We start from the raw sequence: 115343 nt of genomic DNA, 5'->3' as shown, positions 1-115343 counted from the left end.
GACGGCGGGCTGGCGCTCGGTCAGGCCGTCGTCGCCTGTGCACGTCTGCAGTTCTCTTCTTCTGTTTCAGCTTCTTTATCAAAACAATAAGGATCCCCATGATTAGCCGTGACATTTTCCACACCCACCGCCGCGCTTCCTGGTTGTTAACCGCGCTGCTGGCCATTAATTTACTGGCCTGGGGCTGGGCATTTCTGGTGTTTCGTCATCATGCGGCACTGATGGCAGCAGCGTTGCTGGCTTACGGATATGGCCTGCGGCACGCGGTCGATGCAGATCATATTGCGGCTATCGATAACGTGACCCGCAAGCTGATGCAGCAGGGTCAGCGGCCAGTGGCGGTCGGGGCGTTTTTCTCTCTCGGGCATTCCAGCATTGTGGTACTGGCCTGCGTGGCGATTGCCGCCACGTCACTGGTGTTCGGCAACAAAATCGGCTGGCTGCATGAGTACGGCAGCACCATTGGCACGCTGATTTCTGCCCTGTTTTTACTGATGATGGCGCTGCTCAATGCGCTGATCTTGCGCGATGTATACCGCCGTTTTCAGAAAGTGAAAAAGGGGCAGACGTTCACCGACAACGAAGAGTCACATCAGGTTCAGGGCGGCATCATGAGCCGGATTTTCAGCTTCGCGTTTAATCTGGTGAATAAAAGCTGGCAGATGTATCTGGTGGGATTTTTGTTCGGGTTGGGGTTTGATACCGCCACGGAAATCGGCCTGCTGGGCATTTCCGCTGCGGGCGCGTCCTCCGGGATGTCCGTCTGGAGCATTTTGATTTTCCCGGCGCTGTTCGCCAGCGGCATGGCGCTGATCGACTCACTCGACAATTTTGTTATGGTCGGCGCTTACGGCTGGGCGTTTGATAAACCGGTGCGCAAGCTGTATTACAACATGACCATTACGGCCACCAGCGTGTTTATCGCGCTGTTTATCGGCGGGCTGGAAGCACTGGGGCTGATGGCAGACAAGCTGGATTTGCACGGCGCATTCTGGGCGGTGATCGAACAACTGAACGACAATATGGGCAGCGTCGGGTATGCCGCCGTGGCGATTTTCGTGGTGTTCTGGGGGATTTCAGCCCTTCATTATCGTCGCAAAGGCTATGACAGTCTGGCGGTCTGATGCCGGTAACCGCCGTCTGCGTCAGGCGTCATTGGGCAGCGTCAGTAGTTTTTCCAGCCGCAGCTTATCGCCGTCAGTAACCGTAATCATGATTTGCGTTTTGCCACCCGGTTTTACGGCAAAACGCATTTGCCCGAGCGGCTGAGGCCGATTGGCGGAAAGGTTTATATTCTGGCTCTGGCGGCTGGTGCTGGTGCCCGAGGTACTTTCCTGTGAAACAGACACCGCCACCTGACAGGCGCAGGCTTTGGTGAGATTCACCATCGGCGTAACGGTGTACGTTTGGGCATCATTATGAGTGTCGAACCAGAGCTGGTTGGACATCACTGCGGCAATCAGAAGTAAGTGCATGACATTTATCCTCTGTATTCAGTCGAAAAAAAACAGGGCTCGTGCCCTGTTTTTATAGCACCTCCCCCGCGAAAGAGGGAGGAGACGATCAGTTCTGGTTGGCGTAAGCCAGGTTGCCCGTACCGGACTGAGTAATGCTGGTCAAAGCGCCGTTAGCACCTTGTGAAGCCTGAGCGTAGTTGCCAGTACCACTCTGGGAAACCAGAATTTTACTGCCGTTAGCGCTCTGAGATGCATTCGTGGTGTTGAAATCACCTTTCTGCACGACGCTGAGCAGGCTGCCATCACCCGTCTGAGTTGTGTTCGCGGCGTTTCTGTAACCACTCTGGTCAATACTGGTCAGAGATTTTTGCGCGCCAGCTTGAGTGGCGTTTGCCAGGTTAGACGTCCCCTGTTGGTAAATCTGGATTTCAGAATTCCACTGAGTGGCAGTGAATGTCGGCACTGTTGATGGTGGATTTGAAGGAGGAGGATTGCCATGGTCATTACCATGACCACCTGCAAACGCACTGCCACTGACGACTAAAGCGGAGACTGCCACAATTTTCCAAAGTTTCATGATGCTACCCCATTGGTTTAATATCGGATGTCATGTCATAAGAACGTATGTTTGTTAATGCTGTGTCACTCTAATCGCCATTCCTGACGAGTTTTGCACGACACCGCTGCTCTGGTTCGTACCATTCTGGCGAATTTCCGTCACACTCCGGCCTTTTTGCAGAATGTAAGCCGTATTGCCAAAATTCTGTTGCGTAATGGATGCATCCCCGCCGCCGCTTTGCGATATGTAGGCAAAATTATCGCTGCCGCTTTGGGAAATATCAGCGTTATTCCCATTACCTCTCTGATTCACCACCGCAGTATTTTCCGTACCTATTTGACGAATAACGCTGGAATTTCCGGAACCCGTCTGATTGTTATAGGCTGCGTTGTTGTTACCGTTCTGGTAAATCGTTGATGAATTCCCTGATGAATTTCTCGCGCCAGCAAAATACTGATCCGGACTGTCAGAATTAAAATCTGAATAACCCATGTCAGATTGTTGTGCTTGAACGACCCAGGATATGGAAAGTAACGCCAGGGTCAGTAATATCTTCTTCATTTCGTCACCTTTTTAAACCCGACGATCAGATAATATCTTCTCGCCAGTTTTATTGCTGTTGACGAATTGATTATGGTGTTTCATCAAAATAAGAAACTCACCCGCACGTCGTATTTTAATTATCAGGTTCATCAAAAAGTATGAGATTGCTCTTCTCATGCGGATTGACCACAACATTTCAGTTAAAGGTCAGCGTGGCTAATCTACCCCATGGCATTAATCCTAAAGTGCTCAAAAACAGCCACTCAAATAATCACACAAATGCAACTATTCTTAATCCGGCGCAGAGGTCAATTTGCCCATAAAAGAGATCTTTCGCACATTTCCAACGCTTAACATTGACACCCTGTCCCCTTTTCACCCTGTTTATTCCTGCTTTCCCCACGCCTGAAAGGCCTTTACGGGCGGCTCACCTAAGCTAAATCAAATGTATGAGCGGCTGATATTGGCTTTATTTACGATGAATCATGCAAACATCTGCAGTTTCAGGAGGATTATTTGTGTTAAGTAATCCTTAAATATGCAGTCTTAACAAGGTCGAACGTTAAGATTGTGTAAAAGCGTTACTTAAATTCCCTTTATGCCGCGGGCTGCAAAATTAACGCAATACATTAAGAAAACTTTATACATTTTGAGTTACATTTTGAAACATAAATAAGCCTTGCGTAAGGGAAACCAAAAGCTAAATTGAGTCTGTACCGCACATGAAACGACATGAATTATTATGTGCATCAGGCCGTGAATATTTTCAGTTTTCAGATATACACAGCAAATATACAGCTATAGATTTAGCAAAATAAAATCACAGTCTTTTTTCTGTCTGTTTAAATATCAGGCACCGACCGGCTGTGGCGATAAAAAATCAGGGCAGGGTTTCATTATGAGTAATGAAGCAGCAATCAATAATAATATTCTTTTATTAGTGACCAAACCATCATTACAAGCCAGTGCTTTATTGCAGCAATTAAAACAACAGCTTTACGTCAATACACGGTTGCACAATATTCATAAGTCTCTGGACGACCAGTATCTACAGGAGACATTAATTCTTTTCGATATGATGGAAGCTGACCGCCGCACCATTGATTCATGGCAGTCCGCCATTAACCGCTATCACAGCAGCGTAAAGTTATTACTGCTGAATACGCCCGATAATTACCATTTCCGTGAAATTGAAACCTGGCCACGGATCAGTGCCGTTTTTTATCTTTCGGCGGATGAAGAACATCTGGTAGAAGGCATCAGAAGCGTGATCCGCGGGGAATGCTACTTCTCTCAGGGGTTCGCCAGCTATCTGATCAACCAGTCCGGCGCTTTCCGCCATCTTCACAGTGAAGACACCGGCCTGACTCACCGTGAAAAAGAGATCCTGAATAAGTTACGTGTTGGCGCGTCGAACACGGAAATCGCACGTCTGCTGTTTATCAGTGAGAACACCGTCAAAACGCATCTTTATAATTTATTTAGGAAAATTTCCGTCAAGAACCGTACTCAGGCGGCTTCCTGGGCTAACGACAATCTCAAGCGCTGACATCATGACTCCTTGTATGAAATCGTTCTGGCTCTGGCTGGCGCTGCTTTGTGCTACCTGCGTGCATGTCCAGGCCGCTGATGTACGGGATCCGGGGTTGATCACCGACCGCACGGTGACGTCGGTAGGCCACGATTTTTACCGTGGTTTTACTGACCGGTGGGAACAGAACTACCCGGAAACGATCACTATTTCAGAAAGACCCAGCGCCCGCTGGGGCAGTTGGATCAGCATAAAAATAGGTCAGGACACCTTGTATCAGACCCTGCTTTTTCCGAACCGTCGCAATTTTGATAAGGACGTCGAAACCGCCATCGCCGGGGTCAAAGAAGCCTTATCACGGCGGCAATTAGACAAAGCGTTACTTGGCACCGGGGATCTCGCCCATGACGAATTTTAATGCACAGCCTCTTTTAAGGAGAGCATCGTGAATATTCCAGTCTCTGTCCCGCGTTCGGTGATGCTGCTGGCATTGCTGACGGCGTCCCCGTTGTCCTGGGGGGGGAATATGGTTTTCCAGTTCATCAACCCGAATTTCGGCGGCAACCCGAATAATGGCGCGTTTCTGCTCAATGAGGCACAGGCGCAAAACTCGTATAAAGATCCCGATGCGTATGATTTCGGAACGTCCAGTACCTCGGCGCTGGATAACTTTACCGCGTCTATCCAGTCGCAATTGCTGGGCAGCCTGATGGGCAACGTGAATCAGGGGAAACCGGGGCGGCTGGTGACACAGGACTTTATCGTGGATATCCAGAATACCGACGGGCAACTGGTGATGAACGTTACTGATCGCAAAACCGGCAAAGTGTCCACTATTCAGGTTCAGGGTTTGTCCTCAACGACTAACTGATTCCGATGACCAATAAAAACAGGAACAACATCATGCGCAGCTATTTATTACTCATCGCAGTTTTTGTGTTGAGCGGGTGCCTCACAGCAGCACCTAAAGAAGCCGCCAGACCGACATTATTACCCCGAGCGCCCAGCTACACCGACCTGACGCACCTGCCGCCAGCGGCCGGGCGAATTTTCGTCTCGGTATATAACATTCAGGATGAGACGGGTCAGTTCAAACCGTATCCGGCGAGTAACTTCTCTACGGCGGTGCCGCAGAGCGCCACGGCGATGCTGGTTTCCGCGCTGAAAGATTCGAAATGGTTTATTCCTCTGGAACGTCAGGGCCTGCAAAACCTGCTTAACGAACGCAAAATTATTCGCGCCGCGCAGGAAAATGGCAGCGTCGCCATCAATAACCAGCGTCCGCTTTCCTCGCTGGTGGCGGCGAATATTTTGATTGAAGGCTCGATCATTGGCTACGAAAGTAATGTGAAGTCAGGCGGGATTGGTGCACGTTACTTCGGAATCGGTGCCAGCACCCAGTACCAGTTGGATCAGATTGCCGTGAACCTGCGTGCTGTCGACGTCAATACTGGGGAAGTTCTGTCGTCAGTGAATACCAGTAAGACGATATTGTCGTATGAAGTGCAGGCCGGGGTGTTCCGCTTTATCGACTATCAGCGTCTGCTGGAAGGCGAACTGGGCTATACCACCAACGAGCCGGTGATGTTGTGTCTGATGTCCGCCATTGAATCCGGGGTTATTTATCTGGTCAATGACGGTATCGATCGCAATCTGTGGCAGTTGCAGAATCCTTCGGATATCAATTCTCCGATTCTGCAACGCTACAAAAACAGCGTTGTCCCCGCCGAGTCCTGATAATGGAGGGGAGTTGCGAAGGGAAGTGGTGGGTTGAAGCCACTTCCCTTCTTTTTTAAGACGCTTCAGCTTTCACTGTCTGGCGGTAGTTGTTGACCCGTTTTTTGTCCTCAAGATTAAAGTCCGGATCGAGATAAATACTGACCCGTTTAATCAGCAAACCGTCGAACACAAATACCGTGCAAAAGTGATGGCTGCCCGTTTCCGACGTCGGCCAGCGGTCACCATTTTGCATGACGCCACGCATCTGCCCTTCCAGCACGACGGTGTCGCCGTCACTCAAAAAGGCGAAGGCATCCTGAATATGCTGAATTTTGTCTATCTCCAGCGCAAAGCGTTTGCCCAGTTCTCCCAATGATGACTTACCCTGAGCGGTACCAAATTTCGGGAAGAACAGCACGACGTCTTCGGTAAAGAGATCCAACAACGAAGCATCAGCCTGATCCAATTTGGCGTAGAAATTCTTAACGATTTCAATGCGTTTTTCTTTCAGTTCATGTTCTGCCATTTTCACCTCGAAATCCTCCATCCAATGTTTAAGCCTAGTGACTGCCGCTGATTTTGCCAGTTATGCGGTGAGGCTCACAAAATTGCGAACTCTGCCCGATGAAGAGTTTTCTGCACTCAGCGGCGGAACCCTCTACACTGACAGGAATTTTTCTGATTACGTCCCCCTTTACACTTTGGAGAGTCACGGATGCCTCAGTTCAACCGGGCAGGAAGCGCAATGCCCCCTGTTCCTTCGCCCGCACGTGGTTTTATCATGGCGATTTGCCTGTTGCAGGGCCTGTTGCTGTATTTCTTTTTTTCCGCCCCGGAGATACCTGCGCTAATTCGCTTCACACATAATATTTACGGGCAAACTATGGCACTGGTATTACCGGTGCTGATTTCGATGTCTGTTACCCGGCTGAAAGACGGACGGTTTTGGGCGGGCATTATCGTCCTCACCCTGCTGCTGACCGGGCTGGCGGCGTGGGTCAAAAGCAATGTTTCCGGCGCAATGACCGACAGCATTCTTGTTCCGTTCCAGCTTTCGCTGGCGCTGCTGGTGTTCTTTATTTTACCGTGGCTTCAGGTCCAGGCTTTCCCGCCTCACGCGCGCTATCGCTACATCAATCTGGCCGCCTGTTACAGCCAGAATATTCTGTGCATGATGTTAACCCTGCTGCTGATGCTGCTGGCCGTCGGGGTGGTCGCGCTGTGGTCAGCGCTGTTCCGGCTGATCGGCATCGAGTACTTCCACCAGCTGTTTTTCGATACCCCGCTGGTGGGCTGGCTGGTCTACGGCCTGCTGCTGGGCATCAGTGTCATTACCTGCCGCACTCAGCCTTCACTGATGAACACAACGCGAAACATCATCCGTTTCATCCTGAAAGGCCTGCTGCCACTGGTGGCCTTCATCGCCCTGATCTTCCTGTTCGCCCTGCCGTTTACCGGCCTGAGTGCACTGTCTCAGGCGTGGTCAGCCGCCAGTTTGCTCACAACGATGGCGCTGGGTTTGCTGGTACTGGTGAATGTGGTGCGGGAAACGGACAGCCCGGTGAAGCCTTATCCGCGCGCCATCCGGCTAATGGTCAATGCCGCGATTTTGCTGCTGCCGGTGTATGGCGTGCTGGCGCTGTACGCCACCGGTCTGCGCGTGTCGCAATATGGCTGGACGCCGTCGCGGATCTGGGCGATGCAGATTATTGTCGTCACGCTGATTGCGTCGGTTTGCTACTGTTTTTCCGTCATCGATAAACGGCCGGACTGGTTGCCACGCATTACGCAGTTCAACAAACCGCTGTCGCTGCTGGTGGTTTTGCTGGTGATCGCCTGTAACAGCCCGCTGCTGGATCCTTACCGAATCAGCGTAAATAACCAGATTGCGCGGCTGGACAGCGGGAAAACACAGGCTAAAGATCTCTCGCTGAATTTACTGCGTTTCGACACCGGCCGCCGGGGTAATGAAGCGCTGGAGAAACTTCTGCAACACCCGGCGTTTACCAGCGACCCGCGTTTGCAGGTCACGTTGAAAAACTCGCTGGCGCAGACGTCTCGCTGGGGCGCGTACAACGTTAAGGATGCGGAAAAAGCCGCCAAAAACTACCGGATTGAAGACGCGAAGAGACTGATCCTGCTGGCCAAAGGCGCTTCACAACCGGATGATTCCTGGTGGAAAAGTTTGCCTGAGCTGGAAAATTACCGCAGTACGCTGCGCGATTGTCTGAGCTTACAAGATGCCTGCATCGTCAATACGCTGGATCTGAACAACGATAAGCAGAAAGAGATTTTCTTCTGTAATACGTTTGATACGCCGTCCATCAACTGCCGGATCTTCGCCCGTCAGGCCGGAAAATGGACACAAGCCGGCGAGCTATATCTGTATGAAGAGAAGGATAGAGACGCGCTGATTCAGGCGCTGCGTAACGGTGAGGTCAAACCCGTGCAGCGCAGATGGGCAGACATACAGATCGACGGGAAGCGTCGGGTGATCCACTACAACCGCGATAATGACTGATTTTCCCCTGCGCCCGTCATATTGACTTTTTCGGTCAATATGACGGGGAAAGTGATTAATATGAGCGGTTATGTCATCTTCAAAACAACGCATCGCGATAGAATCACAGCCTACCCCAGTACAATCACATGCAGAGGATTTCCCATGAAATTGATCAGTCAGAATTTTGAGAACGGCGCACCGATGCCGGGCGAACTGGCATTTGCGGTTCAGGATGCCGTCAACCATCTGGCGCTTTCCGCCAACCGTAACCCGCATTTAGCCTGGAGCGACGTGCCGGAAAACACCCGTTCGTTTGCCTTAATCTGCGTGGATCCGCATGTACCGAGCCGTCCGGACGACGTGAATCAGGAAGGCAAAGTGGTTTCCGCGTCGCTGCCACGTATCGATCTGTTCCACTGGTTGCTGATCAACATTCCTGCGGACACCCGTGAAATAGCCGAAGGCAGCCACAGCGACAGCGTAACGCCGCATGGCAAACCGGCTCTGCCCGCTGAAGCCGGAATGCGTCACGGCATCAACGGTTACACTGCCTGGTTTGGCGATGACGAAAATATGGGTGGCGATTATTACGGTTATGACGGTGCCTGCCCGCCGTGGAATGACGAAATTGTGCACGACTATGTCTTTACGCTGTACGCGCTGGATATTCCTGAGCTGGAATTGCAGGGTAAATTCTATGGCCCGGACGTGCTGGCCGCCATCGACGGACACGTTCTGGCGCAGGCCAGCCTGACCGGGACTTACACCTTAAACCCGAACGTGAAGTAAAGCCCGATGGCAGGAGAAACCATGCATCCGGAAGCGCGTAGCAATGCAGGAAATCTTCTGCCAGACCAGCTGCCGGTCATCCACGACCGGCTTTATTCACTGGCACAGCCTTATCTGCAACAGCCTCATCAGGCGGCTAATTTTCATTTTTTTGAGCCTTCGCTGCTGCGGGTGAATTCCGGGCAACTGACGCTGAGTCAGGAGCATGAAACTCGGGTGACGCTGGGGAATTCGCTCCATCTGATGGTGATTTCGCAACACACGCAGGTGCACGTCAGCAAAATGCCCGACGCAGAAAACGGGGTCTTCTCGTCGCTGTTTCTGGGCTTTTCACCGGCGCTGAACGCCGGATTCTACCGCGATACCGCGCCGCTGCTGACGCCGCTGTCGCCACTAAACGGCATTCAGATTCTGCCGCTGGATGATGAATTACAGGAAACGCTGGATTATTGTCTGCACGGTCTGATTCATCCGGCCAGCACGGCGGTGCAACAAAACCGTTTAACCGGCATGCTGATCGCGCTGGCGGAACGCGGCATTTTATTCATGCCCCGCGCCAGCGAACCGCTGGGCACCCGGCTGACCGCGCTGTTAGCTTCCGCACCAGAATTTGCCTGGACCGCCGCCCGGGCCAGCCAGCAACTGGCAATGAGTGAAGCCACGCTGCGGCGACGGCTGGTAGAAGAGCAGATCAGCTTCCGGACCTTGTTGCAGGATATTCGTATGCATCACGCCATGACGCTGCTGCAAACCACACGCTGGAGCCTTTCACAAATTGCCGATGCCTGCGGCTATCGCGCCAGTTCGCGGTTTTCCCTGCGTTTCCGCGAGCGGTTTGGCTGTTCACCTGCTGACATCCGTTAAACAAAGAGCCGTTAATAAAAAAGCCAGTCACCTCAGATGACTGGCTTTTATGCTTTTGGTTTTCAGGACTTTGGAAAATTATTCGGATTCGGCGGCCGGTTCGTTGCTGGCTTTTTTCGGTGCCAGCAGGCCGTCGGCGCGGAACATCGCTTTAATACCGCGTATGGCCTGACGGATACGATCCTGATTTTCGATTAACGCGAAACGCACATGGGTGTCGCCGTAATCCCCGAAACCAATCCCCGGAGAAACGCAGACTTTGGCATCAGCCAGCAGGCGTTTGGCGAATTCCAGCGAGCCTAAATGTGCGTAAGCAGGTGGGATTTTGGCCCAGACGTACATCGACGCTTTCGGGTTTTCCACCATCCAGCCCGCTTCGTGCAAACCGCGCACCAGCACATTCCGGCGCTGACGATACTGTTCAGCAATATCTTTGACGCATTGCTGATCGCCTTCCAGCGCCGCAATCGCCGCGACCTGTAACGGTGTGAATGTACCGTAATCGTGATAACTCTTGATACGCGCCAGCGCATTAACCAGTTCAGGATTACCGACCATGAAGCCGATACGCCAGCCCGCCATGTTATAGCTTTTGGACAGGGTGAAAAACTCCACCGCGATGTCTTTCGCGCCCGGCACCTGCATGATCGACGGCGCTTTCCAGCCGTCATACACGATGTCGGCATACGCCAGATCGTGTATCACCAGCACGTTGTATTGTTTTGCCAGCGCGACCACGCGTTCGAAGAAATCCAGTTCCACACATTGCGCGGTCGGGTTAGACGGAAAACCAAGGATCATCATTTTCGGGCGCGGAATGGTTTCGCGAATGGCTTTTTCCAGCTCGGCAAAGAAATCCACACCTTCCGCCAGCGGCACGGAACGCACCTGCGCACCGGCAATCACGGCACCGTAAATGTGGATCGGGTAACTTGGGTTGGGCACCAGAACAGTATCACCGTGATCGAGCGTTGCCAGCATCAGATGCGCCAGCCCTTCTTTCGACCCGATGGTAACGATGGCTTCGCTTTCCGGATCGATCTCAACCTGATAGCGGTCGGCGTACCAGCGGGAAATCGCCCGGCGAAGACGCGGAATGCCGCGAGAGGTTGAATAACCGTGTGTGTCTTCACGCTGCGCCACCTGCACCAGTTTTTCCACGATGTGTGGCGGTGTCGGGCCGTCAGGATTCCCCATACTGAAATCGATAATGTCCTCGCCACGGTGGCGTGCGGCCATTTTCAGTTCAGCAGTAATGTTGAAAACATAAGGGGGAAGACGATCAATGCGTGAAAAACGACGGGGAGAACTGGAATCAGCCATAATTTCCTCTGGGATACGTAAGCGCCCGGACCGTCCGAGCGACGCTGGCCGCGTTGCGGCCTTCAACGAACATATCGCAGAGGAAAAAATCTGTCGAGAGATTGAGCAACATTTTTTTAACTAAGGTTTTTAACTAAGGCCTTTAACTACGGGCGCGTATCGCTGGCAAGCAGCCCCAGCAGCCAGTCGTTTTTCCACTCGTCGCCAATGCGGTAGCTGTCACGCAGCCGCCCTTCATACTGAAAGCCACATTTCTCCAGCACGCGACGCGACGCCTCGTTGCCTTCCAGCACATTGGCCTGCAAACGGTGAAATCCGCACTGGTTGAACGCAAAATTTAACACTTCGCGTAAAGACTCTACCGCATAGCCTTTGCGCTGATGCTCGGGTGCCAGAATAAAACCCACCTCCCCCTGCTGATACGGACGCCAGTCGGGGAAAAAACCGGTCAGGCCAACCGCCGCACCGCTCTCTTTTTCACGGATCAGCAGGCAGAGCCAGAAATCGCAGTAGCGATCCCAGTTGCCAAGGCGTTGCTCAAAGCGGCTGTGGATTTGCGCGGGCGTTTCGATATCGCCGATAAAGCGCATGACCTCCGGCGTCTGGTATAACCGCAAAAAGAACGCCCAGTCGTCAGTCTGGATTGGCTGCATCGTAAGCCGCGACGTTGTTAACGAAATCATTTCTGGCTGTTCTCCATTTTATAAAATGAGTTTCTAACCTGAACCCAACCGCTCCCCGTCCTTTGGTGGTGAAACCCTGACCTTTTATTTATAATAACGGCTGAATCCATTTGGCACAGCCATGTATTACTGTGCAGAGAAATCGCCATGCCTCACATGTTTGATATGCTGCTGGCGGTCTTTGACCGTGCGGCGCTGATGCTCATCTGTCTGTTCTTCCTCACGCGTACCCCGCTGTTCCGTAAACTGCTGCATAAAGAAAATGATAACCATACCGCGCTGGAACTGGCGGCGGTGACCGCCATTTTCTCGCTGTTCGCGATTTTCGGCACACTTTCGGGGATCAACGTTGAAGGCTCGCTGATTAACGTGCGGACTATCGCCATTATGTCCGGCGGCATCCTTTTCGGGCCGTGGGTTGGTATTATCACCGGCGTGGTGTCGGGCACCCACCGGTTCCTGATCGACATTCACGGGCCGACGTCCATTCCGTGTCTGATCACCAGTATTACCGCCGGTTTCCTGTCGGGCTATATCAATAAGAAAGTCAAAAAAGCACTGCACTGGAAAGTCGGTATTATCGGCGGCATGCTGTGCGAAACGCTGACCATGATTCTGATTTTACTGATGGCTCGCCCGTTTTCGCTCGGGCTGGATATCGTCATGAATATCGCCGCGCCGCTGATCCTCGGTGCCAGTTCGATTGGCCTTATCGTGATTCTGGTACAAAGCGTCGAGGATGAAAAAGAAGTTATTGCCGCCCGGCAGGCGCGGCTGGCGCTGGATATCGCCAATAAAACGCTGCCCTATTTTCGTCACATAGAAGGTCTGAGTATCAACGCAGAATCATTAGCCAATATTTGCCGGATTATTCGCGATGATATCGACGCCGATGCCGTCGCTATTACTGATACCAAAAACATCCTGGCCTATGTGGGCGTGGGCGCGGAAGTTTATAATATCGGCCATGAAGCGCTCAGCGAGATGACCAAGGCCACGCTGGAAAGCGGCGAGATTACCGTCAAAAATAACGATGAGATGCACCGCACGCCGCAAATTCACTCGCTGATTATTATCCCACTGTGGGAAAAAGGTGAAGTGACCGGTTCCCTGAAAATCTATTATTGCGACCCGCACCGCATTACCTATTCGCTGAAAGTCATGGCGATCGGGCTGTCGCAAATTATGTCGACGCAGATGGAAGTATCGCGCACCGAGCAACTGCGTGAAATGGCAAACAAAGCCGAAATGCGCGCGCTGCAAAGCAAGATTAACCCGCACTTTCTGTTTAACGCGCTGAACGCGATTTCATCGTCAATCCGCGCCCGCCCTGACGTTGCGCGGCAGTTGATCATCAATCTTTCCCGTTACTTACGTTATAACCTGGAACTGAACGATGAGCTGATTGATCTGCGTAAAGAGTTGCACCAGGTGCAGGATTATATCGCCATCGAGCAGGCACGGTTTGGCAGTAAGCTGACGGTGATTTATGACATTGATGACGATATTTCGGTGAAAATCCCCAGCCTGCTGATCCAGCCGCTGGTGGAGAATGCTATCGTCCACGGGATCCAGAAGTGCAGCGGTAAAGGCGTGGTGGTGATTTCGGTCAAACATCAGCCCGGCGGCGTTAAGGTTTCCGTGAAAGACACCGGCCACGGCATCAATCAGGAAACGATTGACCGCGTTGAACGCAATGAAATGCCGGGGAATAAAATCGGCCTGCTGAATGTACATCACCGCGTTTCGCTGTTGTACGGTCAGGGGTTGAATATCCGGCGTCTTGAGCCGGGGACAGATATTTCTTTTTTGATCACCAAGACCCCTTCCGCTGTGGCAAATGCCCCTGAGAGCAAAATAGCCTGAAGCCGAAGACCCATGCCGTAAATATTCGCTAATTATAATTTTTGAAGCACTTAACCTGCCGCCCGCGTTTCGGGCGAACGCATCGGGGATCATTCCATGAAAGCCATTATCGTCGAAGATGAAGTACCGGCTCAGGAAGAACTGAGTTATCTGATCAACACACACAGCAACATCAAAATTGAAGCGATATTTGATGACGGGCTGGACGTGCTTAAATATCTGCAAACCAATGAAGTGGATGCGATTTTTCTCGATATCAGCATTCCTTCGCTCGACGGTGTTTTACTGGCGCAAAATATCAGTAAGTTCGCGCATAAACCTTACATTGTATTTATCACCGCTTACAAAGAACACGCCGCCGAAGCCTTTGAAATCGAAGCGTTTGACTACATTCTCAAGCCTTATCACGAATCCCGCATCGTCACGATGCTGCAAAAACTCGAATCGCATTTTCAGCGTGACAGCCAGGATAAGCAGGAAGCCTCCGCCCCCGCGCCGAGTAATGCGCCGCGCGTCAGCCACAGCATTAATCTCATCAAAGATGAGCGCATTATCGTGACGGACATTAACGATATTTATTACGCCGCCGCGCAGGAAAAAGTGACGCAGGTTTATACCCGCAAAGAAGAATTCACCATGCCGATGAACATTACCGAGCTGTGCACCCGCCTGCCGGAGGAACATTTTTTCCGCTGCCACCGTTCGTATTGTGTGAATTTGTCGAAGATCCGCGAGATTGTGCCGTGGTTTAACAACACCTACATTTTGCGGTTAAGTGATTTGGATTTCGAAGTGCCGGTCAGCCGGAGCAAGGTGAAGGAATTCAGGCAGTTAATGCGGTTCTGATGTTACGGCCTCCCCTTTACAAGGGAGGCCGTTAACATTAAATCGTCAAACCAATCGACTGACGCAGATAGGCTCCCGCGCCTAACAATCCCGGCTGATCGTGGGTGATCAGGAACACCGGAATATCCATCAGATAATCTTTAAAGCGCCCTTTGTCTTCAAACGCCGCACGGAAACCGGAGGCTTTGAAGAATTCCAGGAAGCGCGGAACAATCCCGCCCGCGATGTACACACCGCCAAACGTGCCCATGTTCAGCGCCAGATTACCGCCAAAACGCCCCATGATGACGCAGAATAATGACAGCGCGCGGCGGCAATCGACGTTTTCGTCTGACAGCGCCAGCTCGGTGACATCTTTTGGTTTGAAGTTTTCCGGCACGCGGTTATCGGATTTAACAATCGCGCGGTAAAGGTTCACCAGCCCCGGCCCGGAAAGAATACGCTCCGCAGAAACATGGCCCATTTCGGTGCGCAGCTGTTCCAGAATACTGTCTTCTTCTTCGCTGTTTGGCGCGAAATCAACGTGACCGCCCTCGCCCGGCAGGCTCATCCACTGTTTGTTGGCGTGGATCAGATGCGCCACGCCCAGACCGGTGCCCGCGCCGTAAATCACCGCCGGTTTACCGTCCTGCGCTTTTTTGCCACCAAACTGAAGCAGGTCGGCTTCTTTAAGCATCGGGATCGCCATGGAAACGGCGGTGAAATCGTTGATCACTTCCAGATGTTTCAACCCGAGGCTTTTCTTCATTTCTGCAATGGAGAAGGCCCAGGTGTGGTTGGTCATCGCCACCCAGTCGCCGGTAATCGGGCAGGCAATCGCGATACATGCATCCTCAACTTCCTGTTGCTGCTGCGAAAGATACTCACGAACCGTGGCTTCGAGGCTGTCATATTCCAGCCCGGAAAAAGTCTTCGACTGAGAAATCTCGCCGCTGTCTAAAGCGCAAAGCGCCAGGCGGCAGTTGGTGCCCCCGACATCGCCCACCAGGGAGTATTTGGTCATGTTATTCTCCACAAAAGTAAATTCGTTATGCTGCGCACCCGCGCTAAAGTTGCTGTGCGAAAGAGTACGCGGCCAGACGCGCTGCTATAAGCTGCACATCCCTTCACGCGACCGGCGAAAGCCTGCCAGCGGTGGCAAAGCTTACAGATTCGTGTGGGCAAAATAGCGGTAATTGCTATACGCTGCAACGCAGTTTTGAACCAACGCACATTTATGCGGCATGTCACACAGAATAATGTCTGCTGCCGGTAAACAGACCTTGCTGAGATTCATCTAAGCTATTAGGGCATACAAAATTATAATATAAGGAAATACTTGCATGTTTCATCCCCGCGCCAGACTCATGCTGGCTTTTGCGTTGCCCGCGATCATCATCGGCGTGCTGTCGAGCCTGATTCTGGTCGCCATCATGATGCTTGCCGGTGCATTGCAAACTTTGCTTTGGCAAAACATTCCCGCTGTTTTACATGTGAATACTCAGTCTGCCAGCTGGACGTTGTTTATGCTGACGCTGACAGGCATCGGCGTGGGTGCGTTAATCCGGTATATGCCGGGTCATGCGGGGCCGGATCCGGCGACCGAATCGCTGATTGGCGCGCCGGTGGCAATCAGTTCACTGACCGGGCTGGCGTTAGCCTTAATGCTCGGTCTGGCCGGTGGCGTCAGCCTCGGCCCTGAATATCCGATTACCGTGATTAATATTGCGCTGGCCGCCGCGTTTGGCGCGCGGTTTATGCCGAAAGTGCCGACCACTGACTGGGTGATTCTGGCCGCCGCCGGAACCATCGGTGCGTTGTTTGGTACGCCAATTGCCGCCGCGCTGATTTTCTCGCAAACGCTGGGCACCAATAAAGATGTGCCGCTGTGGGATCGGCTTTTCGCGCCGCTGCTGGCGGCGGGTGCGGGGGCGATTACCACCGATCAGTTTTTCCAGCCCGACTTTTCGCTGACCATTCCGGCTTATGACAGTTCACGCCTGATTGATGTTTTCAGCGGCTCCGTGGTGGTGTTAATCGCCATTGCGCTGGGGATGCTCGCGATCTGGTTATTCCCGCATATGCATCGCCTGTTTAACAGCATTCAGAACCCGGTGCTGCGGCTGGGTCTGGGCGGGTTTGTGCTCGGCCTGCTGGCGCTGATTGGCGGGGAAATCACGCTGTTCAAAGGGCTGGATGAGATGAAACAGCTGGCTCATTCGAATCAGCTGTTTGAGATGGGTCCGCTGCTGGCGATTACGCTCACCAAGCTGGCGGCCTTAGTGGTGGCGGCGGCCTGCGGTTTTCGCGGCGGACGTATTTTTCCGGCGGTGTTCGTCGGCGTCTCGCTGGGTCTGATGTTGCATCAGTACGCCCCGGATGTGCCTGCAGCGGTCACCGTTTCCTGCGCAGTAATGGGCATGGTCCTGGTGGTCACGCGCGATGGCTGGCTCAGTCTGTTTATGGCGGCCGCTGTAGTGCCGGGGCTTAAATTGCTGCCGCTGTTGTGTATCGTGATGCTGCCAGCCTGGTTGATGCTGGCCGGTAAACCGCTGATGCTGGTGGCGAAACAGTCAGTGCGGCGTGAGGATCCTGACGCCGATTAAGAGTCTTTCAGGGCGAACTCAGCCGCCGCCAGCGCGTGAATGGCGGTGGTATCAAAAACGGGAACGCCCGCATCTTCAGCGCCCACCAACAGGGTGATTTCAGTACAGCCGAAAATAATGCCTTCCACGCCCTGCTGTTCCAGATTGGCAATAATCCTTCGGTATTCTTCGCGTGACGCGTTGCGGATAATCCCCAGACATAATTCTTCGTAGATGACGCGATGGATGATTTCGCGGTCACCGGCATCCGGCGTCACGACATCAATCTGATGCTGTTCCTGTAAGCGCCCGCGATAAAAATCCTGTTCCATGGTGAAACGCGTGCCAAGCAGGCCAATTCTCTTCAGCCCCTGCGCTTTGATTTTTCCGGCGGTGGCATCGGCAATGTGCAGCAACGGCAGGCTGCCAATCCGCTCAATATCACCGGCCACTTTGTGCATCGTATTCGTGCAGACCACGATGACATCAGCCCCGGCGCGCGCCAGCGAGTTGGCCGCGTTGCCAAGAAGTTCGCCTGCCTGCTGCCAGTCACCGGCCATTTGCAGCTTTTCAATCTCGTAGAAATCGACGCTGTAGAGGAACAGTTTGGCAGAGTGTAATCCGCCCAACTGTTGTTTCACATGTTCGTTAATCATCCGGTAATACGGCACGGTGGATTCCCAGCTCATGCCGCCAATCAGCCCTAACGTTTTCATCTCTGCTTCCCTTTTGTCTGCGTATTTTTGGCGAAAACAGTCTGCGTGACAAAACCATAACCGACAAAAAGCCCGCAAACAAAGAAAATGTCTGCGGGCTTTTTGTCGGGCGATAGCCTGCGGGAATTAATGTTTGGCCGGGCAATCCTGAACCGTTGCGCGGCGCTGCATCCAGCGCTGGCGCAGCGTGTCATACACCCAGTTATAGGCCACGGTGTAGGGCAGGAAGAACAGGAAGAACCCGATTTCCAGCATGAACGCGTCGGCTAAGCCGATGCCCAGCCACAGCGCAGCAATCGGCAGGCCAATCAGAATGAATCCGCCCTCGAAACCCAGCGCATGGGCAATACGGATTTTCAGCGTCCGCACCACGCGGGTGACCGGCCAGAATTTGTCGAAGAAGGTGTTGTAAATAATGTTCCACACCATTGCTGTCGTCGACAACATGATAGCCAGCGCGCCCATTTCCCAGACCGGTTTATTCAGCGCCCATGCAGCTGCCGGGGCGGAGATCAGGACGGCCAGCGTCTCGAAGCCGACGGCATGGAAGATGCGTTCGCCCAATGTTTTCTGAGATGAATTACGTGTTTGCTTAGACATAAAAACCTGCCTGTTCCCTGATAATGAGTGCGTGACGGTTGTCACAGGCAGGTATTATCATCACTAAATAAGATGGATTAAAGATAGTAAGTATCGTTAAAATCGATGGATTGAACTTACAGGAGAGTTGCCCATGCGCTATTCACCGGAAGCCCTGATTGCTTTTGTGGAAGCGGCTGACGCCGGATCGTTCTCCGCCGCCGCGCGGAAATTGCGTAAAAGCCAATCGACGGTCAGCACGGCGATTGCCAATCTGGAAGTGGATTTAGGCGTGATGCTGTTTGACCGTCAGAGCCGCCATCCGGTGCTGACACCCGCCGGGCAGCGTGTGCTGAGCCACGTTCAGGCCATTCTGGCCGCCAGCGAGCGCCTCGATGAACTGGCCGTGCGGTTATCCACGCAGCCGGAAACCCGCCTGACGTTTGTGCTTTCCGATACCTATCAGCCCACGCACCACGAGGCGCTGCTGCGCCGGTTTGAGCGGCGTTATCCGGATATCGAATTTGAATGCCAGATTGCCGAAGATCAGGACGTCATCGAGCTGTTGCAGTCGGGTCGCGCGCATATCGGCATGGTGGAGGCGCAGGCAAGTTATCCGCCGGATATCGGCGCGGCGCGGCTGCCCGAGCAGACGGATATGTCGATTTTTTGCAGCCGGGAGCACCCGCTGGCGAAAATGGAGAAACTGCAACCCGAGCAGTTACATACGTTCCGAGAGCTGTGTTTGCAGCCTTACAGCCGCCGCGAAATGCCGCGCGCGCAGGGCCAGGTGTGGTCTGCACCCAGTTATCTGATGCTGCTGGAAATGGCGGAGCAGGGGTTTGGCTGGGCGACGTTACCGCACTGGCTGGTGAAGCAGTTCGGGCATGACAAACTGGTGACGCTGCCCTTGCGTGGCTGGCCAAAAAAGATATCTGTGGATGCGGTATGGAGTAAAAATAATCAGCCCGGCCCGGCGGGAAGCTGGTTCATCGACCAGTTGATTGACCCGCCGGAGAAGGACGACGATTTAGTGCCCTGAATTGCGTTTCGCCAGTGATTTTGTCACCGAGCTTAACAGTTCGGGGATATCCATTTTTGGCAGAACCACTTCAATCCAGGCCATCTGGCGATGCGCACTGGCTTTTTCTATCGCTTCTTTCAGCGCCTGCGGAGAATCAGCCCGCGCGGTGAACACATCTTTGCCGCCAAAAGCCGACGGAAACTGCGTCCAGTTCCACTGCGCAATGTCGTTATAACGCTGCGTTTCGCCGTGGATCGCCCGTTCAACGGTATAGCCGTCATTGTTAATGACGAAAATGATCGGCGGCAGCGCGTAACGGATCGCCGCACCCAGCCCCTGCAGGGTCAGTTGCGCCGAGCCGTCGCCGATAAGCAGTACCACACGGCGCGCGGGAGCCGCAATTTGTACGCCAAACGCGGCGGGCAACGTAAAACCAATCGAGCCCCACAGCGGCTGGACAACAAACTGGCAATCTTCCGGCAGATTCAGCGCCGCCGCGCCAAAGCAGGCAGTGCCCTGCTCCGCGACCAGAATATCGCCCGGTTGCAGGAAATCCTGAATCTGCTGCCAGAATTCGTATTGCCCGAAATGCCCTTCATGGGAGTCGGGCAGCGCCGTGCGTTTTACCGCATAAGGCTGCCAGCCGGAGGCCAGTTCTGCGGTCAGACGATGCAGGACACTGACGGTTTTAGCCATCGGCAACTGGTGGAAAATCTGATCGCCCACGCGGGCGGAAAAGGGCTGGAGATCAATGCACTTACCGTCGGGCAACTGCTGGGTAAATCCGGCGGTGATCGTATCGGTGAATTTCACCCCGACGTTAATCACCACATCCGCGCCTTCAATGGCCTCGCGGGTCGATGCCGCGCTGCCCGCCCCGGAATAGGTTCCGGCAAAATTCGTTTGCTGCTCGTTAAACAGCCCCTTGCCCATCAGCAAGGTGGCGTGCGGCAGCGGCACTTCTTCCATCCATGCTTCCAGCGCGGTTTTGACGTCAAAGCGATCGGCAAGGAAATCCGCCAGCAGCGAAACGCGTTTTGCGCTGCGCAGCTGGTTTTCAGCGGCGGCAGCAAAGGCTTCCAGAGAAGAAGGCGAGAATGGCGGCTGACGCGGCGGGAGCGCATGTGCTCTGGTACTGACCGGCAATGCGGCCACATCACTTGGCAGCAAAATATAGCCCGGCCGCGAGTGATAGAGGGCTTCTTCAATGACGCGGTCGATTTCAGCGAGCGCATTTTCCGGCGTCAGCGCGGTTTGCGCGACACTCACCGGCTGTGACATCCGCATGAAGTGGCCGAAGTTGCCGTCGCCCAGTGTGTGGTGCAGTAATTCGCCTTTGCGCTGAGAGGCCAGCGCCGGAGCCCCGACAATGTGGATCACCGGTACGTATTCGGCATAACTGCCCGCAACGCCGTTGAGTGCGCTCAGTTCGCCAACGCCAAAAGTGGTCAGCAACGCACCGATACCTTTGGTACGCGCGTATCCGTCTGCGCCGTACGCGGCGTTAAGTTCGTTAGTGCAGCCCACCCAGGTGATTTGCTGATGGTTAATCACACTGTCGAGAAAAGTGAGGTTGTAATCCCCCGGCACGCCAAACAACTCGGAGACCCCGCTAAACGATAAGCGGTCTAAGAGATAGTCACCTACGGTATATAGATTATCCATGACGATCCTCTGTTAAAAATAAAGTAAACAGTTAATCCCACTAGCTTAAGTATTACGCCAAACCGGGGAATAGGATATTTATTCTCCAAAATAAGATGTGGAAACGCAGAGTTACAGCATTGCACTGAGATCACGCAGGCGTTATTGCTCAGCAGTTTCGGTAATAGAGAGGAAATCAGAAAGGATGCTACCCCCGTGTTTATTCACGAAAAGGGGCTACAGGGATTGTTCCGGATGTGATCTGAATATCTGGAAATGCCTGTGAAAGCGCATACACTAAAAGGGCTTTTTACCTCATCCTTACATGATTCATACCCTTTAAAAGAAAGGTCTCTATGCCGTATTTAGCGAGTCCCAACCGTTACGAAAAGATGGAATACCGCCGCTGTGGTCAGAGCGGGCTAAAACTGCCTGCCGTTTCCCTTGGCCTCTGGCATAACTTTGGGGATAACGCCCATTTTGAAAATGGCCGGAAGCTTATCCGCCACGCGTTCGACCACGGGATCACCCATTTTGACCTCGCCAATAACTATGGCCCGCCTCCGGGTTCTGCCGAACAGCATTTTGGCCGCATTTTGCAGGAAGATTTACTCCCTTATCGCGATGAGCTGATTATCTCTTCGAAAGCCGGTTACACCATGTGGGACGGCCCTTACGGTGACTGGGGTTCGAAAAAATATCTGGTGGCCAGCCTGAATCAGAGCCTGAAACGCATGGGACTGGATTACGTGGATGTCTTCTATCATCACCGCCCGGATCCGGACACACCGCTGGAGGAAACCATGGCGGCGCTGGATTTGATCGTGCGTCAGGGCAAAGCGCTGTACGTCGGGTTATCCAATTATCCGGCAGACCGCGCTAAAGAAGCGTTTCAGATCCTCAAACAGCTCGGCACGCCGTGCCTGATCCATCAGCCAAAATATTCCATGTTCGAACGCTGGGTGGAAGCGGATTTGCTCGATACGCTGGCGGATAACGGCGTGGGTTCCATCGCCTTCTCGCCACTGGCGGGCGGTGTGCTGACCGACCGTTATCTGGCGGGCATTCCTGAAGATTCACGCGCGGCCAGCGACAGTAAATTCCTGACTACCGATCAACTGACGGATGAGAAACTGGCGAAAGTGCGTAAGCTGAATGACATTGCGCAGGCGCGCGGGCAGAAACTCTCTCAGATGGCACTGGCCTGGGTGCTGCGCGGCGATCGCGTGACATCTGTGCTTATCGGTGCCAGCAAAACCGGGCAAATTGATGATGCGGTCGGCATGATTGCTAACCGTCATTTCACCCCGGAAGAGCTGGCGGCGATCGAAGCGATCTTAGTGTAAACGGTTACCCATCTGCTTAATAAACGCACCTTTATGGAGGCACCGTAAGGATTTCGTTAAGGCAGGTAAATCAATCAAAACAGGATTGTAAGCAATAGAACCCGGCCCCTCTTCCCCTTATAACTGTCAGCATAAATTATAAGGAATCTGGGGCCGTCTATGATTAAGCCAATACTTTTCGGGACATTGCTGTTCGCCTTGCTTCCTGCTGCCGCGCCTGCTGTTCAGGCCAGCAGCTTTAGCCTCAATACGCCGGGTCTTTCCATCAGTATTGGCGAGCGTGACCGCCGGGGTTATTACTGGGACGGATACGACTGGCGCAATCCGAGCTGGTGGAACAGTTACCGCGGCCATAATTATGGTCACCGTGGCCCGCGCGGCGATTACTGGGACGGTTACCGCTGGCGCGATCAGGGCTGGTGGCAGCAACGCCATCCGCCACGCCGCCCGATGCCACCGCCGCCGCGTTATTATCATGGCGATCACGGTCGGCCGCATTATGACCACGGACGCGGCCCGGACAGAGGTCACGGACCGGACCGCGGACATGGCCGGGGTGACGACCAGGGCGACGACCGTCGTCGTCACTGATTCACTGAATGCCAGAAACAAAAACGGGACAGCGCAAACTGTCCCGTTTTTTATGGCCTGAATCTGTCAGCTGTAAATTATTTCAGCATACCGATGAGCAGATAGAAATTGAGGCTGACAACAATCAGCACAATGAGTCGCCCCGCCCACTGTACGGTTTTGGTATTGACCATTTCGCCCATCAGGCTGCGGTTGCCGGTAAAGGCCAGCAGCGGCAACAGCGCCAGCGCAATCCCGAAACTCAGCAATACCTGGCTCATGACCAGAATTCGCGTCGCATCGAGCCCCATCAGGATCACGATAAAAGACGGCATCATGGTGACCGTACGGCGCACCCACAGCGGAATGTAGAATTTCACAAAGCCCTGCATCACCACCTGACCGGCCAACGTGCCGACCACGGTGGAGGATAAACCGGCAGCGACCAGGCTCAGGCCAAATGTCGTCGCGGCGGCGTGGCCGAGCAGCGGTTGCAGCGTCAGATAGGCTTCGTCGAGTTCACTGATCCCGCTGTGGCCGCTGAAATGGAACGCAGCGGCGGCGGTCGCCATCATCGCCAGATTCACGAAACCGGCGATGGTCATCGCGATACCGACATCCAGCTTTGTCGCGGAATAACGCTGTTCTTTCGAGGCCTTCCCTGCCCGCTGAGTCAGCGAGGAGTGAAGATAAATGACGTGCGGCATGATGGTCGCGCCCAGCACACCGGCGGCCAGATAGACGGAATCACTGGTGGGCAGCGCAGGGATCAGCATGCCTTTACCCAGCGCCACGATGCTTGGCTGCGAGAAGAACAACTCTGCGATATAAGCGGCGGCGACGAAAAGCAGCAAACCGGCAATGACCAGTTCCAGCGGTTTTTGCCCGCGCTTTTGTAACCCGAGGATAATAAAGGTGGCAATCCCGGTAAGCACCGCGCCCTGAAGCAGCGAAACCCCGAGAAGCAATTTGAAGCCGATCGCCGCACCGATAAATTCGGCGAGATCGGTCGCCATCGCGATGATCTCCGCCTGGACCCAGTAAGCCCAGACGGCAGGACGCGGGAAACGGTCACGGATGTGTTCGGCAAGGTTTTTGCCGGTGGCAATACCCAGTTTGGCAGACAATAACTGGATCAACATCGCCATGACGTTGGCCCAGACCACCACCCACAGCAACTGGTAGCCATAAGACGCACCGGCCTGAATGTTAGTCGCAAAGTTGCCCGGATCGATGTAACCGATGGCGGCAATAAACGCCGGTCCCATCAGTGAAAGCTTCATCTTTCTGGCTGCGCGGCCTGTAGATTCGGCCCGGCTGTTCAGCATAGTCAGTTAACCCTTACAATTATTACGCTTACATCAATCATATCTAATTGATAATGATTATCAAGTGCATTTAGAATGATCGGAGTAATTTCTCTGATAGGCAGCAGCGTAAGCGGCAAAGTCATCACTGAGTGGTTAATCATTCTGTCGGCTTTCAGAAAGCCTGACAGCATGCATTTTCCTAAAACAGACATTTACTGGCCAGATTTGGAACGCATTACGGCACATGATAAAACTAGCACAAGAATGCTAATTGTGCTTAGTTTTATTAACATCTTGATATTTTGTGTGATAGACCTCGATTTGTTGCAATTCGTGTCTGTAATTTCTATATTTGCTATCGACTTCACGTTTTAAATGTACGCGTTACATAAAATGTCCGTCGAAATATAGCCTGCCTCTAATTTGGAGCACCCATGTCCCGAATATTGCACTTTGTATTAGCGTTGGCCGTTGTCGCAGCACTGGCTTTACTGGTGAGCCGTGACCGGAAGAATATCCGTTTGCGTTTCATTGTTCAGCTGTTGGTCATCGAAGTCTTATTAGCCTATTTCTTCCTGAACTCTTCTGTCGGTTTAGGTTTTGTGAAAGGCTTCTCAGACTTGTTTGAGAAATTATTAGGATTCGCTGCGGAAGGGACCGGCTTCGTATTTGGAGGCATGAGCGATAAAGGATTAGCGTTCTTCTTCTTGAAAGTCTTGTGTCCGATCGTGTTTATTTCCGCACTGATCGGTATTTTACAACACATTCGTGTCCTGCCTTTCGTCATCCGTATCATCGGTACGGTCTTGTCGAAAATTAATGGCATGGGGAAACTGGAATCTTTCAACGCCATCAGCTCCCTGATTTTGGGTCAGTCAGAAAACTTTATCGCGTATAAAGATATTCTGAGCAAAATGTCTGAAAAACGTATGTACACCATGGCAGCCACAGCGATGTCGACGGTTTCTATGTCGATTGTGGGTGCGTACATGACCATGCTGGAACCGCGCTTCGTTGTTGCTGCGCTGGTGCTCAACATGTTCAGTACCTTCATCGTACTGTCGTTAATCAACCCTTATAAAGTTGATTCAGAAGAAGACCTGCAAATCGGGAACACGCACCAGGGTCAGAGCTTCTTTGAAATGCTGGGTGAATACATCCTGGCCGGTTTCAAAGTCGCTATCATCGTTGCCGCCATGTTGATTGGTTTCATCGCACTGATTTCCTGCCTGAATGCGCTGTTTGACGTGGTATTCGGTATCACCTTCCAGGGCGTGCTGGGTTATGTCTTCTATCCATTCGCATGGATGATGGGCGTGCCAAGCCACGAAGCCTTGCAGGTCGGCAGCATCATGGCAACCAAACTGGTTTCCAATGAATTTGTTGCGATGCTGGATCTGCAGAAAGTGGCGACCGAACTTTCACCACGTGGCGTGGGCATCCTGTCCGTGTTCCTGGTGTCTTTCGCGAACTTCTCGTCTATCGGTATCGTTGCCGGTGCTATCAAAGGCCTGAACGAACACCAGGGCAACGTGGTTTCACGCTTCGGCCTGAAACTGCTGTACGGCTCAACGCTGGTCAGCGTGTTGTCAGCTTCTATCGCGGGTCTGGTACTGGCGTAAGTAAGCAAACAACAGAACGACGAAGAAAGGCGCTCCGGCGCCTTTTTTTTATGCCTGCAATTCAGGAAGTCAGGAGGGAGAGAACAGAAAGCAAAAAACCCGCCGAAGCGGGTTTCTTTAATATTTGGTGGAGATAAGCGGGATCGAACCGCTGACCTCTTGCATGCCATGCAAGCGCTCTCCCAGCTGAGCTATACCCCCACACGAGGTCGTCCACATTGTACTTCTTGTGTTCCCTTTTGAGGAACTAACCAACTCACTCTGGTAAGGAAGTTGGTGGAGATAAGCGGGATCGAACCGCTGACCTCTTGCATGCCATGCAAGCGCTCTCCCAGCTGAGCTATACCCCCAATTCATGCCCGTAAAAACGGGTGAACGGGGCGCATAATATGAAACGCAGTCTGGCCTGTCAACGGCTAAATCCGTTTCTGGAATCAAGCGCTGAAAAAGCCGCCAAATCTCGCATTTCACAGGGAAAAAAGCCCTGCCCTCACGGAAATTCTCCGCAGGATGCATTGTTTTACAATTTGCCCGTCAGCCCGCATTCCGACTAGCTTTTTGATCTGCATAAGCATTTTCTTAACATCTATGTCCGGATGATTAATGACATGTTAGCAGACTATTAAAATCGTCTTGTTTTGAGAGAAATCTCAGAATAGACTGCCCGCGCAATAATCATAACTTACACCATTCGAGCTATCTCATGTCCTTGTATTCACCTAAAGAAATCGCATCCATCGCTGTCACAACGGGCGTAAACAAAAGTCACGCCTCCGTGTTGAATTTGTTAATTTTGGGCTTCCTGGCTGGCGCGTTCATCGCCACCGGTTTTCTGCTGGATCTGCATGTAATAGGGACGTTACCTGCATCCTGGGGATCATTTAGTAACTTGCTGGGAGCCGCCGTATTCCCGGTGGGGATCATTCTGACCGTTTTAGCAGGGGGAGAACTGCTGACCGGTAACATGATGACCTTACCGATCGCCTGGTTTGCGCGTCAGATCAGCCTGTACGCCGTTTTGCGTAACTGGTTCTGGGTCACTCTCGCTAACCTTCTAGGCAGCCTGGCCGTGGCCTATTTCTTCGGCCACGTTCTCGGCCTGACCGAAGGCGTGTACCTGAGCAAAACCGTCGCCACCGCCACCGCAAAAGTGAATGCAGACTTTATGCACGCCTTCATTTCCGGTATCGGCTGCAACTGGCTGGTGTGTCTGGCGATCTGGCTGGCCTTCGCCAGTAAAGAAGTCGGCGGTAAAGTGATCGGGATGTGGTTCCCGGTGATGGCGTTCGTGGCTATCGGCTTCCAGCACGTCGTGGCGAATATGTTCATCGTGCCAGCGGCAATCTTTGCCGGTGCACTGAGCTGGTCACAGTACTTCCCGAACTTCGCGGCCGTATTCCTTGGCAACGCCGTCGGCGGCGCGGGCTTCGTCGGGCTGATGTATTTTCTGGCCTACCGTCCGACCGTGGCAGCACCTGCAACTGAACAACGTTAATTCGCTCTGACGTTTTTTACGCATTAAAAAAGCCAGCCGGTTTCCCGCGCTGGTTTTTTTTTACTTCATCACCCTTTAGAGTGAATCAATAGAGAACTTACTGCTGCTGGGTTTCACGCTCAGCGATAAAGGCTAACGCCATATCGATACGCGCCAGTACACGGCTCTGACCGATAGCGTGGACCGTGACGTCAACGCCCGGAGACTGACCGGCGCCGGTGACGGCAACGCGCAGAGGCATCCCGACTTTACCCATCCCGACTTCCAGCTCATCCGCCGTGCCCTGAATCGCATGGTGAATGTTTACCGCCGTCCAGTCAGTAATCGCAGCCAGTTTCGCGCGAACCACTTCCAGCGGCTGACGTGCCACAGGGCGCAGGTGTTTCTTCGCCGCATCCGCATCGAACTCTGCGAAATCCTCGTAGAAGTAACGGCAGGACTCGGCCATTTCTTTCAGAGTTTTACAACGTTCGCCCAGCAAGGTAACGATTTCGAACAGCTGCGGGCCGTTACGGGTTTCGATACCGGCCTGTTCAACGTGCCACAGCAGGTGCGTCGCAACGTATTGCGGATCCATCGTATTGATGTAGTGGTGATTCAGCCATTGCAGTTTTTCGGTATTGAACGCACTGGCAGACTTGCTGACGTTTTCCAGAGAGAATAGCGCTTTCATTTCGTCACGGCTGAAGATTTCCTGATCGCCATGGGACCAGCCCAGACGCACCAGATAGTTCAGCAGCGCTTCCGGCAGATAACCGTCATCGCGATATTGCATAACGCCGACCGCGCCATGACGTTTGGACAGTTTTTTACCGTCGTCACCCAGAATCATGGAAACGTGCGCGTAAACCGGTACCGGTGCGCCCAGCGCTTTCAGGATGTTGATCTGGCGCGGGGTGTTGTTGATATGGTCTTCGCCACGGATTACGTGGGTGATTTCCATATCCCAGTCATCCACCACAACGCAGAAGTTGTAAGTCGGAGAACAGTCGGTACGGCGGATGATCAGATCATCGAGCTCGTCGTTGCTAAATTCGATCGGGCCGCGGATCTGGTCGTCAAAAATAACCGAACCTTCCTGCGGGTTACGGAAACGCACCACGCAAGGTTCATCAGCGGCGTGATGTTCGTGGCTGTCGCGGCAACGACCGTCATAACGCGGCTTCTCGTTATTGGCCATCTGGTGTTCACGCAACGTTTCCAGACGCTCTTTAGAGCAATAACATTTATACGCCGTGCCGTTTTCCAGCATTTCATCAATGACCGCGTTATAACGGTCAAAGCGTTTGGTCTGGAAATACGGGCCTTCATCCCAGTCCAGATTCAGCCAGTTCATGCCATCCATAATCGCGTCGATCGCTTCCTGCGTGGAACGTTCGAGATCGGTGTCTTCGATACGCAGCACAAACTCACCGCCAAGGTTGCGGGCATAGAGCCAGGAATAAAGCGCGGTACGGGCGCCGCCGACGTGCAGATAGCCGGTCGGGCTTGGGGCAAAACGGGTTTTGATTTTCATCCGGGTGCAACCTTAATAACGCAACGCTGAAAAACGTCGCTATCAGTTAACAAAAAGTGGCTGACATTCTACCACTCTGCCCTGATTCCTCAACGCTGATACAGGGGCAGTGACCGTGTTTAAGGCCATGAATGCGTAAACAATCGACTACGCGGGCGAGAAACGCGTCAGGTTGACTAAAAATAAGCCGAACGATCATTTTTGTTTTTAAAAAGCGTTGACGTTATTTCAAGTATCCCTATAATGCGACTCCATCACGACGGGGGCGATTAGCTCAGTTGGTAGAGCATCTCCTTTACACGGAGGGGGTCGGCGGTTCGAACCCGTCATCGCCCACCACTCTTTTTTAAGGGTGCCGCGTTGTGATAAGTAAGAAGAATTGAGAAATGGGCGATTAGCTCAGTTGGTAGAGCATCTCCTTTACACGGAGGGGGTCGGCGGTTCGAACCCGTCATCGCCCACCACTTCTCAGCAAGTTTCTTCTTACGTGGGGAAGTACCCAGAAGTGGGCGATTAGCTCAGTTGGTAGAGCATCTCCTTTACACGGAGGGGGTCGGCGGTTCGAACCCGTCATCGCCCACCACTTCTGCGGGCCGTTAGCTCAGTTGGTAGAGCAGTTGACTTTTAATCAATTGGTCGCTGGTTCGAATCCAGCACGGCCCACCAATTCAGAGAAAAGCGCCTTTAGGCGCTTTTTTCGTTTCTGATATCCGGAAATTATTTTCTCCCCTTCCAATTATTCCAGTGTAAACATCGGCACGACTTTATTGTGCAGCGCGGGATTATCGCTTTCATCTTTCAGATTCACCCCGGACAACTGATGATGGAACGATTGTTCGAGCAGCCACGCGAGTTTAAACGCCGCCTGCGGGTAGTTCAGCCCTTCAGGGCGCACGTTAGAGATGCAATTGCGTTCAGATTCCAGCCTTTTGGTGTGCGGCCCCCAGGTCATGTAAATCCCCAGACTGTCCGGTGAAGATAAACCGGGGCGTTCTCCAATCAGAATCGCTACCGCCTTTGCTTTCATCGCCTGCGCAATATCATCCCCCAGCGCCACGCGCGACTGATGCGCCAGCACCACCGGCCCCGGTTTTAGCTCAAGCGTGCGCAAATACGGCAATAATGCAGCAATAAGCGGCACAGCCTGACGATGCACGGCTTTGGACGACAAACCGTCGGCGACCACCAGCACAATATCTGCCGGTTCACCGGCCCTTTCCTGCAACGCCAGCCGGCTGCTTTCCGACAGTTTGCGCCCCAGATCCGGTCTGCACAGGTAAGTTGCCCTGTCCGGCGCGGCACTGGCGACGGTCAGCGTTTCCAGCCCCAGCGCTTCAAGTTCGGGTTCCAGTTGCTGGCTGTCAAAAGGCTGATGTACGGCATCACGCGCCTGCGCATGTGCCAGACCAAAGCGCAGCAGTTCATCAGTGGGCAAACTTGACCCTGTGCGCCCCAGCGCGATACGTGCCGCAGTAAACTGCCGCAGCGTTTCCCACGGGTTGTGATGCACCACCGGCGAGAGTTCCTGCCCTTTTTCTTTGTTCATCACAGCGGGCCTCAGTTAAGTTGCGGCAACTGGCGCAGTAAAGGATGCGATGCGCGGGTGTCCTGCAACACGCCCTGCGGATCAATAATTTTCATTTTCTCCAGCCAGACGGCAAATTCCGGCGCGTGTTTCAGCCCCAGCAATTCGCGGATGTACAGCGCGTCGTGGAAAGACGTGCTCTGGTAATTAAGCATGATGTCATCTGCGCCCGGTACACCAATCAGGAACGTCAGCCCGGCGGTGCCCAGCAGCGTCAGCAACGTATCCATATCGTCCTGATCGGCTTCCGCATGGTTGGTGTAACACACGTCGCAACCGAGCGGTACGCCAAGCAGTTTGCCGCAAAAATGGTCTTCAAGACCGGCGCGGATAATTTGCTTGCCGTCATACAGATATTCCGGCCCGATAAAACCCACCACGGTATTAATCAGTAGCGGCGAAAAATGCCGCGCGATGGCATACGCGCGCGCTTCGCAGGTTTGCTGATCCACACCGAAATGCGCATTCGCCGACAAACAACTGCCCTGCCCGGTTTCGAAATACATGACATTATCGCCCAGCGTTCCGCGTTTCAGGCTGAGCGCCGCCTGTTGTGCTTCCGCCAGCAGCGCCAGATTGATACCAAAACCGCTGTTCGCCGCTTCGGTTCCCGCGATCGACTGAAAGACCAGATCGACCGGCGCACCGCGTTCGACCAGCTTGATGGTATTGGTAACATGCGTCAGCACGCAGGATTGCGTCGGGATCTCGAACCGCGAAATGATGTCATCGAGCATGTAATTGAGATTTTCCAGCAGCGGCAAACTGTCACTGGCAGGGTTAATGCCAATCACCGCGTCGCCGGAACCGTAAAGCAAACCGTCGAGCATGCTGGCCGCAATGCCCTGCAAATTATCGGTAGGATGATTGGGTTGCAGGCGCACGCTCATGTGCCCCGGCAGCCCGATTGTATTGCGGAACCGGGTAATCACCCGGCATTTTTTGGCGACCAGAATCAGATCCTGATTGCGCATCAGTTTGCTGACCGCCGCCGCCATTTCCGGCGTGATCCCTTTTGCCACCGCGGCAAGCGTGAAACTGTCGGTTTTTTCGCTGAGCAGCCAGTCGCGAAAATCACCCACGGTCAGATGGGAAATCGCGGCAAACGCCGCGACGTCGTGCGTATCGATGATCAGCCGGGTGACTTCGTCCTCTTCATAAGGCACCAGCAGCTGTTGCAGAAACGTCTTGAGCGGAACCTCCGCCAGCGCCATTTTTGCCGCCATACGCTCTTCCGCGCTGGCGGCCGCCACTTCGGCCAGATAATCCCCCGACCGTGCGGGGGACGCTTTCGCCATCAGCTCGCGTAAATCCGTAAACTGATAGCGGCGATGGCTCAATGTCGTCTGAAACATAGCACTCCTTAGCAGGCCGGATTATTTGCCACTTTTGGCCGGAACCGGCTGTAGCCCGCGTAATTGCAGATCTTCAGCGGCATCGGCGCGTGCCTGATGAGTCAGGCGGAACCAGGCGTAGGCCAGTAACATCATGGCGGCGAAGATCATAAACAGTAAGGTGTTGTAGTAGATCATAGCGATAAGACAGACCACCGCCAGAACCAGCGCCAGTGCAGGCGCAAAAGGATAGAGTGGCGCACGGAACGGGCGGATCAGGTTCGGCTCACTGCGGCGCAATTTAAACAGTGCCGCCATTGAAATGATGTACATCACAATCGCGCCAAACACCGACATTGTCACGATATTTGCCGTCAGCGGTTGCCCGCCAATCACAATCAGGGAATCCGAGAAAATTGCTGCAATCCCGACAACCCCCCCGGCAATAATGCCCAGATGCGGAGTCTGGAAACGCGCATTCACGCTGGCAAGCCGTTTAGGCAGGTAGCCCGCACGCGCCAGCGCAAAAATCTGCCGAGAATATCCCATGATAATGCCGTGGAATGATGCAATCAGGCCAAACAGCCCCAGCCAGACCAGCATATGCAACCAGCCGCTGTTGCTGCCGACAATCAGTTTCATTGCCTGCGGCAACGGGTCGTTAATGTTCGACAATTTTGTCCAGTCACCCACGCCACCGGCAAACAGCATGACGCCCAGCGCGAGAACCGTCAGGGTCAGGATCCCGCCAATAAACGCTTTCGGGATAGTACGCTGCGGATCTTTGGCTTCTTCTGCCGCCATCGACGCGCCTTCAATCGCCAGGAAGAACCAAATGGCAAAAGGAATCGCGGCGAAGATGCCGGAGAATGCCGCCGGGCTAAAACTGTCGCTGCCTGCCCAGCCACCATGCATAAAGTTCGACATTTCAAAGCCCGGCGCCACTACGCCCATAAAGACCAGCAATTCGAATATCGCCAGTAACGTCACCAGCAATTCGAACGTCGCCGCAATACTGACACCCAAAATATTGAGTACCATAAAGACGATGTATGCGCCGACCGCCACCCATTTCGGTTCAATCGCCGGGAACTGCACGTTGAGATAGGCACCAATCGCCATAGCTATCGCGGGCGGCGCAAAAACAAATTCCACCAGCGTGGCGAATCCGGCGACAAATCCGCCCGTCGGCCCGAATGCGCGATATGCATAGGCGAAAGGTCCGCCTGCATGAGGAATCGACGTGGTGAGCTCGGTAAAGCTAAAAATAAAGGCACAGTACATGGCGGCAATCACGATTGCAGTGATGAGAAATCCCAGTGTACCCGCCTGCGCCCAGCCGTAGCTCCAGCCGAAATATTCACCGGAAATAACCAGCCCGACGGCAATGCCCCAAAGTTTAAAACTGCCCAGCGTACGCTTTAAAACAGGTGTGACTTTCGTGGTTTGCATGTGTGATCCCCTGCCCGGTGATAATGCAATTATTGTTAGAAGAGTATTTCAATAGTCTTGACCGCTGTGGATATTGCAAAGGCTGTACCACTTAAGAAATCCACAGCCTGCGCGGCCTGTAGCCCGTACGATAACCATCTTGCTTCATTTTGGCGCGCATAAGGAAAGGCGATTGCCCGAAACGGTGCGTGGGGAAAATGTCATCCACACACGCTACAATTTGGCATCAGATAAAAAGGAGGTCGTTCGTGCAGAAAAAAGAACAGCAAATTATGACCTGGCTCCGGGAAGAGCCGATGCATTTGCAGGCGCTGGAGCAGGTGCGTGAACTGGGGCTGAATGATGCGTGGCTGGCGGCGGGATTTGTGCGCAATCTCGTCTGGGACCGGTTGCACGGCTATGCGCAGGCCACGCCGCTCAATGATATTGATGTGGTGTATTTCAATCCTGAAAATTGCACTGCGCTGGCAGACGAACGTTATGAACATTGCCTGAAAGAACGCTCGCCTGATTTACCCTGGTCGGTGAAAAATCAGGCGCGGATGCATGAACGCCACGGCCATGCGCCCTATTCTTCCAGCGCAGACGCCATCAGTTATTGGGTGGAAGTGGAAACGGCGATTGGCGCAAGAATGAATGCTGACGGGCAGATTGAACTGAACGCGCCGCTGGGGCTGGAATCGCTGTTTGGCTTTAGTATCACGCCGAATCCGCGCCATGCGACCCCGGCTGTTTTCGCGCAACGGGTGCATGACAAAGGCTGGCTGACGCGGTGGCCTGAACTGCAAGTGCAAGAAATCCGTTAATACTGTAAGGAATATGAAAAGACAATAAAGCCGGGCTGACAGCTGCCGATAACAGTTAAGCATTTTTATATGCAAATTTTGATGTTAACTCAGTGAGGTATTATGACAACTATCAGCGCTACCAGCAGTTCGGTAAGCTCGGCGTCCACCAGTGACGCCAGCAGCTCCAGCCAGATTGCTCAGTTAACCAAACAAATTGCCAAGCTGACTGAACAGGTCAAAAGCCTGAGCAGCTCAGGCGGCAGTTCTGAAGACGTTCAGAAACAACAAGAGCTTCTGCAACAACAGATCGAATTGCTGCAACAGCAAATTGCGCAAATCGAACAGCAACAGGCACAGAAAGCACTCCAGCAACAGCAGCAACAACAAGCGACCGCTGAAGTGAAAAAAGAGGGCGTCAATAAGCCTTCTGATACCAACAGCATCGATATCTACGTGTAATCGCAGTCAATGCCTGAAACAGCCGGTGAGGCGTCAGCGTTCATAACGCCCTGCCGGCTGCGCTTCTCCATGAGTAAGTTTGCCTGCTCTTGCACGACCTGCCAGATGGCCTGTGCCGCCGGTGACAGTGACCGGTTTTTGCGTTTCACCAGCATCAGCACCCGGTTAATTTCCGGCACCAGCGGCCTGACGGCCAGACGACTGCCTTGTGGCATCGGCAGCGCCAGTGCGGGCAACACGCTGATTCCAATGCCAGCTTCAACCATCGGGAATAACGTGGCTGGATGACCGATTTCCTGCGCGATTTCCGCTTTCACTTTCTGCGCTTTCAGCGCGCCGTCGATCAGTATCCGGCTGCCTGAGGCGTAATCCTGCAACACCAGCTTACAACCGTTGAGCGAAGTCCATGCCACGGCAGATTGCGCTGCAAAAGGATGATCCTCGCGGCACAGCAGCAAAAATGGCTCATGCAAAATCGGCTCACAGTCGAGATCCGAACTCTCGCCGGGGTCAATCACAATACCGAAATCCACTTCTGCGTTTCTGACGCTGCTCAGCACCAGTTGTTGCGCCTGGTCGCGCAGTAATACCTGAATATCCGGGTATTGTGCCTGCCCGCTGGCGATACATTGCGGCATCAGTTGCGCGGAAATAGTCTGGCTGGAGGCGATTCTGACGCGGCCATTGTGCTGTGTTCCAAAACTTCGGGTATCGAGCAGCATCGCATGGAGTTCGTCGAGCAAAGGTTCTACCCGTTTTGACAAACTCAGCCCCGCGTGAGTCAGCACGACTTCGCGCGTGGTGCGGTCAAGCAACCGGACGCCCATTTCGGTTTCCAGCTCTTTCATGCTGTGGCTGACGGCAGACTGAGACAGGCCAATCGCTTCCCCTGCCCGGCTGAAGCTGCCATAGCGCGCCACTGCGACAAAAATACGAAGCTGCCTGAGAGAATAATTCATGAATTTTCCACATCAATGGATTAAATAAATCAATTTTTTAATTGTACCGTAAACACTCAAAATAGCGGAATTCCACGATAACCTTCTCAGAGTATCCGCATGCGCTTCTTGCCCGATCGTTTTACCTTAACGCTGATCGCTACCGTTCTGCTTGCCACATTCTTTCCTGCCAGCGGGATGTTTGTCGCCTTCTTCAACAATCTGACTATTTTCGCCATCGGGCTGCTGTTCTTTATGCACGGTGCCAAACTGTCGCGCGAGGCCATTTTTCAGGGTAGCAATAACTGGCGGCTGCACCTGTGGGTGATGTTCAGCACGTTCATTCTGTTCCCGATCCTCGGCCTGTTGTTCCAGTGGTGGCATCCGGTGGACGTCAGCCCGCAGATTTACAGCGGATTTGTGTACCTGTGTATTTTGCCGGCGACCGTTCAGTCTGCTATCGCGTTTACCTCTCTGGCGGGCGGGAACGTCGCGGCGGCGGTGTGCAGCGCCTCGGCATCCAGCCTGTTGGGGATATTTGTTTCGCCGCTGCTGGTCAGTTTGCTGATGCATGTTCAGGGGGAAACCGGTAACGGACTCGAACAGGTCGGGCGTATTGTGCTGCAACTGCTGGTGCCGTTTATCGCCGGGCATTTGCTGCGTCCGCTGATTGGCGGGTTTGTGGAACGTCACCGTAAGATGATCGGCAAAACCGATCAGACGTCGATCCTTCTGGTGGTGTATTCCGCGTTCAGTGAAGCTGTCACGCAGGGGATCTGGCATCAGGTGGGCATCGGTTCCCTGCTGCTTATCGTGGCGTTCAGTCTGGTGTTACTGGCGTTCGTGCTGGTGATCAATACTTACGCCGCACGCTGGCTGGGCTTCAGCAAACCGGATGAAATTACCATTGTGTTCTGCGGTTCCAAAAAGAGCCTGGCGAACGGTATTCCGATGGCCAATATTCTCTTCCCGGTCAGTGCGATTGGCATGATGGTTCTGCCGCTGATGATTTTCCATCAGGTACAGCTGATGACCTGTGCGGTGCTGGCGAAGCGCTATCAGAAAAAGCAAAAAAACGTGGCGCTCAGACAGGCGCAGGTGGCGGAGTAATGTCAAAAATAAAGGCGCTGAGATCAGCGCCTTTATCATAAAAGTAAAATGTCGTTATTCGTCCGTGCCGCCTAAACCCGGCCCGTTGCGACGCAGCGGATTGATCAGGCTTTGCAGCCCTTCGCTTTTGATCGCCAGCGTCAGCTGCATCAGCTCGCCGAGTTTCCCCTCCGGAAATTCCTCTTTGCGGGCGAACCACAGCAAGTATTCCTCAGGTAAATCAATCAGTACCCTTCCGGCATATTTGCCAAAAGGCATCACCGTATTGGCGATTTTAATGAGATCTTCTTTTTCCATTTTAGTCGCCCAGCAGGCGGATCATCTCCGCTTCGTCGATGACTTCGATACCCAGTTCCTGCGCTTTTGCCAGTTTTGAACCTGCGGCTTCACCGGCGATCACCAGATCGGTTTTCTTCGACACGCTGCCGGACACTTTTGCGCCCAGCGCGGTCAGACGATCTTTCGCTTCATCGCGTGACAAAATGGACAACGAACCTGTCAGCACCACGGTTTTACCGGCGAACGGGCTGTCGATTTCTTCCGGCACAATCACCTGAACTTCTGGCCAGTGAACATTGATTTCCGGGCTCAGCAATTCGTCGATCACCTGCCGGTTATGTTCTTCGGACAGGAAATTCACGACGTGTTTCGCCACGACATCACCGACGTCCGGCACGGTTTTCAGCGATTCAATATCGGCCGCTTTCAGCGCCTCTACGGAGCCATAATGTGCCGCCAGATTGGCCGCCGTGGCTTCGCCCACTTCACGGATGCCCAGCGCGTACAGGAACCGCGCCAGCGTGGTTTCTTTGGCTTTTTCCAGCGCATTCACCACGTTTTGCGCCGATTTCGGCCCCATGCGATCCAGCCCGGTTAGCTTGCCCGCGGTCAGACGGAACAGATCCGCCGGATTTTTGACGTACTCTTTTTCCACCAGCTGATCGATAATTTTGTCGCCCATGCCGTCAACGTCCAGCGCGCGGCGGGAAACGAAATGCTTCAGCGCTTCTTTACGCTGCGCGCCGCAAATCAGGCCAGCGGTACAACGCGCCACGGCTTCGCCTTCGACACGCTCAACGTCTGAATGACACACCGGGCAATGCGTCGGGAAAACCACTTCACGGGCATCTTCCGGACGTTCATCCAGTACGACGCCCACCACCTGCGGGATGACGTCCCCGGCGCGGCGAACGATCACGGTATCGCCGATACGCAGACCAAGACGTTCTATTTCATCCGCATTGTGCAGCGTGGCATTACTGACCATTACGCCTGCGACCAGCACCGGCTCCAGACGGGCAACCGGCGTTATCGCGCCGGTGCGCCCGACCTGAAACTCGACGTCTTTGACCAGCGTAATTTGTTCCTGCGCAGGGAATTTAAACGCCGTTGCCCAACGCGGTGCGCGCGCCACAAAGCCCAGCGTTTCCTGAATATCCAGAGAATCAATTTTGACCACCACGCCGTCGATATCAAAACCGAGCGAAGGGCGATCGGCCTCGACCTGACGGTAAAACGCCAGCACGTCGTCGCTGCCGGTACACACACGGACACGCTCGCTGACCGGTAATCCCCAGGCTTTAAGCTGTTGCAGACGATCATAATGACTGCGCGGCAATTCACCGCCTTCCAGCAACCCCACACCGTAGCAGAAGAAAGTCAGCGGGCGTTTCGCAGTGATACGCGGATCCAGCTGACGCAAAGAACCTGCCGCCGCATTACGCGGGTTAGCGAACACTTTACCGCCTGTACGCCGCGCTTCTTCGTTCATTGCTTCAAAGCCCGGCTGCGGCATAAAGACTTCGCCACGCACTTCGAGCCGTTCGGGAATATTTTCACCGTGCAGGCGCAGCGGAATGGCGCGGATGGTACGCACGTTGGCCGTGATATTTTCGCCGGTTGTGCCGTCACCGCGCGTTGCCGCCTGCACCAGTTCGCCATTTTCATACAACAAGCTGACCGCCAGACCGTCGAGTTTCAGTTCGCAGCAGAATGTCAGCGGTTCTGCGGTTTTCAGCCGGTCCTGAACGCGCTTATAAAACGCCAGATAACTTTCTTCATCAAAAACGTTGTCCAGCGACAGCATCGGAACACGGTGTTTAACCTGTTCGAAAGCGGAGAGCGGCGCGGCGCCCACGCGCTGAGTCGGCGAGTCAGCGGTAATCAGCTCAGGATGCGCGGTTTCCAGCTCGCGCAGTTCGCGCATTAAGCGGTCGTATTCCGCATCCGGCACTTCCGGGGCATCCAGAACGTGATACTGATATTCGTGATGGCGCAACTGCGTGCGTAAATGATTGATCTGTTCTTCGATAGTGGCCATGACTCACCGTGGAGATAAAAAACCCCCGGCAAGCGGGGGTTAGGGGAATGGGTGTTTCACGAACGCCAGAATCAGGCGGTCGCTTCGAGGACCTCACGGATCCGCGCTTTATACGTTTCCAGCTTCTGCGGCGTAATCATACGACGCTCATCGTCAAGCACCATCGCACCAACATCATCGGCAATACGCTGGGCAGACTGCAGCAGCAATTTGAAGTTCTGATGCGCATCGCCGTAGCAAGGCACCATCATGAACAACGTGACGCCAGGGGTGGAGAAGTCGGACATATTGTCAGGATCAAACGACCCCGGTTTGACCATATTGGCCAGACTGAACAATACCGGACCACTGCCAGCGGGGCTGACGTGACGATGGAAAATATTCATCGCACCAAACTGGAAACCAGCCTGAAGGACGCTGTTAAGCAATACTTCACCGCCAATCACGCCGCCCTGATGCGCTGCAACATGCAAAACCAGAACCGTTTCTTTCAGTTTAGCTTTCTCTGCCGGCGCTTCTTCAGCCGGCGCAAAAGGCGCGGACTGAGGTTCTGCTCTCGCAGCCGGTGCGGCCTCGGCATGAATTTCCTGCGATGGAACCGGCGCGTGTGATCTTACCTCAGGGGTAAAATCAGCGACAGGTTCGCGACGCGGCGCCTCGGGTTCAGCAGCGGAATAACCACTGAGCAACGGGTCGTCGTGCACAGCAGGTTGCTGCGGACGAACCGGTTGTTGAGGGCGGGCAACAGGCGCTGGCTGAGCAGGCGTCCCCTGCGGCTGACGTGGCGGTGCAGTCTGTTCCGGTTCTTCGTCATACTGACCGAAAGTCGGTTCATCCTGAGGATAAGCAGAACGCACGCGCACTTCACCCACTCCATCGACAAAATCGTCAGACGGAGATTGCTCCCGTTCTTTTTTTACACGTTTAGCTGGGCGATCACGAAAAAGCGAAGAGCGTTCTTTACGGCTGGTCCACAAACCGTGCAACAACAACGCTATTATGGCGATCGCGCCAACAACGATTAATATCAGACGCAAATCCTGCATCATTGCTATCTCTGTTGTTCTAATTCATTGCCACCACGGCAAACATTTACAATATTAACTCTATTTGCCCACGTAGATAAGTGCAAGTCTCGACTCTACTTTCTGCTAATAAATAGGGTAGTTGCACCTTTTTTTGCTGTTTTTTCAGCCAATCCACTGCTAGCCAGTGGAAAATCATACCGATATGATAGCCCATGTCATTCAACTCAGAGAGAAAATTTCGTTTATGACTTCATCGCAAAACGCCAGACAAGAAAACGGTGTGCATTATTTCAAACAGGGCTGGACGCTCATTTCCTTAGCCGGGATAAGACGTTTTGTGATTTTACCGCTGGCCGTGAACGTTGTCCTGATGGGCGGCGCGTTCTGGTGGCTGTTTACCAAACTGGGGGCGTGGATCCCAGCGATGATGAGCAAAATCCCAAGCTGGCTGAGCTGGCTGGATTATCTGGTCTGGCCGATTGTGGTGCTTTCCGTTCTGCTGGTGTTCAGCTACTTCTTCAGCACGATTGCCAACTGGATAGCGGCACCGTTCAGCGGATTACTGGCGGAGCAGCTTGAAGCACGCCTGACCGGCAAACCGCTGCCTGACAGTGGCATCTGGGACATCATGAAAGATCTGCCGCGCATCATGAAACGCGAATGGCAAAAGCTGGCGTATTACCTGCCCCGCGCCGTGCTGCTGTTTGCGCTGTATTTCATTCCGGTGATCGGCCAGACCGTTGCGCCGGTGCTGTGGTTCTTTTTCAGCGCGTGGATGGTGGTGATTCAGTATTGCGACTACCCGTTCGATAATCACAAAGTCAGCTTTGCCGATATGCGCCGTTCGCTTGGCAGCAACAAAATCGACAACATGCAGTTTGGCTCGCTGGTCAGCCTGTTCACGATGATCCCGGTACTGAATCTGGTTATCCTGCCTGTCGCCGTCTGCGGTGCCACCGCCATGTGGTGTGACCGTTACCGCGCGGTGTATGTGAAAAATAATATCGACGTGAACACCACGCGGAAATAGCGGCGCAGTCCCCATTTCGACAGCCATTTGGCTTCAACAGCTGCCTACGGGCGGCTGTTGGCTATGCTTGACTTTCTTACCCCAAACTTATTTCTTAATAACGGATCGGTATAGCAAATACCAAAACCTTACTTCACTCGGAAAGCCGTTCGCGTATGCTTTTCTGATTCCCACTAATTTCATAGTGTTGAAAGCTTCACACCGTGAATATTTCATACAGTTAAAGGACGGGTTATGAGCAAGATCTATGAAGACAATTCATTAACAATTGGCCATACGCCACTGGTTCGCCTGAACCGTATCGGTAATGGTCGCATCCTGGCTAAGGTCGAGTCGCGTAACCCGAGTTTTAGCGTCAAGTGCCGTATCGGCGCGAACATGATTTGGGATGCCGAAAAACGCGGCATTCTGACCAAAGATATCGAACTGGTTGAACCCACCAGCGGGAACACCGGGATTGCTCTGGCGTACGTTGCAGCCGCACGCGGTTACAAACTGACGCTGACCATGCCGGAAACCATGAGCGTTGAACGCCGCAAGCTGCTAAAAGCACTGGGCGCAAATCTGATTCTGACTGAAGGCGCGAAAGGCATGAAAGGCGCGATTGCGAAAGCCGAAGAAATTCAGGCCAGCGATCCGGATCGTTATCTCATCCTTCAGCAGTTCAGCAACCCGGCGAACCCGGCCATCCACGAACAAACCACCGGCCCGGAAATCTGGGAAGATACCGATGGCGCAGTTGATGTGCTGATTGCAGGCGTGGGCACCGGCGGGACGATCACCGGGACGGGCCGTTATCTGAAAAGCAAAAAAAGCAGCATCACGCTGGTGGCCGTTGAGCCTACTGATTCTCCGGTTATCACCCAAACATTGAACGGCCAGGAAGTGAAACCTGGCCCGCATAAAATTCAGGGCATCGGCGCGGGCTTTATCCCGGGCAACCTGGATCTGGAACTGCTGGATCGCGTGACGCTTATCACCAATGAAGAATCCATCCAGATGGCACGACGCCTGATGGAAGAAGAAGGCATTCTGGCGGGGATTTCTTCAGGTGCAGCGGTTGAAGCTGCCGTGAAATTGTCAAAAGAGCCAGAATTTGCCGATAAGACTATCGTGGTAATCCTGCCGTCTTCCGGCGAACGCTACCTGAGTACCGCATTGTTTGCAGATTTGTTTACGGAAAAAGAATTGCAACAATAATGCCACATTCCTAAAAGCGATTAAAAAAGCACCTCTCGGGGTGCTTTTTTGTGGGCTGCGTCAAAGTTTATACCACTCCACCATTGATTTTACGCGCCAGGTTTAGTATTTAACCGGTCAATTATTTCGATGCGTGAAATTAATCGCCTCCATGACGCCGCCCGCTGAATCGATTTACCGATTTGTTACATGAGGGGAAAAAACGGCATAATGGTGGAATAACAGGAAAGCTTGGATCTAGGGCAAAGTGTTTTATCGCTGAGTGCGCTATTTTCTCTTTTCTGTTGCATCTGAACCTGCCCCTGAACCATAGTCAGGCGCTAATCTCTACAGGCTAAAGTGAAGCCTATAAGCTAAACTTTAGCCCCACAACATTACTTTAATAAGTTGGGGAAACAACAATGTTCCAGCAAGAAGTTACTATCACCGCTCCTAATGGTCTGCACACTCGCCCTGCTGCACAGTTCGTGAAAGAAGCCAAAGGTTTCGCTTCTGACATCACCGTGACTTCAAACGGTAAAAGCGCCAGTGCTAAAAGCCTGTTCAAACTGCAAACTCTGGGCCTGACCCAAGGTACCGTTGTGACCCTCTCAGCTGAAGGTGAAGACGAGCAAAAAGCCGTTGAACACTTGGTAAAACTGATGGCAGAGCTCGAGTAACAACAGCCGCTCTTATATAGTTTAAACCAGTCAAGAGAAAGGTAGGGTTATGATTTCAGGCATTTTAGTATCTCCCGGTATCGCTTTCGGCAAAGCACTTCTGTTGAAAGAAGATGAAATTGTCATCAACCGGAAAAAAATCTCTCCTGATCAGGTTGATCAGGAAGTTGAACGTTTCCTTAACGGCCGTGCGAAAGCATCAGCCCAGCTGGAAGTGATCAAGAAAAAAGCCGGTGAGACCTTCGGTGAAGAGAAAGAAGCCATCTTCGAAGGCCACATCATGTTGTTGGAAGACGAAGAGCTTGAACAGGAAATCATAGCCCTCATCAAAGACGAGCACGCTTCTGCGGATGCCGCGGCTTACTCTGTGATTGAAGGCCAGGCGAAAGCCCTGGAAGAGCTGGACGACGAATACCTGAAAGAACGTGCGGCTGACGTGCGTGACATCGGTAAACGTCTGCTGCGCAACGTTCTGGACATGGCTATTGTTGATCTGAGCTCCATTCAGGACGAAGTTATCCTGGTGGCAACCGATCTGACGCCATCAGAAACTGCACAGCTGAACCTGAATAAGGTTCTGGGCTTCATTACTGATTTGGGTGGCCGAACTTCTCACACCTCAATCATGGCCCGTTCACTGGAATTGCCTGCCATCGTCGGCACCAGTGATGTGACCAAACAAGTCAAAAATGATGACTATCTGATCCTCGACGCTGTAAACAATAAAATCTACGTCAACCCGACGGCAGACGTTATTGATGAGCTGAAAGCGATTCAGAACCAGTACATCTCTGAAAAAGACGAATTGACCAAACTGAAAGATCTGCCAGCGATTACGCTGGATGGTCATCAGGTTGAAGTTTGTGCCAACATCGGTACCGTGCGCGACGTCGCCGGTGCAGAGCGCAATGGCGCTGAAGGTGTCGGCCTGTATCGTACAGAATTCCTGTTCATGGACCGTGACAGCCTGCCTACCGAAGAAGAGCAATTCCAGGCATATAAAGCCGTTGCTGAAGCGATGGGTTCACAGGCGGTTATCGTTCGTACCATGGACATCGGCGGTGATAAAGACCTGCCGTACATGAACCTGCCAAAAGAAGAAAACCCGTTCCTGGGCTGGCGTGCAATCCGTATCTGTCTGGACCGTAAAGAAATTCTTCACGACCAGCTGAAAGGTATTCTGCGTGCATCTGCGTTCGGCAAACTGCGCATCATGTTCCCGATGATCATTTCTGTTGAAGAAGTGCGTGAACTGAAAGCAGAACTCGAAATGCTGAAAGTTGAGCTGCGTGAAAAAGGCCAGGCATTCGATGAAACCATCGAAGTCGGCGTAATGGTTGAAACGCCAGCGGCTGCTGTGATTGCTCATCATCTGGCGAAAGAAGTCGATTTCTTCAGTATTGGTACAAACGATCTTACCCAGTATACTTTGGCAGTGGATCGCGGTAATGAGCTGATTTCTCATCTTTACAACCCAATGTCTCCGTCTGTACTTGGTTTAATTAAACAAGTTATTGACGCATCTCATGCTGCCGGTAAATGGACAGGGATGTGTGGCGAGCTAGCCGGTGACGAACGTGCTACACTTCTTCTATTGGGCATGGGGTTAGATGAGTTCAGCATGAGTTCTATCTCTATCCCACGCATCAAGAAAATTATTCGCAATACAAACTTCGAAGATGTGAAAGCGCTGGCAGATCAGGCCCTGGCTCAACCTACGGCGCAAGAGTTGATGAACCTGGTTAACAAGTTCATTGAAGAAAAAACACTCTGCTAATTGCGCGATGCTGTAAAGCTGCCCAAATTAATGCTTAGGAGAAGATCATGGGTTTGTTCGATAAACTGAAATCATTGGTTTCGGATGATAAAAAAGACGTTGGCTACATTGAAATCGTTGCGCCGCTGTCTGGTGAAATTGTCAACATTGAAGACGTGCCTGACGTTGTTTTCGCTGAAAAAATCGTAGGCGACGGTATTGCTATCAAACCTGCGGGCAACAAGATGGTTGCTCCGGTTGACGGGACTATCGGCAAAATCTTCGAAACTAATCATGCTTTCTCAATCGAATCCGACAGTGGCATCGAACTGTTTGTTCACTTCGGTATCGACACCGTTGAACTGAAAGGCGAAGGCTTCAAACGCATCGCCGAAGAAGGTCAGCGCGTTAAGAAAGGCGATTTGGTTATCGAGTTTGATCTGGCTCTTCTGGAAGAGAAAGCGAAGTCTACCCTGACTCCGGTTGTTATCTCTAACATGGACGAGATCAAAGAGCTGATTAAACTGACCGGTAGCGTGACAGTGGGCGAAACCCCAATCATCCGCATCAAGAAGTAATTAGCCCGAAGAAATAAGACGTAAAAAAACGGCGCTTAATGCGTAATGCCGATCAGTTAAGGATCAGTTGAACGATCCAGTGGCTGTGTAAAAATCCAGAAACGTTCTTCGTTTCTGGATTTTTTTTATGCGCATTGCTCAGGCTCTTGAGCTCGTTTCCTGCTACGACTCTACCCGTAACCCTCTGACTTCTCTCGGTGATGTTCTGGATCCCGACCTTGTCTCCCGCTGTCTGGCCGAGTCAGGTTCCGTCACGCTGCGTAAACGCCGTCTCCCGTTGGAAATGATGGTCTGGTGCATCATTGGCATGGCGCTCGAACGCGAAGAACCCCTCCACCAAATCGTGAACCGGCTGGATATTATGCTCCCCGGCAACCGGCCCTTCGTTGCCCCAAGCGCCGTTATCCAGGCCCGCCAGCGCCTGGGAAGTGATGCCGTTCGCCGCGTGTTTACCCAAACGGCACAGGTGTGGCACAACTCCGTCACCCATCCACACTGGTGTGGTCTGACATTACTGGCGGTGGACGGTGTCGTCTGGCGAACCCAGGATACACCAGAAAATGATGTGGCTTTCCCGCGACAGACCTATGCCGGGCAACCGGGGCTTTATCCGCAGGTGAAAATGGTCTGCCAGATGGAACTGACCAGCCACCTGCTTACGGCTGCCGCCTTCGGTACGATGAAAGAAAGCGAATATACGCTGGCAGAAAAACTGATAGAACAAACAGGCGATAACACACTGACTTTACTCGATAAAGGTTATTATTCTCTGGGACTGCTGAATGCCTGGCATCAGGCGGGAGAGAGCCGCCACTGGATGATCCCGTTGAAAAAAGGAGCGCAGTACGAAGAGGTGCGAAAACTCGGTAAAGGCGATCATCTGATAAGGATGAAAACCAGTCCTCAGGCCCGGAAAAAGTGGCCTGATCTGGGGGAGGAAATGACGGCTCGCCTTCTGACGTTTACCCGTAAAGGCAAAGTCTGCCATCTGCTGACCTCAATGACAGATGCCATGCGGTACCCGGGTGGGGAAATGGCCGATCTCTACGGCCACCGTTGGGAAATCGAACTGGGTTATCGTGAAATTAAGCAGACGATGTTACTGAGTCGGTTAACGCTGAGAAGTAAAAAACCAGAACTTGTCGAGCAGGAGTTATGGGGGTATTACTAGCCTATAATCTTGTTCGTTATCAGATGATTAAGATGTCTAAAAACCTAAAGGGTTACTGGCCGAATCAGCTAAGCTTCTCAGACTCGTGCAGTCTGGTGATGAGGATGTTAATGACGCTTCAGGGCGCATCTCCGGGCCGGATCCCCGAACTGTTGCGTAATCTGGAGAGTATGGCGCAGATGGTGAAGCTGCCGATAAGAAGAGAAAGGGCCTTTCCTAGAGTGGTGAAGGAAAGACCCCGGAAGTATCCAAAAGCACAGGAAAAAAGCCAGTCAGTTGCTTAACTGACTGGCATTAGCGCTTGATGCGCCGTTTTTTATTGCCTGGATTTCTTATTGCCCGATTTATTTGTAAGACTGAACGTTTAAATCTTCCAGTGCGGCACCATCAGGCTGATGACCAGCCCGTGAGGCTGTGCATTGCGGGCATCCACTTTGCCGTCATGTGCCAGCATCACCTTACGGGTAATCGCCAGCCCGAGGCCGTAACCTTTGCCAGACAGCGGCGATTTCACACGCACGAACGGATCAAAGATACTCGACAACTTATCTTCTTCCACGCCCGGCCCCTGATCGGCCACTTCAATTTGCAGATACTCTTCCACCTGCGCCAGAGAAACGGTGATAGTCTGCCCGCCGGCGGAAAAACGCAGCGCATTACGCACCACATTATCGACCGCGCGCCGCATCAGCTCGGCATTCCCTTTGACGGTGTAATCCATTTCGTCCGGCATTTCAGGATACATTGTGATATTCACACCCGGCAGTTGCGCTTCGTAGCGCGCGTCATTGACGACCGCTTCAACCAGACCGTACATATCAAAATACTCTTCGTCCGGGATCTCGCTGTTTTCCGTTCGCGACAGCGCAAGCAGTTCGCCGATCATCTTATCCAGGCGCCCCGCTTCGTGCTCGATACGGCTCAGGGAAGATTCAACGTTAGACGGATTTTGCCGCGCCAGACCAATCGCCAGTTGCAAACGCGCCAGAGGAGAACGCAGCTCATGCGAAACATCGTGCAACAGTTCTTCACGCGCTTTCACCAGCACCTGCAAGCGTTCCGCCATCGAGTCGAAATCCCGCGCCACCTCGGACAGCTCATCGTGCCGCTTGCCCATACTGGTAAACAGACGCACCGATAAATCGCCCTGCGCAACCCGTCCAAAGGCCTTACGCATTTGCAGCATTGGCCTTGTCAGGTTCCAGGCCAGCATCGCACTGAAAAGCAGCCCGCCCAGACCGCCAAGCCAGAGTAACGGCGGCGGCATGTTTAGCAACTCTTTGTGCCGTCTTGGCCGGTATTCATCCATCAGCCCAGCCACATCGTAACGAAGCCGATAACCCTGACCGTCCGGTCCCTGCACAAACTCCACCACTTCATGCGGGATCATGCCGGGTTCCAGAGCTTTCATCGTGCTGCCCTTAGCAGGGAGCAGTGCAGGCGACACGGCGAAGAACTGTCTGTCATCTTCCGGCCAGTCGGCCATCATCGCGTTCAAGGCGGGCAAACCACCGGAATGGAGTGTGGAAACCGCAGAGGTAATCTGCAGTTTGACAAAGCGCCGGGCAATGCTGCTTTCCGGTGGTTCATGAGGATTATAAAAAGCAAAAACCACCCACAGCCCCTGGGTGATTGCCACGAAGGTAAACCAGAATCCCAGCAGGATTTTCCAGAATAACCTTCCGCGCAGACGTTTAGCGGATTCGATAACCAATGCTGCGCACCGTCTCAATAGTCAGAATATCGCCACCTTCCAGTGACCCCAGTTTCTGACGGATATTACTGATGTGCACATCAATACTGCGGTCATAGGCTTCACGCGGACGCCCCAAACCTTTCTCCGACAGCTCATCTTTCGATACCACGCGTTCAGGCGAACGCAACAGCAGCTCCAGCAGATTGAATTCTGAAGCCGTGAGGTCGAAAGAAACACCGCGCCATTCGCTGCTGCGGGTCGCCGGATTCAGCGTCAGATCGCCGTAGTTAACCGATGAAGAATCAGAATGCGATTCCTGCTGTTCTTCCACACGACGCAGCACCGCACGCAGGCGCGCCACCAGTTCGCGCGGGTAGCACGGTTTTGGCATGTAATCGTCAGCGCCCATTTCCAGGCCAATCACGCGGTCAATATTGTCGCCTTTGGCCGTCAGCATGATGATTGGCAGACGGCTGTTTTTGCGCACCTGACGCAGTACATCAATACCGCTCATATCCGGCAACATAATGTCGAGGATCATCGCAGTGTATTCGCCAGACATCGCGCCTTCCACGCCCGCTTTACCGGTCAGCACCAGAGAGGCGTCAAAACCTTCTGCGATCAGGTACTCGCTGAGCATGGTGCCTAATTCAAGATCGTCATCGACTAACAAGATTTTCATTCTTTATTTCCGCCTGGCTAAAATTTTGGTCATTTTTACCACTAAGCCTGCATTACGCAGCCGCTTTTACTCTTTTTTTACACAGTCTCTGACAGAATTTCATCCCGCAGAAACACGAGTGTAAGGAATAAAGGTAACGTGTTTTACGCTATCACTATTATAGAAGATTAAAATCAATCTGTTAGCGTTTAACAAAAAGCAAAAGGCAGGCGCAAAGGCCTGCCTGTTAAATGTGACCACGCTTTACGTCAGGAGTTCTTAGTCAGAAAAAACGCCCGTCGAGAGATAACGGTCGCCGCGATCGCAGATAATCGCCACCACCACGCTGCCCGGATGGCTTCTGGCAACGCGCAGCGCGCCTGCTACAGCGCCGCCGGAGCTCACGCCGCAAAAGAGCCCTTCCTCACGCGCCAGTGCACGCATGGTGTCTTCTGCTTCGCCCTGCCCCATATCCATCACTTCATCCACCAGTTCAGGATTAAAAATGCCGGGCAAATACGCCTGCGGCCAGCGACGAATGCCGGGAATGCTGCTGCCTTCCGCCGGCTGCAGACCGATGATCTGTACGCCCGCATGCTGGCTGCGCAAAAAGCGGCTGACGCCGGTGATTGTGCCCGTGGTGCCCATACTGGAAACAAAATGCGTGACGCGCCCGTGCGTTTGCTGCCAGATTTCCGGACCGGTGGTGGTGAAATGCGCCAGCGGGTTGTCCGGATTATTAAACTGATCCAGTACTTTGCCCAGCCCCTGCTTTTCCATATCCAGCGCCAGATCCCGCGCGCCTTCCATGCCTTGTGCGCGGCTGACCAGCAGAAGTTCTGCGCCATAAGCCCGCATCGACGCCTGCCGTTCCATACTCATATTTTCCGGCATCAGCAATTTCAGCTTATAGCCTTTGAGCGCGGCAATCATGGCCAGCGCGATCCCGGTATTGCCGCTGGTGGCTTCAATCAGCGTATCGCCCGGACGAATTTCACCCCGCTTTTCTGCCTGTTCAATCATAAACAGCGCAGCGCGATCCTTGACCGAACCGGCAGGATTATTGCCTTCCAGCTTGACCCAAATTTCACTGTCCAGATCTTTGGGTAATCGCTGTAATCTCACCAGCGGTGTATTACCGATGTAATGTTCGAGCGTACTCACGGGCTTGCCTTATATCAAAACGAACTATGGACTGATAAAAATTATATAAAGAGATATCAGACGATAAAAAGGGCGGCTCAAAGACCGCCCGGAGAAACCTGCTGATTAAAAAATATCAGGCGCTCTTCGCTAACGCAACGGGTTGTAGCGGCTGGTCGCCCGCATACAGGCGGCCGTTCAGACCGCCAACATAAAAACGGTCGCCGCGCTGCGGAGCAAGATTTCCGTGGTTTTCAGAAAGCACCACGGAAAGCGGTTCATCGTGCCAGCCTTCAGCCTGAACAATCAGCTGCCAGAAATGGCCGCGCGGGCTGACTTCCAGCACTTTCACCGGCAGCGGACAACGTGCCGAGCTCTGCGCGGTAATTTCCATTTCCCACGGACGCAGGAACAAATCCACCGGCCCCTGATGCAACGGCGGGTTTTCCAGCGGCCAGTGATGCGCGCCCACATACAACTGTGAACCGCGAATGTCGCCGCTGATTTTATTCACTTCGCCCATGAATTCCAGCACGAAACGGGTCGCCGGTTCACGCCAGATTTCCTGCGGTGCGCCCACCTGCTCAATATTCCCCTGACTCATCACCACCACGCGGTCCGCCACTTCCATGGCCTCTTCCTGATCGTGGGTCACGAAGACGCTGGTGAATTTCAGTTCTTCGTGTAACTGACGCAGCCAACGGCGTAACTCTTTACGCACCTGCGCATCCAGCGCGCCAAACGGTTCATCAAGCAGCAAGATTTGCGGTTCCACGGCCAGCGCACGCGCCAGCGCGACACGCTGTTTCTGGCCACCAGAAAGCTGCGCCGGATAGCGGTTTGCCAGATGGCCTAACTGCACCATCTCCAGCAATTTCGTGACTTTTTGTTTGATCGCTTCCGCATTCGGACGCTCGCGGCGCGGCAAAACCGTCAGGCCGAAAGCAATGTTGTCGAACACCGTCATGTGGCGGAACAGCGCATAATGCTGAAATACAAAACCGACCTGACGATCGCGGGCATGCACACGGGTTACGTCTTTATCATGGAAGCTCAGGCGACCGGCGCTCTGGTTTTCCAGCCCGGCGATAATGCGCAGCAGCGTCGTTTTGCCGGAGCCGGATGGCCCGAGCAGCGCAACCATCTCACCGGAAGCAATATCGAGCGAAATATCATTGAGCACCTTCGTGCGGCCAAAGTATTTGTTGATACCGTTAATTTCAATGCTCATGATTTTCCTCCCGCTCAAGACGGTCGTTGTGGCGCTTCAGACGCCATTGCAGGCCGCTTTTCAGAAACAGTGTGACAATCGCCATCAGGGTCAGCAGCGCGGCGGCAGTAAACGCGCCCGCGGTGTTGTAGTCCTGATGCAGTAATTCAACCTGTAAAGGCAGCGTGTAGGTTTCGCCACGGATAGAACCGGACACCACAGACACGGCACCGAACTCGCCAATCGCGCGGGCGTTGGTCAGCACCACGCCGTAGAGCAAAGCCCAGCGGATATTGGGTAACGTCACGCGGCGAAACATCTGCCAGCCGGACGCCCCTAACAGCACCGCTGCCTCATCTTCGTGGCTGCCCTGACTCAGCATCACCGGCACCAGCTCACGGATAACAAACGGACAGGTCACGAAAATCGTCACCATCACCATGCCCGGCCACGCGAACATAAACTGAATATTGTGTGCATCGAGCCAGCCGCCGAGCGGGCCGTTAGTGCCGTAAAACAGCAGATACAGCAAACCGGCCACCACCGGCGAGACGGCAAACGGGATGTCGATCAGCGTCAGAAGCAGCTGACGCCCCGGGAAGTTAAAGCGCGCCACCAGCCAGGCCAGCAACGTGCCGAAAATCAGGTTAACCGGCACGGTGATCAGCGCCATCAGCACGGTCAGCCAGATGGAATGCAACATGTCGGAATCCGACAGATTCTTCCAGACCGCCGCGATGCCGTCCGAAAACGCCAGCACAAAAATGCTGATCATCGGGATTACCAGCAGCAGAATACAAATCAACACACCGGTGCCGATGAGCAGCCATTTCGCCCAGTCGACAGGCTGACGGGTTTCGCGTGCAAAAGCCGGAATATCAGACATTACTGGCCTCCCAGACGACGGCCATAACGGCTCTGTAAAGTATTAATCGCGAACAGCAAAAGCAACGACGCCGCGAGGATCACCGACGCAATCGCGCTGGCCGCCGGATAATCAAATTCCTGCAAGCGGATGAAAATCATCAGCGAGGTCACTTCGGTCTTCCAGGCAATGTTCCCGGCAATGAAAATCACCGCGCCAAATTCACCCAGGCTACGGGTAAATGACAGCGCCGTGCCCGCCAGCAGCGAAGGCATCACTTCCGGCAACACAACGCGGCGAAAACTCTGCCAGCGTGATGCGCCCAATGTCTCGGCGGCTTCTTCGTATTCCGGGCCCAGCTCTTCGAGAACCGGCTGCACGGTGCGCACGACAAACGGAATACTGGTGAATGACATTGCCACGGCGATACCCAGCCAGGTGTAGGCCACTTTGATATCAAAATGCGCCAGCCACTGGCCGTAAAAACCGGTGGTGGAAAACAGTCCGGCCAGCGTCAGACCGGCCACGGCGGTCGGCAACGCAAACGGCAAATCCATCAGGCCATCAATCAGGCTTTTGCCCGGAAATTCATAACGCGTCAGGATCCAGGCCATCAGCATGCCGAATAAGCCGTTGAAAATACTTGCCACGCCCGCCGCCAGCAGCGTGACTTTATACGCCGCTACGACCTGACCGTTGGTGATGACATCCCAGTATTGCGCCAGCGTCATTTGTGAAAGCTGCATCACCAGCGCACTCAGCGGCAGCAATAACACCAGACATACGAACAGCAGGCTGCTGCCGAGGCTCAGGGTAAATCCGGGTAATACGCGTTTGCTCTTCAACAACATTACTGGTGACCCTGTTCTAACAGTTTGTCCAGCTCACCGCCGGTACTGAAATGGGTTTCCATCACTTGTGGCCAGCCGCCGAACTGATCTTCAACCTTGAACAGTTGAGTCTCCGGGAACTGCCCTTTTGCCGCCGCCATCGCCGTTTTGTCATACACGCGGTAATTAAAACTGGTGATGATTTTTTGCGCCTGCGGGCTCCACAAGTAATTCAGATAATCTTTTGCTGCTTTCTCCGTACCGTTTTTCTCGACATTTTTGTCGACCCAGGCCACCGGAAACTCAGCAAGAATGTCGACCTTCGGCACAATGACTTCGTATTTATCATCGCCATACTGCTTGCGGATGTTGTTCACTTCGGATTCGAAGCTGATTAACACATCGCCCAGGCCACGCTCCACAAACGTCGTTGTCGCGCCGCGACCGCCGGTATCAAACACCTGCACGTTTTTGAGGAAACTCGCCATTTTCGCGCGGGTTTGTGCGGTATTTTTGTTGTCTTCAATGTTGTAAGCGCCCCATGCACCGAGATAGGTGTAGCGGCCATTACCGGACGTTTTAGGATTCGGGAAGATCAGCCCCACGCCGGGACGCGCCAAATCATCCCAGTTATGAATGTTTTTGGGATTTCCCTTGCGCACCAGAAACGCCATGGTGGAATAAAACGGGGAACTGTTATTGGGCAGACGGCTTTGCCAGTCGGCGGGGATCAGATTGCCTTTATCATGCAGAATCTGGACGTCAGTCACCTGGTTGTAGGTCACCACGTCAGCCTTCAGACCCTGCAAAATCGCCAGCGCCTGTTTGGAAGACCCGGCGTGCGATTGTTTGATATCGAGTTTATCGCCGTTATTCTGATCCGCCCATTGCTTCTGAAAAGGCGGATTCAGCGCGGCAAAAAGCTCGCGGGATACGTCGTAAGAACTGTTCAGCAATTCGGTGGCAGACGCCGCCCCGCTGGTCAGCAACAGTGCAGCCAGCGAACCTTTCAGCAAATTTCCAGCAAAACCCGTCGTTTTCATGCTCAGCCTCAGGTGAATGAACCGATATGCGGCGTCAGAAAAGCCGCTCAATATCACACAGTGTATTTATAACTGAGGTTCAGGCTGTAACGGTTTTATATACCATTTGGTGATTTTCAAGCATGAAAAGCTATAAGGCATTAACAAACGCAGGGAGAAACACGAAGGGAAGGAACAAAGCGCGCCCGGAAACGGACGCGCTGAACGCATATTTTTTACAGCATAGAGAGCTTACAGCACTGAGAACTTACAGGGCAGCCAGACGGGTCAGGGACGGCGCGAAGAAATAGCTGCCGGTCACCGGACGGGTGAAGCGCAGCATGGCGTCACGCTTGCCATCCAGATCGCCAAACATACTTAACAGCTGTTTCTCAATGTTCCACAAACGCGCGGCATAGCTGATGAAGTACAGGCCGTGCTCGCCACTGGCGGTGCCGTAAGGCAGGCTCTGGCGGAGAATTTTCAGGCCTTTGCCGTCTTCTTTCAAATCCACGCGGCTGACGTGAGAAGTGTCAGGACGCGTTTCAGGATCCAACTCTTCGTCCGTGTCCTTCGTGCGGCCAATCACTTCTTCCTGCTGCTGCACGGAGAAACGCTCCCATTGCACCAGGTTGTGTTTCCAGCGCTGAACCATCACGTAGGTGCCGCCTGCGTCCACAGAACCTTCAGGAATGATGGCAACCTGCGCGCGGGCGTCGGCTTTCGGGTTTTCAGTGCCGTCGACAAAACCGCTGAGATCACGCTCTTCGAGTGCGCGGAAACCGTGAGTTTCGTCTTCCACCACAATCGCGCTGCCAAACGCTTTCAGCGCGGCCTGTGCGAGTGCGAAGTTAACATCATGGCGCAATGACTGAATGTGCAGCAGCATGTCGCGCTGCGTGGCCGGCGCCAGCCCTTTGCCCAGCGGCTCAAAGTTTTTCAGCTCGTCTGCGCCCTGATTGCCGGACAGGTCGCGCCAGACATCGTGACCAAAAGCCACGACCGCGCCCACCTGTTCAGCCGGGAATTTTTGCTGCATAGCGTCTAATGCGGCCACAAATGCACGGCAGCCCTGCCGGAGCGCATCCAGGTCACCCTGAGCTTTCGCTTCAATGTAAATGGCGAAACGGCAATGTTCGGGCAAAATGCCGCTCTGAACCTGAGTCATTTTCTCATCCTCGTTAAATTGACCGGCGACATCATACCGGATGTCAATAAAAATGCCTTGCGCGAAGGCAAGGCATCGGGGACTTCTTTTGCAGACTAAAGCACAGCGAAGCTAAAAAGGAATTACTGCGCCTGACCGGTTTGCAGCGGATTGGCGCGCCATACGATTTTGCTGACTTTCCAGTCTTTCAGGGCATCGTCAGAAGGCATCAGGGATTCCGGACCGTGCCAGATTCCGCTAAACACATAAGTGACGTGCGCGCTTTGTGGCGCTTTACATTCCACGTTCTGCGCATCGTCACCTTCGCCTTTCACGCACGAATCAAACGCTTTGGTATACAGATCGCTGAACGACGTGCCGATTTTCACGCCCCACTCGCTCGCGACGGTAGAGTCCATGACATCCACCCGCTGTACGTTGCCTTTCGGCTCGCCGCTGACGGACAATTTCACATCTTTGCCGTCCATCGCCTGGAAGAAGCTCAGCATTTTGCCGTCGCTCATCGACATGCCGCTGCGCAGGGAATAGTTACCGTTGAGCCCGTCTTTGATGGCGGTTTCCGTCAATGGCGTACTGGCCGTGATACCGCCGACGCCCTGATCGTTGACGGTCAGACTGCTGCCAAACCAGTTAAGCGGGTTCAGACCTGACCACGACATATGCGGCATTGACGGCATTGACGAGCAACCGGCGAGAAAAAGCGGTAACGCCAGCAACATCGGGCGAGCCCGTAAGCGAACAGTCATTCGGTACACTCCTTTCCTGCCGGTTTCGGTTGGCCGGGACGGCCTGACGGATAAACCGGCAGCGAATTTATTATTTGGAAATCGTTGTTAAGCGCCAGTTCGAGTACTTTCTTTCCAAAAAAGTTCAGCGCGGGTCGCGAAATGGCATCAGGCCAGACGGCGCGCGGCATCAAAACAGGCCCGCAAACGGCGGCTGAGCAGCCAGTAAGCCAGTGCAGCGGCGTCGAGCAATGCCAGCATAATATCGACCGCCGACAGCGTATCGTTACTTTGCCACACGCCCAACCCCTGCAAGGCAAAGGTCACAAACATCCCCGCCAGCAGCAGCCAGTAACCCGCCTGCCAGACGCGCGGCCACAGATGGCGGCGTCCGCTTAACAGAAAAATCAGCGCGGGCGGTAACCCCAGCAGCATACCGGACCAGAAACTCTGCGGATCAGGGTAAAACAGCGACAGCATATCGCTGCCCTGCTGGCGTGAAGCGCCCGCCATGACGAACAGCAGCCAGGTGCGGGCCTGCAAAATAAGGATTGTCCAGAACCACAGAGGCAACCGCAACATACCGTGATCGTTATAATCTTCCGGATTCATAAACGTGACACACATTCCTTCGGACAAAGTGAAATTAAACAATAATCAACGCAGCTTAAGAAACTGTTAAGAACAATCTGCTTTACTGTCTCTCAACGCGGCAACAGTCTTGAAAAATGTCATTGTTGCCGGGACATACTCAGGAAACGTTAAATTAAGGACGACCTATTATGATGAAGAAGATCACTCTGGCAACCCTCATTACACTGTGTTCCGCGACGGCGTTCGCACAACAAACAGGCGGGTTCAGCGGCCCATCCGCGCAGGAAACTCAAACGCAACCTGCGGCGCAAGGCGGATTCACCGGCACGACTGCGCTCAGCACCGTGAAAGATGTTCAGACGATGAAAGAGGATCAGTGGGTGATGCTGGAAGGCTTCCTCGATCAGCGTGTCGATCACGACAAATATATTTTCCGCGATAACACCGGCACGCTCAATGTGGAAATCGACGGTAAACGCTGGCAAGGGCAGAACGTCTCGCCAAAAGATAAAATCCGCATTGAAGGTAAAGTCGATAAAGACTGGAACTCTGTGGAAGTGGACGTCAAAAGCGTAAAACTGATCAAGTAATCGTTCGTTAAGCATTTGGCGTAAAAAAGCCCCGGCGGTGAGTCACCTGCCGGGGCTTATTATTGCCTCATATTGCAGGCATTCAACGGGTTTTCAGTATTCCTGATCTTCAATCAGACGCTTGCCGAGCAATAAGGTATCTGAAATCTCGTAACCCAGTTTTTCATACATGCTGACGACCGCATCGTTTTCGGCACGCACCATTAAATTCATTTTCGGGCAGCCGCGCGCAATCAGTTTCTTTTCCAAACGATTCACCAGCGCGTTCGCAATGCCGCGCCCGCGATAATCCGGGTGAACACCCAGATAATTTGCCGAACCGCGATGGCCATCGTAGCCGCCCATCAGCGTGGCCACCACTTCGCCACCGACTTCCGCCACCAGGAAAAATTCCGGGCTGTGGTTAATTTTGCGTTCAATATCCAGTTCAGGATCATTCCACGGACGCAGCAGATCGCAGCGCTCCCAGAGAGTCAGGACTTCTTCGAAATCTTCTTGACGGTATACGCGAATTTCCATCACTGTTCGCCGCTGTTGGTTAATAAAGAAATAGGGTTTATTTGATTATCGCGTGATCTGCTTGATACGCAACATCAAAATCACAAATCGCACAATTAATGACCGTGTTTTACCGATGAATTTCGCCGATAAGACAAGCCTTAAGTCATTCATCAAACAGATATTTATTCGTCGTAATATTCATTCACGACACATTATTCATAAAAAGTAATAGTTCTCAGATCGAAACTATAAAATAGATACTCTATAACATAAGGCATTCTGCTTTTTTTCTGACGGTAATGGACTGATGTTAAACCCTCTGAACAAATTTTTGCATTTCCAGCCTCTCCCCGCTGCCGCCACCCGTCGCCAATTGCTGTTGTCCGGCCTGGGACTCGCGATCGCCGCGTTTGGTTCCCGCTCCGCCAGCGCCGCGCAGCAGGAACACATCACGAAATCTGCTCCGGCTCCGAAACCGCCGGGCGCTAAAAAGCTGGTCATGATAGACCCCGGTCACGGCGGGATTGATTCCGGTGCCGTCGGCCATGAAGGATCGGAAGAAAAACATGTAGTACTGGAAATCGCCAACTATGTACGCGAATTCCTCGGCGATCAAAGCCACATAGAGGTCCGGCTGACCCGCGATTCAGACCATTTCATTCCGCTTTATCAGCGCGTTGAACTGGCACATCAGCATCAGGCTGATTTGTTCGTCTCGATTCATGCCGACGGTTACACCAGCCCGAGCGCATCCGGCGCATCGGTATTTGCGCTGTCCAACCGGGGCGCAAGCAGCGCCATGGCGCGGTATATGTCGAAAAAAGAAAACGACGCCGATTTGGTTGCGGGTGCGAAGTACGCCAAAGAAGACAACAACTATCTGCAACAGGTGCTTTTCGATCTGGTTCAAACCGACACCATTAAAAATAGCCTGACACTCGGTCATCACGTTCTCGAAAAGATCCGGCCGATACACCATCTGCACAGCCAGCAGACAGAACAGGCGGCGTTTGCCGTACTGAAATCCCCGTCGATTCCGTCGATTCTGGTGGAAACGTCGTTTATCACCAATCATCAGGAAGAACAGCTGCTCAGCACTACCGCGTTTCGCCGTGAGATCGCGCAGGCCATTTCTCAGGGGATTGTGAATTTCTTCAGTTACTTCGACGCCAACGAGCGTAAGCCACGATAACCTTCCTGCTTCGAACCGCAGATGCGTGGGTTGTTCTGGGTGATTCGGCAGGTTTTGGGGTTATAATCTCGTTCTCTTTCTGATTCAGCGCCCGCAAAGCGCTGAACGTCTTTTCAGTCAACGTCTGTGAGTTTGCCCGTGAGCCAATCAATCCCCGACATTCAGCAAGTCAAAACATTCCTGCTCAAGCTTCAGAACCACATTTGCCAGCAACTGGCCGCCGCCGATGGCAAAGGCCAGTTCGCGCAAGACCAGTGGGTACGCGAAGAAGGCGGGGGTGGCCAGAGCCGGGTATTAACCAACGGCGCAGTCTTCGAACAGGCCGGTGTGAATTTCTCACACGTTTCCGGCACCACGTTACCCGCGTCAGCCACCGCGCACCGCCCTGAGCTGGCGGGACGTAGCTTCCAGGCGATGGGCGTGTCGCTGGTCATTCATCCGCACAATCCCTACGTGCCGACCAGTCACGCCAATGTGCGATTCTTTATTGCGGAAAAACCGGGTGAAGCACCTGTGTGGTGGTTTGGCGGTGGCTTTGACCTCACGCCCTACTACGGTTTTGAAGAAGACGCCCGCCACTGGCATCAGACGGCACAACAACTTTGCCAGCCATTTGGCGATGACGTCTATCCGAAATACAAAAAATGGTGTGACGACTACTTCTTTATCAAACACCGCAACGAAGCGCGCGGCATCGGCGGATTATTCTTTGACGACCTGAACACGCCTGATTTCGACACCTGCTTTGCATTTATGCAGGCCGTGGGCAACGGTTTTACCGACGCTTATCTGCCAGTCGTCGAAAAACGCAAAGCCATGCCGTGGGGCGAACGTGAACGCCAGTTCCAGCTTTACCGCCGTGGCCGCTATGTGGAATTCAATCTGGTGTGGGATCGCGGCACGTTGTTCGGTCTGCAAACCGGTGGCCGCACGGAGTCGATTCTGATGTCCATGCCACCGCTGGTTCGCTGGGAATATGGTTATCAGCCGGAAGCGGGCAGCCCGGAAGCCGCGCTGTACACTGATTTTCTGCCGGTTCGCGACTGGCTGAACGGGGGAAACGCTGATGCAAATCTGGGTGGATGCAGATGCCTGTCCGAACGTTATCAAAGAAGTGTTGTTCCGCGCCGCCGAACGCACCGGCATGATGGTGACGCTGGTCGCTAACCAGACAATACGCACGCCGCCGTCGAAATTTCTGCGTACCCTGCGCGTCGAAGCAGGTTTTGACGTCGCCGATAACGAAATCGTCAAACGTACCGAACCGGGCGATCTGGTGGTGACGACGGATATTCCGCTGGCGGCAGAAGTCATCGAAAAAGGCGGCGTTGCGCTGAATCCGCGCGGCGAGCGTTACACCACGGAAACCATTAAAGAGCGCCTGAACATGCGTGATTTCATGGACACCATGCGTGCCAGCGGCATGCAAACCGGCGGGCCGCCTGTGCTTAATCAGCGTGACCGCCAGCAATTCGCCAATGAACTGGATAAATGGCTGCAACAAGCTAGAAAATAATCCGGTCAGAGGAACCTGCTGTACCACTACATTTAAAGGAATAATAAAAATGGTCAAAAAGATCATACTGGATTGCGATCCGGGGCACGACGATGCCATCGCGATGTTACTCGCCCACGGGAATCCCGATATCGAACTGCTCGCCGTTACCACCGTGGTCGGCAATCAGACGCTGGAAAAAGTCACCCGTAATGCGCTGGCCGTGGCCCGCGTGATCAACCTGACCGGCGTTCCGTTTGCCGCCGGAGCCACCCGCCCGCTGGTGCGGCAGATCGAAGTGGCCGACGACATCCACGGGGAATCTGGCCTTGATGGCCCGGTGTTACCGGAAGCCGCCATTACGCTGGAACCCGTTCACGCCATCGATCTGATCATTGATTTGATCATGTCTCATCCGCCAAAAACCATCACGCTGGTTCCGACCGGCGGCCTGACCAATATCGCCATGGCCGTGCGCAAAGAGCCACGTATCGCCGAACGCGTCAAAGAAGTTGTGCTGATGGGCGGCGGTTACCATGTGGGTAACTGGAGCGCCGTAGCTGAATTCAATATCAAAATTGACCCTGAAGCCGCGCACATTGTTTTCAACGAAAAATGGCCGCTGACCATGGTGGGGTTAGACCTCACACATCAGGCGCTGGCAACGCCCGAAGTCGCCGCACGCATCGCCGCTGTTGGCACACAACCGGCCAAATTTGTCGGTGAACTGCTCGATTTCTTCGGCCTGAGCTACAAAGACCGCCAGGGCTTTGACTCGCCACCGGTACATGATCCGTGCGCGGTGGCCTATGTCATTGACCCGAACGTTATGACCGTACAAAAAGTCCCGGTAGACATTGAGCTGACCGGCACCTTAACGCTCGGCATGACGGTGGCAGATTTCCGTTCACCGCCGCCGCCGGATTGCCATACGCAGGTCGCGGTAAAACTCGATCATCAGCGTTTCTGGGATTTAATCGTTGATGCGCTCGAGCGTATCGGCGAAGTGAAATACTGAGTCAGACGGTAAAAAACGGGCATCCTTTTGATGCCCGTTTTGTCATTTATAAAGGCTCGGTTTGCGCTTCGACTACGGCTAACGCGACCATATTCACAATGCGTCTGACCGACGCAATCGGCGTCAGAATATGCACCGGTTTCGCCACCCCCATCAACACCGGCCCCACCGTGACCCCTTCCGAACTCGACACCCGCAGCAGGTTATAGCTGATACGCGCCGATTCCATGTTCGGCATGATCAGGATATTCGCCGCCCCTTTTAACGGGCTGTCCGGCATGATGTCCTGCCGGATACTTTCGACCAGCGCCGCGTCGCCGTGCATCTCGCCGTCGATTTCCAGCGAAGGTTCACGCGCATTCACCAGCTCCAGCGTCCGCCGCATTTTAAGCGCCGCCGGGCTGTCGGATGTGCCAAAACTGGAATGCGACAGCAGAGCCACTTTCGGTTCGATACCAAACCGCCGTACCGTTTCCGCCGCCATCAGCGTGATTTCGGCCAGCTGTTCTGCGGTCGGATCATCATTGACGTAAGTGTCCGCAATAAACGTATTCCCGCTGGGCAGCAGCAACGCGTTCATGGCACCGGCAACGTGCGCGCCCTCGCGGAACCCGAATACTTTTTCAACGATATCGTAATGCTCGTGATAGGTGCCCACCGTTCCGCAAATCATCGCGTCCGCTTCACCGCGCAGCAGCATGATGGCGGAAATCAGCGTCGGATTGCCGATAACCGCGCGCCGTGCCTGCTCCTGCGACACGCCACGCCGTTTCATCAGTTCATAATATTCGCGCCAGTATTCGTTAAATCGCGGATCGGATTCATTGTTCACCACTTCAAAATCACGGCCTGCTTCAAGTTGTAAACCCAGTTTCTTGATACGCATTTCGATAACGCCTGGCCGCCCGACCAGAATCGGTTTCGCCAGGCCGAGAGAAATCAGTTCCTGCGTGGCCTGCAAAACGCGTTCCTCTTCCCCTTCCGCCATCACCACGCGTTTGGCGTCTTTTTTGGCCTGAGAGAAAATCGGTTTCATGAACAGATTGGTTTTGTAAACAAACTCGGACAGTTTTTCGACATACGCATCGAAATCCAAAATGGGCCGCGTTGCCACGCCGGAATCCATCGCCGCTTTCGCCACCGCTGGCGCGATTTTCACAATCAGGCGCGGGTCAAAAGGTTTAGGAATGATGTAGTCCGGGCCAAACGAAAGCTCTTCTTCACCGTAAGCCGACGCGACCACATCGCTTTGCTCCGCCATCGCCAGATCGGCAATCGCATGAACGCAGGCCAGCTTCATTTCTTCGTTGATCGTTGTTGCGCCGACGTCCAGCGCGCCACGGAAAATGAACGGGAAGCACAAGACATTGTTCACCTGATTAGGGTAATCCGAACGGCCGGTGCAGATAATGGCATCCGGGCGCACCGCTTTCGCCAGCGGCGGCAGGATTTCCGGTTCAGGGTTGGCAAGCGCCAGGATCAGCGGGGATTTCGCCATGGTTTTCACCATGTCCTGCGTCAGCACGCCGGGACCGGAACAACCGAGGAAAATATCCACACCAGGGATCGCATCCGCCAGTGTGCGCTGCCCGTTATCCTCAATGGCATAGGCCGCTTTGGTTTCGGCCATGTTCTCCTCGCGGCCCTGATAAATCACGCCACGGGAATCGCAGGCCGTGATGTTGTGGCGTTTCAGCCCCAGCGCCACCAGCAAATTCAGGCAGGCAATGGCCGACGCACCTGCACCGGACACCACCAGCCGCACATCCGAAATATCTTTCCCGACCACGCGCAAACCGTTGAGCACCGCCGCTGTACAGATGATGGCTGTCCCGTGCTGATCGTCGTGAAACACCGGAATATTCATCCGCTCGCGCAGTTTGCTCTCAATGTAAAAACACTCAGGCGCTTTGATGTCTTCGAGGTTGATACCGCCGAACGTCGGTTCAAGCGCGGCGATCACGTCGATCAGTTTATCGGGATCAAGCTCGTCAACTTCGATATCAAAAACATCAATACCGGCAAATTTCTTGAACAGAACGCCCTTGCCTTCCATGACCGGTTTTCCCGCCAGCGCACCGATATTGCCCAGCCCGAGAACCGCCGTGCCGTTGGAAATCACCGCCACCAGATTCCCGCGAGCAGTGTATTTATAGGCCGTGAGGGGATCTCTGGCGATTTCCAGACAGGGCGCTGCCACGCCCGGGGAGTAGGCCAGCGCCAGATCACGTTGTGTGGCAAGAGGTTTGGTCGGAGAAACCTGAATTTTTCCGGGCACCGGAAATTCATGGTAATCGAGCGCGCTTTGCTTGAGTTGTTCGTCCATCGTAGGGTCCTTTTCTTGTTTCTTATTGTATGCAGGGACAACACATTTTATGTAGAGACAGCAGTGAACAGAGGCAACGTCACCCTCCGTTCAACCCGATGACAGTATAGATAACCTGCCACGATAAACGCCGGATAACGACCAAAAGTTAGCCGTTACATTGATTGCTTTTCGTTCACGGAAGACGTCTCGCAAAATTCGACTACGCTTAAAGTTTGACCTTGCACTTTCCTCTCACGCCCCGCAGTCTGAGCTGCGATGAGGGCTGCCATTGCTATGACCCATCGCAACAATCAGAAATAGCGCATTCAGTTTATTAACAGAATGATGCAGGGTAGGAGCCCAACGAAGATCACTGAATAACGCTTTTACTGTAACGTTTTCACTAACCGGAGAAAAATATGCCTTCTCGCAGAGAGCTCGCTAATGCTATCCGTGCATTGAGCATGGACGCAGTCCAGAAAGCCAACAGCGGCCACCCGGGTGCCCCGATGGGCATGGCGGATATCGCTGAAGTGCTGTGGCGTGATTACATGAATCACAACCCGGCCAATCCGAAATGGGCAGACCGCGATCGTTTTATTTTGTCCAACGGCCACGGTTCCATGCTGATTTACAGCCTGCTGCACCTCACCGGTTATGACCTGCCGATGACTGAGCTGGAGAATTTCCGCCAGTTGCATTCCAAAACGCCTGGGCACCCGGAATACGGTTACACGCCGGGCGTTGAAACCACCACCGGTCCGCTGGGTCAGGGCATCGCCAATGCCGTCGGCTTTGCGATTGCAGAACGCACGCTGGCGGCGCAGTTCAACCGCGATAATCACGACATTGTGAACCACCACACCTACGCCTTTATGGGTGACGGTTGCATGATGGAAGGCATCTCTCACGAAGCCTGTTCGCTGGCCGGCACCCTGAAACTCGGTAAACTGACCGCGTTTTATGATGACAACGGCATTTCCATCGACGGCCACGTTGAGGGCTGGTTCACCGATGACACGGCCAAACGTTTTGAAGCCTACGGCTGGCACGTCATCCGTGGCATTGACGGCCACAATTCAGATGCCATCAAAGCGGCGATTGAAGAATCCCACAACGTCACCGACCGGCCTTCCCTGCTGATGTGCAAAACTGTGATCGGCTTTGGTTCCCCGCATAAAGCCGGTACGCACGATGCGCACGGTGCGGCACTGGGCGCAGACGAAGTGGCGGCAACCCGCATAGCGCTGGGCTGGAACTACCCGGCGTTTGAAATTCCTCAGGATATTTATGCCGCCTGGGATGCCAAAGAAGCCGGTAAAGCCAAAGAAACAGCGTGGAACGATAAATTCGCAGCCTATTCCAAAGACCATCCTGAGCTGGCGGCTGAATTTGAACGTCGCGTCAGCGGCGAATTGCCCGCGAACTGGGAAACCGAAGCACAGAAATTTATCGAGGAATTGCAGGCTAATCCGGCAAATATCGCCAGCCGTAAAGCGTCACAAAATACGCTGGAACGCTTTGGCAAAATTCTGCCTGAGTTCCTCGGCGGCTCCGCTGACCTGGCACCGAGCAACCTGACCCTGTGGTCAGGTTCGAAATCGCTCGGTGACGATCTGGCCGGTAACTACATTCATTACGGCGTTCGCGAATTCGGGATGACCGCGATTTCCAACGGCATCACCCTGCACGGCGGTTTCCTGCCTTATTCAGCAACATTCCTGATGTTCGTCGAATACGCCCGTAACGCGGTGCGTATGGCGGCACTGATGAAAATCCGCAACGTATTCGTGTATACCCATGACTCCATCGGTCTGGGCGAAGACGGCCCGACGCACCAGCCGGTTGAACAAATGGCCAGCCTGCGCGTGACGCCGAACATGAGCCTGTGGCGGCCTGCGGATCAGGTTGAATCAGCCATCGCCTGGAAATATGCCATTGAGCGCAAAGACGGCCCGACGGCGCTGATTTTCTCCCGACAGAACCTGACGCAACAACCGCGTACCGCCGGACAGCTGGCAAACATGGCGCGCGGCGGTTATGTCCTGAAAGATTCCGATGGCGAGCCAGAAATCATCCTGATCGCAACCGGTTCGGAAGTGGGCATTACGGTTGAAGCAGCAGACAAGCTGGCAGCAGCGGGTACCAAAGTGCGCGTGGTGTCCATTCCATCGACCGATGCCTTCGACAAACAGGATGCGGCGTATCGCGAATCCGTGCTGCCAAAAACCGTTACGGCACGTCTGGCGGTAGAAGCCGGTATTGCAGATTACTGGTACAAATATGTCGGCCTGAACGGCGACGTTGTCGGTATGACCACTTTCGGCGAATCCGCTCCGGCGGAACTGCTGTTCAAAGAGTTCGGTTTTACCGTGGATAACGTGGTTGCGAAAGCCCAGGCATTGCTGAAGTAATCTCCGGCACATTCCCTCTCTGTAAAAAGAGAGGGAATACTGGCTAAAAATCTCACATCTGCCCCCTTCCTGCTTGATGAATACGCCCCTCTCCGGTAAAGTCCCGTCCCTTCTTTGGCATGGGGATCAATAATGTTTATTGGATTTGACTACGGTACAGCGAATTGCTCAGTGGCAGTGATGCGCGATAATAACGCCCACCTTCTGGCGTTAGAAAATAATGATCCTTATTTACCCTCCATGCTCTGTGCGCCAACCCGTGAAGCGGTCAGCGAATGGCTAAACCGCCACGGACAGGTGCCGACAGGCAGTGATGAAAATCTGGCGCTGCTGCGCCGAAGTATCAGCTTTAACCGCGAGGAAGATATTCCGGTCAACGCCACCAGCGTGCACTTTGGTTTACAGGCGCTCGCGACCTACATGGAAGATCCTGAAGAAGTGTATTTCGTTCGTTCTCCGAAATCGTTTCTTGGCGCAAACGGCCTGAAGCCACAACAGATTGCCCTGTTTGAAGACCTGGTCTGCGCGATGATGTATCACATCAAACGCCAGGCAGAATCTGTATTGCAGGAAAGCATTGAGCAGACGGTGATTGGGCGTCCGATCAACTTCCAGGGGATGGGCGGTGAGGAAGCCAACCGTCAGGCGCAGGGGATTTTACAGCGCGCCGCTGAACGTGCCGGTTTCCGTGATATCGCTTTCCAGTTCGAGCCGGTGGCGGCAGGTCTGGATTTCGAAGCGACCCTGACGGAAGAGAAAACGGTTCTGGTGGTGGATATCGGCGGCGGAACCACCGACTGTTCCGTTCTGCTGATGGGCCCGCAGTGGCGCGATAAAGCGGAACGCCAGAGCAGCCTGCTCGGCCACAGTGGTTGCCGCGTCGGCGGTAACGATCTGGACATCATGACTGCGTTTAAACAACTGACGCCTCAGTTTGGCATGGGCAGCGAAACGCAAAAAGGGATCGCGATCCCGGCATTGCCCTACTGGAATGCCGTCGCGACTAACGACGTTCCGGCGCAGGTGGATTTCTACAGCGTGGCGAATGGCCGCATGTTGCGTGATCTGATCCGCGACGCCGCGCAGCCGGATCTCATTAAGCGCCTGCTGAAAGTGCAGCAACAACGCCTGAGCTACCGTCTGGTGCGCGCTGCCGAAGAAAGCAAAATTGCCCTCTCCGAGCGCGAAAGCGTGACCGCGGCAATGGACTTCATCGAATCTGGTCTGGCAGAAACCATCAGCCAGCAGCAGTTAAGCGACGCGATTTCTCAGCCGCTGGAACGCATTCAGGAACAGGTCAGCCTGGCGCTGGCCAGCAGCGAAATTAAACCGGATGTGATTTATCTGACCGGTGGCAGCGCCCGTTCTCCGCTTTTACGTGCTGCATTGCAGGCGCAGTTACCGGGGATCCCGCTGGTCGGGGGCAATGATTTTGGCTCGGTCACCGCCGGTCTGGCGCGCTGGGCACAAACGCTGTTCCGCTAATCTTCGGCTTCACAAAAACAAAAACCGCCTGATGTTAAGGCGGTTTTTTTGTTTCTGGCGATACGGAAAATTCCGTTTTACAAAGACTTTGTTACCACGCGCTGGCGTCGTTAAGCGTGCGGATATCCGCGTCATCGAGTTTTAGGGTGGCGGCCTGCGCCAGTTCATTGAGCTGTTGCAGTGATGTGGCGCTGACAATCGGAGACGTGATGCTTGGACGGGCGATTTGCCACGCCAGTGCAACCTGACCCGGTTGCGCGCCATGTTTTTCCGCCACCTGATCCAACCCCTCCAACACTTTCAGGCCGCGTTCGTTCAGGCAACGTGCAACCACGTTTTCACCACGTTTGCTTTTGCTGGCATCCGCTTTGGTACGGTATTTCCCGGTCAGGAATCCGGCAGCCAGACCGTAGAAGTTGATCACGCCCAGGCCGTTATCTGTCACGACTTTTTCCAGCGCTTCTTCATACACTTTGCGGTCGTAAAGATTGTACTGAGGTTGCAGCGTTTCATTACGCGCCAGCCCGTTTTCCTTGCTGACTTTCAGCGCTTCGGCCAGACGTGGCGCGCTGTAGTTGGATGCGCCGATAGCGCGCACTTTGCCTTCTTTAATCAGTGCATCAAACGCGGCCAGACTTTCCGCCAGCGGCGTATCCGCATCATCGTCATGTGACTGATACAAATCGATATAGTCGGTTTGCAGGCGTTTCAAAGAGGCTTCCACTGCTTCTTTGATATAGCGTGGCGACAGGCCGACTTTTCCTTCGCCCATCGGTTTACCGACTTTGGTTGCCAGAATGATCTGGTCACGCTTACCGGTTTTTTTCAGCCAGTTGCCGATAATGGTTTCCGACTCGCCACCTTTATTGCCTTCAACCCAGCCCGAATACACATCGGCGGTGTCGATGAAGTTAAGGTTGTGATCCAAAAGGGCATCGAGCAGATTAAAGGAGGCCGCCTGATCGATAGTCCAGCCAAACACATTGCCGCCAAACGTCAGCAGCGGCACCTGAATACCTGAACGGCCCAGTTCTCTTTTACTCATCACACTCTCCCTTTTAGAAGGTCAGATTAAACATGCTTTGCGTGCGAACAATTCGTGATCAAAGGTCAACATTAGCATTTTGATATAAAATGTCAGGTTGAAACTCTATTCTTTATTGTCAGAAGGATTGTCAAAAAATGGGAAAGACTCTCCTTATTTCCTCCATTTTCTGTAGAAACATTCTGGCTACACTGTGAGCCTGGTCTGAAGGTGGTACTCCCCCTGAAATGCCGCGACAATGATTGTGCTGATGCGAACCCATGAAATCTGAAAACACTGACACCTTACCGCCTTCCGCCCCGCTGCCGCCTTCGGTACGCTGGCAATTGTGGATCGTCGCCTTTGGCTTTTTTATGCAGGCACTCGACACCACGATTGTGAATACCGCGTTACCGTCTATGGCCCGCAGCCTGGGTGAAAACCCGCTGCATATGCATTCGGTGGTGGTCGCTTATGTGCTGACCGTCGCCGTGATGTTGCCCGCCAGCGGCTGGCTGGCGGATAAAGTCGGGGTGAAGTGGGTCTTCTTTTCCGCCATCGTCTTGTTCACCGTCGGTTCCCTGCTCTGCGCGCAGTCCGAAAGTCTGCGCGAACTGGTACTTTCACGCATTGTTCAGGGGATTGGCGGCGCGATGATGGTGCCCGTCGGGCGGCTGACGGTGCTGAAAATCGTTCCGCGCAGTGAATACATGGCGGCGATGACCATGGTCACGCTGCCTGGTCAGGTCGGCCCGTTACTCGGCCCGGCGCTGGGCGGTTTTCTGGTTCAATACGCCAGCTGGCACTGGATTTTCCTGATCAATCTGCCGGTCGGTCTGGCCGGTTGTATTGCCACGCTGATGATTATGCCGAATTACAAAATGCAGACGCGGCGCTTTGATATCAGCGGCTTTATCATGCTGGCGGTTTGTATGGCGACGCTCACGCTGGCGCTGGAAGGCAGCCGCAGCATGGGGCTCAGCGCACTGGAACTGGTGCTGCTGGTGGTTGTCGGTTCAGGCGCTTTAGGCGTTTACTGGATGCACGCCCGCGGCAATCTTTCCGCGCTGTTTTCCCTGCGCCTGTTCCACACCACGACATTTAAAATTGGCCTGATCGGCAGCCTGTTAGGCCGCATTGGCAGCGGAATGTTGCCGTTTATGACGCCGGTATTTTTACAACTGGGAATGGGCTTTACGCCGTTCCACGCCGGTCTGATGATGATCCCGATGGTGCTGGGCAGCATGGGGATGAAGCGCGTAGTTGTGCGGCTGGTGAATCAGCTCGGGTATCGCGCCGCGCTGGTGACCGCCACATTATTGCTCGCGCTGATCACGCTTATCTTCCCACTGGTGGCGATTTACGGTGCCATGTGGATGATTCCGGTAGTGCTGTTCTTCCAGGGCATGGTGAACTCGCTGCGCTTTTCCTCAATGAATACGCTCACGCTGAAAGATTTGCCGCCGCGTCTGGCCAGCAGCGGCAACAGCCTGCTGTCGATGATTATGCAACTGTCGATGAGTCTCGGGGTCAGCGTGGCCGGCCTGCTGATTGGCCTGTTTGCGCATCAGCAGACCATTACGCCGGACAGCGGCACGCTGCATACTGCTTTCCTGTATTGCTATATGTCGATGGCGCTGGTGATCGCCCTGCCCGCCTGGGTCTTTTCGAAAGTGCCGCCGGACATGCAGAAAAACACCGTTATTGATCGCCGCCGTGCTGCGGCCGGATCTCCCGACCCGATGAGAAAATCATGAAACCAGGTATTACTGCCAAACTGTTTATGGCCATTTTCTGCACCTGCGCACTGGTGTTAATCACCATGAACTGGGGCGTGCGGATGAGCTTCGAGCGTGGCTTTATCGATTACATCCGCCAGAGTAATGAATCGCGCGTAGAACTGCTGGCCGATACCTTGCAGGAACAATACAAACTCCACGGCGACTGGGATTTTCTGGAAAAAAATGACCGGCTGATTTATCAGCTGATGCGCTCATTTGACCAGAACAGCAGCCAGAAAATGCCGCCGCAGGGATGGCGGACAAAGTTCTGGATCCTCGACAGCCATGACCGCCGCATCGGCGGTTACGACCAGCCGGTTCCTGCTGATCTTCAGGGGCCGCGTCGCGTGATGACCGTTGACGGCATGATCATAGGCTCGGTGATTTCTACGCCAGCCGAGCGCCTGACCCGTGATGCCGATATCAATTTCGAACATCAGCAAAGCCGCACCAGCTGGATTATCACGGCGTTCACCGCCCTGCTGGCCGCCGCCGTGACCTGGGTACTTTCAAGGGGAATGCTCGCGCCGGTTAAACGTCTGGTCAACGGGACACATCAATTGGCCGCCGGGGATTTCAGCACGCGTGTTGAAGTCGACAGCGAAGACGAACTGGGCAAACTGGCGCAGGATTTTAACCAGCTGGCGATGACGCTGGAAAAAAACGAGCAGATGCGTCGTGCCTTTATGGCCGATATTTCTCACGAACTGCGCACCCCGCTGGCCGTTTTACGCGGCGAGCTGGAAGCGATGCAGGACGGCGTACGCAAAATGACGATGGGTTCACTGGAATCCCTGCAATCTGAAGTGTCGATCCTCACCAAGCTGGTGGATGATTTGCACCAGCTTTCGCTGTCGGATGCCGGTGCGCTGGCGTACCGTAAAGTCGAAACGGACGTGGTGCACCTGATTCAGCTGGCGGAAGCCGGTTCACGCGACCGCTTCCACAGTAAACAGTTAACCCTGACCAGCCATCTGCCGGAAAGCGCCGAAGTCTTTGGCGATCCGCAGCGCCTTTCGCAGCTTTTCAATAATTTGCTGGAAAACAGCCTGCGCTATACTGACCCCAACGGTGGCCTGGAAATCCACGGGGAAATCCGCGATAAATCTCTGCATCTGAATTTCCAGGACAGCGCGCCAGGCATCAGCGACGAACAGCTGGTGCGTATTTTCGAACGGTTTTATCGCACCGAGGGCTCGCGCAATCGCGCCAGCGGGGGGTCTGGTTTAGGTTTGGCAATTTGCCAGAATATTGTCGAAGCACACGGTGGGCAGATAAGCGCCAGCCACTCTCCGGCGGGTGGCGTTCGTATAACGATTATCCTGCCGCTTTCTATTCCACATGGCCCGAGAAACTGAATGAACGACTCTGTATTGTCCGGCCCTGCGCCGTTAAAAATTCTGATCGTGGAAGATGAACCGAAACTTGCCCAGTTGCTGATCGACTATCTCGAAGCGGCGGGTTATGCCACACAATGGCTGCCCGACGGGCACGACGTGATCGCACAGGTGAAAACCCAGCCTCCGGCGCTGATCCTGCTGGATCTGATGCTGCCGGGAAGCAGCGGCTTGTCCATCTGCCGTGACATCCGCCAGTTTTCCGATGTTCCCATTATGATGGTCACGGCAAAAACTGAAGAAATCGACCGCCTGCTTGGGCTGGAAATTGGGGCTGATGATTACATCTGTAAACCTTACAGCCCGCGTGAAGTCGTTGCGCGTGTGAAAGTGATCCTGCGCCGCTGCGTGCGCCCTGACGAACATGTGGCAAAAGAGACCGGTCTGTATATTGATGAAGCCCGCTTTCAGGCGACGTTTCAGGGAAATGAACTTGAGCTGACACCGGCAGAATTCCGCCTTCTGAAAACGCTGTCGGTCAAACCGGGATATGTTTTCACCCGCGAAGTGCTGCTCAATAATCTTTATGACGATTACCGCGTGGTGACGGACCGCACCATCGACAGCCACATCAAAAATTTACGCCGTAAACTTGAATCTCTGGACGGCGAGAAAGCGTTTATCCGCGCCGTTTATGGCGTGGGTTATCGCTGGGAAGCAGAACCTTGCCATCTGGCATAACGCACAGGCTGAGTACCTGAAAGGCCGGCAACGCAGATTTGTAAAGTTACTGAAAGTCTGTCGGCCAGTTCACATTTACTGTCTTAAATTTCCTCTTTCCCCGCGAAAAAGTTTCCCTTAACTACACTTATCTCTGGAAAAACCCTTCTACTGGAGATTACCTTTATGGCTAACGGTCACTATGATCTGACAAAAGCGAAGAATGGACAGTTTCACTTTAACCTGAAGGCCGGGAACGGAGAGATTATCCTCACCAGCGAAATGTATGCCAGCAAAGCGTCGGCAGAAAATGGCATTTCGTCGGTTCAGACCAACGCGCCGGATGAAACGCAATACGAAATGAAACCGTCAAAAGACGGGCAATTTTATTTTGTGTTGAAAGCGAAAAACCATCAGGTCATCGGCGTGAGTGAAATGTACACAACGGAAAGCGCCGCGAAAAAAGGTGTTCAGTCAGTGGTGAAAAATGGGCCAACTGCCGATATCCGCGATCACACCCAACAAACTGCCTGATCCTACTTTCCGGAGGTTGCAGTATTTTGCGCTGCAACCTCCCGACTCAAAAATTGATCTGACCCCATAAAAGCTGAAATACCCACACTAACCGGCTGCTTTTGATCAACTCAGACGTTACAATTCTGACCTTTCGTCGCCCCGCATCCGGGACGGCCCTGACCTGTGATCAGACTGAGATTGACTATGTTTACCCCCGATTCTTTTGTTCCGGAACTGCTTTCCCCTGCCGGCTCCCTGAAAAATATGCGTTACGCGTTTGCCTATGGCGCAGATGCCGTATATGCCGGTCAGCCACGTTACAGCCTGCGTGTACGCAATAACGAATTTAACCACCAGAATCTGGAAATCGGCATCCGCGAAGCCCATGCGCTCGGTAAAAAATTCTATGTGGTGGTGAATATCGCGCCGCACAACGCCAAACTGAAAACCTTCATCCGCGATTTACAGCCCGTCATCGAGATGGGGCCGGACGCGCTGATCATGTCCGATCCGGGTCTCATTATGATGGTGCGCGAAGCCTTCCCGCAGATGGATATTCACCTGTCAGTTCAGGCGAATGCGGTAAACTGGGCGACGGTGAAGTTCTGGAAACAAATGGGCCTGACGCGCGTGATTTTGTCCCGCGAACTGTCGCTGGAAGAAATCGCAGAAATCCGCACGCAGGTGCCGGACATGGAAATCGAAATTTTCGTCCACGGCGCATTGTGTATGGCCTATTCCGGCCGCTGCCTGCTGTCCGGTTACATCAACAAACGTGACCCGAATCAGGGAACCTGCACCAACGCCTGCCGCTGGGAATATAAGGTTCAGGAAGGCAAAGAAGACGCTGTCGGCAATATCGTACATCAGTACGAACCGATTCCGGTCCAGCAGGTCGATGCCCCGGAACCCACGCTCGGCATCGGTCAGCCGACGGATAAAGTCTTTATGCTCGAAGAAGCCCTGCGCCCCGGCGAATACATGAGTGCTTTCGAAGACGAACACGGCACTTACATCATGAATTCCAAAGACCTGCGCGCCATCCAGCACGTCGAAGCGCTGACCAAAATGGGCGTGCATTCGCTGAAAATCGAAGGCCGCACCAAGTCCTTCTATTACTGCGCGCGTACCGCACAGGTTTACCGCCGCGCCATCGACGACGCTGTTGCCGGAAAACCTTTCGACCCGACGCTGCTGTCCACCCTCGAAGGGCTGGCGCATCGCGGGTACACCGAAGGTTTCCTGCGCCGCCATACCCATGACGCGCAACAAAACTACGAATACGGTTTTTCCGTCAGTGACCGTCAGCAGTTTGTCGGCGAATTCACCGGCAACCGCGTGGACGGCTGGGCTGAAATCGACGTTAAAAATAAATTCACCGTCGGCGATAGCGTGGAAATGATGACGCCGCAGGGCAATATTCAGTTCAAGCTCGAAGCGCTGCGCAACAAGAAAGGCCAGCCGACGGAAGTCGCGCCGGGTAACGGACATATTGTATACGTCGCCCTGCCAGAAGACATCAGCCTGGAATTTGCCATTCTGCTGCGAAATCTGGAAGAAACCGATACGCGCAATCCGCACATGAAATAAGGCTTTTAGTGAAAACAAGAATCCGGTCACAACTATTTTGAATTAAGTTGGTTAATATGCATTCGCAATTTACTTCGAATGCAAAATAATGCACAGGACTACACTAGGAACCACCTCCTTGGCCAGCTCAATCTCCCTTGAGCTGGCTTTTCTTTTGGTATTCAATCAGTTTACTTTTCCCTGTTATTGAGAAGAATAACGTTCCATTTCCCCTTCAAATTAATAAATTCCCGCTAAACCAATACGCCATTTTTTGAATTAATTTAACCGCAATTATTTAACAGATGATTAAATTATTAAGTGATTAATCCGATAGCCAAATACGACTGTTATCATCTATTGTTAAAGTCTATGAATGATAAGGAGATGATATGACGGATTCGGGCGCTGCACTGCTGATCTTAAACGGAAAAGGGGCAGGGAATGAAGAACTGCGGAAAGCCGTCGGTGCGCTGCGTGAAGAAGGCGTGGAACTCAGCGTGCGCGTCACCTGGGAACACCGCGACGCTGCGCGCTATGTGGCAGAAGCCGTGAAACTGGGCTGCCAAACGGTGATTGCCGGTGGCGGCGATGGCACCATCAACGAAGTCGCAGGTGCGCTGGCACAGTTTGGCGAAAAAGCGCCGGTGCTGGGGATTATTCCGCTGGGCACCGCCAACGATTTCGCGACCGCCTGTAATATTCCGCTCGCGCCGGAACAGGCACTGCAACTGGCGGTAAAAGGCCGCGTGGTCGATATCGATCTGGCGAAAGTGAATGACCAGCACTTCTTCATCAATATGGCGACCGGCGGATTCGGCACCCGGATCACCACCGAAACGCCGGAAAAACTGAAAGCCGCACTCGGCGGCGTTTCCTATTTCATTCACGGACTTTTACGCCTTGATACGCTTAAAGCGGACCGCTGCGAAATCAAGGGGCCGGATTTCATCTGGCAGGGCGACGCGCTGGTCATCGGCATCGGCAACGGGCGTCAGGCTGGCGGCGGGCAGCAAATTTGCCCGGACGCGCTGATTAACGACGGGTTGCTGCAGTTGCGTTTGCTGACCTCCGAAGAGCTGCTTCCCTCTTTCCTGCGCAGCCTGATCAACAACGAAGAGAACAAGAACATCATTTCCGCCAGCCTGCCGTGGCTGGAAATCAACGCGCCGCACGAGATGACGTTTAATCTCGACGGCGAGCCGCTGACCGGAAAACAGTTCCGCATCGAAGTTATCCCCAATGCCATTCAGTGCCGTCTGCCGCCAAACTGCGAGTTACTCGGCTAATTCTCCGCGTTTCCCCCTGCACTGCTTGCTCATTCTCTGTACTGTGACCGGCCTTACAGTACAGAGGGTATTGGCATCTTTTTTTGTGATCCCTTCCGATAAATCCTGATTCACATACTTGTATGGTAGATGCCGGTGACCTAGTTTTATTCTGCCGACGTTGACGGAGTTCTAATTCCAGGGCGTCGGCGGGCATCTCAATAAGCTTGTCTTTTCACGACTCTGACTTATCCGATATATCCAAAATAATACGGAGCACAGGGGTATTATGATTAATCATCATAAAGAAAGACCGATATCACTGAAAAATATGCTGGCCTATGGCGGAGGCGATTTCTTCGGCGGAGGTTGTTTTGCAGTATTAGGTTTATGGATTATGTATTTCTATACCACCTACGCCGGATTAAGCCCGGCGGAGGCTGGCGCGGTTATTGCTTCTGCCCGCCTGCTGGATGCTTTTTTCGATCCGCTGATGGGATACGTGACCGATAATTTTTATCGCCATCCGTGGGGTAAAAAATTTGGCCGTCGCGGGTTCTTCTTCTTACTTGGTGCTCCGCTCATTATGGTGACTTACATTATTATGTGGGTCAGCGGCATGGGTTTCTGGTATTACCTGTTTACGTATATTTTATTCTATGCGGCTTATACGCTGGCGATTGTGCCTTATGAAACGCTGGCGGCGGAAATGACCTCCAGTTTTAAAATGCGCACTAAACTCACCGGTGTCAGGATGTTCTTTTCTACCGGTGCCGCGATATTAGCTGCGTGGCTTCCGGGCCGGATTATTGCCTATCTCGGCGAAGACTCGTCTTCATCATTTCTGATTATGGGGGTGATATTTGGCGTACTGTTCGCCGTGGTGATCCTGCTCCTGTATTTCTACACATGGGAACGCCCGATCCCCGTTGATATAGCCACGCCGAAATTATCTTTCCGCCGCGACATGAAACACCTGTTAAGGTCATTGGTTTCGACCATGAAAGTACGCACATTCAGCCAGCACGTCGGGATGTATCTGGGTGGTTATGTCGCGCTGGATGTTCTCGGTGCCGTGCTTGCGTACTACATTATTTTTGTCCTCGGGCAAAATGCCGTGACGGCGTCCAATGCGATGACGCTCATGACGCTGATTCAGTTTGTCTGCGTGGCCTTATTTATTTTCCTGTGTATGAAGTTAGGTAATGGTTCCGCGTACCGCATCGCGCAATTATTTATGCTGGCAAGTGTCGGGTTATTTTTATCCATTCATCTGTTGCAACTGCCTTTTAATATGGCGCTGATTTACCTCTCCGTTATTTTAATGGGCGTCGGACGTTCCGGCACCAGTTATGTTTGCTGGAATATCTACAGCTTTATTCCTGATGTCGATGAAATGCTGACCGGAAAACGCCGCGAAGGTATTTTCGCGGGCGTGATGACCTTTGTGCGTAAAGCCGTTCAGGCCGTGGCGTTATTTACCGTGGGCCTGTTATTACAACATTACGGATTTACGCCGAAAAGCGCGACGCAACCCGCAGAAGCGGTATACGGAATTACGTTGGTATTTGGCACAGGCTCGGTGGTCTTTCTGCTGATTGGCCTTTACAGCGCCATGAAGTTTCGCCTGACCCGCCATAACCATGCCCTGCTGGTCAATGAAATTGAACGCCTGAAAGCCGGTGGCAGTAAATATGATGTGACGCCGGAAACCCGTTTAATCGCCGAACAACTGACCGGCTGGCCTTACGAAAAATGTTGGGGTGATAATAATATTCTTAGCCAGACAGAAGAAAATTCCCCGCTGACCTCACCTGAACTTTCCACCGGAGCCGACAATGCAAAGAATTGAATTCAGCCTGATGCAACAAACCATCCGGCGCGCCTTGCTCAACGCGGGGCTGGATGAAGAAAGTGCGCGAACCTGTGCGCGGATCCACACCGAATCGAGCTGCGACGGCATTGCTTCGCACGGCCTGAACCGGGTGGCGCGCTTTGTCGATTACGTGCAGAAAGGCTGGATTAATATTCATGCCAAACCTGTACAGGAAAAATCGCTCGGCGCCATCGCCATCTATAACGGCAATCGCGGGATCGGTATCACTAATGCGCTGTTCGCCGTCGAAAAAGCCGCCGAAATGGCAAAAGAATACGGCGTCGGGATTGTCGCCATGAAAAACAGCAGCCACTGGATGCGCGGCGGGAGCTATGGCTGGCACGCCGCCACACGCGGCATGGCGGCCATTTGCTGGACGAACACCGAATCGTGTATGCCTGCGTGGGGTGGCAAAAATACCCGCATCGGCAATAACCCGTTCGTGATGGCGGTGCCCAGAGCCAAAGGCCCGATCGTGCTGGATATGGCGATGTCGCAATATTCCTACGGCAAATTGCAGGTCACACGGCTCAAAAACGAAAAACTGCCGTATCCCGGCGGCTATGACAACCAGGGAAATCTCACCGACGATCCCGGCCCGATTGAGGCTTCCATGCGCATTTTACCCACCGGTTACTGGAAAGGTTCCGGCCTGGCGATTGTGCTCGACGCCATGGCCGCACTGCTCTCCGCCGGTTCACCGACCCATGAAATCGATAAAATTGGCGAAGGAAGCTGCACCGGTGCCAGCCAGATTTTCATGGTCTTCGACCCGGCACAGCTGGGCGGAACCGAATTCACCGAACGCATGGCCGACAGCGTGGCGGATTACGTGAATCAGTCCGAGCCCGCCGAAAACAGCCACGATGTGCGCTATCCCGGCCAGACGGCGGCGTTAAACCGTGAACAAAACCGCCGCCTTGGTATTCCCGTTGATGATGCCGTTTGGGATGAAGTCATGCGGCTGGCGGAATAATTTTTCTCCTGCTCACCCCCTGAAACGCCTGCCTGTTGCAGGCGTTTTCATTTCTGCTCTGGTGACTTTTTCCGCTCAAATCTCCGCTCAAAATGTGATCGTCTCCGGCAAAAACAGATTTACATACTTGTATGGTAGTTAAGATCTGGCGTATTTATAGCCAAAGAAAATGCATCTAACTTTTACTGCAAAAGGTCGTAACCGATGAAAATCGTGAATGCTGAAGTCTTTGTCACTTGTCCGGGTCGCAACTTTGTGACGTTAAAAATCACCACCGACAGCGGGCTGACCGGTATCGGCGATGCCACCCTGAACGGCCGAGAATTACCGGTCGCGTCTTATCTGAAAGACCACGTTTGCCCGCAGCTTATCGGGCGCGACGCGCATCAGATTGAAGACATCTGGCAGTTCTTCTACAAAGGCGCTTACTGGCGTCGCGGCCCGGTCACCATGTCGGCCATTTCTGCGGTCGATATGGCGCTGTGGGATATCAAAGCGAAAGCCGCCAATATGCCTTTGTATCAGTTGCTCGGCGGCGCGTCCCGCACCGGCGTGATGGTTTACTGCCACACCACCGGCCATTCCATCGACGAAGTGCTCGACGATTACGCCAAACACAAAGAGCTGGGCTTCAAGGCGATTCGCGCCCAATGCGGCGTGCCGGGTATGAAAACCACCTACGGCATGGCGAAGGGCAAAGGCCTGGCATATGAACCGGCGACCAAAGGCAACTGGCCGGAAGAACAGCTGTGGTCCACGGAAAAATACCTCGATTTCACGCCAAAACTTTTTGAAGCCGTGCGCAATAAATTCGGTTTTGACGAACATCTGCTGCACGACATGCATCACCGCCTGACGCCTATCGAAGCCGCGCGGTTTGGCAAAAGCATCGAAGAATATCGCCTGTTCTGGATGGAAGACCCGACGCCTGCCGAGAATCAGGAATGTTTCCGCCTGATCCGCCAGCACACGGTCACACCAATCGCCGTGGGCGAAGTCTTCAACAGTATCTGGGATTGCAAACAGCTTATTGAAGAACAGCTGATCGACTATATCCGCACCACGCTGACCCACGCGGGCGGCATCACAGGGATGCGCCGCATCGCCGATTTCGCGTCGCTTTACCAGGTTCGTACCGGTTCGCACGGCCCGTCAGATCTCTCTCCAGTCTGCATGGCAGCTGCCCTGCACTTCGATCTGTGGGTGCCGAACTTTGGCGTGCAGGAATACATGGGCTATTCCGAACAGATGCTGGAAGTGTTCCCGCATAACTGGACCTTCGATAACGGCTATATGCACCCCGGCGAAAAACCCGGGCTCGGCATTGAGTTTGACGAAAAACTCGCCGCGAAATATCCGTACGAACCGGCTTATCTGCCGGTGGCCCGTCTTGAAGACGGCACTTTGTGGAACTGGTGAGGGAACGAAAAATGAACAGCGTCGTTATACAAGAACCGGGAAAATTAGTCATCGAGCAACGTGCTTTACCGGTACCTGCCGCCGGCGAGGTACGAGTTCGGGTGAGTTACGCGGGCATCTGCGGCTCCGATGTGCACATTTATCATGGCCACAATCCGTTTGCGAAGTACCCGCGCGTCATCGGCCATGAGTTCTTCGGCCACATCGACAGCGTCGGCGAAGGTGTTGATACCGCGCGCATTGGCGAACGTGTGGTGATCGACCCGGTGGTGAGCTGCGGACATTGCTATCCGTGCTCCGTCGGGCGGCCCAATGTCTGTAACGAGTTACAGGTGATCGGCGTTCACCGCGACGGCGGTTTCAGCGATTACGCCTGCGCCCCGGCGAAAAATGCCTATAAAGTCCCGGCGTCCATCCCTGACAAACTCGCCAGCATGGTCGAACCTTTCACGATTGCGGCAAATATCACGGCCTTTCTGAAACCAACACAGCAAGATACCGCGCTGGTGTACGGCGCGGGTCCGATGGGGCTGACGGTAATTCAGGTGCTCAAAGGCGTTTATGGCGTTAAAAACGTGATCGTGGCTGACCGCATTGAAGAACGCCTGAATATGGCGCTGGAAAGCGGGGCAGACTGGACGATTAATAACAGCGAACGCAGCGTGGCTGACGTGCTGTCCGCTGAAGGCGTGCGCCCGACGATTATCGTTGATGCCGCCTGTCATCCGGCGATTTTGCAGGAAGCCATTTTGCTGGCTTCACCGGCAGCGCGTATCGGCATGATGGGCTTCTCGGGCGAACCGAGTACCCTCACGCAGCAAAGTATTACCAGTAAAGAAATTTCACTGTTCTCTTCGCGCCTGAACAGCCACCGTTTTCCGCAGGTGATTGAATGGATAGAACTCGGAAAAATCTCGCCTGAAAAACTGGTGACGCACTGGATGCCTGCCAGCGATGTCGAAGCCGCACTGACGCTGTTTGAAAAGGATCAGCGATCCTGCTGCAAAGTTCTGCTGACGTTCTGATTAACTTTAATTTTATGGAAATTCAGGGAGGACGGGCAACCCCCGCCTTCCTGCTGTCTGTACCTGAGATTCATCCTACAAATAACGCAACACTATTATAAAACAACACCCAGTGGAGCTGCTTACTATGTTTAAGAACCTACGTTGGATCATCGTATTCCTGTTGTTTATGGTTTACATGATCAACTATCTCGACCGTGTCGCGCTGTCTATTACGGTTCCGATGATAGAAAAAGAACTGACCATTAATCCTGAGCAGTTCGGGATAATATTCGGCAGTTTCTTCTTTGGTTATGCCATATTCAATTTCATTGGCGGTCTGGCTGTCGATAAATTCGGGCCAACGGTCGTGATGGGATTAGCCGTCGGGCTGTGGTCTCTATTTTGCGGCATGACCGCCATCGCCACCGGCTTTTATTCCATGTTAATTTTACGGGTATTATTCGGCATGGCAGAAGGCCCGATATGTGCTTCCGCCAATAAGATGATTAACGGCTGGTTCCCGAAGAAAAAAGCAGCCACTGCGATGGGTCTGCTCAGCGCCGGTTCGCCCCTCGGCGGCGCGGTTGCCGGGCCGATCGTCGGCTATCTGGCGCTGTCTTTTGGCTGGCGTCCGGCCTTTATGGTGATAGCCGCCATCGGGATTGTCTGGATGGCTATCTGGTTCTTTATCGTTGCGGATAATCCGCTGAAAAGTAAACGCGTCTCGCCGGAAGAATTACGTTTAGTCGATGAGATGAAAAATGAAAATATCAGCGAAGAAGACGATCTGGCACAAGCGGCGCATGGTCTGGGATATTATTTACGTCAGCCGATTATTCTGGTCACCGCATTTGCCTTCTTCTGCTACAACTATATTTTGTTCTTCTTCCTCAGCTGGTTCCCGTCTTATCTGGTTCAGGCACACGGTCTGAATATCAAAGAAATGAGCCTGACCACGGTTATTCCCTGGATTGTTGGATTCGTCGGTCTGGCGCTGGGCGGTTATATCTCTGATAAGATTTTCAATATTACCGGCCGCTTATTGTTGTCTCGCAAAATTATTCTGGTCTTCAGCCTGTCAGCCGCCGCCATTTGCGTTGCGCTGGCCGGTATCGTCACCAGCGTCGTTCCGGCTGTGGTGCTGATGTCTGTTTCTATTTTCTTCCTGTATACCACCGGCGCAATTTACTGGGCGATTATTCAGGACGTCGTGCATAAATCCCGCGTCGGCGGCACCAGCGGATTTATCCATCTGATCGGCAGCGTGTCGGGCATCGTCGGGCCCGTCGTCACGGGCTACATTGTGCAAAACACCGGTCATTTTGACAGCGCATTTATTCTTGCAGGCGGCGTCGCCGCACTCGGCGCGATTCTAGTGTTCTTTGTGATTAAAGCCCCGAAGCATTCAGCCGAGGCAACACTGTCTCATAGCTAATCATCCCAAAAAGAATAGAAAACCCGGCGTGATGTGGCCGGGTTTTCTTATTCTGCTGTCACTTGCCATCGGTTAAATTTCGTCAACCCAGACGCGCATCTCCCCTTCCCCACGGTTAGCCCAGCTAAAGTACGGCACAAACGTCATGGTCTGCGGCACAACTTCTTCAACAGGCGGATTAAAACGGTAAAGTGGCTGCTGCTCAGCATGATTTGATGTGCGTCGCTCGCCTTGCGTTTGCAAAAGCGTTTTACCGGCAAATAATCCGCTGCCTGCAATCAGACGGAATGGCGCATCCTGCGGCAAACGGATGTTATGCAATTCGCTGCCGTTGTCGGCCTGTTCTAGGCAATACACCAGCGGCCCGCGTTGAATTGCAACCTTCCCGGCGACATGCCGCAGCAGCGCATTGCCTTTCACCCGCGTGACCGGCATCGGCAACGTCATCTCAATGCGATCCCCTTTTTGCCATTCCTGCGTCAGACGCAGATATCCGCGCGATGTCAGTGCGGCAACATCCAGCGGTTTACCATTGAGCATCACCTGCGGGCTGGCGCACCAATCGGGTAAACGCAGCGCCAGCGTGGCATCGAGCGGTTCGCCGGTATCTACTTCAATCAGTACATTCTCCGCCCACGGATAGCCGCCGGATTGTTTCAGGCGCAGCGGCTTGCCGCCGATCGTGGCCTCGACATCGCTGCCGATGTACAGATTGATATCCACGCCGTCCGGCCGCTGGGTATAAATATAATGGCCAAGGGACGCCAGCAGCCGCGCGATATTGGGCGGGCAACAGGCGCAGCCAAACCAGCGCTGACGGACCGGTTTTACATGGTCGTAGATGTGGTTGTGCGGGATACTTTTCGGGTGGACCTCCAGCGGATTAACGTAGAAGAAATGTTTGCCGTCGAGCGCCATGCCGGCCAGCACCGTATTGTAAAGCGCGCGCTCCATCACATCGCCGTAACGGCTGTCGGCATCGAGCTGCAACATGCGGTTGGCAAACATCATCAGACCAATCGACGCGCAGGTTTCGGTATAGGCCGTATCGTTAGGCAAATCATAATCCGACGAAAATGCCTCGCCGCTGCTTTGCGAACCGATGGAACCGGTGATGTACATTTGCCGCTGTGTCATGTTTTCCCATAAGCGCTGACACACTTCACGTTTTTCCTGATCCTGACTCAGCCTCGCCAGATGCGCGACGCCAGCGTACAGATACACAAACCGCACGGCATGCCCGATAGCCGTGGTCTGCAACGCGACCGGCAGATGCGCCTGGCTGTAGGCTTTATCCTTCACCATCCACGCAGGACCGTAGGTATTCCAGTGCGACGTCTTCCCACGCTTTTCATACTCGATATCGTAGAAATGGGGTTGCGCACCACGCTGCTCAACAAAATAACGCGTGAGTTCGAGATAGCGCGTTTCGCCGGTTTCTTCGTATAAGCGCATCAGTGCCAGCTCAATTTCCGGATGACCGGGATAGCCATGCAATTGCCTGTCACCCGGCCCGAAAACGTCACCGATATGGTCGGCAAGCTTACATACGATTTCCAGCAAACGCGTTTTTCCGGTGGCCTGCGCGTAGGCGACGCCTGCCTCAATCAGATGCCCGGCGCAGTAAAGCTCGTGGCATTCAGCCAGATTTTTCCAGCGCTGCAGCGGCTCTTTGACCGTGAAATAGGTATTCAGATAGCCGTCCGGCTGCTGCACGGCGCCGACCAGTTCGATGACGCGGTCAGCGGTTTCTTCCAGCGCAGGATCCGGCGTTTTCGCCAGCAAATACCCCACCGCTTCCAGCCATTTGGCGACATCACTGTCCTGAAAAACCATCCCGTAAAACTCACCGTCGCTCTGCCCCGCCGCGATACGGAAGTTTTCAATGGCGTGACTCGGCTCCGCATCCTCCACTTCATCGTTCAGCGCTTTCCACTGATACGGCACGACCACATCTTTCACCAGACGCTGATATTCCAGCCAGAACGCATCGGAAATATTCACCTTGTGCAAAGGCACTTCTAAAGAATCAACCGGAGAAAAAGACATATAACCTCCTGAACCGTAATCGTTATTTAAATTTTGTCTGCCAGCTCACGCGACATGCGCGTCAGCAACGTATTGTTGAGCTTGCAGAAAATCAGAGTCCCCGCCAGCAGCAGATGCATCACTGCAGGCAGCAGCGTTTCAAGAAGCGTGACCCCGCCGAGCGAGGCTGCGGTCTGGTGATCTGCACCGGCCTGATAAGAAACCAGAATGAAGACCACGCTGATGATCCCGGCGCTGGATGCCCAGGCCAGTTTGATGAAAAACAGATTGAAGGCGAAGTTCATGCCGGAGGAACGGATGCCGTTTTTCCAGTGGCCGTAGTCGTCGGCGAACGCCATCAGAGAAAAGTGCAGCGGCAGCGTAAAACCAAGAATGACGCAATGGACGAAAATAATACCCAGCCAGAGCGTCTGCCACTGCTCGCCCACCGGCACGAACCATAACAGCAGGGAAAACACCGCCAGCACCAGATTGGTCAGCATGTAGAGGCGCACGCTGTCGATGAATTTTGTCAGCTGATTGACGATCACCGCCCCGAGAATCGATGCCAGCGTCACCATGCCGAAGAACATCGAGGCGTAACCCGCGCCGCCTTTCAGCACATAGGTGATGAAATACAGGTAGCCGCCACCGCGCAGGTTAAACACGTTGATCAGCAGGAAAGACATCAGCAACACCAGCAAAAGCTGGTCATTTTTCAGCATTCCGCGAATGTGCTCACGAACGCTGAACTGCCCGAGCAGCGCCAGCGGCAGGCGTTCCCGCACGGCAAAGAAGCACCACAGGAACATCACCACGGCAATCGCGCAAAGTAAGCCGACGCCCTGCTGATAACCTGCCGCCGCATTACCTTTTCCCAGCACCTGCACCAGCCACGGCAACCCGACCGACACCAGAAAACCGGCCACACCGCACAGTACAAAACGCCAGGACTGACAGGACATCACCTCGCGGTGATCCGTCGTCATGGTGTTGATCAGCGCGCAATACGGCACATTGATCGCGGTGTAAGAAATGGACAGCAGGAAATAGGTGAAAAACGCGTAGGCAATTTTGGCATCACCACTGAAGCCCGGCACCGTAAATGTCATAAAACCGACCACGCCGATCGGCAGCGCAATCCACAGCTGCCACGGGCGAAAACGGCCCCAACGGCTTTGCGTCCGGTCGGCCAGAATGCCCATCAGCGGATCGGAAACCGCATCAATGACGCGCAGTGAAATGAACAACGTGCCGACAATAGCAGGCGTCAGTCCGAAAACATCTGTATAGAAAAAGGTTAAAAAGCTGGTGATCAGACAGGTAATTATCGTGCCTCCGGCATCTCCTAACCCGTAGCCAATTTTCTCACTGACCGAAAGTTTGGCGTTTGCAGACACAATTGCGTCTGTGCCTCTTACCGGCGATGAACCGGTATTTATAGAATCAGTTGGCATTATATTTTCCTCGCTTTTATATTGTTATTTATAAGCAACAGGAACGTGTTAAATAAGGCTAATTTGAAATATCAGCCCGGCGATAAATAAGGCACACCATCAATCTGGCACAGGGTTCTCACGCCAACAAGAGGAGGATAAAGTAGTTAAACGGGACAATTCCGACTCACGGAGTAAATCTGTGAAGCAGATCAAAACCTCCAGTCTGATCGCTGACCGAGGGCAGTCACTGTGCTAACGTCAGGCTTTTCCTGCCTGATGAGTGCCTGAAATGCTTTCATTTTCTGTAAATTATCCGGTTAAAGTGCAGAACGGCGGTTTTTTTATTTCCCGTGGAATGGGGACACATCCGACCCGACGTCTCAGTTCGCATGAGCTTATTTATGTCGTGCGCGGCACACTTTCGCTTCAGGAAGAAAATACCCGTTTTGATTTACATTCAGGGGAAAGTTTACTGTTATTTCCCGGCCGGGAGCATAAAGGCATTACCACATTTGACCCTGAGTTAAAGTTTTATTGGCTGCACTTTGATATTGTGAAAAATACGACAGTAATGACATCACAGCAAATAAATCCCTCTTTACAGCTGGATATTCCACAACACTGCAAGGTCAGGGACAACGAAACATTGTTAACCCTGTTCAGATTATTTTTATATGAGCAGGAATGCGGCGGAAATTCGCTGGAGCTGTTCCTGATTTTGTTGTTGCAGGAAGTCTCCCGCGCCTGGCCTGAAAATGTAGAACCCGGCGGGCCGGGTGTCGCGCTGGCGTACAAAGCGCGTGAACTGATGACCACACAATATCATCTGCCACTGGGTGCCTCTGAGCTGGCTGACAGATTGCACTGCAACGCTGATTATCTCGGGCGGGTTTTCCGGATGACGTTTCAGATGACGCTGACAGATGCCTTGCATAAACAGCGGGTTGCGGCGGCCGAAAAACTGTTGCTGACCAATACCGGCAATGTGGCGGATGTTGCCCGACAGACCGGCTTTAACGATGTGGCCTATTTTCGTCGGGTTTTCCGCAAACTGCTGGGCATCACACCGGCGGCCTATAAAAAACGCTATTGCCGCGAGCATATTAATTCCCAATAATTTGATAAAACCTTGCGCTAACAATCTCAAAATCCTGAGAAAACTCATGTTAGTATTATCTTCTCCTGATTCTGAAGACAAATTTAGCCCATGACAGACTCCTTTGAATTTCTCAGTAATGTGCCGGTAAATCAGCAGATTTACCGCACTTTGCGTCAGGACATTGTCACCTGTGCCATCGCACCGGGGGCGTTCCTGTCGGAGAAAGAAATTTCCACGCGTTTTAATGTTTCACGCCAGCCGGTTCGCGAAGCCTTTATTAAACTGGCCGAAGCCGGGCTGGTCCAGGTTCTGCCTCAGCGCGGCACGTACGTGATGAAAATTTCTTCCAAACGGGTGGCCGACGGCCGTTTTATTCGCGAAGCCGTTGAGACCGCTGTGGTCCGCCGCGCCGCTATGGTGGCGACGGATAAAGATCTCGCGCTGCTCGAACACAATCTGGAACGCCAGACGCTGGCGGCAAAAAGCCAGCAAACCCAGGAATTTCTTTTGCTCGACGATGAATTTCACCGCACCATCGCGCAGATTATTGACTGCCGCCTGGCGTGGGAAACCGTCGAACATATCAAAGCCACGATGGATCGCGTGCGGTTTCTGACGCTCAGCAAAGTGTCGCCGCCGGAAAATCTCATCGCGCAGCACTACGCCATTTTCGACGGACTGAAAGCGCATGATCCGGACGCGGCCGAAAAAGCCATCCGCATTCATCTGCAGGAAATGATTTCCACCATCACGCCTATTGCTGAGCAAAACAGCGACTGGTTTGATGCAGAATAAATCTGTCAGAACAAGTTTCCCCGCGCTTTAATTTAGTGCACAAGCGCGGGAACCAAAGCTAATCAGGGGAGTTTGGTCCAGTCCTTCGGGGGATGGTAGAAAGCTTCAGGTGGACCAAATACTTCGAGATCTTCTTCGAGGCCATCCGGAAACCGTTCATTAAACGCAACGACAAATGCAGCGATTTTATCAACCAACAGAAGTTGGCTTGGCGTCAACTGACTTAACTTTTCCATCTGTAACACTCCAGTAGGAATAATTGTTATAAATTAATAATCGTTAATTTTAAACATCCTGGATATTACTAAGACGTTCTATTAATTAACTTCGAATTTATATATTCACTGAGTAAATAGTAGTTTGACTCGCACTCCATTTTTCCTGTGACGTGCATTAATGGGGCTTCAGACATATAAAAACTCATTACAGCCTCGTTGACAATATCTTTGATAAAAAATTTTGATTTTTCTTTTTTTATAAATTTATTTTCATCGAGTTTTCCGGCGTAGATCACCGTGATACATAGACTAAAGCACAGCATTCTCCCTTTCAAAGGATGCTCTGGAGTCTTACGGTAAAAGTTCTCAATCGCATTGATTTCAAGATTATTTTCTGCAAACCAGCAGGATTTCAGCAGGAAAGCCGCCCGCTCCTGTGGCGGATTTTTAAGACAAAACACGTAAGCGGTTTGCTCAACTCCAGACTCTGCGGGTTTGTTTTACGAAATTCATTAAATAACCATTTCCAGTTAAGCTGATGCTTTTCCGGTTGCAGTAAATTACGTCTCGCCTTGCGCTGTTGCCAGATAATATCACTGCGGCGAATGCGTCTTATAATAAGCGGGGTCTTTAATTTATCAAAGACGGCATTCATGATGAGAACCGTCTCATTAATTACCGTTTCATGTAACGTCAAATATTTCATTCTGTGTATCGCTCCCTGATTTCAATGAGCAAGAGAATAATCCTGACAAAATGAATAACAACGCAGCACGTGCATTTTTACGAGACGCCTCGGGAAATTTCGTCATCAGGGTTAGCGCGATCCGAAAAAGATGCCCGTTTTGCGGGGTAGCCCCAAAATTTGTATGACAACTTGGTGTAAGCTGTAAACCACACCAATATCGTGGATACTTTTATGCCTGCTGCAGCCCCCCTGAAAAAAAGCTATTACAGTGCCGATCGGTCACTGTCCCTGTCTCAGCTCGATATGGAGATCATCACTCAGATAGTGCGCGATCTGGACGTGGCTGAAAGCGAAAAAGAGCATTACGTCACGGGCTGGATGGGTCAGAACAGTGTGGTGCTGGTGAGGAATTATCAGGATAAACGTGGCACGTCCAACGGTATTGTTATGTCGCGCGGCAATCGCTACAAACTGACCATTCAGGCTATTACTTTTCGTATTCCTAAATTTCTTCTGTGGATTACCTTCCGCCGTAAGCCCCGCACCATGACCGTTATCGCTTATAACAAGCTGGGTGAACAGGCAACCGGCCTGCAACAGTTTATGCATATTCAGGAACCTGAGCTGAAAGAACAGCTGGAAAGCGACTGGCGTGAACTGAACGATTATCTCGGCATGGCCTGCTGGCAGATGGAGAATAACCAGCCGCTGTGGCGTCAGTTGCATGAAGAAATTACGGCACAGTCACTGCTGATGCAGGCAGAGTCAACGTGGTTCAGCGGTAAGAAGCTACAAAAAGACGGAGAATGCGAAGGCTTATGGCTGAATGAGCAGTTTATTGGCCGCCGCACCGGCGAGCAGGCTGCGCTGTTGCTGTCTTGGAAGGATGATGAAAATCAGGATATTGCCAGTTACCGGTTTGAACGGGTTTCAGCGGATAAAATTCGTGTGATGCTGCGCCCGCGCAAGGAAGAGAAGTTCTACCCGCTGAACCCGTTTGACGCCGTACATCTGCAACAGGCGCTGACGATGTTTCATCGGGCAGAAGAGGCGCTGAGCGAAACCCAGCGCCGCGCCTGACAGGTTTTACCACCAGCGGTGGAAATGATGCACCGGCCCGATGCCGTGACCGACTTCCAGTGAGTCGGCCTGCATCAGTGCCTGTTGCAAATAGTCTTTGGCTTCCCGCACGGTATCCGCCCAGTTATTGTGACGCGGACGCAATGCCGCCAGCGCCGCCGACAGCGTACAACCGGTGCCGTGCGTATGCCGGGTATTCACCCGCGGCGCAGTAAAACGCTCGCGTGAATCCGCCAAAAACAGCCAGTCCGGGCTTTCTTCATCACTCAGATGACCGCCCTTCATCAGCACCGCCCCGCATCCCATTGCCAGTAACGCTTCACCCTGTTCGCGCATTTCCGTTTCATTCACCGCCACCGGACATTCCAGCAAAGCAGCCGCTTCCGGCAGATTTGGGGTGATAATTGAAACCTGCGGGATGAGCAGACGTCGCACGGCATCGACGGCTTCCGGCAACAGCAGCGGATCGCCACTTTTGGCCAGCATCACGGTATCAAGCACCACAAACGGCGGCTGATAATACTTCAGCCTTTCTGCCACCGCGTCGACAATCTGGCTGTTCGACAGCATGCCAATTTTTGTGCTGTCGATTCGCACGTCACTGAACACGGAATCCAGCTGCGCGGCCACAAAATCCGGCCCGATGTTGTAAACAGACTGCACGCCAAGAGTGTTTTGCGCCACCAGCGCGGTGATCACGCTGGTGCCATACGCACCCAGCGCCGAGAAGGTTTTCAGATCTGCCTGGATCCCCGCGCCACCACTCGGGTCGGTGCCTGCGATGGTCAGTGCATTAATTCTTTTCATCACACGTTTTCCCCGGTCAGCCACTCTTCGCGCATTAAAAACAGGTTATCGAGAAACTCCGGCGTGAAACTGCCGGGCCCGTTTACTACAGCGCAGGCACGTTCTCCTGCGCAGGACATCACGCGACATGCCGCAGCAACGTTATCCAGACGCTCGCCGGGCAACGCCACAAATGCGGCAACGACGGCGGATAACGAACAGCCCGTGCCGACGATGCGGGTCATCATGGCGTGCCCGCCTGTCACCGAACAGCTATGCTCGCCGTCTGTGACGTAATCCGTTTCACCTGTAACAGCCACTACCGCCCCGGTTTCACGCGCCAGTTGTTGCGCGGCGGGTAATGCAGACAGGGAATCATCACCGCTGTCTACACCACGCCCGGACGCAGTCAGGCCACTGAGCGCGCGGATTTCAGAGGCGTTTCCGCGAATGGCGGCCGGGGTGAGGTTGATAAGTTCGAGGCAAAACTCAGTGCGCCAGCTCAGGCCGCCGACAGCGACCGGATCCAGCACCCAGGGTTTTCCGGCCTGATTGGCCGCGTGAATAGCGGCCAGCATCGCATCAGCATGAGGACGGGTCAGCGTGCCGACGTTAATCAGTAAGGCATCGGCAACTGCGCTGAATTGCGCAGCTTCGGCGGGATCAATCACCATCGCCGGTGAAGCGCCGAGCGCCAGCAGGACATTCGCCGTAAAAGATTGCACCACGTCGTTGGTCAGGCAATGAACCAGCGGCGCAGAGGCACGAAGTTGTTGCAAAGAAGCGGCGGCTAATGCGCCAGAAAAAACGGAAGGTCGGGTGTTCATGGTTCTCCCCACCGGCGCTGAAGAAGGCGGTATCGGGAGAGATACCTGACTTCCCTACGCTGGCATAATCCAGATCAGGTAATACGGGTAAAATCTCAGCCTTTCTTTTGCAAGAGCGGCACCCCGAGTCATTAGTAAATATATATTCTTTCATCAGCTTACGGGAAGTGGCTTGTTGACACAAGCTGAACTCATTCCGGTGTCGGTGCGTAGAAACAGGGTATTAATTAAATCGGAAACCCCTCACGGAATACTAACAATCTTTAACACAACCTTTTCATTATACCGACACTCAGCGTGGAACTATATTTTTTGGTTTAAGTCTACCTAACGGTAACTTTCATTATCTCTCTGTTACAGATTTCGTAATAGAATACCCGCATGATGAGAGTCGGAGATGAAATTGTAATCATGATGACAGTGTGTTTAATGAGGAAAGAAATGAAAATACTAATAATAAGACGGGAAAACATTGGTGATCTTATCCTGACGACCCCGCTTATTTCTATGCTGGCGAAAAATCATCATGTCGATATGCTGGTGAATTCTTACAACAAACAGGTTCTCGAAGGTAATCCCGGCGTCAGTAAAGTTCATCATTATACAAAACTACACCACGAAAATTCATACACTAAAAAGATAAAAGCCATTTTACGCCGTATTACTACCACCTTGACTATCTGGCGAGAAGGTTATGATGTTGCCATCGTGGCGGGGAACTGGAATAAAAGACCTTTGCAATGGGCGAGATTATCACGGGCCAAACGAATTATCGCCATAGGAAGTGATGCGCCAGACTCTGTCACCGATAAAATACCTTATATGAAAGATGGAATGCATATGGTCGAACAGATGGCTCAACTCGCCAGGCCTTTAAATTGTCATACCAAACCGGGGAAACTGGATTTATGGTTGACTAAATCTGAAATAGAATTCGCAGCTCACAAAATAAAAAACACTTACAATTTCCCGTTATATGGTTTACAGATCAGTTCCCGAAAAGAAAAACAACGTTGGTCTGTTGAAAATTATATTGAAATCGCTCACAGGTTGGCGCGTGATGAACCTTGCAAAATTATTCTTTTCTGGTCTCCCGGCTCAGCAGATAATCAGCGTCACCCCGGGGATGACGAGAAAGCGAAGTACATTATCAATGCCTGCAAAGATATTATTATGGTCCCGTTCAATACCGTGAATCTTCGTGAACTCATGGCCGGGATGTCTCTGTGCAATCAGATTATTACCAGCGATGGCGGCGCATTGCACATTGCTGCGGGCGTGGGAAAACCGGTTGTTGCGCTTTTTGGCAACAGCGATCCGCTGGTCTGGGGGCCATGGAAAGTGCCGTACAGAATCATTACTTCTGCAGACGAAGATGTTGCGCATATTTCAACCGATGAGGTTTATGACAATTTTATGGCATTGAGAAATGAAGTACTTATTAAAAATACCTAAATGTAACATTTAGCCTAAAGCCATTTTTATAATTTAATGACAATACAGACTCCATTATTGCTTTACAGATAATCTGGACATAAATGAATGCATTTAAGATAAAGTTAATAAAAAAATACAGCATACATACTCTTTTTTAACGGGAAGAGAAAACCACTCGTTGAAAGGGGAAAGTATTCAATATGTTGATTTCTGTTATTGCAGGTAATAATCCCGCTCAATAAATGTACCAATCACTTTATCGTGCATTTCTGTGGATTTCAAATGCCCCAAAGTCTTCCGAAAGCATGATTGATCCATACAAGCAATTGGATGCAGGTTCATTCAATGAGTAAAGTTCTCGAATTAGTAGGGGATAGTGGTATCAGGATGAAAATATTAGCTTTAAAGCTTTGCCAGAAATGCGGCATCAAACGAAGTTACATTGACCGCCTGTTCTATATCGATAATGGACTATGCGACGATTGCTATTTTAAGTTAGTGAAGGCTGTGCGAGAACGCCACCACTAACACCAGGTGTTTAATGTCACCGGGTTAAACCGTCGGTGCTACAGATTAGCCGCCACTACAGCCGGTTTACCACCACGAGGATAGCAATGACATCCGGGACGCTTTGCAACCAGCATCAGCGTCCTCATTACCTGACGGACACGGTATCGGCCAACGTTAAAACTCTGTTCACGCAACTCCATACACATGCGCCGCCTGAAATATGTAGCATTCATCTCGGCATGAATATGTTTAGCCGCCGCATGAAACATCAGTACATTTCCTCCGAGAGCTGGCTGCCCCGTGCGTAAAATACACTGCGCATGAGCGGCAGGCAGCACATACCTGCTGGATGTTTTCCCCGGCCTTCTTCAGCTTCACCGCGACTTTTTGTCGTTGTTCATTTCCATGGCGAAGAAGGCTGAAGCCTTTTCTAACAGGTCATTGTCGCTTTTCAACTGACCAACCTGCTTTTAAAGCTCCTGTATTCGTCGTTGTTCAGACGTAATAGCGGTGGCGATGAGAGTGTCTCCCCTGACTTCTCCGCAATATTAGCGTAACCAGCGCTGTAATGTTAAAAGGTCAATATTCATCGTTTCAGCAGCCTGGGTTACCCGATACTTGTGCTGCAGAACCAAATTGACACATTCCTGCTCTGCAGCGGGCACCCCGAGTCAAGGACGCATTTTTGGGGCGGGATTAAGAAGGTCGATCAGTAAACCACCATGAATTTAAAAAAAACGGGAGAACCAATGGTGAACAGTTAGTTTGCTATGGACTATAGCACCAGTAAAACCATAAACTGAAAATAGATACGGTGGTCATGACAGTGTTACCCTGTGGGATGTGGAATATAGCCCGTATGGTTCATGGGTAGCAGTAAGTTTGGGATAAATGATGTGATTGAAGTGGTCGTAAAAAACGATCAAGTGAAATTATCTTTTCTTTATGTCAAAACCGAATGTCAGAAAGGCGTTATAAACTTTACAGTGCCGCACGATCGCCAGCATTAACCACATCCGGGGAGATCTTTCACAAAAAGTCTACCTCAGGCCGCGCCAAAGGCAGTCTGTAGGTAGTCGAGTAAGGTAAGTTAACATCCCTTTTGAACTGAAATGGAGTTTTTTTTGAAATTAATCATTCAGATACCCTGTTATAACGAAGGTGAAACATTAGCGATCGCACTGAGTGCCCTACCTCGCCACGTTGCCGGTTTCGACTGTGTTGAATGGCTGATTATTGATGACGGAAGCCAGGATAATACGGTAGAGGTAGCCAAATCTCACGGTGTTGACCATATTGTAAGACACACGACTAATAAGGGATTGGCTCATGCATTCATGACAGGTATCGATGCCTGCCTAAGATTCGGCGCTGATGTCATCGTTAATACCGACGCTGATAATCAATATCATGCCGGGGATATCCCGAAGCTTGTTGACCCTATCTTAAAAAATAATGCTGAATTTGTGATCGGTGCACGCCCAATACACACAATCGAGCATTTCTCCGCGCTTAAAAAATTATTACAAAACATTGGAAGTTTAGTCGTAAGGCTAGCCAGTAATACTAACATCCCTGATGCCCCAAGTGGGTTTAGAGCCATTAGTCGCGAAACTGCTCAAAAGCTAATTGTTTTTAACGATTATACTTATACTCTTGAGACGATCATTCAAGCAGGCCAAAAAAACATTTTAATTACGTCGGTTCCGATACGCGTTAATGAAGATCTTCGCCCGTCCCGTTTAGTAAAAAGCATCCCTTCATATATTAAGAGAAGTATCATTACCATAGTGAGAATTTTTGTTATTTACAGACCCTTCCGTTTTTTTGCGACAATAGGTACGATACTTTTCACATTTGGATTTTTGATAGGCCTTCGTTTTTTGTTTAAACACTTTTCGGGAGAAGGCTCAGGGAATATACAATCACTTATTCTTGCATCAGTTCTGCTGGGCATGGGATTCCAAACAATTCTGATTGCATTTGTTGCAGATTTATTGTCTGCAAATAGAAAATTACTAGAAGATTTGCGTTTCAAAACAGCACAATTGCAAAAAACAGAGCATCCGGTAAAAAAAATTAAAAATGAAACAGAGACTCACTGACACACTCTCACTTTCGCTTAGGAAAAAAATGAATATAAAAATCGCAGCTGGTAAGACAGAAAATGGCATTGTAGTAGGAAACTCTTTTGATAAATATGCGTCGAAAAACCCTGTTGTACGTTGGATGATGAACGGTTTCGAATCCTCACTCTCAGGCTTAGTAGCTAAAGCTTCTCCGAAAACAATTCATGAAATAGGATGTGGAGAAGGCTACTGGGTTATCCGCTGGAAATTGCAGGGTATTGAGGCAAGAGGCTGTGATTTCTCCTCCAAAGTCATTGACATGGCCATTGAGAACGCAAATCATTCAAAAATATCACCTGATGTCTTCAAAACAAGAAGTATTTATGATTTAAGCCAGGATACTGATTCGGCAGATCTAATTGTTTGCTGTGAGGTGCTTGAACACCTTGAGGACCCTGAAGCAGGCCTGAAGGCCCTTCAGAAAGTAGCCAGTAATTATGTCATCCTGAGTGTACCAAGAGAGCCTTTATGGCGAGCACTCAATCTGGCTCGAGGAAAATATATACGAGATCTTGGCAATACTCCGGGTCATCTTCAACATTGGTCTAAAAGAAGCTTTATTAGTTTAGTCGGAGAATATTTTGATATCATTGAAATAAAAACCCCCTTACCTTGGACAATGATTTTATGCCGTCCACAAAAAAAATGAATAAGACGAATATCAGTAAACTTTTACATTTCATCGGTAGTGGGCTCGCTATTATAGGTGTGTTTTTTATCATTAGCCGCTTGCATGGCTACTGGAAAGGATCACATTTTGATGTCATGAATACGTCCGGATGGGTATTTATTACACTATTGTCTTTTTTCTATGGTGGAATGAATTTGTTACTTGCTTTTGCTTGGAAAAAAATACTGGAGCATTGTAATACTCAGGTAAGTTTAAATTGGGCTGTGAAAACATATGGCATATCACAGCTTGCTAAATATGTTCCTGGAAATATTTTTCATATTGCAGGCCGACAGGCTTTAGCAATGGCGGACGGTTTCTCTTCTAAAGAAATACTTAAGTCTAATATTTATGAGTTGATTTTGATATCTGTGGCAGGATCGACATCATTTTTTTTGATAATTTCAATAATATTCCCGCTGTTAACGCCAGCACTATCAATAATAGCATTCCTATCCAGCATACTAATAATTTACTGGGTATTGAGTAAGTTTTTAAGTAAAGCAATATCGACTGCCTTCATCACTCAGATTGTATTTTTAATTTTTTCAGCTTTAGTTTTCACTATTATCCTGGCGTTTATAATTCACAAACAAACCATAAATTATGAAATTTTAATCTGCATTGTCGGTGCTTACACTGTCGCATGGTTAGCGGGTTTAATTACCCCGGAGCGCCAGCAGGTGTTGGAATACGTGAGTTAGTCATTGTTTTCTTTTTGAAGGATTATTTCCCAGAATCGGAGTTACTTTTAAGTGTTGTACTTGGGCGTATTGTTACCGTAATAGGTGATGTCATTTTCTATAGCTATGCTTATTTTTATTCAAAAAAATATATCAAAGAGACTATCAAATGAAAATACTTAACGAAAACAAGTATTTCGCAGGTATTATTGTTTTTTACTTTATTCTTTGCGTCGGATATTATCTTGGCAGTGACTTGGGATTATTCCCAGATGAGAACCCCCACCTCGGTTATGTTTTAGATGTAGCAAAGTATGGATTTCCAGATTATGCGACAGGAATGATCTATGATGCACACAAGCTAAACAGCCTTGAACACCCAGCGCTCTATTATATGTTAGTTGGAGGAGTAAAAAAAATAGCACTAACCTTTAATCTTGATTTATATAAGTCGCTACGCTTTGTAAACATTTTCATTTCGACCCTCACAATCGCTACAATTTATCTAAGTCTAAAGGAATTTGGCGTCAAAAAAATCCAGATTGCACTGTCTTTATTAATTTTACTGAGCATTCCAATGTTCATTTTATTAAGTGCATCTATCAATAATGATCCTTTAAATTTTTTAGGTTGTGCATTAATATTTCTTGGGCTTGCCAAATACTATAATAATGCACAATTAGATAAAGTAGTTTTATACTTTATACTTGGTGGAATTATAGTATCTCTTACAAAGGCAACCGGAGCATTATCTGTTATTTGTATAATTTTTACATTTGTAATAATTGAAAACAACCGCCTGAAAATTAAACTTCCAGAAATATCATTTAAATACATGGCCTTAATAGCCTTATCCCTTATTCTGATAATAACATACTATTTATTCACTTTTATAAAATTCGGAAAAATGTTCCCAGCGCCACAAGGTGACCCCAGCGACTGGTATAAATTGGCTAATCCAAATGCACATCGTTTTACTGTAAGTGAACAACTTATTGCATTCTACCAGTCTAATTTATTAACATTAATCACACCCTATGGGCATAAGACATTTTATGATCTGGAGATAAGGGAAAACCTACTTAAATTACTGTTTTTTCTCTTTTCATTCATAACGGTGTTATTTACATTAAAAAATATAAAAAATCGTTCAAACTCTAATGAAGCGCGATTCAACTTTGTGTGTGTTTTTTCGTTCCTGATTTTCATGTTTTTTTACTTTATCACGATTCATAAAATGAACTTAAAAACTGGTTACCCAGGAGCAATGCAAGCACGTTATTTCTTCGGTTTCCTCCCTGCGTTCATCATTATATCTGCGTTAAACTACCAAAAAATTCGCATTAAAATATTAAAAGCAACACTGATTTTTCTGATTTTTTTAACCAGCATGCTATCTATTTATCCAGCTTATCAGCCAATAGCTTCGGTTCTACTCTCACCTTCTTATGGTCAGATATGGAGTGACACAGTCGTTGGTGAATTAACGAAAGACAGGGCCTTCGAACAAACCTTCACTTCCCAATATAACAACCTGGGTAAAGTTGACCTTTATATGGCGACATATTCAAGAATAAACTCAGGTGTTGTTATCCTGGAGGTGGAAGATGGATTCGGGAGGATAAGAGGCTCCAGCACTCTCAATCTAGCAGACATAAGAGACAACTCTTGGACAACATTTGATTTTGGTAATATCCCTCTGATCAAGGGGGAAAAGTACAAATTCAGACTTACTTCTCAAAGCAGCACATCTGGAAATGCTATCACGTGGTATGCCTGTTCAGGAAAATATCAATTCCCCATGTTTGCTGGGACACCTTTTGGCCCAAGTGAGAAAATATCGGATCGATATACAGGCGGTCAGAGCTATATTGATGGAAAAAAAGTCGACACTATCTTTACATTTAAAATTTACGGCGAGAATTGGCTAGCAACTCACAAAAATAATATCCTAAATTAAAAATACAACTCATAGTCTGCCTGAAAGATTAATGTTAAAAAACTGCAGGACGTCGTTGGTCGAATAATTGACCTACGACGCTCCCTGCGCTGGCATAATCCAGATCAGGTAATACGGGTAGAATCTCCGCCCTGCTCTGCAGCAGCTTCTCCCAATTCATGAGTAAATACAATTAAGTAGGACAGATTTAGAAATGTTGAAATGTTGAAATGTCAATTTTTTGTTGATTTAAAGAGTGGCACATCGAAAACCAAATTGAACTCCTGCGAAGTCGCTGGCAGAATCAGGCGATGAAGTGAACGTATCAAAAACACTGTCTCTCCTATTTTCAAAGGAATCCACTCTTTGCCATCAGCCCTAAACATCCGTCCTTACGAGGAAGCCGATCGTCCTTTTTTACGCACGCTGTATCTGGCCTCGCGCAAACAGACCTGGACGTGGCTGGAAGACGATTTTCAGCTCGAAGATTTTGACCGTGCCGTGATAGGCGAAAAAATACTGGTCGCCGAACGTGACGGGCATCTGCTGGGTTTTGCTTCAATATTTACGCAGGAAAACTTTCTGCACAATCTGTTCATTGATCCGCAATATCAGGGCACCGGCGCGGGCAGCGCGTTGCTGCACGCCAGCGAAAAGATGTTTACCCGAACAGGCTCGCTGAAATGTTTAGTTAAGAGTAAAAATTCCGTCGGCTTCTATCTATCAAAGGGCTGGAAAATTATGGCCACTGGCGATAGCCCGAAAGGAGAATACTATTTATTTCATTCACCAAGTAAATAATTGAAAGGCGAACAATTAGCACGCGTGAGTAATTTTTCACGTTACTGACGAACATCAATTTTTCTTTATAGTTAAGAGGTTAAATTTCACAGCAGTGCTATACATAACGTTGTCTTCCTTAAAATTTTCCGAGGGTTAGAATGAATAAAACTAAATTGATGCAGGCAGCGCTGGTCGCCGGTGCCCTGATTTTGGCCGGCTGTACCAGCCACGTCACGCAAAAAGAAAAATTCTCAGGTTTCCTTGGTGATTACTCCAATCTGAAAGAAACGAAAACAACATCGGGAACCCCGGTATTACGCTGGGTAGACCCTTCCTTTAAAGCATCAAATTATTCCTATCTGAAATATGAGCCGATTACGTTCTACCCGGAACCGCAACCCACCGCGCAAATCAGCAAAGAGACGCTGCAGGGTGTACTTGATTACGCAAACAGCCGCATGAAACCTGCACTGGGTCAGCGTCTGCAACTGACCGATCACGCTGGCCCGCGGACTCTGATTTTCCGTGGTGCGATCACCGGTGTGAATACTTCGGCGGAAGGCTTGCAGTTCTATGAAGTCATCCCGGTCGCACTGGTCATCGCCAGTGCTGAAACGGCCAGCGGACACCGTACGCGTGATACCGAAGTTTACTTTGAAGGCGAGCTGATTGACGCCAGTACAGGCAAACCGGTGTTTAAAGTCGTGCGCAAAGGCTTTGGTAAACAGGTTTCCAATGACACCCAGAAAGTCAGTGCGAATGATTTGAAAGTCGTGGTTGATGGTCTGGCAAACGACGTAAAACTGTTCCAGTCGAACTAAGTCAGACGCGTGAGTCCGCGTTTTGAGAGGCAGCCAGAGGGCTGCCTTTTTTATTTTCCTCATACCGCTTTCTTCACACCGCGCTGTTCATAAATTCCCGCAGCCAGATATGCGCAGGGTCGCGGTGCGAGCGTTCGTGCCAGTACATGTACATTTCAAAACCGGGAACTTTCACGGGCGGTTCAATAAGTTGCAACGCGGGGTTGTCACGCACCAGACGCTCGGGAAGCATGGCGACTAAATCTGTGGTCAGCAGCACCTGAATCACAAACAGGAAATGCGGCACGGAGAGTACCACCCGCCGCGATAATCCGGCCTCTGCCAGTACGCTGTCGGTGATGCCCTGAAATCCACCGCCATCGGGCGAAACGATTACGTGCTCAAGTGAGCAAAACACCGGCATAGTGACGGGCTGTTTGAGCTGCGGATGCCCTTTTCTGCCAACCAGCACATAGCGCTCAGAGAACAATAATGTACTGTGCAAATCCTTCAACACCGCTTCCCCCGTATGAAACGCCAGATCCAGCTCTCCACGCTCCATTTTTCGCATAATCCGCAGCGGCGATGTCTCAAAAATCGCCAGTTTTGTTCCTGGCGCAGCCACGCGTAACGCCGCAAGCACAGGCAACACAATGGTGGATTCGCCATAATCCGCCGCGCCCAGATTCCAGGTATTCACTGCCTTCGACGGGTCGAAAACGTCACCGGCAGAAACCGCAGACGCCAGAGCGGCCAACGCCCGTTGCAGAGGTAGTCGTAATTCATCAGCCCGCGCTGTCGGACGCATTCCGCGCGGGCCCGGCAGCAGTAACGGATCGTCAAAAAACTCACGCAATTTAGCCAGCTGAACGCTGATTGAAGGCTGGGAAAGGTTCAGCCGCTGCGCCGCCCGCGTGACATTGTGCTCCGCCAGCAGGACATCCAGCGTGAGCAATAAGTTGAGATCCAGTCGGCCGAAATTGTTCATAACTATACCTGGTATATTTTAAATTCATTTTAACTATACCTGACGGCGACCTACTCTGCTTTCATCACTTAACGGAGAGTTCGCCATGAATATTTTAATCGTCTACGCCCATCCGGAATCAAAATCGCTGAACGGTTCGCTGAAAGATTTCGCAGTAGCACATCTGCAAGCCGCAGGCCACAACGTGGAGGTTTCCGACCTGTACGCCATGCAATGGAAAGCTCCGCTGGACGCCGCTGACAACACGGCGCCTTCACCGGACATGCCTTTCAATCCTTCTCAGGATTCACAGCGGGCGTTTATCAACGGGACGCAAAGCCCGGACATCGCCGCCGAGCAGGAAAAGCTGCGTTGGGCGGATACCGTGATTTTCCAGTTTCCACTGTGGTGGTTCTCCATGCCCGCTATCATGAAAGGCTGGGTGGAACGGGTTTACGCCTACGGATTTGCATACGGCGTGGGCGAACATTCGGACACGCACTGGGGCGACCGTTACGGTGAAGGGAATATGTCGGGAAAACGCGCCATGCTGATGGTGACGACCGGCGGCTGGGCACCGCATTACAGCCCCCGCGGTATCAACGGATCTATCGACGATTTGCTGTTCCCGATCCATCACGGGATCCTGCATTATCCGGGTTTTACCGTGCTACCGCCGCTGGTGTTCTATCGCACCGGCCGCACGGATGAAGCGCGCTTTCATCAGCTCTGTGATGAACTGGCGACCCGGCTGGATACGCTGGAAACCACAACACCAATCGCATTCCGCCAGCAAAATGGCGGCGACTATGAAATTCCTTCACTGACGCTTAAAGCCGAAATCACACCGGAAAAAACCGGGTTTTCAGCGCATTTGAAATAGCATTCTGAGAGGTTTCAAACATAAAAAAACGCCAGCAGGTCTTGCGATCCTGCTGGCGTTTTTGTGGCGCTAAATTTTAGATTTCTCTAAAACTTATTCCCATTCAATCGTCGCCGGTGGTTTACCGGAGATGTCATAAACAACGCGGGAAATGCCGTTAACTTCGTTGATGATGCGGTTGGAGCAGCGGCCGAGGAAATCGTATGGCAGGTGCGCCCAGTGCGCGGTCATGAAGTCGATGGTTTCTACTGCGCGCAGTGAAACAACCCAGTCATATTTACGGCCATCACCCATCACGCCAACGGAGCGGACTGGCAGGAAGACGGTGAATGCCTGGCTGACTTTGTTGTAAAGGTCGGCTTTATGCAGTTCTTCGATGAAGATAGCATCGGCGCGACGCAGCAGGTCACAATATTCTTTCTTCACTTCACCCAGTACGCGAACGCCTAAACCCGGCCCCGGGAACGGGTGACGGAAAAGCATGTCATACGGCAGGCCGAGTTCCAGACCGATTTTGCGCACTTCGTCTTTGAACAGCTCTTTCAGCGGCTCAACCAGACCCAGTTTCATTTCTTTCGGCAGACCGCCCACGTTGTGGTGCGATTTGATGACGTGTGCTTTACCGGTTGCAGAAGCGGCAGATTCAATCACGTCAGGGTAGATGGTGCCCTGCGCCAGCCATTTCACTTTATCCTGCTTACAGGCTTCTTCGTCGAAGACTTCAACGAACACGCGGCCAATAATTTTACGTTTGGCTTCCGGCTCATCAACGCCTGCCAGTGCTGACAGGAAACGGTCTTCCGCGGCAACGTGAACGATGTTCAGACCGAAACGGTCACCGAACATTTCCAGAACCTGATCCGCTTCGTTAAGACGCAGCAGGCCGTTGTCCACGAACACGCAGGTCAGACGGTCGCCGATGGCGCGGTGCAGCAGCATAGCGGTCACGGAGGAGTCAACGCCGCCGGACAGGCCGAGGATCACGTGATCGTCGCCAATCTGAACGCGCAGGCGCTCCACGGCGTCTTCGATGATTTTCGCTGGCGTCCACAGAGCTTCACACTCGCAGATGTCCATAATGAAACGTTCGAGCAGTCGCAAGCCCTGACGGGTGTGCGTGACTTCCGGGTGGAACTGCACACCGTAGAAGCGTTTTTCTTCGTTCGCCATAATGGCAAACGGGCAAGTCTCGGTGCTGGCAACGGTCACGAAATCAGACGGGATGGCAGTCACTTTATCGCCGTGGCTCATCCAGACGTCGAGCAGCGGTTTATTGTTTTCGCTCAGGGCATCCTGAATGTCGCGGATCAGCGCGCTTTCAGTCTGAACTTCAACCTGCGCATAACCAAACTCGCGTTCGTTTGAACCTTCAACCTGGCCGCCTAACTGCATTGCCATGGTTTGCATGCCATAGCAGACGCCCAGAACCGGCACACCGGCTTCGAAGACATAATCAGGGGCGCGCGGGCTGTCATGCTCGGTGGTACTTTCCGGGCCGCCGGACAGGATAATCCCGTTCGGATTGAATTCGCGGATTTGGGCTTCGGTTACGTCCCAGGCCCAGAGTTCGCAATAGACACCGAGTTCACGCACGCGGCGGGCAACAAGTTGGGTGTACTGGGAGCCGAAATCGAGGATCAGGATACGGTGCTTGTGAATATTTTCGCTCATGAGGGGCGTTTTCCAGAAAGCAATAAAAGCGTTAAAACAACAGGTTAAATATTTCTTTATGCATTAAAAGCAGACAGCGAGCTATTTGCTCGCTGTCTCAGGGGATTAGGAACCCATGCGGTAGTTAGGCGACTCTTTGGTAATCGTCACGTCGTGCACGTGGCTTTCCTGAATCCCTGCACCGCTGATACGGACAAATTCAGCCTTGGTGCGCAGGTCGTCGATGGTAGCACAACCGGTCAGCCCCATACAGGAGCGCAGACCGCCCATTTGCTGGTGGATGATCTCTTTCAGACGGCCTTTATAAGCCACGCGACCTTCGATACCTTCCGGCACCAGTTTGTCAGCGGCGTTATCAGTCTGGAAGTAACGGTCAGAAGAGCCTTTGGACATCGCACCCAGGGAACCCATGCCACGGTAAGATTTGTATGAACGCCCCTGATACAGCTCGATTTCGCCCGGAGATTCCTCAGTACCTGCCAGCATACCGCCGACCATCACGCAGCTTGCGCCTGCAGCGATAGCTTTGGCGATGTCGCCGGAGAAGCGGATACCGCCGTCAGCGATAACCGGAATACCGGTGCCTTCCAGCGCTTCAACTGCGTCAGAAACCGCAGTAATTTGCGGAACACCGACGCCGGTGACGATACGGGTGGTACAGATTGAACCCGGGCCGATACCGACTTTAACCGCGCTCACGCCCGCTTTAGCCAGTGCCAGAGCACCTGAGCCCGTCGCGACGTTACCGCCGATGATTTGCAGATCCGGGTATTTTGCGCGGGTGGCGCGAATACGTTCCAGAACGCCTTCGGAGTGACCGTGAGAAGAGTCGATCAGCAGAACGTCAACGCCCGCCGCAACCAGAGCATCGATACGCTCTTCGTTGCCAGCACCTGCGCCAACCGCAGCACCGACGCGCAGGCTGCCCTGCTCATCTTTACAGGCGTTTGGTTTACGTTCGGCTTTCTGGAAGTCTTTGACGGTGATCATACCGAGCAGATGGAATTGCGCGTCAACAACCAGCGCTTTCTCTACGCGTTTTTCGTGCATTTTTTGCAGGACGACTTCGCGGGCTTCGCCTTCTTTCACGGTAACCAGACGTTCTTTCGGCGTCATGACCGCGGTCACAGGCTGTTCCAGATCGGTCACGAAGCGCACGTCACGACCGGTAATAATACCGACCAGTTCGTTTTCTTCGGTCACAACCGGGTAACCGGCAAAACCGTTAATTTCGGTGAGTTCTTTAACCTGACGCAAAGTGGTCGCCGGAGTGACCGTTTTAGGGTCAGCAACTACGCCGCTTTCATGCTTCTTCACGCGACGGACTTCTTCCGCCTGACGCTCAATAGACATGTTCTTATGAATGAATCCGAGGCCGCCTTCCTGCGCCAGAGCAATCGCCAGATTCGCTTCAGTCACGGTATCCATTGCTGCGGACAGCATAGGGATATTCAGACGGATTTTAGCGGTCAGTTGAGTACCGAGGTCGGCAGTATTAGGCAGAACTGTGGAGTGAGCTGGAACAAGGAGAACGTCGTCGAACGTTAGTGCTTCTTTTGCGATACGTAGCATGGGCAATATCTCACCAAGGTGGATGCGGAAAAGATAAAATATTGCAGCGGGAGTTTACAGGTGAAAGGGCATCCCGACCAGCACTATTTGAAAAAACTTCTTGATTACCATTTTAGGGTATGTAGTATCGCTCGATTAAGTCTCTGTTTTTGAATTTGATCTGGATCACATGCCACTACCTTCTTCGCCTCCTATTTTTACCGTAAGCCGCCTCAATCAGACGGTCCGACAGTTGCTGGAAAACGAAATGGGTCAGGTCTGGCTCTCCGGTGAGATCTCAAACTTCTCCCAGCCTTCCTCCGGCCACTGGTATTTTACGCTCAAAGATGACCGCGCCCAGGTCAAATGCGCGATGTTCCGCAATACCAATCGCCGCACTACGTTTCGTCCGCAAAACGGTCAGCAGGTTTTGGTCCGTGCGACCATTACTTTGTATGAACCGCGCGGCGATTATCAGCTGATTGCCGAGAGTATGCAGGAAGCCGGTGACGGTTTATTGCAGCAGAAATTCGATTTACTGAAACAGCAGCTGGCCGCCGAAGGCTTGTTCGACGCGCAGTTCAAACAGCCGCTGCCCTCGCCTGCGAAATGCGTCGGGGTCATTACTTCAGCCAGCGGTGCCGCGTTGCACGATGTGCTGAACGTACTCAAACGCCGCGATCCTTCCCTGCCCGTCATTATCTATCCGACCTCCGTTCAGGGCGTGGATGCGCCGGGGCAAATTGTCCGTGCCATTGCGCTCGCCAACGCCCGCGAAGAAGTGGACGTGCTGATTGTCGGGCGCGGCGGCGGCTCGCTGGAGGATTTGTGGAGCTTTAACGATGAACGCGTGGCGCGGGCGATTTTCGCCAGCCGCATTCCGATTGTCAGCGCCGTCGGCCATGAAACCGACATAACTATTGCCGACTTTGTTGCGGATTTACGCGCCCCAACACCGTCGGCCGCCGCAGAACTGATCAGCCGTAACCAGCTGGAACTGCTGCGCCAGATTCAGTCGCAACAGCAACGCCTTGAAATGGCGATGGATTATTATCTCGCACAGCTGGCGCAGCGTTTTTCCCGTCTGAATCACCGCCTGCAACAACAACATCCGCATTTACGTCTCGCGCGCCAGCAAACGGCGTTGTTCAAACTGCGCCGCCGTCTGGATGAAGCGATGCAAAACCAGGTGCGTCAGCAACTGCGCCGCGCAGACAGGCTGCAACAGCGTCTTAATCAGCAGCAGCCGCAACCGCGCATTCACCGCGCCCAGCAACGTGTTCAGCAGTTGCAGTACCGGTTACAGCAGGCGATGTCATCACAGCTGGCAGAAAGCCGTCAGCGTTTTGGTACGGCCTGTACGCAGCTCGAAGCGGTCAGCCCGCTGGCGACGCTGGCAAGGGGTTACAGCGTGACGACCACGCCGCAAGGGACATTACTGAAGAAAACCACACAGACTGCACCCGGTGAAATGTTGAAAACACGGCTTGCCGATGGCTGGATTGAAAGTGAAGTGAAAGCGGTCGTGGCGGAAAAGAAAACGCGGAAACGTGCAGTCTGATTATCGCTTGTAAAACCTCTTCCCAAGCTCCCCCTTCGCAGGGGGAGTTATCTGCAAAGCTTACAGATTATAGCTACTGGTCTTCACACCATTTACCCAAAGCTCACGCGCTTCGCCTTGCGGCAGAACAATGTTCAGGGTTTTCCACGCCGGTTTGAAATCGCCGCGCTGAGTCAGCGTGATATCAATACGCTGTTCGTTACTGGTAATTTCCCAGTTCACCCACAGCGCATGATTTTGCTCCCAGCGGTGGCTTTCGCCATCATCTTCAAACAGCATCCCGCTTGATTGCGCCTGACCGATTGCCGGATAAACATGCAGCTCACGCAGCATATCGCGGCTGGCGTCAACGTGCGCCAGACGGCAGGATTGCGGCAACGCAGCACCGGCGCGCACCAGCAGAGGAAGGTGATCCAGCGGTGCATCACGCGTAATGGTCTGACCACCGGCAAACCATTCGCCGGTATAGAAATCACACCAGCCGATGCCGTTATCTGGCAGATACACGCTGCGTTCGCGCTGACCCTCTTCGACAACGCTCGCAACCAGTAAATCGCGCCCCATCAGGAAATCATCCGTTTCGGCGAACGTATTTTTATCGTGCTCGTGATCGAGAAACGTCGGGCGCAGCATCGGTTCATCTTCGGCATGTGCCTGCCACAACAGCGTGTAAAAATACGGCAACAGGCGGTAACGCAGGCGGATCGCGTCGCGAATCATCGGCGTCACCTGCGGGTACATCCACGGCTCATTCACGGTGTTATCGTCATTCCAAGAGTGAATGGTGAAACGCGGATGCATCACGCCGTTTTGTACCCAACGGACAAACAGTTCAGCCTCCGGTTTATCGCCGGAGAACCCGCCGACATCATGCCCGACGTTGTACAGCCCGGACAAACTCATCCCGATGCCCATACGCGTGTTGTAACGCAACGTCTGCCAGTTGGTACGATTATCGCCGCTCCACGTCTGCACATAACGCTGCATTCCCGCACAGCCGGAACGCGAAATCAGGTACGGACGGGTTTCCGGCGCAAAGTTTTGCTGCGCTTCAAACGACGCACGCATCATAAGCAGTGGCATAACCGGGCGGATGTGTTTGATGGCGATCGATTTACCGAAACCGTGGCAGCGCGCGTCGCTGTCCCAGACTTCATACTCGTTGTTGTCGTTCCAGGTCGAGCCGATGCCTTTTTCCAGCAACTGCTGCGTCACACCTTTTTGCCACCAGCGCACGGCGGACGGATGCGTGAAATCGAGATGCGAACCTTCGTCATCCCAGAAGACCGAGCGCTCAGGCAGGTTGCTTTCGCTGTCGCGAATAAACAAGCCCTGCTCCGCCACCTGCCCGTACTGCGGGTGATCCTGCAACAAACACGGTTTAATGTTGGCGGCCAGACGGATACCGGCGTCGAGAAACGCTTTCGACATCACTTCTGGCTCAGGCACTTTGTCGTAGTTCCAGTTGAACACGTAACGTTTGTTGCCAATCGACGTGTAACCCGATGAAAGCTGAAAGGAATCGCACGGAATTTCATGCTGCTGGCACAGCGTGATGAATTTCATCAGCTGCTGCTGGGCATCCGGCGCGTCGGTGTAATACATGGTCGAACCGCTGTAACCGAGACTCCATTTCGGGCCAAACGTAGTTTTACCGGTCAGCTTCACCAGCTTTTTGGTGACCTCCAGCGACGTCGGGCCGATGAACAGGTAGTAATCCAGGTCGCCCGCCTCAGCGCTGAAACGGCGGTATGGCAGATGGTAGTTATCCAGCTCATTGCCCAAATCCAGCCAGACATTGCTGAGATTGTCGTAGAACAGGCCGAAACTGACGTCGTTCCGGCGCGTCATCGTAAACGGAATATGTTTGTACAACGGGTCGGTGCTGGCCGCGTTATAACCCATCGCATCGAGATTGCGCATTTCGAAACGGCGGCCGCTGCGGTTGAGATCCCCGGCTTTTTCACCCAGTCCGTACACACTGTCCTGCTTTTCACGCAACTGGAAATGCGCCGAGGCATCGCCTTTCACCGCCAGCATATACGCGCCGGTTTTGCGGTCACTGACCAGCGGCAGCCATTCGCCCGTCGCATTTTTATGTTCCCACTCCAGCCATAGCGGCTGATGAACCGTGACGCGCAGCGCCTCAGTCGTTAACGTCAGCGAGTCTTCGCCTTGCGACAGCTGGAAGCCCGGCTGCGAAAAACCGTCGTTACTCAGGCGGTCACGTCCTTCCCACGGCACATCATTTTCCAGCGCGATGCTCCAGGTTCTGTCCAGCGCCAGCTCGCCGTTGCGCTGAATAAAGACGCGAATCAGCCCCTGCTCAAGCACCCGCAGACAAAACAGATGCTTACCTTCCACACGCAGATCCACACCTGCGTTGTCCTGCCCGGCAAGCTCCCAGTGTTTTAACGTTTTCATACACTCTCCCTTTTTGCCGGATTGCGGCGTTCTGCGATCAGGGCAATCAGGAATACGGCCCCAACCAAATCAAAGAATCCCATGGCGATAAACAACGGATTAAAACCAATCGTGTCGGCCACTGCGCCAATCAGCAGTGAAAACAGGAAGCTGGCAATCCACGCGGAAGAACCACGCATCCCGTTGACGGTCGCGACCTGACTTTTATCGAATGTTTCAACGACCACCGCGCTGAGCATGCAGGAAATAACCTGATGACCGAATCCGCCAATGGAAATCAGTGCGATGGCGGCATACGGGCTTTGCGTCAGTGCAACGAGCGCCAGTGACAGCATCATGAATGCGCCGGTGACGGAGCTGGCCACGATGGAGTTAATGCGGGTACATCCGAAAACTTTGCGGTACAGCGTGGTGAGATAACCACTGGCAATACTGCCCAGATCGGCGGCCAGGAACGGCAGCCAGGCGAACATCACGATGTGCTTTAAATCCATGCCGCGCTCGTTGGCGAGATACAGCGGCACCCAGAAACTGAAGACGGCCCACGCCGGTTCAGCCAGAAATGCCGGGATGGCGATGCCATAGAATTTCTTGTTCTTGCAGACAATTTTCAGCGATTTAATGAACGGCAGGCGTTCCTGCTGCGGCTCATTGTCCTGGCGGATCAGCGCCAGTTCTTCCTTGCTTAAATTCGGATGCGTTTCCGGAGAATGGTAGAATTTCCACCACAGCAGAACCCACAGCATTGACAGTACGCCGCAAAACAGGAAAGCGCCGCGCCAGCCAAATGACATGTGCGCCACCAGAATAATTGGCGGTGCCAGCATCGCCCCGATGGAGAAACCCACACCCGCCCAGCCCGCAGCGACCGGGCGTTCTTTACGCGGGAACCAGTCGGAAATCGCTTTTGCGTTGGCCGGTGTGGCCGCCGCTTCGGCGCTCCCCATGAAGAAACGCAAAACCGCAAGCTGGATCCAGCTGCTGGCGCCCGCGTGCAACATACAGACCACGGCCCAGATTGATGCACAAATCAGAAAACCGAGTTTCAACCCGATGACGTCAATCAGCCAGCCGCACAACGGCTGGAATAGGGTGTAGGCCGCCTGAAACGCCGCCACGATGTATGAATATTGTTCGGTGGTCATGTTCAGGCTGGTTTTAAGTTCAGCAGCCAGTAAACCCAGAGAATTTCGGGTGACGTAGTTAACCGTCACACCGAGGAGGAACAGCGCCAGCATCCACCAGCGTAAAGCTTTAATTTTTCGACGTCCTGTAACGGCTGCCGTTTCGGTGTTGATTTGAATTGTCATGCCTGTTCTCCCACCCGTCGGCCATTGCCGCAGATGATGTGTTATTTAAGGTACTTCCGCAGAGTAGGCAGACGGATTTGTGAGCGAAACGTGATTTTTTGCAAAAGCTTTCACGCTATAACTTCGGGGCGAAACGAGTGCAGACAAAAGCTTCTCTGGCAGTCATCTACGTGGGTGAAAAATTTTGCAGGAGCGATTTTGAAGGAGATCACAGTTTGAAAGGAAAGTTAAATATCCAGCAAATTGCCGACCAGACGGGGCTGTCAATCAGTACAGTTTCGCGGGTTCTGGCCGGAAAAAATAACACCAGCAGCAAAGCACGCGATCGGGTTCTGGAATGCGCTAAATCACAGGGCGTTTTTGACGAACTCTCCAGCGGCAGGCTGATGCTCAACAATCTCATGATCTTCGCCCCGGCCCGTGCCTTTGATGTACGCAGTGATATTTTTTACTACAAGGTGATCCAGGGCATTCTGGCGTCCACGGCCAGTCACGAAGTCCGCGTGCGATATTGTGCGATGGAAGAAGAAAACGCCGACGCCGCACTGTTCATCGCCAAAATGACCGATCCGCTGACCGAGGCGGTTTTGCTGGTCGGCATTGACGATCCGCATATTCATCAACTGGCAGCTGAAATGGCAAAACCCTGCGTACTGGTCAATTGCCATGACCGGCATATGCGCCACGACAGCGTCAGCCCCGACCATCAGACGATGGGGGATTTCGCCTGCGATTATCTGTTCGCACAAGGCCATACGCACATCGTGACGGTGCAATGCCTGCGCCGTCATACCATGGAGTTACGCCTCACCGGCATTAAACAGGCGTTCGCCCGCAATCATCAGACCTTCAGCGACAGACTGCATTTGCTGAATACGTCAGGATTTGGTGCGCAGGAAAGCGAACAGGCCTTGCTCGAGTACCTGGATTCCCAGCCGCCGGAGCAACCGTTGCCCACGGCCATTTTGGCTGGTGGCGATTTTATGGCATCCGGGGTTGTCGCCGCGCTGGCGAAAAGAGGCTTATCGGTGCCGGGCGATATCAGCGTTATCAGCACCGACGGATTTAATCTGGCCGAAATTCACGACGTCCCGCTGACCGCCGTTCACGTTCCGCGTGACGAGCTGGGCGCAGAAGCTATCGCCCTTCTGCAACGCAGAATGCTGCGTCCGGATGCGCCCCATACCACCCAGCTATTGCAGGGAAAACTGGTGGTGCGCAACTCGGTTCGCAAAGCGACCGGACGGGCGATAACTCCCCGTTCGCACCTTTTGTATGATCCTGTGCCGGACAGATAAATCTCATCTTTTACGGGCATCACGCCGCGCAGTCCTATACTGTCTGAAGACGGCTAATCATTAGCCGCCTTTCAGTATCAGACGATCAGAACACCTTTCTTTCACCCACGGGTGACACTTGATAAGGAGATTCACGATGAATCACAGTTCAGCGAAGCGTTATAACAGTGTGATCCCGCCCTATATTCTCAACCGCATTATCGAGCACGGCACTGAGCCTCAGCGCAATTGTGCCAGACAAACACTGGTGCATGTAAACACGCTGATGGCGCAGCCTTACGCCAAACCGCAAAAAATCACTACGGCCAGAGCCGGGCAGGTCGAACGTGATATTTATGACGCGAAAAATTCTACGAAACTCCCCGGCGAATCGGTACGTAAGGAAGGTCAGGCCAGCAACGGCGATGTGGCCGTGGATGAAGCTTACGATTATCTCGGCGTAACCTATGATTTCTTCTGGCAGGCGTATCAGCGCAATTCCCTCGACAATAAAGGGCTGGCATTGCTGGGCACCGTTCACTACGACAAAGGCTATCAGAACGCCTTCTGGAACGGGCAGCAGATGGTGTTTGGCGATGGCGACGGAGAGATTTTCAACCGGTTCACGATTGCGATTGACGTTGTGGGCCACGAGCTTTCCCACGGCGTGACCGAAAGTGAAGCGGGTCTGGACTATAACGGGCAATCCGGCGCACTGAACGAGTCACTTTCTGACGTTTTCGGATCTTTGGTCAAACAGTTCCACCTGAAGCAAACGGCAGATAAAGCCGACTGGATTATCGGCGAAGGCCTGCTGGCAAAAGGCATTCACGGCACCGGTCTGCGTTCAATGTCGCATCCGGGAACAGCCTACGATGACCCGCTGCTCGGTAAAGATCCGCAACCGGCCGACATGCACGGGTATGTGAATACCCGCGACGATAACGGCGGCGTACACATTAATTCCGGGATCCCTAATCGCGCATTCTATCTGGCGGCAACCCAACTCGGAGGCAATGCTTGGGAGCGCGCGGGGTATGTCTGGTACGACACGGTGTGTGATAAATCCCTGCCGAAGAATGCTGACTTTGTGACTTTCGCTCAGCTCACGGTGCAACATGCCGGTAAACGGTTCGACGATACCGTTGCACAGGCGGTTCGTGAGGCCTGGGAGAAGGTCGGAGTGATGTAAATGAAACCTTTAGAGTCGCTGGAAAGCAATGCGGTGATCGAGATTTATCGCGAAGGCGGCATTGCCTTTATTCCTAAACTCAGCGGGCCCCGGCGGGTTGACCTTTCAGGAATGAGCGATGAAAAACGGCACGAAATCTGCCAGCTCATCAACAAAACGCTGCCCTATGCGCAGGAAAAAGAAAACGCCGGTCGCGGTGACCAGCGTTATTTTCGGCTGGAGATTTATTACGCCTCGGCGGAAACCACCGCCAGTCTGGTGGTGATTATTCCTGAAACGCAGGCACCGGAAGAACTCGTGGATTTATGGAAACAGGCACCGCCGGATGAAAATCACGCTTGCGAATAAGGGGAACAGATAAACTGCACCCGTTTTTTAGAAATCATTCCATGCCCGTTTTGGCAAAAATAATCGACCGCACCGCAGGCTTTCAGCTCCTGCAACGGCTGATGACAATCCGGGCATAACGCCGTTTGTGTGTAACTTGTTTGGCAGGGATCACAGTGAAAGTGACCACTCACCCAGTTCATCGGCTGACTGCAAACAGGACAATGTCCGTCCATCCTTTAATCCTCTAGATAACGCCCAGCGTTCGTAATAAATACAGCCCCAGAGCGGTAGTGAAAAATGATCCTAATGTGGTCACGGCGATAATATTCGCCGCCAGCGTGGCGTTGCCGCCCATCGCGCGCGTCATGACATAGCTACCGGCTGCCGTCGGTGTGCAGGAAAAGAGAAAAATCACACCCAGCGCGGCACCACGAAAACCGAACAGCCATGCGCCGAACGTCATCAGCGCAGGGACAAAAATCACGCGCGACGCCGATGACCAGGCCGCAACGTTAGAACTGCGGAACATTGCACGCCAGTCAAGACTCGCTCCGGCGCACAACATCGCCAGCGGCAGTGCCATGCCGGAAATAAAATTGCCGGTACTGGCTATCGTTGCTGGCATCGGTAAATGGCTGTGCTGGAATGCCAGACCGAGCACCAGACCGATAATCAGCGGGTTCGTAACAATTCCGTGCAAAATGGGTTTCAGCCCGATGCGTTTACCCTGCCCGCCTTTCAGGCTGCGGGTCAGCGTAATCACTGACAGTACGTTGAAAAGAATCACCGTCACGGCCAGATACATCGAGCCTAAGGCAATACCTTCATTCCCAAATGCCAGTGAGGCGTACGCAAGACCGGCAATACCGGTGTTGGCGCGAAATCCTCCCTGCACGAAGATGCCGCGTTCACGGGGATCTTTCACCAGTTTAACGGCAACCAGTTCCAGCAATAAAAAGGAAACGACGGTGGCGCTCCCACCGTAAAGCGCCAGCGGCAAATTAGAGCCGGATGAATCATGCCCCTGCGCGACGCTGAAAAAGAGCAGGCATGGCAGCGCAATGTTAAACACCAACCGGCTGGCTTTCTCGTTGAAATTGTCGTCCATCAGACCCGTACGGCGCAACATCACGCCCAGCAGTAAGATCAGTAAATTAGGAACGGTAACACCAAATGCAAAACCCCAGGTCTGCCAGAACATCCAGCCAGCTCCTTGCAGGAAAAGTGAGACAAAAAAATGGGGTACATTTTCATGCACCCCATCAGTTTAGGATTTGTTTTTCAGGTGCTGCATCAGGCGTCGGCGCTTACGTTGCTGGTGCGGCGACAGGGAGTTTTTCTTACCCTCATACGGGTTCTCACCCTCTTTGAACTGAATGCGGATCGGCGTACCCATCACTTTCAATGAACGGCGGAAGTAGTTCATCAGATAGCGTTTGTAGGAATCAGCCAGATCTTTCACCTGGTTACCGTGGATCACCACGATTGGCGGGTTATAGCCCCCGGCGTGCGCATATTTCAGTTTAACGCGCCGACCGTTTACCAGCGGTGGCTGATGGTCGTCAGCGGCCATCTGCATGATGCGGGTCAGCATGGACGTGCTCACGCGTGTAGTCGCACAGGTATACGCTTCAATCACGGATTCGAACAGGTTACCGACGCCGCTGCCATGCAAAGCAGAAATGAAGTGGATACGCGCGAAGTCGACGAAGCCGAGGCGCAGATCCAGCTGATCTTTCACCTGAGCGCGGGCTTCTTCACTCATTCCATCCCACTTGTTCACTACAATCAGCAGTGAGCGCCCGCTGTTGAGGATGAAGCCCAGCAGTGAAAGATCCTGATCGGAAATACCGTCGCGGGCATCGATGACCAGCATTACGACGTTAGCATCTTCAATCGCCTTCAGCGTTTTGATAACGGAGAATTTCTCAACCGTTTCAGTCA

General features: G+C 52.5%; 104 protein-coding genes, 6 tRNA genes, 3 pseudogenes and 1 riboswitch (2 of these 114 cut by a window edge). Of the genes and pseudogenes, 63 read left to right on the top strand and 50 right to left on the bottom strand.

All coding sequences use genetic code 11. The features are described 5' to 3' along the window. Both hypF and ACM5QY_RS10520 read left to right on the top strand, forming a co-directional pair. Positions 1–90, top strand: partial view of a carbamoyltransferase HypF gene (hypF, locus tag ACM5QY_RS10525; RefSeq protein WP_416120574.1) — the final stretch only. Its footprint begins 2238 nt before the window's first position; the window shows 90 of its 2328 coding nt (coding positions 2239–2328); the start codon falls outside the window, past its left edge; it ends in the stop codon at positions 88–90. Between the two features lie 8 nt (positions 91–98). Beyond that, positions 99–1124: a HoxN/HupN/NixA family nickel/cobalt transporter gene (locus tag ACM5QY_RS10520; protein ID WP_416120573.1), complete on the top strand. Its 1026-nt coding sequence runs from the start codon at positions 99–101 to the stop codon at positions 1122–1124. Between the two features lie 21 nt (positions 1125–1145). On the opposite strand, the gene csgC is transcribed toward ACM5QY_RS10520, so the two are convergent. From csgC to ACM5QY_RS10505, 3 genes are all read right to left on the bottom strand, one after another. Further along, positions 1146–1475 carry a curli assembly chaperone CsgC gene (gene csgC / locus ACM5QY_RS10515; RefSeq protein ID WP_416120572.1) on the bottom strand — a complete coding sequence of 110 codons (330 nt, stop codon included), beginning with the start codon at positions 1473–1475 and terminating at the stop codon, positions 1146–1148. Between the two features lie 88 nt (positions 1476–1563). After that, positions 1564–2034 (bottom strand): curli major subunit CsgA, encoded by a 471-nt coding sequence (gene csgA / locus ACM5QY_RS10510; protein WP_416120571.1) that lies wholly within the window; start codon positions 2032–2034, stop codon positions 1564–1566. A 54-nt stretch (positions 2035–2088) separates the two neighbouring features. Beyond that, positions 2089–2577, bottom strand: coding sequence for a curlin (locus ACM5QY_RS10505; protein ID WP_416120570.1), 489 nt, complete (start codon positions 2575–2577; stop codon positions 2089–2091). Positions 2578–3457: 880 nt separating this feature from the next. On the opposite strand from ACM5QY_RS10505, the gene csgD reads away from it, so the two are divergent. From csgD to csgG, 4 genes are read left to right on the top strand one after another with little or no spacing between them, the layout of a single operon-like run. Next, positions 3458–4108 carry a biofilm master transcriptional regulator CsgD gene (gene csgD / locus ACM5QY_RS10500; protein ID WP_416120569.1) on the top strand — a complete coding sequence of 217 codons (651 nt, stop codon included), beginning with the start codon at positions 3458–3460 and terminating at the stop codon, positions 4106–4108. A 16-nt stretch (positions 4109–4124) separates the two neighbouring features. Further along, entirely contained in the window at positions 4125–4508 is a 384-nt protein-coding gene (gene csgE, locus ACM5QY_RS10495; RefSeq protein ID WP_104921159.1) for a curli production assembly/transport protein CsgE, read from the top strand. A gap of 60 nt (positions 4509–4568) precedes the next feature. Beyond that, positions 4569–4961, top strand: a complete 393-nt coding sequence (gene csgF, locus ACM5QY_RS10490; protein ID WP_104924663.1) for a curli production assembly/transport protein CsgF — start codon at positions 4569–4571, stop codon at positions 4959–4961. Positions 4962–4993: 32 nt separating this feature from the next. Continuing rightward, positions 4994–5827, top strand: coding sequence for a curli production assembly/transport protein CsgG (gene csgG, locus ACM5QY_RS10485; protein WP_416120568.1), 834 nt, complete (start codon positions 4994–4996; stop codon positions 5825–5827). A 55-nt stretch (positions 5828–5882) separates the two neighbouring features. Here the strand turns inward: csgG and ACM5QY_RS10480 are convergent, their stop codons facing one another. After that, entirely contained in the window at positions 5883–6335 is a 453-nt protein-coding gene (locus tag ACM5QY_RS10480) for a nuclear transport factor 2 family protein (RefSeq protein WP_416120567.1), read from the bottom strand. Positions 6336–6554: 219 nt separating this feature from the next. Here ACM5QY_RS10480 and ACM5QY_RS10475 point away from each other — a divergent pair, with 219 nt between their 5' ends. The 3 genes from ACM5QY_RS10475 (at position 6555) to ACM5QY_RS10465 (ending at position 9965) form a co-directional block, all read left to right on the top strand. Continuing rightward, entirely contained in the window at positions 6555–8330 is a 1776-nt protein-coding gene (locus ACM5QY_RS10475) for a DUF4153 domain-containing protein (protein ID WP_416120566.1), read from the top strand. Positions 8331–8474: 144 nt separating this feature from the next. After that, positions 8475–9101, top strand: a complete 627-nt coding sequence (locus ACM5QY_RS10470) for a YbhB/YbcL family Raf kinase inhibitor-like protein (protein ID WP_416120565.1) — start codon at positions 8475–8477, stop codon at positions 9099–9101. Positions 9102–9122: 21 nt separating this feature from the next. Further along, positions 9123–9965, top strand: a complete 843-nt coding sequence (locus ACM5QY_RS10465; RefSeq protein ID WP_416120564.1) for a helix-turn-helix transcriptional regulator — start codon at positions 9123–9125, stop codon at positions 9963–9965. A gap of 78 nt (positions 9966–10043) precedes the next feature. Here the strand turns inward: ACM5QY_RS10465 and alaC are convergent, their stop codons facing one another. Both alaC and ACM5QY_RS10455 read right to left on the bottom strand, forming a co-directional pair. Next, positions 10044–11288 carry an alanine transaminase gene (alaC, locus tag ACM5QY_RS10460; protein ID WP_416120563.1) on the bottom strand — a complete coding sequence of 415 codons (1245 nt, stop codon included), beginning with the start codon at positions 11286–11288 and terminating at the stop codon, positions 10044–10046. A 146-nt stretch (positions 11289–11434) separates the two neighbouring features. Further along, entirely contained in the window at positions 11435–11971 is a 537-nt protein-coding gene (locus tag ACM5QY_RS10455) for a GNAT family N-acetyltransferase (protein WP_416120562.1), read from the bottom strand. A gap of 147 nt (positions 11972–12118) precedes the next feature. On the opposite strand from ACM5QY_RS10455, the gene ACM5QY_RS10450 reads away from it, so the two are divergent. Both ACM5QY_RS10450 and ACM5QY_RS10445 read left to right on the top strand, forming a co-directional pair. Further along, a complete protein-coding gene (locus tag ACM5QY_RS10450) occupies positions 12119–13837 on the top strand; it encodes a LytS/YhcK type 5TM receptor domain-containing protein (RefSeq protein ID WP_416120561.1) in 1719 nt (572 codons plus the stop codon). Between the two features lie 96 nt (positions 13838–13933). After that, positions 13934–14683: a LytR/AlgR family response regulator transcription factor gene (locus ACM5QY_RS10445; RefSeq protein ID WP_416120560.1), complete on the top strand. Its 750-nt coding sequence runs from the start codon at positions 13934–13936 to the stop codon at positions 14681–14683. 37 nt (positions 14684–14720) lie between these two features. Here ACM5QY_RS10445 and glk read toward each other — a convergent pair whose 3' ends face one another. After that, complete coding sequence (gene glk, locus ACM5QY_RS10440) at positions 14721–15686, bottom strand: glucokinase (RefSeq protein ID WP_416120559.1); 966 nt, start codon at positions 15684–15686, stop codon at positions 14721–14723. A 319-nt stretch (positions 15687–16005) separates the two neighbouring features. Between glk and ACM5QY_RS10435 the strand changes: the two genes are divergently transcribed. Then, the gene (locus tag ACM5QY_RS10435) at positions 16006–17268 is read left to right on the top strand and encodes an ion channel protein (RefSeq protein WP_416120558.1); all 1263 of its coding nucleotides are present in this window, start codon (positions 16006–16008) and stop codon (positions 17266–17268) included. Here the strand turns inward: ACM5QY_RS10435 and ACM5QY_RS10430 are convergent. Further along, positions 17265–17963 (bottom strand): aspartate/glutamate racemase family protein, encoded by a 699-nt coding sequence (locus tag ACM5QY_RS10430; RefSeq protein WP_416120557.1) that lies wholly within the window; start codon positions 17961–17963, stop codon positions 17265–17267. The two genes, ACM5QY_RS10435 and ACM5QY_RS10430, sit on opposite strands and share 4 nt — an antisense overlap. Before the next feature lie 126 nt (positions 17964–18089). Beyond that, complete coding sequence (locus tag ACM5QY_RS10425) at positions 18090–18563, bottom strand: multidrug/biocide efflux PACE transporter (RefSeq protein WP_416120556.1); 474 nt, start codon at positions 18561–18563, stop codon at positions 18090–18092. 133 nt (positions 18564–18696) lie between these two features. On the opposite strand from ACM5QY_RS10425, the gene ACM5QY_RS10420 reads away from it, so the two are divergent. Further along, complete coding sequence (locus ACM5QY_RS10420; RefSeq protein ID WP_416120555.1) at positions 18697–19584, top strand: LysR family transcriptional regulator; 888 nt, start codon at positions 18697–18699, stop codon at positions 19582–19584. On the opposite strand, the gene ACM5QY_RS10415 is transcribed toward ACM5QY_RS10420, so the two are convergent. Further along, a complete protein-coding gene (locus ACM5QY_RS10415; RefSeq protein ID WP_416120554.1) occupies positions 19573–21231 on the bottom strand; it encodes an alpha-keto acid decarboxylase family protein in 1659 nt (552 codons plus the stop codon). The genes ACM5QY_RS10420 and ACM5QY_RS10415 overlap by 12 nt on opposite strands. Before the next feature lie 335 nt (positions 21232–21566). Here ACM5QY_RS10415 and mgrA point away from each other — a divergent pair, with 335 nt between their 5' ends. Both mgrA and ACM5QY_RS10405 read left to right on the top strand, forming a co-directional pair. Beyond that, positions 21567–22556: an L-glyceraldehyde 3-phosphate reductase gene (gene mgrA / locus ACM5QY_RS10410; protein ID WP_416120553.1), complete on the top strand. Its 990-nt coding sequence runs from the start codon at positions 21567–21569 to the stop codon at positions 22554–22556. Between the two features lie 159 nt (positions 22557–22715). Beyond that, positions 22716–23147, top strand: a complete 432-nt coding sequence (locus tag ACM5QY_RS10405; RefSeq protein ID WP_416120552.1) for a DUF2502 domain-containing protein — start codon at positions 22716–22718, stop codon at positions 23145–23147. A 77-nt stretch (positions 23148–23224) separates the two neighbouring features. Here ACM5QY_RS10405 and ACM5QY_RS10400 read toward each other — a convergent pair whose 3' ends face one another. Then, positions 23225–24454: an Nramp family divalent metal transporter gene (locus ACM5QY_RS10400; protein ID WP_416120551.1), complete on the bottom strand. Its 1230-nt coding sequence runs from the start codon at positions 24452–24454 to the stop codon at positions 23225–23227. A 416-nt stretch (positions 24455–24870) separates the two neighbouring features. Here ACM5QY_RS10400 and ACM5QY_RS10395 point away from each other — a divergent pair, with 416 nt between their 5' ends. Next, positions 24871–26058: a NupC/NupG family nucleoside CNT transporter gene (locus tag ACM5QY_RS10395; protein ID WP_013574449.1), complete on the top strand. Its 1188-nt coding sequence runs from the start codon at positions 24871–24873 to the stop codon at positions 26056–26058. A gap of 125 nt (positions 26059–26183) precedes the next feature. On the opposite strand, the gene ACM5QY_RS10390 is transcribed toward ACM5QY_RS10395, so the two are convergent. Continuing rightward, positions 26184–26259, bottom strand: a tRNA-Ala gene (locus tag ACM5QY_RS10390). 73 nt (positions 26260–26332) lie between these two features. Then, a tRNA-Ala gene (locus tag ACM5QY_RS10385) sits at positions 26333–26408 on the bottom strand. A gap of 353 nt (positions 26409–26761) precedes the next feature. Here ACM5QY_RS10385 and ACM5QY_RS10380 point away from each other — a divergent pair. Continuing rightward, positions 26762–27553 carry a formate/nitrite transporter family protein gene (locus ACM5QY_RS10380; protein WP_416120550.1) on the top strand — a complete coding sequence of 264 codons (792 nt, stop codon included), beginning with the start codon at positions 26762–26764 and terminating at the stop codon, positions 27551–27553. Positions 27554–27650: 97 nt separating this feature from the next. Here the strand turns inward: ACM5QY_RS10380 and gltX are convergent, their stop codons facing one another. Continuing rightward, entirely contained in the window at positions 27651–29069 is a 1419-nt protein-coding gene (gltX, locus tag ACM5QY_RS10375) for a glutamate--tRNA ligase (protein ID WP_416120549.1), read from the bottom strand. A 263-nt stretch (positions 29070–29332) separates the two neighbouring features. Here gltX and ACM5QY_RS10370 point away from each other — a divergent pair. The 4 genes from ACM5QY_RS10370 to ACM5QY_RS10355 all read left to right on the top strand — a co-directional run bounded on the left by ACM5QY_RS10370 (position 29333) and on the right by ACM5QY_RS10355 (position 29735). Beyond that, a tRNA-Val gene (locus ACM5QY_RS10370) sits at positions 29333–29408 on the top strand. A gap of 49 nt (positions 29409–29457) precedes the next feature. Further along, positions 29458–29533: transfer RNA gene (locus tag ACM5QY_RS10365), tRNA-Val, on the top strand. A gap of 43 nt (positions 29534–29576) precedes the next feature. Beyond that, positions 29577–29652, top strand: a tRNA-Val gene (locus ACM5QY_RS10360). 7 nt (positions 29653–29659) lie between these two features. Then, positions 29660–29735 (top strand) — tRNA-Lys (locus tag ACM5QY_RS10355). 70 nt (positions 29736–29805) lie between these two features. On the opposite strand, the gene eutC is transcribed toward ACM5QY_RS10355, so the two are convergent. From eutC to eat, 3 genes are read right to left on the bottom strand one after another with little or no spacing between them, the layout of a single operon-like run. Next, positions 29806–30615 (bottom strand): ethanolamine ammonia-lyase subunit EutC, encoded by an 810-nt coding sequence (gene eutC, locus ACM5QY_RS10350; protein ID WP_416120548.1) that lies wholly within the window; start codon positions 30613–30615, stop codon positions 29806–29808. Between the two features lie 11 nt (positions 30616–30626). Further along, positions 30627–32009 carry an ethanolamine ammonia-lyase subunit EutB gene (locus ACM5QY_RS10345; RefSeq protein ID WP_416120547.1) on the bottom strand — a complete coding sequence of 461 codons (1383 nt, stop codon included), beginning with the start codon at positions 32007–32009 and terminating at the stop codon, positions 30627–30629. A 21-nt stretch (positions 32010–32030) separates the two neighbouring features. Next, the gene (gene eat, locus ACM5QY_RS10340) at positions 32031–33440 is read right to left on the bottom strand and encodes an ethanolamine permease (RefSeq protein WP_416120546.1); all 1410 of its coding nucleotides are present in this window, start codon (positions 33438–33440) and stop codon (positions 32031–32033) included. A gap of 272 nt (positions 33441–33712) precedes the next feature. Between eat and ACM5QY_RS10335 the strand changes: the two genes are divergently transcribed. Both ACM5QY_RS10335 and ACM5QY_RS10330 read left to right on the top strand, forming a co-directional pair. Beyond that, entirely contained in the window at positions 33713–34246 is a 534-nt protein-coding gene (locus ACM5QY_RS10335) for a nucleotidyltransferase family protein (RefSeq protein WP_416122862.1), read from the top strand. A gap of 102 nt (positions 34247–34348) precedes the next feature. Further along, positions 34349–34687 (top strand): FlxA-like family protein, encoded by a 339-nt coding sequence (locus tag ACM5QY_RS10330; RefSeq protein WP_416120545.1) that lies wholly within the window; start codon positions 34349–34351, stop codon positions 34685–34687. Here ACM5QY_RS10330 and ACM5QY_RS10325 read toward each other — a convergent pair. Beyond that, on the bottom strand, positions 34678–35646 hold the full coding sequence (locus tag ACM5QY_RS10325; RefSeq protein WP_416120544.1) for a LysR family transcriptional regulator: 969 nt from the start codon (positions 35644–35646) through the stop codon (positions 34678–34680). The two genes, ACM5QY_RS10330 and ACM5QY_RS10325, sit on opposite strands and share 10 nt — an antisense overlap. A 99-nt stretch (positions 35647–35745) precedes the next feature. On the opposite strand from ACM5QY_RS10325, the gene ACM5QY_RS10320 reads away from it, so the two are divergent. Further along, entirely contained in the window at positions 35746–36735 is a 990-nt protein-coding gene (locus ACM5QY_RS10320; protein ID WP_416120543.1) for a bile acid:sodium symporter family protein, read from the top strand. 54 nt (positions 36736–36789) lie between these two features. Here the strand turns inward: ACM5QY_RS10320 and ACM5QY_RS10315 are convergent, their stop codons facing one another. The 3 genes from ACM5QY_RS10315 to zipA all read right to left on the bottom strand — a co-directional run bounded on the left by ACM5QY_RS10315 (position 36790) and on the right by zipA (position 40104). After that, positions 36790–37032 (bottom strand): DUF3820 family protein, encoded by a 243-nt coding sequence (locus ACM5QY_RS10315; RefSeq protein WP_104921132.1) that lies wholly within the window; start codon positions 37030–37032, stop codon positions 36790–36792. Position 37033: 1 nt separating this feature from the next. Then, positions 37034–39055: an NAD-dependent DNA ligase LigA gene (gene ligA, locus ACM5QY_RS10310; RefSeq protein WP_416120542.1), complete on the bottom strand. Its 2022-nt coding sequence runs from the start codon at positions 39053–39055 to the stop codon at positions 37034–37036. Between the two features lie 71 nt (positions 39056–39126). Further along, complete coding sequence (zipA, locus tag ACM5QY_RS10305) at positions 39127–40104, bottom strand: cell division protein ZipA (protein ID WP_416120541.1); 978 nt, start codon at positions 40102–40104, stop codon at positions 39127–39129. Between the two features lie 223 nt (positions 40105–40327). On the opposite strand from zipA, the gene cysZ reads away from it, so the two are divergent. From cysZ to ACM5QY_RS10275, 6 genes and pseudogenes are all read left to right on the top strand, one after another. Continuing rightward, the gene (gene cysZ / locus ACM5QY_RS10300; RefSeq protein WP_416120540.1) at positions 40328–41113 is read left to right on the top strand and encodes a sulfate transporter CysZ; all 786 of its coding nucleotides are present in this window, start codon (positions 40328–40330) and stop codon (positions 41111–41113) included. Between the two features lie 234 nt (positions 41114–41347). Continuing rightward, positions 41348–42313, top strand: coding sequence for a cysteine synthase A (cysK, locus tag ACM5QY_RS10295; RefSeq protein ID WP_416120539.1), 966 nt, complete (start codon positions 41348–41350; stop codon positions 42311–42313). Positions 42314–42714: 401 nt separating this feature from the next. Beyond that, a complete protein-coding gene (gene ptsH, locus ACM5QY_RS10290; RefSeq protein WP_013574433.1) occupies positions 42715–42972 on the top strand; it encodes a phosphocarrier protein Hpr in 258 nt (85 codons plus the stop codon). A 49-nt stretch (positions 42973–43021) separates the two neighbouring features. Then, positions 43022–44749: a phosphoenolpyruvate-protein phosphotransferase PtsI gene (ptsI, locus tag ACM5QY_RS10285; RefSeq protein ID WP_416120538.1), complete on the top strand. Its 1728-nt coding sequence runs from the start codon at positions 43022–43024 to the stop codon at positions 44747–44749. A 47-nt stretch (positions 44750–44796) separates the two neighbouring features. Continuing rightward, positions 44797–45306 carry a PTS glucose transporter subunit IIA gene (gene crr / locus ACM5QY_RS10280; protein ID WP_104921126.1) on the top strand — a complete coding sequence of 170 codons (510 nt, stop codon included), beginning with the start codon at positions 44797–44799 and terminating at the stop codon, positions 45304–45306. Positions 45307–45433: 127 nt separating this feature from the next. After that, positions 45434–46761, top strand: a pseudogene (locus ACM5QY_RS10275) (IS4 family transposase). A gap of 80 nt (positions 46762–46841) precedes the next feature. Here the strand turns inward: ACM5QY_RS10275 and ACM5QY_RS10270 are convergent. From ACM5QY_RS10270 to ACM5QY_RS10225, 10 genes are all read right to left on the bottom strand, one after another. After that, positions 46842–48191 (bottom strand): ATP-binding protein, encoded by a 1350-nt coding sequence (locus tag ACM5QY_RS10270; protein WP_416120537.1) that lies wholly within the window; start codon positions 48189–48191, stop codon positions 46842–46844. Next, positions 48172–48855, bottom strand: coding sequence for a response regulator transcription factor (locus ACM5QY_RS10265; RefSeq protein ID WP_217149719.1), 684 nt, complete (start codon positions 48853–48855; stop codon positions 48172–48174). Before ACM5QY_RS10265 ends, ACM5QY_RS10270 begins: the two co-directional genes overlap by 20 nt. 258 nt (positions 48856–49113) lie before the next feature. Further along, complete coding sequence (gene cysM / locus ACM5QY_RS10260) at positions 49114–49998, bottom strand: cysteine synthase CysM (protein WP_416120536.1); 885 nt, start codon at positions 49996–49998, stop codon at positions 49114–49116. Between the two features lie 115 nt (positions 49999–50113). Next, positions 50114–51208 (bottom strand): sulfate/thiosulfate ABC transporter ATP-binding protein CysA, encoded by a 1095-nt coding sequence (gene cysA, locus ACM5QY_RS10255; RefSeq protein ID WP_416120535.1) that lies wholly within the window; start codon positions 51206–51208, stop codon positions 50114–50116. Continuing rightward, complete coding sequence (gene cysW / locus ACM5QY_RS10250) at positions 51198–52073, bottom strand: sulfate/thiosulfate ABC transporter permease CysW (protein WP_416120534.1); 876 nt, start codon at positions 52071–52073, stop codon at positions 51198–51200. The genes cysA and cysW overlap by 11 nt, the downstream gene beginning before the upstream one ends. Continuing rightward, positions 52073–52903: a sulfate/thiosulfate ABC transporter permease CysT gene (cysT, locus tag ACM5QY_RS10245; RefSeq protein WP_416120533.1), complete on the bottom strand. Its 831-nt coding sequence runs from the start codon at positions 52901–52903 to the stop codon at positions 52073–52075. Before cysT ends, cysW begins: the two co-directional genes overlap by 1 nt. Continuing rightward, positions 52903–53925 (bottom strand): sulfate ABC transporter substrate-binding protein, encoded by a 1023-nt coding sequence (locus ACM5QY_RS10240; RefSeq protein ID WP_416120532.1) that lies wholly within the window; start codon positions 53923–53925, stop codon positions 52903–52905. Before ACM5QY_RS10240 ends, cysT begins: the two co-directional genes overlap by 1 nt. A 247-nt stretch (positions 53926–54172) precedes the next feature. Beyond that, complete coding sequence (locus tag ACM5QY_RS10235) at positions 54173–55072, bottom strand: Dyp-type peroxidase (RefSeq protein ID WP_416120531.1); 900 nt, start codon at positions 55070–55072, stop codon at positions 54173–54175. A gap of 122 nt (positions 55073–55194) precedes the next feature. Then, a complete protein-coding gene (locus tag ACM5QY_RS10230) occupies positions 55195–55818 on the bottom strand; it encodes an RpoE-regulated lipoprotein (RefSeq protein WP_416120530.1) in 624 nt (207 codons plus the stop codon). Positions 55819–55965: 147 nt separating this feature from the next. After that, complete coding sequence (locus tag ACM5QY_RS10225; protein WP_104921118.1) at positions 55966–56409, bottom strand: DUF2919 domain-containing protein; 444 nt, start codon at positions 56407–56409, stop codon at positions 55966–55968. Between the two features lie 173 nt (positions 56410–56582). Between ACM5QY_RS10225 and ACM5QY_RS10220 the strand changes: the two genes are divergently transcribed. After that, entirely contained in the window at positions 56583–56981 is a 399-nt protein-coding gene (locus ACM5QY_RS10220; protein WP_416122861.1) for a YgiW/YdeI family stress tolerance OB fold protein, read from the top strand. A 93-nt stretch (positions 56982–57074) separates the two neighbouring features. Here the strand turns inward: ACM5QY_RS10220 and ACM5QY_RS10215 are convergent, their stop codons facing one another. Next, positions 57075–57500: a GNAT family acetyltransferase gene (locus tag ACM5QY_RS10215; protein ID WP_095922987.1), complete on the bottom strand. Its 426-nt coding sequence runs from the start codon at positions 57498–57500 to the stop codon at positions 57075–57077. A 289-nt stretch (positions 57501–57789) separates the two neighbouring features. On the opposite strand from ACM5QY_RS10215, the gene amiA reads away from it, so the two are divergent. The 4 genes and pseudogenes from amiA to uriH all read left to right on the top strand — a co-directional run bounded on the left by amiA (position 57790) and on the right by uriH (position 61187). Then, on the top strand, positions 57790–58674 hold the full coding sequence (amiA, locus tag ACM5QY_RS10210; RefSeq protein ID WP_416120529.1) for an N-acetylmuramoyl-L-alanine amidase AmiA: 885 nt from the start codon (positions 57790–57792) through the stop codon (positions 58672–58674). Positions 58675–58812: 138 nt separating this feature from the next. Beyond that, positions 58813–59724, top strand: a pseudogene (gene hemF, locus ACM5QY_RS10205) (oxygen-dependent coproporphyrinogen oxidase); the annotation flags it as partial. A 16-nt stretch (positions 59725–59740) separates the two neighbouring features. Further along, positions 59741–60190 (top strand): YaiI/YqxD family protein, encoded by a 450-nt coding sequence (locus ACM5QY_RS10200; protein WP_416120528.1) that lies wholly within the window; start codon positions 59741–59743, stop codon positions 60188–60190. A 49-nt stretch (positions 60191–60239) separates the two neighbouring features. Beyond that, positions 60240–61187: a uridine-preferring nucleoside hydrolase UriH gene (gene uriH / locus ACM5QY_RS10195; protein WP_416120527.1), complete on the top strand. Its 948-nt coding sequence runs from the start codon at positions 60240–60242 to the stop codon at positions 61185–61187. A gap of 46 nt (positions 61188–61233) precedes the next feature. Here uriH and maeB read toward each other — a convergent pair whose 3' ends face one another. Beyond that, positions 61234–63513: an NADP-dependent oxaloacetate-decarboxylating malate dehydrogenase gene (gene maeB / locus ACM5QY_RS10190; RefSeq protein ID WP_416120526.1), complete on the bottom strand. Its 2280-nt coding sequence runs from the start codon at positions 63511–63513 to the stop codon at positions 61234–61236. Between the two features lie 401 nt (positions 63514–63914). Between maeB and tkt the strand changes: the two genes are divergently transcribed. Both tkt and yegD read left to right on the top strand, forming a co-directional pair. After that, a complete protein-coding gene (gene tkt / locus ACM5QY_RS10185) occupies positions 63915–65909 on the top strand; it encodes a transketolase (RefSeq protein WP_416120525.1) in 1995 nt (664 codons plus the stop codon). A 132-nt stretch (positions 65910–66041) separates the two neighbouring features. Beyond that, complete coding sequence (gene yegD, locus ACM5QY_RS10180) at positions 66042–67394, top strand: molecular chaperone (RefSeq protein WP_416120524.1); 1353 nt, start codon at positions 66042–66044, stop codon at positions 67392–67394. Between the two features lie 91 nt (positions 67395–67485). Here the strand turns inward: yegD and ACM5QY_RS10175 are convergent, their stop codons facing one another. Beyond that, entirely contained in the window at positions 67486–68439 is a 954-nt protein-coding gene (locus ACM5QY_RS10175) for an aldo/keto reductase (RefSeq protein WP_416120523.1), read from the bottom strand. 260 nt (positions 68440–68699) lie between these two features. On the opposite strand from ACM5QY_RS10175, the gene mdtD reads away from it, so the two are divergent. From mdtD to ACM5QY_RS10120, 11 genes are all read left to right on the top strand, one after another. Further along, positions 68700–70175, top strand: a complete 1476-nt coding sequence (gene mdtD / locus ACM5QY_RS10170; RefSeq protein ID WP_416120522.1) for a multidrug transporter subunit MdtD — start codon at positions 68700–68702, stop codon at positions 70173–70175. Continuing rightward, positions 70172–71557 carry an envelope stress sensor histidine kinase BaeS gene (gene baeS / locus ACM5QY_RS10165; RefSeq protein WP_416120521.1) on the top strand — a complete coding sequence of 462 codons (1386 nt, stop codon included), beginning with the start codon at positions 70172–70174 and terminating at the stop codon, positions 71555–71557. Before mdtD ends, baeS begins: the two co-directional genes overlap by 4 nt. Beyond that, on the top strand, positions 71558–72277 hold the full coding sequence (gene baeR / locus ACM5QY_RS10160; RefSeq protein WP_416120520.1) for an envelope stress response regulator BaeR: 720 nt from the start codon (positions 71558–71560) through the stop codon (positions 72275–72277). Between the two features lie 165 nt (positions 72278–72442). Further along, complete coding sequence (locus ACM5QY_RS10155; RefSeq protein WP_416120519.1) at positions 72443–72790, top strand: YegP family protein; 348 nt, start codon at positions 72443–72445, stop codon at positions 72788–72790. Positions 72791–72976: 186 nt separating this feature from the next. Next, on the top strand, positions 72977–74362 hold the full coding sequence (trhP, locus tag ACM5QY_RS10150) for a prephenate-dependent tRNA uridine(34) hydroxylase TrhP (RefSeq protein ID WP_416120518.1): 1386 nt from the start codon (positions 72977–72979) through the stop codon (positions 74360–74362). A gap of 371 nt (positions 74363–74733) precedes the next feature. After that, a complete protein-coding gene (yegS, locus tag ACM5QY_RS10145) occupies positions 74734–75630 on the top strand; it encodes a lipid kinase YegS (protein WP_416120517.1) in 897 nt (298 codons plus the stop codon). Between the two features lie 268 nt (positions 75631–75898). Continuing rightward, on the top strand, positions 75899–77461 hold the full coding sequence (locus ACM5QY_RS10140) for an MFS transporter (protein ID WP_416120516.1): 1563 nt from the start codon (positions 75899–75901) through the stop codon (positions 77459–77461). Then, entirely contained in the window at positions 77448–78461 is a 1014-nt protein-coding gene (gene yiaK, locus ACM5QY_RS10135) for a 3-dehydro-L-gulonate 2-dehydrogenase (RefSeq protein ID WP_416120515.1), read from the top strand. Before ACM5QY_RS10140 ends, yiaK begins: the two co-directional genes overlap by 14 nt. 204 nt (positions 78462–78665) lie before the next feature. Next, positions 78666–79880 carry a starvation-sensing protein RspA gene (gene rspA / locus ACM5QY_RS10130; RefSeq protein ID WP_152324540.1) on the top strand — a complete coding sequence of 405 codons (1215 nt, stop codon included), beginning with the start codon at positions 78666–78668 and terminating at the stop codon, positions 79878–79880. A gap of 11 nt (positions 79881–79891) precedes the next feature. After that, positions 79892–80905, top strand: coding sequence for a Zn-dependent oxidoreductase (locus tag ACM5QY_RS10125; RefSeq protein ID WP_416120514.1), 1014 nt, complete (start codon positions 79892–79894; stop codon positions 80903–80905). A 127-nt stretch (positions 80906–81032) separates the two neighbouring features. Next, on the top strand, positions 81033–82322 hold the full coding sequence (locus ACM5QY_RS10120) for an MFS transporter (protein WP_416120513.1): 1290 nt from the start codon (positions 81033–81035) through the stop codon (positions 82320–82322). 72 nt (positions 82323–82394) lie between these two features. On the opposite strand, the gene ACM5QY_RS10115 is transcribed toward ACM5QY_RS10120, so the two are convergent. Both ACM5QY_RS10115 and ACM5QY_RS10110 read right to left on the bottom strand, forming a co-directional pair. Continuing rightward, positions 82395–84371 carry a glycoside hydrolase family 127 protein gene (locus ACM5QY_RS10115; RefSeq protein WP_416120512.1) on the bottom strand — a complete coding sequence of 659 codons (1977 nt, stop codon included), beginning with the start codon at positions 84369–84371 and terminating at the stop codon, positions 82395–82397. A gap of 26 nt (positions 84372–84397) precedes the next feature. Next, complete coding sequence (locus tag ACM5QY_RS10110; protein ID WP_416120511.1) at positions 84398–85807, bottom strand: MFS transporter; 1410 nt, start codon at positions 85805–85807, stop codon at positions 84398–84400. 271 nt (positions 85808–86078) lie between these two features. Between ACM5QY_RS10110 and ACM5QY_RS10105 the strand changes: the two genes are divergently transcribed. Both ACM5QY_RS10105 and ACM5QY_RS10100 read left to right on the top strand, forming a co-directional pair. Next, positions 86079–86906, top strand: coding sequence for a helix-turn-helix domain-containing protein (locus ACM5QY_RS10105; protein ID WP_416120510.1), 828 nt, complete (start codon positions 86079–86081; stop codon positions 86904–86906). Between the two features lie 90 nt (positions 86907–86996). After that, positions 86997–87683, top strand: a complete 687-nt coding sequence (locus tag ACM5QY_RS10100) for a GntR family transcriptional regulator (protein ID WP_013574394.1) — start codon at positions 86997–86999, stop codon at positions 87681–87683. Positions 87684–87745: 62 nt separating this feature from the next. Here ACM5QY_RS10100 and ACM5QY_RS10095 read toward each other — a convergent pair whose 3' ends face one another. Both ACM5QY_RS10095 and ACM5QY_RS10090 read right to left on the bottom strand, forming a co-directional pair. Continuing rightward, positions 87746–87919, bottom strand: a complete 174-nt coding sequence (locus ACM5QY_RS10095) for a hypothetical protein (RefSeq protein WP_416120509.1) — start codon at positions 87917–87919, stop codon at positions 87746–87748. 394 nt (positions 87920–88313) lie between these two features. Further along, positions 88314–88607: a hypothetical protein gene (locus ACM5QY_RS10090; RefSeq protein ID WP_416120508.1), complete on the bottom strand. Its 294-nt coding sequence runs from the start codon at positions 88605–88607 to the stop codon at positions 88314–88316. 213 nt (positions 88608–88820) lie between these two features. Between ACM5QY_RS10090 and ACM5QY_RS10085 the strand changes: the two genes are divergently transcribed. Continuing rightward, complete coding sequence (locus ACM5QY_RS10085; protein ID WP_416120507.1) at positions 88821–89669, top strand: hypothetical protein; 849 nt, start codon at positions 88821–88823, stop codon at positions 89667–89669. Between the two features lie 6 nt (positions 89670–89675). Here the strand turns inward: ACM5QY_RS10085 and thiD are convergent, their stop codons facing one another. Both thiD and thiM read right to left on the bottom strand, forming a co-directional pair. Continuing rightward, a complete protein-coding gene (thiD, locus tag ACM5QY_RS10080) occupies positions 89676–90476 on the bottom strand; it encodes a bifunctional hydroxymethylpyrimidine kinase/phosphomethylpyrimidine kinase (protein WP_416120506.1) in 801 nt (266 codons plus the stop codon). Further along, positions 90476–91282, bottom strand: coding sequence for a hydroxyethylthiazole kinase (gene thiM / locus ACM5QY_RS10075; protein ID WP_416120505.1), 807 nt, complete (start codon positions 91280–91282; stop codon positions 90476–90478). Before thiM ends, thiD begins: the two co-directional genes overlap by 1 nt. Positions 91283–91316: 34 nt before the next feature. Next, positions 91317–91418: riboswitch (TPP riboswitch) on the bottom strand. 305 nt (positions 91419–91723) lie between these two features. On the opposite strand from thiM, the gene ACM5QY_RS10070 reads away from it, so the two are divergent. After that, entirely contained in the window at positions 91724–92737 is a 1014-nt protein-coding gene (locus ACM5QY_RS10070) for a glycosyltransferase family 9 protein (protein ID WP_416120504.1), read from the top strand. Between the two features lie 195 nt (positions 92738–92932). On the opposite strand, the pseudogene ACM5QY_RS10065 reads toward ACM5QY_RS10070, so the two are convergent. Together ACM5QY_RS10065 and ACM5QY_RS10060 are read right to left on the bottom strand one after the other, a co-directional pair. Beyond that, positions 92933–93019, bottom strand: a pseudogene (locus ACM5QY_RS10065) (IS1 family transposase); the annotation flags it as partial. Positions 93020–93285: 266 nt separating this feature from the next. Beyond that, positions 93286–93498: an IS3 family transposase gene (locus tag ACM5QY_RS10060; RefSeq protein ID WP_416120503.1), complete on the bottom strand. Its 213-nt coding sequence runs from the start codon at positions 93496–93498 to the stop codon at positions 93286–93288. 855 nt (positions 93499–94353) lie between these two features. On the opposite strand from ACM5QY_RS10060, the gene ACM5QY_RS10055 reads away from it, so the two are divergent. The 6 genes from ACM5QY_RS10055 (at position 94354) to ACM5QY_RS10030 (ending at position 100254) form a co-directional block, all read left to right on the top strand. Continuing rightward, positions 94354–95334, top strand: a complete 981-nt coding sequence (locus tag ACM5QY_RS10055; protein ID WP_416120502.1) for a glycosyltransferase family 2 protein — start codon at positions 94354–94356, stop codon at positions 95332–95334. A 28-nt stretch (positions 95335–95362) separates the two neighbouring features. Further along, entirely contained in the window at positions 95363–96007 is a 645-nt protein-coding gene (locus tag ACM5QY_RS10050; RefSeq protein ID WP_416120501.1) for a class I SAM-dependent methyltransferase, read from the top strand. A gap of 116 nt (positions 96008–96123) precedes the next feature. Then, positions 96124–96732 carry a hypothetical protein gene (locus tag ACM5QY_RS10045; protein WP_416120500.1) on the top strand — a complete coding sequence of 203 codons (609 nt, stop codon included), beginning with the start codon at positions 96124–96126 and terminating at the stop codon, positions 96730–96732. A gap of 148 nt (positions 96733–96880) precedes the next feature. Beyond that, the gene (locus tag ACM5QY_RS10040; RefSeq protein ID WP_416120499.1) at positions 96881–98671 is read left to right on the top strand and encodes a hypothetical protein; all 1791 of its coding nucleotides are present in this window, start codon (positions 96881–96883) and stop codon (positions 98669–98671) included. A gap of 345 nt (positions 98672–99016) precedes the next feature. Next, positions 99017–99451: a GNAT family N-acetyltransferase gene (locus ACM5QY_RS10035; protein WP_416120498.1), complete on the top strand. Its 435-nt coding sequence runs from the start codon at positions 99017–99019 to the stop codon at positions 99449–99451. Between the two features lie 140 nt (positions 99452–99591). Continuing rightward, entirely contained in the window at positions 99592–100254 is a 663-nt protein-coding gene (locus ACM5QY_RS10030) for a DUF3313 domain-containing protein (RefSeq protein WP_416120497.1), read from the top strand. Between the two features lie 73 nt (positions 100255–100327). Here ACM5QY_RS10030 and ACM5QY_RS10025 read toward each other — a convergent pair whose 3' ends face one another. Next, positions 100328–101221 carry a LysR family transcriptional regulator gene (locus ACM5QY_RS10025; RefSeq protein WP_416120496.1) on the bottom strand — a complete coding sequence of 298 codons (894 nt, stop codon included), beginning with the start codon at positions 101219–101221 and terminating at the stop codon, positions 100328–100330. 85 nt (positions 101222–101306) lie between these two features. Here ACM5QY_RS10025 and ACM5QY_RS10020 point away from each other — a divergent pair, with 85 nt between their 5' ends. Beyond that, positions 101307–102083 (top strand): NAD(P)H-dependent oxidoreductase, encoded by a 777-nt coding sequence (locus ACM5QY_RS10020; RefSeq protein WP_416120495.1) that lies wholly within the window; start codon positions 101307–101309, stop codon positions 102081–102083. Positions 102084–102176: 93 nt separating this feature from the next. On the opposite strand, the gene guaA is transcribed toward ACM5QY_RS10020, so the two are convergent. Both guaA and guaB read right to left on the bottom strand, forming a co-directional pair. Continuing rightward, positions 102177–103754, bottom strand: a complete 1578-nt coding sequence (gene guaA, locus ACM5QY_RS10015; RefSeq protein ID WP_416120494.1) for a glutamine-hydrolyzing GMP synthase — start codon at positions 103752–103754, stop codon at positions 102177–102179. A gap of 105 nt (positions 103755–103859) precedes the next feature. Beyond that, entirely contained in the window at positions 103860–105326 is a 1467-nt protein-coding gene (gene guaB / locus ACM5QY_RS10010; RefSeq protein WP_192938052.1) for an IMP dehydrogenase, read from the bottom strand. A gap of 169 nt (positions 105327–105495) precedes the next feature. Here guaB and xseA point away from each other — a divergent pair, with 169 nt between their 5' ends. Then, positions 105496–106866, top strand: coding sequence for an exodeoxyribonuclease VII large subunit (gene xseA, locus ACM5QY_RS10005; RefSeq protein ID WP_416120493.1), 1371 nt, complete (start codon positions 105496–105498; stop codon positions 106864–106866). A gap of 60 nt (positions 106867–106926) precedes the next feature. Here xseA and ACM5QY_RS10000 read toward each other — a convergent pair whose 3' ends face one another. Together ACM5QY_RS10000 and ACM5QY_RS09995 are read right to left on the bottom strand one after the other, a co-directional pair. Then, positions 106927–109290: a glycoside hydrolase family 31 protein gene (locus ACM5QY_RS10000; RefSeq protein ID WP_416120492.1), complete on the bottom strand. Its 2364-nt coding sequence runs from the start codon at positions 109288–109290 to the stop codon at positions 106927–106929. After that, positions 109287–110600, bottom strand: a complete 1314-nt coding sequence (locus ACM5QY_RS09995; RefSeq protein ID WP_416120491.1) for an MFS transporter — start codon at positions 110598–110600, stop codon at positions 109287–109289. Before ACM5QY_RS09995 ends, ACM5QY_RS10000 begins: the two co-directional genes overlap by 4 nt. A 215-nt stretch (positions 110601–110815) precedes the next feature. On the opposite strand from ACM5QY_RS09995, the gene ACM5QY_RS09990 reads away from it, so the two are divergent. The 3 genes from ACM5QY_RS09990 (at position 110816) to ACM5QY_RS09980 (ending at position 113417) form a co-directional block, all read left to right on the top strand. After that, on the top strand, positions 110816–111898 hold the full coding sequence (locus ACM5QY_RS09990; RefSeq protein ID WP_416120490.1) for a LacI family DNA-binding transcriptional regulator: 1083 nt from the start codon (positions 110816–110818) through the stop codon (positions 111896–111898). A 136-nt stretch (positions 111899–112034) separates the two neighbouring features. Further along, complete coding sequence (locus ACM5QY_RS09985; protein WP_416120489.1) at positions 112035–113069, top strand: M4 family metallopeptidase; 1035 nt, start codon at positions 112035–112037, stop codon at positions 113067–113069. Then, positions 113070–113417 (top strand): protealysin inhibitor emfourin, encoded by a 348-nt coding sequence (locus ACM5QY_RS09980; RefSeq protein ID WP_416120488.1) that lies wholly within the window; start codon positions 113070–113072, stop codon positions 113415–113417. It begins immediately after the preceding gene. Here ACM5QY_RS09980 and ACM5QY_RS09975 read toward each other — a convergent pair. From ACM5QY_RS09975 to der, 3 genes are all read right to left on the bottom strand, one after another. After that, complete coding sequence (locus tag ACM5QY_RS09975; RefSeq protein ID WP_416120487.1) at positions 113402–113632, bottom strand: zinc ribbon domain-containing protein; 231 nt, start codon at positions 113630–113632, stop codon at positions 113402–113404. The genes ACM5QY_RS09980 and ACM5QY_RS09975 overlap by 16 nt on opposite strands. Positions 113633–113643: 11 nt before the next feature. After that, complete coding sequence (locus ACM5QY_RS09970) at positions 113644–114600, bottom strand: AEC family transporter (RefSeq protein WP_416120486.1); 957 nt, start codon at positions 114598–114600, stop codon at positions 113644–113646. Positions 114601–114666: 66 nt separating this feature from the next. Then, positions 114667–115343: the 3' portion of a ribosome biogenesis GTPase Der gene (der, locus tag ACM5QY_RS09965; RefSeq protein ID WP_416120485.1), read on the bottom strand. Its footprint extends 808 nt past the window's final position; 677 of the gene's 1485 nt are visible here — the last part of the coding sequence; its start codon lies off the right edge, out of view; it ends in the stop codon at positions 114667–114669.

Source organism: Rahnella sp. PCH160, from assembly GCF_047784855.1.
GTDB lineage: Bacteria > Pseudomonadota > Gammaproteobacteria > Enterobacterales > Enterobacteriaceae > Rahnella.
This window is presented reverse-complemented; position numbering and strand designations above follow the sequence as displayed.

Bases quoted from the DNA above. Each gene is read 5' to 3' on its own strand.
- ACM5QY_RS10465 (WP_416120564.1), top strand. From the start codon at position 9,123: ATGCATCCGGAAGCGCGTAGCAATGCAGGAAATCTTCTGCCAGACCAG.
- csgF (WP_104924663.1), top strand. From the start codon at position 4,569: ATGCTGCTGGCATTGCTGACGGCGTCCCCGTTGTCCTGGGGGGGGAAT.
- ACM5QY_RS10120 (WP_416120513.1), top strand. From the start codon at position 81,033: ATGTTTAAGAACCTACGTTGGATCATCGTATTCCTGTTGTTTATGGTT.
- guaA (WP_416120494.1), bottom strand. From the start codon at position 103,754: ATGAGCGAAAATATTCACAAGCACCGTATCCTGATCCTCGATTTCGGC.
- ACM5QY_RS10240 (WP_416120532.1), bottom strand. From the start codon at position 53,925: ATGAAAACGACGGGTTTTGCTGGAAATTTGCTGAAAGGTTCGCTGGCT.
- ACM5QY_RS10320 (WP_416120543.1), top strand. From the start codon at position 35,746: ATGCGCTTCTTGCCCGATCGTTTTACCTTAACGCTGATCGCTACCGTT.
- ACM5QY_RS10520 (WP_416120573.1), top strand. From the start codon at position 99: ATGATTAGCCGTGACATTTTCCACACCCACCGCCGCGCTTCCTGGTTG.
- ACM5QY_RS10235 (WP_416120531.1), bottom strand. From the start codon at position 55,072: ATGACTCAGGTTCAGAGCGGCATTTTGCCCGAACATTGCCGTTTCGCC.
- ACM5QY_RS10505 (WP_416120570.1), bottom strand. From the start codon at position 2,577: ATGAAGAAGATATTACTGACCCTGGCGTTACTTTCCATATCCTGGGTC.
- ptsI (WP_416120538.1), top strand. From the start codon at position 43,022: ATGATTTCAGGCATTTTAGTATCTCCCGGTATCGCTTTCGGCAAAGCA.
- maeB (WP_416120526.1), bottom strand. From the start codon at position 63,513: ATGGACGAACAACTCAAGCAAAGCGCGCTCGATTACCATGAATTTCCG.
- ACM5QY_RS10335 (WP_416122862.1), top strand. From the start codon at position 33,713: ATGACCTGGCTCCGGGAAGAGCCGATGCATTTGCAGGCGCTGGAGCAG.
- csgG (WP_416120568.1), top strand. From the start codon at position 4,994: ATGCGCAGCTATTTATTACTCATCGCAGTTTTTGTGTTGAGCGGGTGC.
- csgA (WP_416120571.1), bottom strand. From the start codon at position 2,034: ATGAAACTTTGGAAAATTGTGGCAGTCTCCGCTTTAGTCGTCAGTGGC.
- ACM5QY_RS09995 (WP_416120491.1), bottom strand. From the start codon at position 110,600: ATGACAATTCAAATCAACACCGAAACGGCAGCCGTTACAGGACGTCGA.
- ACM5QY_RS10050 (WP_416120501.1), top strand. From the start codon at position 95,363: ATGAATATAAAAATCGCAGCTGGTAAGACAGAAAATGGCATTGTAGTA.
- xseA (WP_416120493.1), top strand. From the start codon at position 105,496: ATGCCACTACCTTCTTCGCCTCCTATTTTTACCGTAAGCCGCCTCAAT.
- ACM5QY_RS10100 (WP_013574394.1), top strand. From the start codon at position 86,997: ATGACAGACTCCTTTGAATTTCTCAGTAATGTGCCGGTAAATCAGCAG.
- ACM5QY_RS09970 (WP_416120486.1), bottom strand. From the start codon at position 114,600: ATGTTCTGGCAGACCTGGGGTTTTGCATTTGGTGTTACCGTTCCTAAT.
- thiD (WP_416120506.1), bottom strand. From the start codon at position 90,476: ATGAAAAGAATTAATGCACTGACCATCGCAGGCACCGACCCGAGTGGT.
- ACM5QY_RS10430 (WP_416120557.1), bottom strand. From the start codon at position 17,963: ATGAAAACGTTAGGGCTGATTGGCGGCATGAGCTGGGAATCCACCGTG.
- ACM5QY_RS10000 (WP_416120492.1), bottom strand. From the start codon at position 109,290: ATGAAAACGTTAAAACACTGGGAGCTTGCCGGGCAGGACAACGCAGGT.
- guaB (WP_192938052.1), bottom strand. From the start codon at position 105,326: ATGCTACGTATCGCAAAAGAAGCACTAACGTTCGACGACGTTCTCCTT.
- ACM5QY_RS10200 (WP_416120528.1), top strand. From the start codon at position 59,741: ATGCAAATCTGGGTGGATGCAGATGCCTGTCCGAACGTTATCAAAGAA.
- ACM5QY_RS10045 (WP_416120500.1), top strand. From the start codon at position 96,124: ATGAATACGTCCGGATGGGTATTTATTACACTATTGTCTTTTTTCTAT.
- ACM5QY_RS10060 (WP_416120503.1), bottom strand. From the start codon at position 93,498: ATGTTTCATGCGGCGGCTAAACATATTCATGCCGAGATGAATGCTACA.
- cysA (WP_416120535.1), bottom strand. From the start codon at position 51,208: ATGAGCATTGAAATTAACGGTATCAACAAATACTTTGGCCGCACGAAG.
- uriH (WP_416120527.1), top strand. From the start codon at position 60,240: ATGGTCAAAAAGATCATACTGGATTGCGATCCGGGGCACGACGATGCC.
- ACM5QY_RS10470 (WP_416120565.1), top strand. From the start codon at position 8,475: ATGAAATTGATCAGTCAGAATTTTGAGAACGGCGCACCGATGCCGGGC.
- ACM5QY_RS10125 (WP_416120514.1), top strand. From the start codon at position 79,892: ATGAACAGCGTCGTTATACAAGAACCGGGAAAATTAGTCATCGAGCAA.
- ACM5QY_RS10070 (WP_416120504.1), top strand. From the start codon at position 91,724: ATGAAAATACTAATAATAAGACGGGAAAACATTGGTGATCTTATCCTG.
- zipA (WP_416120541.1), bottom strand. From the start codon at position 40,104: ATGATGCAGGATTTGCGTCTGATATTAATCGTTGTTGGCGCGATCGCC.
- csgC (WP_416120572.1), bottom strand. From the start codon at position 1,475: ATGCACTTACTTCTGATTGCCGCAGTGATGTCCAACCAGCTCTGGTTC.
- ACM5QY_RS10325 (WP_416120544.1), bottom strand. From the start codon at position 35,646: ATGAATTATTCTCTCAGGCAGCTTCGTATTTTTGTCGCAGTGGCGCGC.
- ACM5QY_RS10025 (WP_416120496.1), bottom strand. From the start codon at position 101,221: ATGAACAATTTCGGCCGACTGGATCTCAACTTATTGCTCACGCTGGAT.
- ACM5QY_RS10435 (WP_416120558.1), top strand. From the start codon at position 16,006: ATGTTTCATCCCCGCGCCAGACTCATGCTGGCTTTTGCGTTGCCCGCG.
- trhP (WP_416120518.1), top strand. From the start codon at position 72,977: ATGTTTACCCCCGATTCTTTTGTTCCGGAACTGCTTTCCCCTGCCGGC.
- cysZ (WP_416120540.1), top strand. From the start codon at position 40,328: ATGACTTCATCGCAAAACGCCAGACAAGAAAACGGTGTGCATTATTTC.
- ACM5QY_RS10315 (WP_104921132.1), bottom strand. From the start codon at position 37,032: ATGGAAAAAGAAGATCTCATTAAAATCGCCAATACGGTGATGCCTTTT.
- alaC (WP_416120563.1), bottom strand. From the start codon at position 11,288: ATGGCTGATTCCAGTTCTCCCCGTCGTTTTTCACGCATTGATCGTCTT.
- ACM5QY_RS10475 (WP_416120566.1), top strand. From the start codon at position 6,555: ATGCCCCCTGTTCCTTCGCCCGCACGTGGTTTTATCATGGCGATTTGC.
- amiA (WP_416120529.1), top strand. From the start codon at position 57,790: ATGTTAAACCCTCTGAACAAATTTTTGCATTTCCAGCCTCTCCCCGCT.
- ACM5QY_RS10140 (WP_416120516.1), top strand. From the start codon at position 75,899: ATGATTAATCATCATAAAGAAAGACCGATATCACTGAAAAATATGCTG.
- baeS (WP_416120521.1), top strand. From the start codon at position 70,172: ATGAAACCAGGTATTACTGCCAAACTGTTTATGGCCATTTTCTGCACC.
- ACM5QY_RS10450 (WP_416120561.1), top strand. From the start codon at position 12,119: ATGCCTCACATGTTTGATATGCTGCTGGCGGTCTTTGACCGTGCGGCG.
- ACM5QY_RS09985 (WP_416120489.1), top strand. From the start codon at position 112,035: ATGAATCACAGTTCAGCGAAGCGTTATAACAGTGTGATCCCGCCCTAT.
- ACM5QY_RS10085 (WP_416120507.1), top strand. From the start codon at position 88,821: ATGCCTGCTGCAGCCCCCCTGAAAAAAAGCTATTACAGTGCCGATCGG.
- mdtD (WP_416120522.1), top strand. From the start codon at position 68,700: ATGAAATCTGAAAACACTGACACCTTACCGCCTTCCGCCCCGCTGCCG.
- yegS (WP_416120517.1), top strand. From the start codon at position 74,734: ATGACGGATTCGGGCGCTGCACTGCTGATCTTAAACGGAAAAGGGGCA.
- ACM5QY_RS10405 (WP_416120552.1), top strand. From the start codon at position 22,716: ATGATTAAGCCAATACTTTTCGGGACATTGCTGTTCGCCTTGCTTCCT.
- ACM5QY_RS10110 (WP_416120511.1), bottom strand. From the start codon at position 85,807: ATGCCAACTGATTCTATAAATACCGGTTCATCGCCGGTAAGAGGCACA.
- yegD (WP_416120524.1), top strand. From the start codon at position 66,042: ATGTTTATTGGATTTGACTACGGTACAGCGAATTGCTCAGTGGCAGTG.
- ACM5QY_RS10020 (WP_416120495.1), top strand. From the start codon at position 101,307: ATGAATATTTTAATCGTCTACGCCCATCCGGAATCAAAATCGCTGAAC.
- ACM5QY_RS10040 (WP_416120499.1), top strand. From the start codon at position 96,881: ATGAAAATACTTAACGAAAACAAGTATTTCGCAGGTATTATTGTTTTT.
- cysK (WP_416120539.1), top strand. From the start codon at position 41,348: ATGAGCAAGATCTATGAAGACAATTCATTAACAATTGGCCATACGCCA.
- csgE (WP_104921159.1), top strand. From the start codon at position 4,125: ATGAAATCGTTCTGGCTCTGGCTGGCGCTGCTTTGTGCTACCTGCGTG.
- ACM5QY_RS10175 (WP_416120523.1), bottom strand. From the start codon at position 68,439: ATGAGTAAAAGAGAACTGGGCCGTTCAGGTATTCAGGTGCCGCTGCTG.
- ptsH (WP_013574433.1), top strand. From the start codon at position 42,715: ATGTTCCAGCAAGAAGTTACTATCACCGCTCCTAATGGTCTGCACACT.
- ACM5QY_RS10220 (WP_416122861.1), top strand. From the start codon at position 56,583: ATGAAGAAGATCACTCTGGCAACCCTCATTACACTGTGTTCCGCGACG.
- ACM5QY_RS10455 (WP_416120562.1), bottom strand. From the start codon at position 11,971: ATGATTTCGTTAACAACGTCGCGGCTTACGATGCAGCCAATCCAGACT.
- ACM5QY_RS10480 (WP_416120567.1), bottom strand. From the start codon at position 6,335: ATGGCAGAACATGAACTGAAAGAAAAACGCATTGAAATCGTTAAGAAT.
- ACM5QY_RS10380 (WP_416120550.1), top strand. From the start codon at position 26,762: ATGTCCTTGTATTCACCTAAAGAAATCGCATCCATCGCTGTCACAACG.
- ACM5QY_RS10225 (WP_104921118.1), bottom strand. From the start codon at position 56,409: ATGAATCCGGAAGATTATAACGATCACGGTATGTTGCGGTTGCCTCTG.
- ACM5QY_RS10420 (WP_416120555.1), top strand. From the start codon at position 18,697: ATGCGCTATTCACCGGAAGCCCTGATTGCTTTTGTGGAAGCGGCTGAC.
- ACM5QY_RS10155 (WP_416120519.1), top strand. From the start codon at position 72,443: ATGGCTAACGGTCACTATGATCTGACAAAAGCGAAGAATGGACAGTTT.
- eat (WP_416120546.1), bottom strand. From the start codon at position 33,440: ATGCAAACCACGAAAGTCACACCTGTTTTAAAGCGTACGCTGGGCAGT.
- cysW (WP_416120534.1), bottom strand. From the start codon at position 52,073: ATGTCTGATATTCCGGCTTTTGCACGCGAAACCCGTCAGCCTGTCGAC.
- mgrA (WP_416120553.1), top strand. From the start codon at position 21,567: ATGCCGTATTTAGCGAGTCCCAACCGTTACGAAAAGATGGAATACCGC.
- ACM5QY_RS10095 (WP_416120509.1), bottom strand. From the start codon at position 87,919: ATGGAAAAGTTAAGTCAGTTGACGCCAAGCCAACTTCTGTTGGTTGAT.
- ACM5QY_RS10415 (WP_416120554.1), bottom strand. From the start codon at position 21,231: ATGGATAATCTATATACCGTAGGTGACTATCTCTTAGACCGCTTATCG.
- thiM (WP_416120505.1), bottom strand. From the start codon at position 91,282: ATGAACACCCGACCTTCCGTTTTTTCTGGCGCATTAGCCGCCGCTTCT.
- ACM5QY_RS10090 (WP_416120508.1), bottom strand. From the start codon at position 88,607: ATGAAATATTTGACGTTACATGAAACGGTAATTAATGAGACGGTTCTC.
- glk (WP_416120559.1), bottom strand. From the start codon at position 15,686: ATGACCAAATACTCCCTGGTGGGCGATGTCGGGGGCACCAACTGCCGC.
- ACM5QY_RS10400 (WP_416120551.1), bottom strand. From the start codon at position 24,454: ATGCTGAACAGCCGGGCCGAATCTACAGGCCGCGCAGCCAGAAAGATG.
- ACM5QY_RS10425 (WP_416120556.1), bottom strand. From the start codon at position 18,563: ATGTCTAAGCAAACACGTAATTCATCTCAGAAAACATTGGGCGAACGC.
- eutC (WP_416120548.1), bottom strand. From the start codon at position 30,615: ATGAACAAAGAAAAAGGGCAGGAACTCTCGCCGGTGGTGCATCACAAC.
- cysT (WP_416120533.1), bottom strand. From the start codon at position 52,903: ATGTTGTTGAAGAGCAAACGCGTATTACCCGGATTTACCCTGAGCCTC.
- ligA (WP_416120542.1), bottom strand. From the start codon at position 39,055: ATGGCCACTATCGAAGAACAGATCAATCATTTACGCACGCAGTTGCGC.
- ACM5QY_RS10395 (WP_013574449.1), top strand. From the start codon at position 24,871: ATGTCCCGAATATTGCACTTTGTATTAGCGTTGGCCGTTGTCGCAGCA.
- yiaK (WP_416120515.1), top strand. From the start codon at position 77,448: ATGCAAAGAATTGAATTCAGCCTGATGCAACAAACCATCCGGCGCGCC.
- ACM5QY_RS10105 (WP_416120510.1), top strand. From the start codon at position 86,079: ATGCTTTCATTTTCTGTAAATTATCCGGTTAAAGTGCAGAACGGCGGT.
- ACM5QY_RS09975 (WP_416120487.1), bottom strand. From the start codon at position 113,632: ATGGACGGACATTGTCCTGTTTGCAGTCAGCCGATGAACTGGGTGAGT.
- ACM5QY_RS10345 (WP_416120547.1), bottom strand. From the start codon at position 32,009: ATGTTTCAGACGACATTGAGCCATCGCCGCTATCAGTTTACGGATTTA.
- rspA (WP_152324540.1), top strand. From the start codon at position 78,666: ATGAAAATCGTGAATGCTGAAGTCTTTGTCACTTGTCCGGGTCGCAAC.
- crr (WP_104921126.1), top strand. From the start codon at position 44,797: ATGGGTTTGTTCGATAAACTGAAATCATTGGTTTCGGATGATAAAAAA.
- baeR (WP_416120520.1), top strand. From the start codon at position 71,558: ATGAACGACTCTGTATTGTCCGGCCCTGCGCCGTTAAAAATTCTGATC.
- ACM5QY_RS10030 (WP_416120497.1), top strand. From the start codon at position 99,592: ATGAATAAAACTAAATTGATGCAGGCAGCGCTGGTCGCCGGTGCCCTG.
- ACM5QY_RS10445 (WP_416120560.1), top strand. From the start codon at position 13,934: ATGAAAGCCATTATCGTCGAAGATGAAGTACCGGCTCAGGAAGAACTG.
- ACM5QY_RS10230 (WP_416120530.1), bottom strand. From the start codon at position 55,818: ATGACTGTTCGCTTACGGGCTCGCCCGATGTTGCTGGCGTTACCGCTT.
- ACM5QY_RS10115 (WP_416120512.1), bottom strand. From the start codon at position 84,371: ATGTCTTTTTCTCCGGTTGATTCTTTAGAAGTGCCTTTGCACAAGGTG.
- ACM5QY_RS10265 (WP_217149719.1), bottom strand. From the start codon at position 48,855: ATGAAAATCTTGTTAGTCGATGACGATCTTGAATTAGGCACCATGCTC.
- csgD (WP_416120569.1), top strand. From the start codon at position 3,458: ATGAGTAATGAAGCAGCAATCAATAATAATATTCTTTTATTAGTGACC.
- ACM5QY_RS09980 (WP_416120488.1), top strand. From the start codon at position 113,070: ATGAAACCTTTAGAGTCGCTGGAAAGCAATGCGGTGATCGAGATTTAT.
- ACM5QY_RS10215 (WP_095922987.1), bottom strand. From the start codon at position 57,500: ATGGAAATTCGCGTATACCGTCAAGAAGATTTCGAAGAAGTCCTGACT.
- ACM5QY_RS10330 (WP_416120545.1), top strand. From the start codon at position 34,349: ATGACAACTATCAGCGCTACCAGCAGTTCGGTAAGCTCGGCGTCCACC.
- gltX (WP_416120549.1), bottom strand. From the start codon at position 29,069: ATGAAAATCAAAACCCGTTTTGCCCCAAGCCCGACCGGCTATCTGCAC.
- tkt (WP_416120525.1), top strand. From the start codon at position 63,915: ATGCCTTCTCGCAGAGAGCTCGCTAATGCTATCCGTGCATTGAGCATG.